The organism is Rhodococcus sp. BE178, from assembly GCF_050433545.1.
Classification (GTDB): Bacteria; Actinomycetota; Actinomycetes; order Mycobacteriales; family Mycobacteriaceae; genus Prescottella.
On record NZ_JBNPXA010000005.1, the window covers coordinates 1 to 113795 of the forward strand.

106 protein-coding genes and 5 pseudogenes (1 of these 111 running past the window's edge) are annotated in these 113795 nt (G+C 67.3%); 54 read left to right on the forward strand and 57 right to left on the reverse strand.

The annotated features are described in order from the left end of the window. Positions 1–119 precede the first annotated feature (119 nt). On the forward strand, positions 120–1439 hold the full coding sequence (locus J2X34_RS11065; protein ID WP_429517202.1) for a DUF222 domain-containing protein: 1320 nt from the start codon (positions 120–122) through the stop codon (positions 1437–1439). Positions 1440–1503: 64 nt separating this feature from the next. On the opposite strand, the gene J2X34_RS11070 is transcribed toward J2X34_RS11065, so the two are convergent. The 4 genes from J2X34_RS11070 to J2X34_RS11085 all read right to left on the reverse strand — a co-directional run bounded on the left by J2X34_RS11070 (position 1504) and on the right by J2X34_RS11085 (position 5079). Then, positions 1504–3219 carry an alkaline phosphatase D family protein gene (locus tag J2X34_RS11070; protein ID WP_114724541.1) on the reverse strand — a complete coding sequence of 572 codons (1716 nt, stop codon included), beginning with the start codon at positions 3217–3219 and terminating at the stop codon, positions 1504–1506. Between the two features lie 89 nt (positions 3220–3308). Then, positions 3309–4070, reverse strand: a complete 762-nt coding sequence (locus tag J2X34_RS11075; RefSeq protein WP_114724540.1) for an ABC transporter permease — start codon at positions 4068–4070, stop codon at positions 3309–3311. Between the two features lie 70 nt (positions 4071–4140). Further along, positions 4141–4602, reverse strand: coding sequence for a hypothetical protein (locus J2X34_RS11080; protein ID WP_429517207.1), 462 nt, complete (start codon positions 4600–4602; stop codon positions 4141–4143). A gap of 54 nt (positions 4603–4656) precedes the next feature. Then, positions 4657–5079 carry a VOC family protein gene (locus J2X34_RS11085; RefSeq protein WP_114724538.1) on the reverse strand — a complete coding sequence of 141 codons (423 nt, stop codon included), beginning with the start codon at positions 5077–5079 and terminating at the stop codon, positions 4657–4659. A 110-nt stretch (positions 5080–5189) separates the two neighbouring features. On the opposite strand from J2X34_RS11085, the gene J2X34_RS11090 reads away from it, so the two are divergent. The 3 genes from J2X34_RS11090 to J2X34_RS11100 all read left to right on the forward strand — a co-directional run bounded on the left by J2X34_RS11090 (position 5190) and on the right by J2X34_RS11100 (position 7218). Beyond that, complete coding sequence (locus J2X34_RS11090) at positions 5190–6143, forward strand: helix-turn-helix transcriptional regulator (protein ID WP_429517210.1); 954 nt, start codon at positions 5190–5192, stop codon at positions 6141–6143. Between the two features lie 146 nt (positions 6144–6289). Further along, on the forward strand, positions 6290–6712 hold the full coding sequence (locus J2X34_RS11095; protein WP_114724536.1) for a hypothetical protein: 423 nt from the start codon (positions 6290–6292) through the stop codon (positions 6710–6712). 98 nt (positions 6713–6810) lie between these two features. Then, positions 6811–7218, forward strand: a complete 408-nt coding sequence (locus J2X34_RS11100; protein ID WP_114724535.1) for a DNA-binding protein — start codon at positions 6811–6813, stop codon at positions 7216–7218. A gap of 706 nt (positions 7219–7924) precedes the next feature. Here J2X34_RS11100 and J2X34_RS11105 read toward each other — a convergent pair. The 6 genes and pseudogenes from J2X34_RS11105 to pepN form a co-directional block, all read right to left on the reverse strand. Then, a complete protein-coding gene (locus tag J2X34_RS11105) occupies positions 7925–9688 on the reverse strand; it encodes an FAD-dependent oxidoreductase (protein WP_429517212.1) in 1764 nt (587 codons plus the stop codon). Between the two features lie 38 nt (positions 9689–9726). Then, complete coding sequence (locus J2X34_RS11110) at positions 9727–10563, reverse strand: dioxygenase (protein ID WP_429517570.1); 837 nt, start codon at positions 10561–10563, stop codon at positions 9727–9729. Between the two features lie 39 nt (positions 10564–10602). Next, a pseudogene (locus J2X34_RS11115) lies at positions 10603–11655 on the reverse strand (maleylacetate reductase); the annotation flags it as partial. 143 nt (positions 11656–11798) lie between these two features. Next, positions 11799–12680, reverse strand: coding sequence for an AraC family transcriptional regulator (locus J2X34_RS11120; RefSeq protein ID WP_114724532.1), 882 nt, complete (start codon positions 12678–12680; stop codon positions 11799–11801). A gap of 79 nt (positions 12681–12759) precedes the next feature. Beyond that, positions 12760–13134 (reverse strand): hypothetical protein, encoded by a 375-nt coding sequence (locus J2X34_RS11125; protein WP_429517215.1) that lies wholly within the window; start codon positions 13132–13134, stop codon positions 12760–12762. 9 nt (positions 13135–13143) lie between these two features. Further along, entirely contained in the window at positions 13144–15639 is a 2496-nt protein-coding gene (gene pepN / locus J2X34_RS11130) for an aminopeptidase N (RefSeq protein WP_429517217.1), read from the reverse strand. Between the two features lie 70 nt (positions 15640–15709). On the opposite strand from pepN, the gene J2X34_RS11135 reads away from it, so the two are divergent. The 3 genes from J2X34_RS11135 (at position 15710) to mihF (ending at position 17448) form a co-directional block, all read left to right on the forward strand. Further along, the gene (locus J2X34_RS11135; protein WP_114724529.1) at positions 15710–16150 is read left to right on the forward strand and encodes an SRPBCC family protein; all 441 of its coding nucleotides are present in this window, start codon (positions 15710–15712) and stop codon (positions 16148–16150) included. A gap of 98 nt (positions 16151–16248) precedes the next feature. Next, complete coding sequence (locus J2X34_RS11140) at positions 16249–17028, forward strand: enoyl-CoA hydratase (protein ID WP_429517219.1); 780 nt, start codon at positions 16249–16251, stop codon at positions 17026–17028. 108 nt (positions 17029–17136) lie between these two features. Then, positions 17137–17448: an integration host factor, actinobacterial type gene (mihF, locus tag J2X34_RS11145; RefSeq protein WP_114724527.1), complete on the forward strand. Its 312-nt coding sequence runs from the start codon at positions 17137–17139 to the stop codon at positions 17446–17448. A 226-nt stretch (positions 17449–17674) separates the two neighbouring features. Here the strand turns inward: mihF and J2X34_RS11150 are convergent, their stop codons facing one another. Continuing rightward, complete coding sequence (locus J2X34_RS11150) at positions 17675–18022, reverse strand: UBP-type zinc finger domain-containing protein (protein WP_114724544.1); 348 nt, start codon at positions 18020–18022, stop codon at positions 17675–17677. 175 nt (positions 18023–18197) lie between these two features. On the opposite strand from J2X34_RS11150, the gene J2X34_RS11155 reads away from it, so the two are divergent. Then, positions 18198–19742 carry a flavin-containing monooxygenase gene (locus J2X34_RS11155; RefSeq protein ID WP_429517222.1) on the forward strand — a complete coding sequence of 515 codons (1545 nt, stop codon included), beginning with the start codon at positions 18198–18200 and terminating at the stop codon, positions 19740–19742. Positions 19743–19751: 9 nt separating this feature from the next. Here the strand turns inward: J2X34_RS11155 and J2X34_RS11160 are convergent, their stop codons facing one another. Further along, positions 19752–20450, reverse strand: coding sequence for a TIGR00266 family protein (locus J2X34_RS11160; protein ID WP_114724525.1), 699 nt, complete (start codon positions 20448–20450; stop codon positions 19752–19754). 148 nt (positions 20451–20598) lie between these two features. On the opposite strand from J2X34_RS11160, the gene J2X34_RS11165 reads away from it, so the two are divergent. The 7 genes and pseudogenes from J2X34_RS11165 to J2X34_RS11195 form a co-directional block, all read left to right on the forward strand. Beyond that, positions 20599–22950 carry a heavy metal translocating P-type ATPase gene (locus J2X34_RS11165; protein WP_429517224.1) on the forward strand — a complete coding sequence of 784 codons (2352 nt, stop codon included), beginning with the start codon at positions 20599–20601 and terminating at the stop codon, positions 22948–22950. Between the two features lie 676 nt (positions 22951–23626). Beyond that, positions 23627–24451 (forward strand): SDR family NAD(P)-dependent oxidoreductase, encoded by an 825-nt coding sequence (locus J2X34_RS11170; protein ID WP_429517226.1) that lies wholly within the window; start codon positions 23627–23629, stop codon positions 24449–24451. Continuing rightward, on the forward strand, positions 24448–25506 hold the full coding sequence (locus J2X34_RS11175) for a GAF domain-containing protein (RefSeq protein ID WP_429517228.1): 1059 nt from the start codon (positions 24448–24450) through the stop codon (positions 25504–25506). The genes J2X34_RS11170 and J2X34_RS11175 overlap by 4 nt, the downstream gene beginning before the upstream one ends. A 74-nt stretch (positions 25507–25580) precedes the next feature. Continuing rightward, positions 25581–27044 carry an aldehyde dehydrogenase family protein gene (locus J2X34_RS11180; RefSeq protein ID WP_114724543.1) on the forward strand — a complete coding sequence of 488 codons (1464 nt, stop codon included), beginning with the start codon at positions 25581–25583 and terminating at the stop codon, positions 27042–27044. Positions 27045–27069: 25 nt separating this feature from the next. Further along, positions 27070–28179: an NAD(P)-dependent alcohol dehydrogenase gene (locus tag J2X34_RS11185; RefSeq protein WP_429517230.1), complete on the forward strand. Its 1110-nt coding sequence runs from the start codon at positions 27070–27072 to the stop codon at positions 28177–28179. A 102-nt stretch (positions 28180–28281) separates the two neighbouring features. Continuing rightward, the gene (locus J2X34_RS11190; protein ID WP_429517232.1) at positions 28282–28938 is read left to right on the forward strand and encodes a SanA/YdcF family protein; all 657 of its coding nucleotides are present in this window, start codon (positions 28282–28284) and stop codon (positions 28936–28938) included. Positions 28939–28989: 51 nt separating this feature from the next. Beyond that, positions 28990–29466, forward strand: a pseudogene (locus J2X34_RS11195) (GntR family transcriptional regulator); the annotation flags it as partial. A gap of 17 nt (positions 29467–29483) precedes the next feature. Here J2X34_RS11195 and J2X34_RS11200 read toward each other — a convergent pair. Next, a complete protein-coding gene (locus J2X34_RS11200; RefSeq protein WP_114724518.1) occupies positions 29484–31172 on the reverse strand; it encodes a cutinase family protein in 1689 nt (562 codons plus the stop codon). A gap of 234 nt (positions 31173–31406) precedes the next feature. On the opposite strand from J2X34_RS11200, the gene J2X34_RS11205 reads away from it, so the two are divergent. Then, positions 31407–32708 carry a glycosyltransferase 87 family protein gene (locus J2X34_RS11205; protein ID WP_429517235.1) on the forward strand — a complete coding sequence of 434 codons (1302 nt, stop codon included), beginning with the start codon at positions 31407–31409 and terminating at the stop codon, positions 32706–32708. A gap of 15 nt (positions 32709–32723) precedes the next feature. Here J2X34_RS11205 and J2X34_RS11210 read toward each other — a convergent pair whose 3' ends face one another. From J2X34_RS11210 to J2X34_RS11230, 5 genes are all read right to left on the reverse strand, one after another. After that, on the reverse strand, positions 32724–33224 hold the full coding sequence (locus J2X34_RS11210; protein ID WP_429517236.1) for a hypothetical protein: 501 nt from the start codon (positions 33222–33224) through the stop codon (positions 32724–32726). An 80-nt stretch (positions 33225–33304) separates the two neighbouring features. After that, positions 33305–34606, reverse strand: coding sequence for an RNA polymerase sigma factor (locus J2X34_RS11215; RefSeq protein WP_429517572.1), 1302 nt, complete (start codon positions 34604–34606; stop codon positions 33305–33307). 4 nt (positions 34607–34610) lie between these two features. Next, positions 34611–35033, reverse strand: coding sequence for a YciI family protein (locus J2X34_RS11220; RefSeq protein ID WP_114724515.1), 423 nt, complete (start codon positions 35031–35033; stop codon positions 34611–34613). Positions 35034–35157: 124 nt separating this feature from the next. Then, positions 35158–35502 (reverse strand): hypothetical protein, encoded by a 345-nt coding sequence (locus J2X34_RS11225; protein WP_429517237.1) that lies wholly within the window; start codon positions 35500–35502, stop codon positions 35158–35160. Positions 35503–35559: 57 nt separating this feature from the next. Next, complete coding sequence (locus tag J2X34_RS11230; protein WP_429517574.1) at positions 35560–36195, reverse strand: formylglycine-generating enzyme family protein; 636 nt, start codon at positions 36193–36195, stop codon at positions 35560–35562. A 498-nt stretch (positions 36196–36693) separates the two neighbouring features. On the opposite strand from J2X34_RS11230, the gene J2X34_RS11235 reads away from it, so the two are divergent. Beyond that, positions 36694–38325 carry an ABC-F family ATP-binding cassette domain-containing protein gene (locus J2X34_RS11235; protein ID WP_429517239.1) on the forward strand — a complete coding sequence of 544 codons (1632 nt, stop codon included), beginning with the start codon at positions 36694–36696 and terminating at the stop codon, positions 38323–38325. Positions 38326–38374: 49 nt separating this feature from the next. Here J2X34_RS11235 and J2X34_RS11240 read toward each other — a convergent pair whose 3' ends face one another. The 6 genes from J2X34_RS11240 to J2X34_RS11265 form a co-directional block, all read right to left on the reverse strand. After that, positions 38375–38737, reverse strand: a complete 363-nt coding sequence (locus J2X34_RS11240; protein WP_174914003.1) for a hypothetical protein — start codon at positions 38735–38737, stop codon at positions 38375–38377. A gap of 80 nt (positions 38738–38817) precedes the next feature. Next, positions 38818–39354 (reverse strand): hypothetical protein, encoded by a 537-nt coding sequence (locus J2X34_RS11245; protein WP_429517240.1) that lies wholly within the window; start codon positions 39352–39354, stop codon positions 38818–38820. 64 nt (positions 39355–39418) lie between these two features. Continuing rightward, complete coding sequence (locus tag J2X34_RS11250; protein ID WP_429517242.1) at positions 39419–41809, reverse strand: ATP-binding cassette domain-containing protein; 2391 nt, start codon at positions 41807–41809, stop codon at positions 39419–39421. A gap of 64 nt (positions 41810–41873) precedes the next feature. Then, a complete protein-coding gene (locus tag J2X34_RS11255) occupies positions 41874–42503 on the reverse strand; it encodes a glyoxalase (RefSeq protein WP_429517243.1) in 630 nt (209 codons plus the stop codon). Between the two features lies 1 nt (position 42504). Next, complete coding sequence (locus tag J2X34_RS11260) at positions 42505–42915, reverse strand: VOC family protein (RefSeq protein WP_217487163.1); 411 nt, start codon at positions 42913–42915, stop codon at positions 42505–42507. A gap of 5 nt (positions 42916–42920) precedes the next feature. Then, a complete protein-coding gene (locus J2X34_RS11265; RefSeq protein ID WP_429517245.1) occupies positions 42921–43367 on the reverse strand; it encodes a helix-turn-helix transcriptional regulator in 447 nt (148 codons plus the stop codon). 148 nt (positions 43368–43515) lie between these two features. Here J2X34_RS11265 and J2X34_RS11270 point away from each other — a divergent pair, with 148 nt between their 5' ends. Both J2X34_RS11270 and J2X34_RS11275 read left to right on the forward strand, forming a co-directional pair. Continuing rightward, positions 43516–44088, forward strand: coding sequence for a carboxymuconolactone decarboxylase family protein (locus J2X34_RS11270; protein WP_114724375.1), 573 nt, complete (start codon positions 43516–43518; stop codon positions 44086–44088). Continuing rightward, positions 44085–44948, forward strand: a complete 864-nt coding sequence (locus J2X34_RS11275; RefSeq protein WP_429517246.1) for an RNA polymerase sigma-70 factor — start codon at positions 44085–44087, stop codon at positions 44946–44948. The genes J2X34_RS11270 and J2X34_RS11275 overlap by 4 nt, the downstream gene beginning before the upstream one ends. Here the strand turns inward: J2X34_RS11275 and J2X34_RS11280 are convergent, their stop codons facing one another. From J2X34_RS11280 to J2X34_RS11290, 3 genes are all read right to left on the reverse strand, one after another. Continuing rightward, positions 44949–45911, reverse strand: a complete 963-nt coding sequence (locus J2X34_RS11280; protein WP_429517248.1) for a DUF389 domain-containing protein — start codon at positions 45909–45911, stop codon at positions 44949–44951. Between the two features lie 85 nt (positions 45912–45996). Further along, entirely contained in the window at positions 45997–47886 is a 1890-nt protein-coding gene (locus tag J2X34_RS11285; RefSeq protein WP_429517576.1) for an alkyl/aryl-sulfatase, read from the reverse strand. A 278-nt stretch (positions 47887–48164) separates the two neighbouring features. Continuing rightward, positions 48165–48629, reverse strand: coding sequence for a carboxymuconolactone decarboxylase family protein (locus J2X34_RS11290; protein ID WP_429517250.1), 465 nt, complete (start codon positions 48627–48629; stop codon positions 48165–48167). A gap of 47 nt (positions 48630–48676) precedes the next feature. On the opposite strand from J2X34_RS11290, the gene J2X34_RS11295 reads away from it, so the two are divergent. Beyond that, on the forward strand, positions 48677–50095 hold the full coding sequence (locus tag J2X34_RS11295; RefSeq protein ID WP_429517252.1) for a PLP-dependent aminotransferase family protein: 1419 nt from the start codon (positions 48677–48679) through the stop codon (positions 50093–50095). Positions 50096–50177: 82 nt separating this feature from the next. Here J2X34_RS11295 and J2X34_RS11300 read toward each other — a convergent pair whose 3' ends face one another. After that, positions 50178–50882: a hypothetical protein gene (locus tag J2X34_RS11300; RefSeq protein WP_429517254.1), complete on the reverse strand. Its 705-nt coding sequence runs from the start codon at positions 50880–50882 to the stop codon at positions 50178–50180. Between the two features lie 120 nt (positions 50883–51002). On the opposite strand from J2X34_RS11300, the gene J2X34_RS11305 reads away from it, so the two are divergent. Then, positions 51003–51527, forward strand: coding sequence for a cytochrome C5 (locus tag J2X34_RS11305; RefSeq protein WP_429517256.1), 525 nt, complete (start codon positions 51003–51005; stop codon positions 51525–51527). A gap of 23 nt (positions 51528–51550) precedes the next feature. Here the strand turns inward: J2X34_RS11305 and J2X34_RS11310 are convergent, their stop codons facing one another. Next, the gene (locus tag J2X34_RS11310) at positions 51551–52492 is read right to left on the reverse strand and encodes a LysR family transcriptional regulator (protein WP_429517259.1); all 942 of its coding nucleotides are present in this window, start codon (positions 52490–52492) and stop codon (positions 51551–51553) included. 125 nt (positions 52493–52617) lie between these two features. On the opposite strand from J2X34_RS11310, the gene J2X34_RS11315 reads away from it, so the two are divergent. Together J2X34_RS11315 and J2X34_RS11320 are read left to right on the forward strand one after the other, a co-directional pair. Then, positions 52618–53877 carry an MFS transporter gene (locus J2X34_RS11315; RefSeq protein WP_114724381.1) on the forward strand — a complete coding sequence of 420 codons (1260 nt, stop codon included), beginning with the start codon at positions 52618–52620 and terminating at the stop codon, positions 53875–53877. A 61-nt stretch (positions 53878–53938) separates the two neighbouring features. Continuing rightward, positions 53939–54367: pseudogene (locus J2X34_RS11320) on the forward strand (sensor histidine kinase); the annotation flags it as partial. Positions 54368–54408: 41 nt separating this feature from the next. Here J2X34_RS11320 and J2X34_RS11325 read toward each other — a convergent pair. Beyond that, positions 54409–54738 carry a UBP-type zinc finger domain-containing protein gene (locus tag J2X34_RS11325; RefSeq protein WP_114724383.1) on the reverse strand — a complete coding sequence of 110 codons (330 nt, stop codon included), beginning with the start codon at positions 54736–54738 and terminating at the stop codon, positions 54409–54411. Positions 54739–54797: 59 nt separating this feature from the next. Between J2X34_RS11325 and J2X34_RS11330 the strand changes: the two genes are divergently transcribed. Next, positions 54798–56396 (forward strand): Na+/H+ antiporter, encoded by a 1599-nt coding sequence (locus J2X34_RS11330; protein WP_429517261.1) that lies wholly within the window; start codon positions 54798–54800, stop codon positions 56394–56396. Between the two features lie 19 nt (positions 56397–56415). Here J2X34_RS11330 and J2X34_RS11335 read toward each other — a convergent pair whose 3' ends face one another. Continuing rightward, on the reverse strand, positions 56416–57363 hold the full coding sequence (locus tag J2X34_RS11335) for a winged helix-turn-helix transcriptional regulator (protein WP_429517263.1): 948 nt from the start codon (positions 57361–57363) through the stop codon (positions 56416–56418). Positions 57364–57766: 403 nt separating this feature from the next. Between J2X34_RS11335 and J2X34_RS11340 the strand changes: the two genes are divergently transcribed. Next, complete coding sequence (locus J2X34_RS11340) at positions 57767–59005, forward strand: acetyl-CoA acetyltransferase (RefSeq protein WP_114724413.1); 1239 nt, start codon at positions 57767–57769, stop codon at positions 59003–59005. 139 nt (positions 59006–59144) lie between these two features. On the opposite strand, the gene J2X34_RS11345 is transcribed toward J2X34_RS11340, so the two are convergent. The 7 genes from J2X34_RS11345 to J2X34_RS11375 form a co-directional block, all read right to left on the reverse strand. Then, positions 59145–60626: a carotenoid oxygenase family protein gene (locus tag J2X34_RS11345; protein WP_114724386.1), complete on the reverse strand. Its 1482-nt coding sequence runs from the start codon at positions 60624–60626 to the stop codon at positions 59145–59147. Positions 60627–60628: 2 nt separating this feature from the next. Further along, positions 60629–61156 (reverse strand): PaaI family thioesterase, encoded by a 528-nt coding sequence (locus J2X34_RS11350; RefSeq protein WP_258558178.1) that lies wholly within the window; start codon positions 61154–61156, stop codon positions 60629–60631. Positions 61157–61158: 2 nt separating this feature from the next. Next, positions 61159–62898, reverse strand: a complete 1740-nt coding sequence (locus tag J2X34_RS11355; protein ID WP_429517268.1) for a class I adenylate-forming enzyme family protein — start codon at positions 62896–62898, stop codon at positions 61159–61161. Positions 62899–62934: 36 nt separating this feature from the next. Next, positions 62935–64131, reverse strand: a complete 1197-nt coding sequence (locus J2X34_RS11360) for a thiolase family protein (RefSeq protein ID WP_114724388.1) — start codon at positions 64129–64131, stop codon at positions 62935–62937. Between the two features lie 2 nt (positions 64132–64133). Then, positions 64134–65795 (reverse strand): aldehyde dehydrogenase family protein, encoded by a 1662-nt coding sequence (locus tag J2X34_RS11365; RefSeq protein ID WP_114724389.1) that lies wholly within the window; start codon positions 65793–65795, stop codon positions 64134–64136. A 181-nt stretch (positions 65796–65976) separates the two neighbouring features. Further along, positions 65977–66918, reverse strand: coding sequence for a winged helix-turn-helix transcriptional regulator (locus J2X34_RS11370; protein ID WP_114724415.1), 942 nt, complete (start codon positions 66916–66918; stop codon positions 65977–65979). A gap of 53 nt (positions 66919–66971) precedes the next feature. After that, on the reverse strand, positions 66972–68165 hold the full coding sequence (locus tag J2X34_RS11375) for a thiolase family protein (protein WP_114724416.1): 1194 nt from the start codon (positions 68163–68165) through the stop codon (positions 66972–66974). A gap of 92 nt (positions 68166–68257) precedes the next feature. Between J2X34_RS11375 and J2X34_RS11380 the strand changes: the two genes are divergently transcribed. The 3 genes from J2X34_RS11380 to J2X34_RS11390 all read left to right on the forward strand — a co-directional run bounded on the left by J2X34_RS11380 (position 68258) and on the right by J2X34_RS11390 (position 71404). Next, positions 68258–69820: a class I adenylate-forming enzyme family protein gene (locus J2X34_RS11380; RefSeq protein ID WP_429517272.1), complete on the forward strand. Its 1563-nt coding sequence runs from the start codon at positions 68258–68260 to the stop codon at positions 69818–69820. Positions 69821–69864: 44 nt separating this feature from the next. Continuing rightward, positions 69865–70830: an NAD(P)H-dependent flavin oxidoreductase gene (locus J2X34_RS11385; RefSeq protein ID WP_429517274.1), complete on the forward strand. Its 966-nt coding sequence runs from the start codon at positions 69865–69867 to the stop codon at positions 70828–70830. 322 nt (positions 70831–71152) lie between these two features. Further along, complete coding sequence (locus J2X34_RS11390; RefSeq protein WP_114724392.1) at positions 71153–71404, forward strand: hypothetical protein; 252 nt, start codon at positions 71153–71155, stop codon at positions 71402–71404. A gap of 138 nt (positions 71405–71542) precedes the next feature. Here J2X34_RS11390 and J2X34_RS11395 read toward each other — a convergent pair whose 3' ends face one another. After that, entirely contained in the window at positions 71543–72046 is a 504-nt protein-coding gene (locus J2X34_RS11395) for a DUF2004 domain-containing protein (RefSeq protein WP_429517276.1), read from the reverse strand. Between the two features lie 46 nt (positions 72047–72092). Between J2X34_RS11395 and J2X34_RS11400 the strand changes: the two genes are divergently transcribed. The 6 genes from J2X34_RS11400 to J2X34_RS11425 are packed head-to-tail and all read left to right on the forward strand — an operon-like array spanning position 72093 to position 77347. Then, a complete protein-coding gene (locus J2X34_RS11400) occupies positions 72093–72623 on the forward strand; it encodes a TetR-like C-terminal domain-containing protein (protein ID WP_181818962.1) in 531 nt (176 codons plus the stop codon). Beyond that, on the forward strand, positions 72610–73668 hold the full coding sequence (locus J2X34_RS11405; protein ID WP_114724395.1) for an ankyrin repeat domain-containing protein: 1059 nt from the start codon (positions 72610–72612) through the stop codon (positions 73666–73668). The genes J2X34_RS11400 and J2X34_RS11405 overlap by 14 nt, the downstream gene beginning before the upstream one ends. Then, entirely contained in the window at positions 73658–74233 is a 576-nt protein-coding gene (locus J2X34_RS11410; RefSeq protein ID WP_429517279.1) for a DUF4274 domain-containing protein, read from the forward strand. Before J2X34_RS11405 ends, J2X34_RS11410 begins: the two co-directional genes overlap by 11 nt. Further along, complete coding sequence (locus J2X34_RS11415; protein ID WP_114724397.1) at positions 74230–75240, forward strand: hypothetical protein; 1011 nt, start codon at positions 74230–74232, stop codon at positions 75238–75240. Before J2X34_RS11410 ends, J2X34_RS11415 begins: the two co-directional genes overlap by 4 nt. Before the next feature lie 45 nt (positions 75241–75285). Continuing rightward, the gene (locus tag J2X34_RS11420) at positions 75286–76482 is read left to right on the forward strand and encodes a hypothetical protein (protein WP_147283592.1); all 1197 of its coding nucleotides are present in this window, start codon (positions 75286–75288) and stop codon (positions 76480–76482) included. Further along, on the forward strand, positions 76475–77347 hold the full coding sequence (locus J2X34_RS11425) for a hypothetical protein (RefSeq protein WP_114724399.1): 873 nt from the start codon (positions 76475–76477) through the stop codon (positions 77345–77347). The genes J2X34_RS11420 and J2X34_RS11425 overlap by 8 nt, the downstream gene beginning before the upstream one ends. 46 nt (positions 77348–77393) lie before the next feature. On the opposite strand, the gene J2X34_RS11430 is transcribed toward J2X34_RS11425, so the two are convergent. From J2X34_RS11430 to J2X34_RS11445, 4 genes are all read right to left on the reverse strand, one after another. Further along, positions 77394–78497, reverse strand: coding sequence for an alpha/beta hydrolase (locus tag J2X34_RS11430; protein WP_114724400.1), 1104 nt, complete (start codon positions 78495–78497; stop codon positions 77394–77396). Between the two features lie 544 nt (positions 78498–79041). Next, positions 79042–79530, reverse strand: a complete 489-nt coding sequence (locus tag J2X34_RS11435; RefSeq protein ID WP_429517282.1) for a hypothetical protein — start codon at positions 79528–79530, stop codon at positions 79042–79044. Positions 79531–79594: 64 nt separating this feature from the next. Next, positions 79595–80095, reverse strand: coding sequence for a hypothetical protein (locus J2X34_RS11440; protein WP_114724402.1), 501 nt, complete (start codon positions 80093–80095; stop codon positions 79595–79597). 69 nt (positions 80096–80164) lie between these two features. After that, positions 80165–80515 (reverse strand): hypothetical protein, encoded by a 351-nt coding sequence (locus J2X34_RS11445; protein ID WP_114724403.1) that lies wholly within the window; start codon positions 80513–80515, stop codon positions 80165–80167. Between the two features lie 116 nt (positions 80516–80631). Here J2X34_RS11445 and J2X34_RS11450 point away from each other — a divergent pair. Both J2X34_RS11450 and J2X34_RS11455 read left to right on the forward strand, forming a co-directional pair. Next, positions 80632–81105, forward strand: a pseudogene (locus tag J2X34_RS11450) (transposase); the annotation flags it as partial. A 249-nt stretch (positions 81106–81354) separates the two neighbouring features. Then, complete coding sequence (locus tag J2X34_RS11455; RefSeq protein WP_114724405.1) at positions 81355–81567, forward strand: DUF2182 domain-containing protein; 213 nt, start codon at positions 81355–81357, stop codon at positions 81565–81567. Between the two features lie 65 nt (positions 81568–81632). Here the strand turns inward: J2X34_RS11455 and J2X34_RS11460 are convergent, their stop codons facing one another. Continuing rightward, positions 81633–82106: a hypothetical protein gene (locus J2X34_RS11460; RefSeq protein WP_429517285.1), complete on the reverse strand. Its 474-nt coding sequence runs from the start codon at positions 82104–82106 to the stop codon at positions 81633–81635. 262 nt (positions 82107–82368) lie between these two features. Here J2X34_RS11460 and J2X34_RS11465 point away from each other — a divergent pair, with 262 nt between their 5' ends. The 3 genes from J2X34_RS11465 to J2X34_RS11475 all read left to right on the forward strand — a co-directional run bounded on the left by J2X34_RS11465 (position 82369) and on the right by J2X34_RS11475 (position 85005). Further along, positions 82369–83163: a hypothetical protein gene (locus J2X34_RS11465; RefSeq protein ID WP_429517287.1), complete on the forward strand. Its 795-nt coding sequence runs from the start codon at positions 82369–82371 to the stop codon at positions 83161–83163. Between the two features lie 88 nt (positions 83164–83251). Next, complete coding sequence (locus J2X34_RS11470) at positions 83252–84112, forward strand: DUF1707 SHOCT-like domain-containing protein (protein WP_429517289.1); 861 nt, start codon at positions 83252–83254, stop codon at positions 84110–84112. Positions 84113–84114: 2 nt separating this feature from the next. Beyond that, positions 84115–85005: a DUF1707 SHOCT-like domain-containing protein gene (locus J2X34_RS11475; RefSeq protein ID WP_429517291.1), complete on the forward strand. Its 891-nt coding sequence runs from the start codon at positions 84115–84117 to the stop codon at positions 85003–85005. 703 nt (positions 85006–85708) lie between these two features. Here the strand turns inward: J2X34_RS11475 and J2X34_RS11480 are convergent. Next, entirely contained in the window at positions 85709–86389 is a 681-nt protein-coding gene (locus J2X34_RS11480; protein ID WP_429517293.1) for an SMI1/KNR4 family protein, read from the reverse strand. A gap of 268 nt (positions 86390–86657) precedes the next feature. Here J2X34_RS11480 and J2X34_RS11485 point away from each other — a divergent pair, with 268 nt between their 5' ends. After that, entirely contained in the window at positions 86658–86792 is a 135-nt protein-coding gene (locus tag J2X34_RS11485) for a hypothetical protein (RefSeq protein WP_258557743.1), read from the forward strand. A gap of 27 nt (positions 86793–86819) precedes the next feature. Then, positions 86820–86968 (forward strand): annotated as a pseudogene (locus J2X34_RS11490) (zinc finger domain-containing protein); the annotation flags it as partial. A 229-nt stretch (positions 86969–87197) separates the two neighbouring features. On the opposite strand, the gene J2X34_RS11495 reads toward J2X34_RS11490, so the two are convergent. The 3 genes from J2X34_RS11495 to J2X34_RS11505 all read right to left on the reverse strand — a co-directional run bounded on the left by J2X34_RS11495 (position 87198) and on the right by J2X34_RS11505 (position 92210). Further along, positions 87198–87707, reverse strand: a complete 510-nt coding sequence (locus J2X34_RS11495) for a hypothetical protein (RefSeq protein WP_174914085.1) — start codon at positions 87705–87707, stop codon at positions 87198–87200. Between the two features lie 632 nt (positions 87708–88339). Continuing rightward, complete coding sequence (locus J2X34_RS11500; protein WP_174914087.1) at positions 88340–88483, reverse strand: hypothetical protein; 144 nt, start codon at positions 88481–88483, stop codon at positions 88340–88342. A 1669-nt stretch (positions 88484–90152) separates the two neighbouring features. Next, positions 90153–92210 carry a DUF6924 domain-containing protein gene (locus tag J2X34_RS11505; protein WP_429517295.1) on the reverse strand — a complete coding sequence of 686 codons (2058 nt, stop codon included), beginning with the start codon at positions 92208–92210 and terminating at the stop codon, positions 90153–90155. Between the two features lie 743 nt (positions 92211–92953). On the opposite strand from J2X34_RS11505, the gene J2X34_RS11510 reads away from it, so the two are divergent. Further along, positions 92954–94042, forward strand: coding sequence for a hypothetical protein (locus tag J2X34_RS11510; protein ID WP_429517297.1), 1089 nt, complete (start codon positions 92954–92956; stop codon positions 94040–94042). Positions 94043–94051: 9 nt separating this feature from the next. Here the strand turns inward: J2X34_RS11510 and J2X34_RS11515 are convergent, their stop codons facing one another. After that, complete coding sequence (locus J2X34_RS11515; protein WP_429517299.1) at positions 94052–94747, reverse strand: TnsA-like heteromeric transposase endonuclease subunit; 696 nt, start codon at positions 94745–94747, stop codon at positions 94052–94054. A gap of 180 nt (positions 94748–94927) precedes the next feature. Here J2X34_RS11515 and vanH point away from each other — a divergent pair, with 180 nt between their 5' ends. Genes vanH through J2X34_RS11540 form a run of 5 tightly spaced genes read left to right on the forward strand, consistent with a single transcriptional unit; the run spans position 94928 to position 99414 of the window. Then, positions 94928–95980 (forward strand): D-lactate dehydrogenase VanH, encoded by a 1053-nt coding sequence (gene vanH, locus J2X34_RS11520; protein ID WP_429517301.1) that lies wholly within the window; start codon positions 94928–94930, stop codon positions 95978–95980. Then, entirely contained in the window at positions 95977–97017 is a 1041-nt protein-coding gene (gene vanO / locus J2X34_RS11525) for a D-alanine--(R)-lactate ligase VanO (protein ID WP_114720051.1), read from the forward strand. Before vanH ends, vanO begins: the two co-directional genes overlap by 4 nt. Further along, a complete protein-coding gene (locus J2X34_RS11530; RefSeq protein ID WP_063856778.1) occupies positions 97014–97622 on the forward strand; it encodes a D-Ala-D-Ala dipeptidase VanX-O in 609 nt (202 codons plus the stop codon). Before vanO ends, J2X34_RS11530 begins: the two co-directional genes overlap by 4 nt. A gap of 32 nt (positions 97623–97654) precedes the next feature. Further along, complete coding sequence (locus tag J2X34_RS11535) at positions 97655–98263, forward strand: hypothetical protein (RefSeq protein ID WP_429517303.1); 609 nt, start codon at positions 97655–97657, stop codon at positions 98261–98263. Then, positions 98263–99414, forward strand: coding sequence for a UDP-N-acetylglucosamine--N-acetylmuramyl-(pentapeptide) pyrophosphoryl-undecaprenol N-acetylglucosamine transferase (locus J2X34_RS11540; protein ID WP_114720055.1), 1152 nt, complete (start codon positions 98263–98265; stop codon positions 99412–99414). Before J2X34_RS11535 ends, J2X34_RS11540 begins: the two co-directional genes overlap by 1 nt. Here the strand turns inward: J2X34_RS11540 and vanS-O are convergent. Both vanS-O and vanR-O read right to left on the reverse strand, forming a co-directional pair. Further along, on the reverse strand, positions 99347–100384 hold the full coding sequence (gene vanS-O / locus J2X34_RS11545) for a vancomycin resistance histidine kinase VanS-O (protein ID WP_429517306.1): 1038 nt from the start codon (positions 100382–100384) through the stop codon (positions 99347–99349). The genes J2X34_RS11540 and vanS-O overlap by 68 nt on opposite strands. Positions 100385–100439: 55 nt before the next feature. Further along, entirely contained in the window at positions 100440–101132 is a 693-nt protein-coding gene (gene vanR-O / locus J2X34_RS11550; RefSeq protein WP_077043363.1) for a vancomycin resistance response regulator transcription factor VanR-O, read from the reverse strand. A 752-nt stretch (positions 101133–101884) separates the two neighbouring features. On the opposite strand from vanR-O, the gene J2X34_RS11555 reads away from it, so the two are divergent. Beyond that, the gene (locus J2X34_RS11555) at positions 101885–102337 is read left to right on the forward strand and encodes a hypothetical protein (RefSeq protein ID WP_429517308.1); all 453 of its coding nucleotides are present in this window, start codon (positions 101885–101887) and stop codon (positions 102335–102337) included. Between the two features lie 609 nt (positions 102338–102946). Here J2X34_RS11555 and J2X34_RS11560 read toward each other — a convergent pair. From J2X34_RS11560 to J2X34_RS11575, 4 genes are all read right to left on the reverse strand, one after another. Continuing rightward, on the reverse strand, positions 102947–103480 hold the full coding sequence (locus tag J2X34_RS11560) for a hypothetical protein (RefSeq protein ID WP_147283484.1): 534 nt from the start codon (positions 103478–103480) through the stop codon (positions 102947–102949). Positions 103481–103697: 217 nt separating this feature from the next. Beyond that, a complete protein-coding gene (locus J2X34_RS11565; RefSeq protein ID WP_429517310.1) occupies positions 103698–104576 on the reverse strand; it encodes a hypothetical protein in 879 nt (292 codons plus the stop codon). A gap of 279 nt (positions 104577–104855) precedes the next feature. Next, positions 104856–105413 (reverse strand): GtrA family protein, encoded by a 558-nt coding sequence (locus J2X34_RS11570; RefSeq protein ID WP_429517312.1) that lies wholly within the window; start codon positions 105411–105413, stop codon positions 104856–104858. Between the two features lie 141 nt (positions 105414–105554). Further along, a complete protein-coding gene (locus J2X34_RS11575) occupies positions 105555–105794 on the reverse strand; it encodes a hypothetical protein (protein WP_114720067.1) in 240 nt (79 codons plus the stop codon). Positions 105795–106081: 287 nt separating this feature from the next. On the opposite strand from J2X34_RS11575, the gene J2X34_RS11580 reads away from it, so the two are divergent. The 3 genes from J2X34_RS11580 to J2X34_RS11590 all read left to right on the forward strand — a co-directional run bounded on the left by J2X34_RS11580 (position 106082) and on the right by J2X34_RS11590 (position 108389). Continuing rightward, positions 106082–107413 (forward strand): glycosyltransferase 87 family protein, encoded by a 1332-nt coding sequence (locus J2X34_RS11580; RefSeq protein WP_429517315.1) that lies wholly within the window; start codon positions 106082–106084, stop codon positions 107411–107413. A 69-nt stretch (positions 107414–107482) separates the two neighbouring features. Next, complete coding sequence (locus tag J2X34_RS11585; RefSeq protein WP_147283485.1) at positions 107483–107671, forward strand: hypothetical protein; 189 nt, start codon at positions 107483–107485, stop codon at positions 107669–107671. Between the two features lie 97 nt (positions 107672–107768). Continuing rightward, positions 107769–108389 carry a hypothetical protein gene (locus J2X34_RS11590; RefSeq protein WP_429517317.1) on the forward strand — a complete coding sequence of 207 codons (621 nt, stop codon included), beginning with the start codon at positions 107769–107771 and terminating at the stop codon, positions 108387–108389. 140 nt (positions 108390–108529) lie between these two features. Here the strand turns inward: J2X34_RS11590 and J2X34_RS11595 are convergent, their stop codons facing one another. Next, positions 108530–109546: a methyltransferase gene (locus tag J2X34_RS11595; protein WP_220181891.1), complete on the reverse strand. Its 1017-nt coding sequence runs from the start codon at positions 109544–109546 to the stop codon at positions 108530–108532. 188 nt (positions 109547–109734) lie between these two features. Between J2X34_RS11595 and J2X34_RS11600 the strand changes: the two genes are divergently transcribed. Beyond that, positions 109735–110181: a hypothetical protein gene (locus J2X34_RS11600; RefSeq protein WP_429517319.1), complete on the forward strand. Its 447-nt coding sequence runs from the start codon at positions 109735–109737 to the stop codon at positions 110179–110181. Positions 110182–110410: 229 nt separating this feature from the next. After that, positions 110411–110572, forward strand: a complete 162-nt coding sequence (locus J2X34_RS11605) for a hypothetical protein (RefSeq protein ID WP_429517321.1) — start codon at positions 110411–110413, stop codon at positions 110570–110572. 69 nt (positions 110573–110641) lie between these two features. Here J2X34_RS11605 and J2X34_RS11610 read toward each other — a convergent pair whose 3' ends face one another. Beyond that, complete coding sequence (locus tag J2X34_RS11610; RefSeq protein ID WP_429517578.1) at positions 110642–112372, reverse strand: APC family permease; 1731 nt, start codon at positions 112370–112372, stop codon at positions 110642–110644. A 1271-nt stretch (positions 112373–113643) separates the two neighbouring features. On the opposite strand from J2X34_RS11610, the gene J2X34_RS11615 reads away from it, so the two are divergent. Continuing rightward, positions 113644–113795, forward strand: partial view of a fatty acid desaturase family protein gene (locus J2X34_RS11615; RefSeq protein WP_429517323.1) — the 5' end (the start) only. Its footprint extends 1090 nt past the window's final position; the window shows 152 of its 1242 coding nt (coding positions 1–152); the start codon lies at positions 113644–113646; the stop codon falls past the right edge of the window.

A 113795-nucleotide genomic window follows, 5' to 3' on the forward strand; every position in this document is an offset into this window, starting at 1 on the left:
CGGACACCACACCGCACGATCACTGACCTCGATGATCTATCTCATGCTCGGCGGAATCGACCCGAAACTACCCACACAAACCTGAGGAGACCCACATCAGTTCGAACTAAACTTGCAGCATGAATCCGGGGGGAATCATCGAACCAGGCGCAGCAGCCTTACCGCTGCACGCCGACGACGTGCGCGCGCTCCCCGAATCCGAGCTCCTCGCCGCCGCGGTCGACATTTCCCGCGAGATCGAACGCCTCGAAACACTCCGCGTCGCCGCTGTCGCCGAAATAGACGAGCGCGCAGTCTCGTTCGACGCGATCGGCTTCCGCAGCGTCAAGCTCTGGCTCGCATCGACGACCCTCCTCGAAGTACCCGCCGCCGCCCGGATCCTCGCCCTCGGTAAAGCCCTCCGCCGCCAACCCGAGATCGCCGACGCCTTCGAAGGAGGCCGCATCTCCGCCGACCACGCCGGGTTGATCGCCAGATTCTGCGAGCGCCCGCCCCGCGGCATGCCCGACGAAGCCCTCGATTCGTGCCGCAACGTGCTGCTGGACTGCGCCACCGGACCCACAGCCACCACCGACACCGTCCGTGGGGCCATCGCGAAACTCGAGCGAATCTTCGAATCCGACGAACTGCCCGCCAGCGAAGACACCGACCGCAACGAACTCCACGCCTCCAAAACCCTCAACGGGCGCGTCGCCGTCAAAGGCGACTTCGACTCGGGCACAGGCGAAATGCTCCTCACCGCACTGTCGGCCCTCACCAAACCGAGGAACCCGGTCGACGACCCCGCCGGCATGCGCACCCCCGGACAACGACGCGCCGAAGCATTCACCGAGATCCTGCGCCACTACCTCAACTCCGGCGACGCCCCTGTCGAAGGCGGCGAACGCCCGCACCTGTCACTACACGTGAACGCCCGCGACCTCGCCCGCACCGAGCCGAACACTGACGACCACGCCGACACAGGCAGCAGCACGCCCGCCGATCACGCGGACATGTTGGGAGACAAGGACGTCGCCTGGATGCCGTGGATGGGGCCGCTCACCATCGCAACCGCCCGCCGCATCGCCTGCGACTGCACCCTCACCCCCGTCGTCATGGACGACGGGGTACCACTCGACCTCGGCCGCACCACCCGCACCGTGTCGAAGAAACAACGCCGAGCCCTCGCCGCACGCGACAACGGCTGCGCCTTCCCCAGCTGCGGAGAACCACCCGCCCACTGCGAAGGCCACCATATAGAACACTGGGCCGACGGCGGACCCACCGACCTCGACAACCTCGTACTCCTGTGCCGCTACCACCACCGACTACTCCACCACTCGCACTGGGAAGTCGAGATCGGCACCGACCGCCACCCGTGGTTCACCCCACCGAGTTCGGTCGACCCCTACAAGAAGCCCATCCCCGCACACAACCGGGCCGGGCCGCTCGCCGCCTGATTCTCCGCATCACCCGTCGAGAGCAGGCGCGGGCAAGTACAACGCTGCGCCATTCCCGCGCAGGCTATGGACGGTATGCGGCGGGGTCGAGGGGCGTGCCGACGGGATGCGCCTGCTGCGAGCCGTCCGCGACGCGGTAGCTCACCCCGTGCCGCGCAGTGCCGCGCGGATCGGTGGGATCGTTGACGTAGAACCAGTCCATTTGCGCCCCAGCCTTGTTCACCTCGAACACGCCGTAGCCGTGGGAGTCGAGCTCGACGTACCGGACGTGCCGGTTGAAGGCCTTGAACGCCTCCTCGACCGGGACGGTCGCAGTGCGCGGCGGAACCTGCAGCGAATCGTCGATGTTCGGTGACGTCACCGACGGCACCACGAACTCGGTGCCGACCGTGCCGGCGGCCGGGTAGTTCGCGGCATCCACCGGCAGGTCGCATGCCCACGACGTGTGGATGTCGCCGGTCAGGAACACCGTGTTACGGACGTTGTTCGCGGTGATCGCGTCGAACAGACGACGCCGGTCGGCGGTGTAGCCGTCCCACTGGTCCGTGTTGAACGGGATGCCGGCGTCGGGCAGGCCGATCATCTCGGTGACGGCCGCAGTGGTGCGGGTGTCGAGCGGCGGAAACGCGCACGGCGCGATCATCACCGGATTGCCGACCAGCTTCCAGCGGGTGGGCGAGGTGACGATACCGCCGGTGAGCCAGTCCATCTGGGCGCGGCCGGTGATGGTGCGGTCGGGGGAGTCGGTCTGGCGCCACCCCGCACCGGAGGACGCCTGCTCGTCGCGGTAGGTCCGCAGATCGAGCATGGAGAGCTCGGCCAACGCGCCGAACCGGAATCGTCGGTACAGCGCCGCATCGGTTCCGTTGGTCCGCACCGGCATCCACTCGAAGTAGGCCTGCGTGGACGCGGCCTTCCGGGCACCCCAGTCTCCCTCGGTGGCGGGATCGTGGTTCTCGGCGCCGCCGTCGTACGCATTGTCGGCGGACTCGTGATCGTCCCACGTCGCGATGAACGGGACCTTGGCATGCAGGGCCATCAGATCCGGATCGGTCTTGTACTGCGCGTGCCTGATCCGGTAGTCGGCGAGCGAGACGATCTCGTGTGCCGGATCGTGCAGGCGGACCGAGCCGTTCCTGGCGCCGTACTCGCCGCGCCCGTACTCGTAGATGTAGTCGCCCAGGTGCAGGATCGCGTCGAGGTCGTCCCGCTCGGCGAGCAGGCGGTACGACGCGAAATATCCGGCTTCCCAGTTGGAGCACGACACCACACCGAACCGCAGGCGGTCGAGGTCGGCGTCGGTCGCCGGCGCGGTACGGGTCCGTCCCACCGGCGAGACCTGCCCGGCCGCGGTGAACCGATAGAAGTACGTGGTGCCCGGCCGCAACCCGGCGACGTCGACCTTCACGGTGTGGTCGCTCCGGGGGTCGGCCGTGACGGTCCCGCTACGTACGACGGCCCCGAAGCCGCTGTCGGTCGCGACCTCCCAGGTCACCGAAACCGTCTCGCCCACACCCGAACCGGGCTGCGCTGCCGCCGACGGCGTGACGCGGGTCCAGATGATGACGCCGTCGGGCAGCGGATCGCCCGACGCCACGCCGTGCACGAATCCCGCAGGTCCCGCCGGTCCCGACGCCGGGACCCCGGCGGCGGCGCGTCCCGCCGCCGCGACGGTCAGCCCGGCACCTGCCAGCACCGCCGAGCCGCGCAGCAGACCGCGTCGGCTCACACCGCTCCGAATGTCGCTCTTGTCGCCCTCGGGCGCCCGATTCTCGAACACGACAGGATCACAACGAAATTCGGACGGATGTTCAACTCAGATCGGCCGAATCTCCGAGTGTTCACCTACTGTTCGCCGCGGTCGCCCCGTCAGAACACCTGCCGGGCTCCGGGGCGGTGGACCACCCCGCGGGCAACCAGCTCGATCGCGACCGCCACCGCACACGTCTGTGCGAGGAGCAGGCCGACGAGGACGAGGATCTGCACGGCGCCGGCCTGGACCGCGGAACCGCTCGCCAACAGGACACCTACGAACGCCCCCGGCAGTGTCACCAGACCCACCGTGCGGGTCTGATCCAGCCCCGGCAGCAGGGCGTCGGACGCCGCCGGACCGACCACCTCCATGCGGGCGTCCCGCACACTGAACCCCAGGCTCAGCCCGGCTTCGACCTCGCCCCATCGCTGGTCGATCGCGTCCAGGCCGCGTTTGGCGGCGAGTGCCGTCGCGGTCATCGCGTTACCGAGCACGATGCCCCCGATCGGCACCAACGCGACGCCCTGGAGCGGCACGACCCCGCTGACGAGCATCAGCGGAACCACCAGGCCGACACCCGCGGCGAGAGCCACCGACAACCACACCGCCGACCACCCCGCCCGCGCACGCCGGGCCGCCGTCACCGCGGCGGCCACGAACATCACGGCGAGCACGAGCAACGACGACCACAGGTGTGCCAGCGCCGCGGCCAGGATCAGGGAGACGGCGACGAGCTGAAGCGCACCCCGGACCGCGGCCCGCGGAGCCGTCAGCGGATTGCCCAGACCGGCGAACCGGTACACCACGGCCGCCATCGTGACCATGACCCCGCACAGCACGACGAGCGCGAGGCCGGGGTTCGCCAGCGCGGTACTCACGGTTGTCACCTTCCCACCAAGACGGCGCTCAGCGGAATGCCGGCCGCGCGATCCTGGTCGGCCCGAGCGGTCACAGGACCTCGGCTGACCCGGACAGATCCTCGATTCCGACCGGTGCCGTCCCGGTGAAGCGCACGCCGATCCCGAACTCCTCGCCTATCGCGAGGCCGCATTCGGCGAAACGGATCATCCATGATCCGTCCGACCAGATGATTGCCTCGGGCAGGCCGAACGGCGCCTCCGGCCCGTCGAGCCGCGCACGGTCCTCCGTGTCGAGTTCCCACACCGGATCGGCGAGCTCGGCGACGAGATAGCGCGACGCAGCGGCAGCCAGCACGTCGAAACCGGCGATGGCCTGCGCCGCGGAGTCGACGGCCTGATCGGTAGGAGGCCCCGCCGGTTCGATGACGATGCTGACCGTTCGCGGTTCGTCACCGGGCAGATCGGCAGCCCAGCAGACGAACTCCGCCGCGAGGCCGATGCGGTCCAGCACCGTGCCCCGCACCTCGATCTTCTCGGGTACGTCGTTCATGCTCCAAGTCAACCAAACCCCGGTCCCCCGCCGTGGGACGCCGGTTTCGCCGCGTCAGGCGTTCCATTGGGCTTCGACGTCGAGAACCCAGGTGACGCCGTAGCTGTCGACGAGCATTCCGTAGAGGGGAGCCCACTGTGCGGGTGCCAGTGGAGCCAGGATCGTCGCCCCGTCGGCAAGCTTCTTCCAGTAGGCCGAGATCTCCTCGGCGTCGGTGCCACGGATCGAGACGAAGAACGGGATCGTGCCGGGCTCCCACCTGGTGTGAGAGGGCACGTCGTAGGCCATGATGCGGAAGCCGTTGTCGGAGAGAACCTGTCCCCACATCACCTGATCCGATTCGGCCGGGTCGGTAACGTTCTGCGCGTCGGCGTAGGTGATGACGGCCAGTTCTCCGCCGAACACCGATCGGTAGAACTCGAGCGCTTCGCGGGCGTCGCCACGGAAGTTCAGGTGGGGGGTGACGTTGACGGGCATGTTGTTTCTCCTCGAGAGCGGGTCGGCCACCGGTTCTCGACCGGTGGTGTCAGCAACGCTCCCAGTAGAAGCGGTCAGTTCCTGTCCGCTACTTCGGGTACTTTCGAGACATGTCGACGGCCACCTCGCGCTCGCTGCTGCTGTTGTCGATGTTGCAGACACGCAGAGACTGGCCGGGCCAGGTTCTCGCCGAACGGCTCGAGGTCAGTTCGCGGACAGTGCGGCGGGACGTCGATCGCCTGCGGGCGATGGGGTACCGGATCGTTGCACTCAAGGGTCCGGACGGTGGGTATCGGTTGGAGGCCGGATCGGAGCTGCCGCCGATGCTGTTCGACGACGAACAGGCAGTGGCCATCGCGATGGCCTTGCAGACGGTGGCGGCGAGCGGAGCCGGGGTCGCCGATGCTGCGGAGCGGGCGCTGTCCACGGTGCGTCAGGTTATGCCGTCGCGGCTACGGCATCGACTCGATTCGCTGCCGATCATCGCGTTGCGCGCGCCGGCGGACGTCGACCCCGCCGTACTCGTCTCCCTCAGCACAGCAGTCGCCGCGCAGGATGTTCTGCGATTCGAATATTCCACTCGCGCAGGTTATTTCGAGCGGCGTCGGCTCGAACCTCACCACCTTGTGGCGGCGGCAGGGCGTTGGTACCTCGTGGGTTGGGACCTCGACAAGGACGATTGGCGGATCTTCCGCGCGGACCGGGTCCATCCCCGTGTCCCGACCGGGCCCGGATTCACCCGCCGCGAGCTACCGGCCGGCGACGTGAGGGCCTACGTCGCCGCGAGATTCAAGGGGTCGCCCGGACCCGACCAGTGGCCCTGCACCGGCGAGGTGATCCTCGGGATACCCGCCACAGAGATCGTGCCGTATGTCGACACCGACACGGTCGAGGATCTCGGCGGCGGACGTTGCCGACTCGTCGCCGGTGCCTGGTCGTGGGAATCGCTGGCCGCGGCGATCGGCCGGTTCGATGCCGACATCGACGTCGTCGGTCCACCCGAACTGACCGCTGCGTTCGCCACCCTCGCAAGGCGTTACGCGCACGCTGCAGAGTCCGGCTAGTGATTGCACGGCGCCACGGACAGGCACCCCACCGTCGTCGTGACCGAACGTCTGGCCTGCCAACTCGAGGATCCCCCTGCAGCGACCGCGCTCCGGGTGCAGGATGGGGACCACGCCCGATCACCCGACTGTAGGAGGTCCCCGTGATGAATCTCGTTCGCCGACTGGCCGTCTGCTCGGCCGTCGCGGCCGGTTCGGTCCTGGCGCCGGTCGCCGTGGCCTCCGCGGCGGTGACCGTCCCGTTCCAGATCGATCCGGCGCCGTTCGGGAACCCGAACGGCAGTTTCGACGTGCCCCCGATCCGCTGTGCGACCGTGGTCGGCGAACAGCCCGGCACGTTGACGATCACCGGCGGCAAGGACGGGCGGTGGGGATGCCTGCTCTCGGCCGACGTGCACTGGCTGAACCTGTCGACCGGGGCGTTCGGCTCCGCCCGGCTGTCGGACGGCCTCCACGGATTCCCGCCCGCAGCGACCCTGCAGACCGGCACCGGGCAGGTCGCCGTGACCGTCGTATCCACGGTGGGCGGAACGACCACCCCGGGCCTCGCAACCTTCTACGTTCCGTAGGTGACGGCGCCGCCCGATCGCACCCACCGGACGCTTGTGAACACTTTATTGTCAATAATTCGTTGACAACAGGTGGGGACGGGGCGGACGCTCGAAGTATGACCTCAGATCCCTTCACCCCGCCCAACCCGAGCCGCGAGCGGGCCCACCGCGAGTACGCCGGCCTGTTCCGCATCGCCGAACGGCACGGCACCACGCCCGAGCAGCGGGCGCGGCAGTCCCACCCCGAGATGCTCGATCCGCTGGGCGCGATCCGCATCGTGGCCGCGATCGCCGGTGGCGTCCACACCCCGGACCCCGGAGAGCCGGAGATCGACGACGCCGACGTCACCGCGGCACTCGGGCTGATCCCGAAGGCCCGCGCCGAGATGGACCAATTGGAGGCACTGCTCCTGGACATCGCGCGGCAACGTGGAATGACCTGGCAAGAAATCGCTTTCGGCCTGGGACTGGGGAGCACACAGGCGGCACGGCAGCGATACGACAGGCTGGTCAAGCGCACCTGACCCCCGAACAAGGCTCGAGCCCGAAGTCGACGAACGACTTCGGGCCCGAGGTGCGCTGGTGCCGCGTTGTTCAGACGAACAATGCAGCGACACCGGCGACACCGGCGACCAGGCCGATGACCGTCGAGATCAGCGTCGCGCCGGCTGCGACCTTACCGAGATCCGCTGTGGAAGAACCCATTTGATACCCCTTATTCCATTGAAGCGCTGCTTCTCTTGTATCGCCGTTGTCGGCGCCACTGCATGTCTAACGGACCGGACGACCGTGTTCCAAGTGCTAATCCCCAGATTCCGCAATGCCTTACAGAAAAGAAACGCGATGTGAGCCAGGCGTAAAAGCGGCGACATACAGCGTTAACAAGAGGCCCCCCGAACCCGCAGATCGCGCGCCAGATGGTCGTGCTGCTCGAGCACCAGTCGACGCAGTGCCCCGGCGCATCGCCGTTCGCGGCGAGCCACGAATCCACCGAATCGACCGAATCGGACGCCGGGAAGTTACGCACGTCCCCGCGCGCGGCCGAGTCCATGCAGAACGCGCCTCGTCGACCTGGTCCTCGGGCACATCGACGCAGAGTCGGCCGGTTCACGGCCACACATTGTCTTCGCCTTTGCTCCCGTAAAGCTGGTGCTTCGTCTCAGTCGCCGTTCTCGGTGCCACTGCATGCGTAGCGGAGCAGCCGAGAGGTTTCCACTCCCGTCGGTCCGACTACCGGTCGAGTACCGCGGTGAGGGCCACGGTCAGCTCCGCGGTGGCCGTCGCTTCGTCGTTCGGCGAAGTGTTCCGACGCCACGCGACGTACCCGTCGGGACGCACCAGCAGCACACCGTCCTCGGCGATCTCCCGCAGCCGCGCCCACCGGCCGTACGCATCCCGCAGACCAGGGGTGTCGATCCGGACCGACCGGATGGGGATGTCGAGCTTCTCGGCCGCGGCGGCCGCGGCCCGCTCCCACACCCCACCGGACAGGCCGGTGACAACGGAGAACTGTCCGCGCCCGACGACGTCGAGGGTCGAACGGCGCAGCCCGTCCCCGTCGACCAGCCATGCGTGCGGCAACTTGGCTCCGGGCCGAGTGGTCGGCTTGGCGAACAGTTCTCGGTCCCGGACCCATTCCTCTTCGGCGCTGCTGTCGGGCACCGTCGCGGACGAGGCGTACCGCTGGTTGAGCTCGACACCGTGCGCATTGAACTCGTAGTTCTTCAGCTCGATCGCGTCGATCAGCGCGCGCCGCCGCGCCGCCCCCTCCGCTGTCTCGGCGCGACACATCGCGAGTCCCGTCTCGATGCCGTCCTCGTCGCTGCCCCCGGAGATGCCCAGTGCCTCGAAGATCGGGCCGAACTGGTCGCGGCTGAGGTTGGCCCGGTCGACGATCTGCTTACCGACCGGGGCACGTTCGGCGCTGTAACTTTCGAGCAGCGCGGGCCCGGCGTCGCCCCTGATCACCGCCGCCAACTTCCACGCCAGGTTGAACGAGTCCTGGATCGAGGTATTGGAGCCGAGCCCGTTCGACGGCGGATGACGGTGGACGGCATCGCCTGCGCAGAAGACGCGACCCCGGGAGTACTCGGTGGCATAGCTGTGGTTCACCGTCCACAGCGACGTAGAGTCGATCTGCACGTCGATGCTGTCGTCGCCGAGCAGGTCCAGGACGATACGGCGGGCCTCGTCCTCGTCAAGCGTCGGCGGCTCACCCTCGATGTCGTAGCCCCACGTGAGCAGCCACTCGTTCCACGGCCGCACCATGCGGATCAGACCCATACCGATACCGCCCATGTGCGCACCCGGGCGCATCGCCCAGTACAGGACACTGGGACGGTGCTCGCAGTAACGGGACAGATCCGCGGTGAAACAGATGTTCATCGACCCACCGACACCGCTACGACCCGCGATCGGCAGCCCGATCTGCTCGGCAACTACACTCCTGGCACCGTCGGCACCGATGAGATACTTTGCACGGACCGTATATTCGTCACCTCGCAAGCGGTCACGCAGCGTCGCGGTGACGCCGTCCGAGTCCTGTTCAAGGGACACGAATTCGGTGTCGAACCGACACTTGGCGCCCCGCTCGGCCGCATTGGTCACCAGGATCGGCTCCATGTAGGTCTGCGGCAGGTCGATCATCGGGCACGGGCTGGCCGACGAGTACTCCGACAGATGTGCCTCACCGGCGCCCCAAGTGCTGATCCGGCCGATCTCCTCGCCGGCGAGCGACGTGCACAGCACCGTGTCACCCATCATGTCCTGCGGAGTGCCCTGCGCGAGCGCCTCCGCTTCCACACCGAGATCGCGCAGGACCTCGAGGGTGCGCTGGTTGGTGATGTGTGCACGCGGCGTGTTCGCTACCCAGCCGTACTTGTTCACCAGCATCGTGTCGACACCGTAGGTGGCGAGCAACAGTGCCGCCGAACCACCTGCCGGCCCGCTACCGATCACGAGAACGTCGGTGTCGTAGGTCTTGTCGTTGGTCATGTCTGTCTCCGGAAGTAGTGATCCGACGGGGAGCGCAGTCACGCGTCGGGGGCTATGCGGAAGGTGAAATCGAGTCGGCGCCATGCCCCGTCGACCACGCGGCCATCCGGGGTGGGGCCCCGATGTTCGGGCATGTCGACGATCAGGTTGTGCTTCACCCCGAATACCGAATCGGAGGTGAGGTAGGCGCCGTCGGACGGGAAGAGCTGGGTGATCAGGCGGCGGTGCCCGGGAGCGCTGATCATGAAGTGCACGTGCGGGGCCCGGAACGGGTGCCGGCCGACTGCATCGAGCATCTGCCCCACCGGGCCGTCGTCGGGAATGGGGTACTCGCACGGGAGGATCGTCCAGAACCGCAGCCGCCCATCGGCATCGGTTCGGAACTGACCGCGCAGGACCGGACCGTCGAGATCGGGCAGCTGCACGTCGTAGAAGCCGTCCTCGTTGGACTGCCAGACATCGACGATCGCATCCGGGAGCGGGGTGCCGTCCGGGTCGGTGACGGCCACGTCCACCCACATCGGGACTCCTGGAAGCCCCTCCGCAAGATCCGCTCCGGATCGCACGGCTGGCGGACCCTCGACGTAGAACGGGCCGAGTACCGCCGACGGTGTCTGCTCCCGGACACGTGAATTGGTGAGGATGTCGACCATCGTCGAGATCCCCAACGTGTCCGACAACAGAATGAACTCCTGGCGCACATCGGAGCAGACCTGCCCGGTACGCGTGAGGAAGTCGATCGCGAATTCCCATTCGGCGGTCGTGAGGTCGTTGCTCGTGACGAAATCGTGCGCACGACGGACAAGGTCGGTCATGAGGGTGTGCAAGCGCGGATCCTCGGTGCCGGCGAAACTGGCGACCACCGCGCGGGACATGCGGTCGAGTTCGGCACGGGGGAAGGCGTTTCCGCCGCCGGGCCGGGATCCCGCCACCGCACCTGCCAGCAACGCGGAAATGCCGTCGACAGTGACCGAACGCGGATTCGGGTACGGCCGGGCCGTCGCCAGAGCCGCTGCCTTCGGAATGTCGTCGACGGTGAACCCGAGTTCCGCCAACGACGTCGGCCCGCCCAGGCTCGCGACGAGGTCGTGGACGCCGGCGGCGGCGTCCGGCACCCGCATCACCTGGGCGATCCGGCGCATCACGTCCTGCGCGGCGGGCGCGTTGTACGCCATCGCGTACGGAAGGATCACCGTGTGCATCTGCGAGTGCGGCAGATCGAAACCGCCGCCGAGTGCATGACAGAGCTTGTGATGCACCCCCATTCCGACCGCGGCCAGGCAGCTACCCGACAGCCAGGCCGCCTGCAACAGCTCACCACGGCCATCGAGGTCCGGCGGATCTGCCATCACCTTCGGCAGGCCCTGCGTGATCCCGCGAATCGCCTCGAGGGCGAGCTGATCGGTCACCGGATTGGCCTCCGGCGCGTACAGTGCCTCTACCGCGTGCGCCATCGCGTTGATCGCGCTGGTCAACGTGATCGCTGGGGGCAGACCGACGGTGAGATCCACGTCGTAGATCACCGTCTCCGGCAGGATGTCCGCCGACGACCGGGTCGTCTTCACGCCGTTCTCGGTCTCGCCGAGCACCGGTGTGACCTCGGACCCGGCATAGGTGGTGGGGATGATCACCTGGTCGTAGCCGGCCCGCACCGCGAGTGCCTTCGACAGACCCGTCGTGGATCCGCCGCCCACCGACACGACGCAGTCGACGTCGTGGGCGCGGGCCGAGGCCAGGGCCTCCTCGGTGACCTGTGTGGGGGTGTGCATCGCGGCCCCGTCGAAACGGGCGACGAGCAGATCGCCGAGTGCCCGAGCGACTTCGGTGGCCGGCTCGGCCACATCATGGCCGGTGAGCAGCAGCACTCGGCTGCGCCCCAGCCGCAGAACCTCGTCAGCGACGGTTCGGCTCGTACCGCTTCCGAACACCACTCGCGACGGCTGTGCGTTGTAGGTGAAGGTTTTCATATTCGCCGCTCTCACATTCCACGTCACACGTTGCGTAAGTCACACACCGATGTCGATGATGGACGCCCGGCGGCCGAGTCGTCCTGCACGATCCGCGCATCGGCAGGCACGAAACGTGCATGCCGAACCCGAGAAAGGCCGGCTCAGCCCGCGCGGCGAACCTGCGCGGGCGTGGTGCCCAACTGAGCCCGCATCGTGCGGGTCAGGTGTTCCTGGTGCGAGAACCCGCAGTCGACCGCGATCTGGGCGATCGGGTGGTCCCCCGTCCGCAGCTCCCGTGCTGCCTGCTCCACCCGCAGCCGCACCAGGTACCGGTGGGGTGTCATCCCCGTCGCAGCCTTGAACTGCCGGGTGAGCTGGCTGGTGCTCAGCGCAACGGCACCGGCTAGCTCGGACAACGGAATGGGCTCCGCCAGGCGATGTTTCATCAAATCGATGACAGCAGAGACACTGCTACGGGTCGATCTGCCGCCTGCCGCCGGCCCATCCGCCGCGGCCCGGCATCGTCCGGCGCCGTACCGGTGCACCAGGTGCACGGCGAGCATCGTCACCAGATGGTCGGCGTACGTCCGTGCGGACGGGTGCCAGTCACGCAGTGTGGCGTCCATCGACCGCACCAGTTGCTCGAGCATCGGATCGTGGACGCCGATATGCGGTTCCAACTCGACCGGTCGCCCGTCCGCGGCCTCCTCGAGCAACGCGGCATCCAGGTTCGCGTGAATGGTGTCGAGGTCCGCACCGAGTTCGACGGTCAACTCCTGGCCGGCCGGATGGACGAAGAAGCCCCCGGCCGGCACCGTCGTCCGCTGGGCGGCACCACCACGCCCGCGGACGACGTCGACGGGTCCACCGAGATGCAGGATCAGCAGGTGCGAACGCGCCCCGTCGAATGCACCCCGGTAGGGCCGTTCCGCCTGGGTGGAGACATACGCACCGGACCATCCACGACCCGCGCTGGTCCGGCGTGGATGCACCCATGGCTGCCGGAGGATTCCTACGGTGTCGTCGAGTCCCAGCTCGACCATGCCGGCTCCTTCCCGCCGCCACCGTCCGGGCACGCACACGACCGGGGCGATCTCACTGCGATCGCACCATGGTAGCGAGCTACCCGCGTGGCTTCCCGATCCCGAAATGCATCAGATCCTCGCCCACGACGAGGTTGCCGGTGAAGTCGGTCCGTGCCTTCTCGTCACCCAGACCGGTCGGTGGCTCGATGTCCGCAACATCGAAGATCTCCCGCAAATCCTGCTTGGCGTTGTCGCGCATCCGATCATTGATGTCGGTGGCATACGCCTCGAGCAGCTTGCGGGTCGAGGCGGCGGTACCGGGCGTCGGGGATTCGGGGCACCAACACTTCCGGCTGCACGTCCCGGTCCGGAGGTTCGGGTAGTCGACCGTATCGTCGGAGTGATGGTGGCTGAGGAACCAGCGATTCCTGGACCTGGTCGTGGCGAACCGCATCGAGTGAACGACGAGCATCGACACCCGTCAAGACCACGTCGCCCGGATCCGGAGATCCCGGGCGAGGTGGTCGCGCTGTTCGGTGACCAGTCGGCACAGTGCGCCCGGTGCATCGACGTTCGCGGCGAGCCACGAATCCACCGAATCGACCGAATCGGACGCCGGGAAGAGCCCGAGGACGATCCGGCGGGCGATCTCGATGCTGCGCTGCGCCCACACCCCGCGGATCGCCGCGAAGTAGGCGTCGTCGTAGCCGGCGATCAGGTCGCGGCGCTCGCCCGCCCGGAATCCGGCGATGACGGCGTCGAGGTGGTCGTTGCTCAGCGCCGTGTCCTCGAGCGCCGACGTCCAGGCCCGCGCCTTGACCTCCGGGTCCGGGCGGGCGGCGAGCGCACGCAGTTGGGCGGTCCGCCCGGACGCGGTGTCGTCGCGCACCAGTTCGACGTCCAGCGTCTCCGGGTCGGCGTGCCCGGTCGCGGACAGCGCCGTCCACAGCGCCCAGCGCAGGTCCGGATCCAACCGGAGCCCGTCCGGGCCCGGCCGGCCGCCGTCGAGGATCGCACGGATGTCGGCCGCGTGGCGGTCGTCGACAACTGCTGCGGCCGCAGCCGCACGGGCCCATGCCAGCTGTCCACCCGATCCTGATTCGGCTTCCTGCATTGCCGTCCAGCAGGTTTCGAGCCACTCGCGCCGCCAGCGGTCCCGCGCCTCGGTGGGCAGGTAGTGGCCGATCGCGAACGACGCGTTCGCCAGGACCGCGGTCAGCAGCGCCATGTTCGGCTCGGACGGCGCGAACGCGCGTGCCATCGTCAGGTACCGCTCGGGGGCGAGTTCGCCGTCGCGGGTGGCGTTCCACAGCGCCGACCAGATGAGGCCCCTGGCCAGCGGGTCGACGACCCGGTCCAGCGAGCGCTCGACCGTCGCGAGCGAGCCGGCATCGAGACGCACCTTCGCGTACGTGAGGTCGCCGTCGTTGAGCAGCCGGAGCGCCGCGGGGGACAGGTCGACCGGTGTCCGCTCGGCGACCACGTCCAGCTCCACGCGATCACGTCGAACCAGGTCACCGGCGTCGTCGAAGTCGTAGAGCCCGACGGCCAGGCGGTGCGGCCTCGGATCGCTCTGCACGATCTCGTACCCGCGCACGTCGTCGCCGCCCTCGAGGGTGAGGGTGGAGACGCCGGTGGTCTGCAGCCACGCCTGCGCCCACGCGCCCAGGTCACGGCCCGAGGACGCCGACAACTCCGCGAGGAGGTCGGCGAGCGTGGTGTTGCCGAAGGCGTGCTCGCGGAAGTAGCGCCGCGCGCCCTCGAAGAACGCGTCGCGCCCGACATAGGCGACCAACTGCTTGAGGACGCTGGCGCCCTTCGCGTAGGTGATGCCGTCGAAGTTGAGCTTGGCGGCCTCGAGGTCGACGATGTCGGCGACGATCGGGTGCGTCGTCGGCAGCTGGTCCTGCGAGTACGCCCACGCCTTCCTCCGGTTCGCGAACGCGACCCACGCGTCGGTCCACTCGGTGGCCTCCACGCTCGCGAGGGCGCCCATGAAGTCGGCGAACGACTCCTTGAGCCACAGGTCGTCCCACCACACCATCGTCACCAGATCGCCGAACCACATGTGGGCCATCTCGTGCAGGATCGTGTTGGCCCGGCCCTCGTACTGCGCGGCCGTTGCGGCGCCGCGGAAGACGTAGGCCTCCGTGAACGTGACGCAGCCAGGATTCTCCATCGCGCCCAGGTTGTATTCGGGCACGAACACCTGGTCGTACTTGCCCCACGGATACGGATAGTCGAAGTGTTCGGCGAAGAAGTCCAGCCCCTGCTTCGTCACCTCGACGATCGCGTCGGCGTCGAGGTACTGCGCCAGCGACGCCCGGCACAGCACCCCGATCGGGACGGTGAGATCGTCTCGGCTCCAGATGGATTCGACCCGATGATACGGACCCGCGACGATCGCGGTGATGTACGTGGAGATGGGCAGTGTGGGGGAGAACTCGACGACCTGACGGGTGTCGTCGACGTGGTGGAGTGCCGCCGGGCGGTTGGACACCACCTCCCAACCCGCGGGGGCGGTGACGACAAACGTGAACGGCGCCTTCATGTCCGGCTGCTCGAAGCACGCGAAGACGCGTCGCGCGTCCGACGGCTCGTACTGTGTGTACAGGTAGGTCCGGCCGTCGACGGGGTCGTGGAATCGGTGCAGCCCCTCCCCGGACCGGCTGTACGCGCCGACCGCGCCGATCACCACGGTGTTCGATGCACGCAATCCACGCAGAGCGATACGGGCGCCGTCGAACTCGATGTCCACGGCTTCGCCGTTGACGGTCACCGATCGAACCTCGGGACCGAGGAAGTCGATCCACGTCTCGGACGTGCCGGAGTCGAACTCGACGGTCGTCGACGTCGCGAAGCCCGGCTCGGAATTGTCAGGCGCACCGGATATGTCGAGTTCGACGCGGTAGGAACGGACGGTCACGGCTGCCGAACGCGCGGCGGTCTCGGCACGGGTCAGGTTCGCAGTACTCACGCCCCGATCCTGCCAGCCGCGAGTAGAGTTCGACTCATCTCCGGGTAACCACACCGAACGGGGTTACGACATGTCAGGACGTTTCGAAGGAACGACCGTGATCGACCGTCCCATCGACGAGGTGTTCCAGTTCCTCGCCGCCGGCGTCAACGATCCGAAGTTCAGCCCTCGGGTGCAGAAGATCGAGCAGACGACCGACGGCCCGCCGGGCGTCGGCACCGTCTTCGTCAGCACGGTCAAGGACGCCGGGATGACCAGTCAGCGCGAGTTCGAACTGACCGAGTTCGAGCCGCCGCGACGACTGCGCTGGGCGGAGCGGTCCAAGAACTCCGTCACCGCGGTGGAGGGTGGATACGACCTCGAACCCAACGGAGGCGGGACGAAGCTGACGGTCTTCAACGTGCTGGAGGGGCACGGGATCGGCAAGCTCATCGCGCCCCTCGCGCTGCGGGCGGCACGAAAGGACGCTCCCGACTTCGCCTTACGGATCAAGTCCGCGATCGAGGGCTGATTCATCGATTCGCGCCGGAGCCTCGCCGCGTGGCCGGGCTCGATGCGGCCTTTCCGGGTAGCATCGGGCATTGCGACCCGATATGACGGAGAGGCACGATGAACGACGTCGTCAGAATCGAGATAGACCCGGAAACCGGCATCGGCACCATTGTGCTGGATCAGCCGGACCAACGGAATCCACTGTCCACCAACATGATGCGACAGGTCACCGCAGCACTGCGGGAGATGGCCGACGACGATACCGTCCGGGCGGTCGTGTTGAGTGCGGTCGGCCCGGCGTTTTCCGCCGGACACGACCTGTCCGAGATGATCGACCGCACCCTCGAGGACGAGCGGGAGGTCTTCGAGGTGTGCACGGCGATGATGGACACCGTGCAGGCGATTCCGCAGCCGGTGATCGCCGCGGTGCAGGGACCGGCGATCGCTGCCGGCTTCCAACTGGCCGCGTCGTGCGATCTGGTGGTGGCGTCGTCGAACGCGGTGTTCGGAACCCCGGGTGTGCGGATCGGGCTGTTCTGTTCCACCCCCATGGTTGCGCTCAGCCGATCGGTGGGCCGCAAGCGCGCGATGCAGATGCTGCTCACCGGCGAGACGATCGACGCCGACACCGCCGCCGACTGGGGCCTGGTGAACGTCGTGGTCGCACCCGACGAACTGCAGTCTCGGGTGCGGGACCTGGCCTCGAAGATCGCCGAATCCAGCCCGCTGACCCTCGCCATCGGCAAGCAGGCGTTCTACCGGCAGATCGACCTGCCGCAGGACGAGGCGTACGAACTGATGGCCGAGACGATGGCCACCAACGCGGTCACCTGCGACGCACAGGAGGGTATGAGCGCGTTTCTCGAGAAGCGAAAGCCGTTGTGGAAGGGCAAATGAGACGAATAGCCACGGCTTTTCGACACGCGGGGCCCACTTGACGCGCGCTGCGGCGATTCCCGTTCTAGCCTGAACTTCATCCGGGTTCCGTGAGAGAGAGGCACATCAATGGCATTGCCCACCTTGACCCCCGAACAGCGCGCTGCAGCACTGGAGAAGGCTGCCGCGTCCCGCAAGGCGCGGTCCGAACTGAGAGAAGATCTCAAGTCGGGCAAGCTCACCCTGGTGGAAGTTCTCGACAAGGCGGATACCGACGAACTCGTCGGTAAGACGAAGGTGCTCTACCTGCTCGAATCCCTGCCCAAGGTGGGGAAGATCAAGGCCCGCGACATCGCCGAGTCCGTCGGCATCGCCGAGACTCGACGTGTCTCCGGCCTGGGCGCCCGTCAGCGCGCCGACCTGATCGCCAAGCTCAGCTGACACAGTTCTCCGCGTCGGCCCGCACCCCACGGTGCGGGCCGACGCGGCTGTGGCAGGACTGAGCACGGACGGACTCAGCGCGCCAACAGCATTCGCGCAATGGCGACCTGTTCGTCCGCCAAGCGCCGTTCGCCGTGCTTGTACTGCGCCGCGACCAGCGCGTCGGGGATCTCGATCACCCCGCCGATCCTACGAACGTCGCGAGCCGGCCGGATTTCGTCCGATCTCAGTGCAGGCGGTCCGCCCAGTCCTCCGGTACCCGCTCGCGTGGTCCCGGAACCGTCTGTTCGCTCGGATGGCTCTGCGGCGGAGCCAGTTCCGGACCCTCGGCGAAGCCCTGCGTCCGGTAGTCCCAGAACCAGTCCTCACCGGGCTCGAAGCTCCGGATGATCGGGTGTCCGGACGCCGCCGCGTGCGCGCTCGCGTGCTGCGCGGGGGAGGAGTCGCAGCAGCCGACGTGCCCGCAGGCGGCGCAGCGGCGCAGGTGGAACCACCACCCGCCGGCCGCGTCGCACTCGGCGCAGCCCGTTCCACTGGGCGTCGCGGCGGGATCGATCTCCGGTGTCTCGGTCATGCGTCGTGCCTCCTCGGCCGGGTGTCGGCGTGTGGCCGACGTAGGCACCATTGTTCGCCGCGCCCGGCACCGCGTCGAGTGGATCGGACCGCGGATTTTGCTGGCACACCGCGCGACTGTCGGGATACGGTGCATTACAGACGTGGTTTCACCAGTGCCAGCATCGGGAGGACCCATGGGCCCCGAACGCCCCACCGGTTCCGCGACGAGCCGCGGCACCGCACCCGAACACGTCGACGTCCTCATCGTCGGCGCCGGGCTGTCGGGAATCGGCGTCGCCAGTCGGCTCCACCGGACGCATCCGGGACGCTCCTTCGCGATCCTCGAGGCCCGCGCCGTCTCCGGGGGCACGTGGGACCTGTTCCGGTATCCGGGCATCCGCTCCGACTCCGACGTCCAGACCTACGGGTACGACTTCAAGCCGTGGAAGGGCCGCAAGGCGCTCGCACCGGCCGCGGACATCCTCCGCTACATCCGCGACACCGCCCGCGAGTACGACGTCGAACGCCATATCCGCTACAACCACAAGGTGATCCGCGCCGACTGGTCGTCAGCGGACGCCCGCTGGACGGTCACCGCGCGGCGCGGCGACACCGACGAGACCGTGACGGTCACGGCCGACTGGTTCTTCTGCGCCAGCGGCTACTACAACTACGACCGGGGCTACACACCGGTGTTTCCCGGTGCCGACCGGTTCACCGGCCGGATCGTGCATCCGCAGGCCTGGCCCGAAGACCTCGACTACGCCGGCAAGCGGGTGGTGGTGATCGGTTCCGGGGCCACCGCCGTCACCCTGATCCCGGCAATGGCCGACGCCACCGCGCACGTCACGATGCTGCAGCGCTCGCCGTCCTACGTCATCCCGCTCCCCGAAGAGGACACGGTGTCCAGCATGCTTCGCCGGGTGCTGGGAGACGAGCGGGGCTACCGGCTGGCCCGCAAGAAGAACACCATGCTGAACTTCCGGGTCTACAAGCTCGCCCGCCGCTTCCCCAAACAGGCGCGGGCGATCATCCGCCGGCTCAATGTCCGGCTCCTACCGTCCGGTTTCGACGTCGACACCCACTTCAACCCCACCTACGATCCGTGGTACCAGCGCCTGTGCGTCGTCCCCGGCGGCGACCTGTTCAAGACGATCTCCAGGGGCAAGGCTTCGGTGGTCACCGACACCATCGAGACGTTCACCGAGAACGGCATCGCGCTGGTGTCCGGGAAGCATCTCGACGCGGACATCATCATCACCGCAACCGGACTCGACCTGCTCATCCTCGGCGGCATCGAGATCCACCTGGACGGCGAACCGATCGACATCACGAAGCGGCTCACGTTCAAAGGCACGATGCTCTCGGACGTTCCCAATTTCTCGTTCGCCTTCGGCTACCTCAACGGGCCGTGGACACTCAAGCTCGATCTGGTCGCCGACTACCTGTGCCGACTGCTCGACGAGATGGATCGGCGGGGTGCCCAGATTGTCGTCGCGCACAATACGGAACCGGCCATCGAGACCCGGCCCCAGTTCGACTTCACGTCCGGGTATATCCAGCGGGGCCTGGACCTGTTTCCGCGGACCGGCACCAAGGAGCCGTGGGGCCTGCCGATGGACTACTACAAGGACGTCGTCGCGCTTCGGGACACCCCGATCGACGACGGCACCCTCACGTTCTCGCGGGTCGAGCCGACGCCGACGAGATCGGACGACGACCTCGTCAGCCCCGACTGACCCTCACCCTCAGTTGCTGTTACTGCTACTGGTGGTCGTGGTGCTCGACGGCATCCGGGCCCGGAGCCAGTCGACCAGGTCCGTCGCGCTACGGGTCTGCATCCAGACCCGACCCGGACCGGTGAACTCGGTGACGATGCCCTCGCCACCGAGAATCATCGACTTCCACCCACCGGCCTTGCGGATGCGGTACTGGACGGTCTCGTCGAACGCGACGACGTGACCGGAGTCGAGTGTCATCGTCTCCCCCGCCGCGAGCGTCACCGACCGGATGGCGCCGTAGCTGGACAGCAGGATCTCTCCGTTTCCGCTGCACCGCAACAGAACGAGCCCCGCGCCGCTGAAGAACCCCTTGCTGCCGCCCCATTTGGAGTCGACGTCGACGGTCGCGTCGGAGGCGAGCCAGCAGCCGGACTGGACGAGCAGCGCGGTCCCTTCGTCGACGGTGGTTTCGACCAGGTCGCCCGGGAGTGCGCCGGCGACGCCCACGACACCACCCCGTTCACTGCTGAAGTCGTTGACGAAGAAGCTCGAGCCGCCCAGGGAGCGGCGGAGTCCCTTCAGGAAGCCGCCCCGCGTCGATGTGGTGATCGCGATGTCACCCCGCATCATCGCCATCGCCCCGGCCTCGACGCGGACCGATCCACCGGCGGGGACACTGATCTCGGCGAACGCGAACGCGGGCCCACAACTTATCTCGGTCTTCATGGCTTCCTTCTCGAAAGGTAGAAAGTCGAATATCGGGCAGGGACGTCACGGTACCGGGGTTCGGCGGCCCGGAGCCGCCTTCGACACGGGAGATCCCGCACCCGGCGCGGTACGCTCGAGACGGCACCCGCGAGGACATGGGAGCGTCATGGTGGATACGGCGTCCGAGGCATCGTCCCGGCGACGCGAACGTGTGCACCGCCTCAAGGAATTCGCGCTACTGGCGGTCACCCTCACCGCGCTGATCGCCGGCGCGATCGCGTGGCTGCTCGGTGCCGACAACGTGGCCGACGGGTGTTGGATCGCCGGGACAGTAATCGCGATCGCGCCCGCTGCCTGGTGGGTGATCGACGCGCTCCGACGGGGGCGGATGGGCGTAGACCTACTCGCGGTGTTGTCCCTGATCGGCACGCTGCTGGTCGGCGAGTATCTCGCGGGCGCGCTGATCAGCGTCATGCTCGCGACGGGGCAGGCGCTCGATGCCGCCGCCGAACGCCGCGCCACGAAGGATCTGCGATCGCTGCTCGACCACGCGCCCCGCACCGCCCGCCGACGAACCGGCGACCACGTCGAGGCGATCCCACTCGACGACGTCCTCGCCGACGACAACCTGGTGGTCGGACCGGGGGAGGTGGTGCCCGTCGACGGGTGGATCACGTCCGGTTCCGCCGTGCTCGACGAATCCGTCCTCACCGGAGAACCGCTCGCCGTCGAGCGGCGTCGCGGCGAGGCGGTGCGGAGCGGAATCGTCAATGCAGGAACCGCTTTCGAGATGCAGGCGCACACGACCGCCGACCAGAGCACCTACGCCGGCATCGTCCGCCTGGCCCGCGACGCCGCCGCCGAGAGCGCCCCCGTCGTACGGGTGGCCGACCGCATCGCGGCCTGGTTCCTGCCGCTCGCGCTCGCAATCGCGGGTTCCGCCTGGCTGTTCAGCGGTTCGGCCACCCGCGCTGTCGCGGTGCTGGTGGTCGCGACGCCGTGTCCACTGCTACTGGCCGCGCCCGTCGCGATCGTCTCCGGACTGTCCCGAGCGTCCCGTCTGGGTGTGGTGATTCGCAGCGGCGGCGCCCTCGAGAACCTCGGACATGCCACGACACTGGTGATGGACAAGACCGGAACCCTTACCACCGGTCGCCCCACCGGCACGGACGTGCTCATCGCGCCCGGCGGCGATGCCACCGACGTGTTGCAACTGGCCGCGTCCGCCGACCAACTGTCACCGCACGTACTGGCCGACGCCATCGTGCAGGAAGCGAAGATGCGCGGGCTCGCACTGACATTGCCCACCGACGTGGCGGAGGAGGCCGGGACCGGCGTGAGCGCGACCGTCGACGGCCGACGGGTCACCGTCGGCACCCTCAGCTTGCCCGACGATGCACCGGCGTGGGCACGTGCCGCCCACAGTCGGGCCGTGCTCGACGGCGCAGCGGTTGCCTGGGTCACCGTCGACGGCGATCTCGCGGGCGCCGTCCTGCTGGTTGATCCCGTCCGCCGGGACGCGTCCCGCACCCTGCGGCGCCTGCGCTCGGCCGGACTGAACCGGCTCGTCATGCTCACCGGGGATCGGCGCGAACCCGCGGAGGAGATCGGCTCGGTCCTCGGTCTGGACGCCGTCCACGCCGAACAGACACCCGCCGACAAGGTGGCCGGGGTCCGGGCGGAGCGGGAATCGGCGGTGACCGTCATGGTCGGCGACGGCGTCAACGACGCCCCGGCCCTCGCGGCCGCCACCGTCGGCGTCGCGATGGGGGCGCGGGGCTCGACGGCAACGTCGGAGGCCGCGGACGTCGTGCTCACCACCGATCGACTCGACCGCCTGGCCGACGCGATGGCCATCGCCCGCCGCTCCCGGCGCATCGCCGTGCAGAGCGCGGCAGTGGGGATGGGGCTGTCGTTGGTGGCCATGGGATTTGCCGCGTTCGGATTCCTGCCGCCCGCGGCGGGTGCGCTGCTGCAGGAGGGTATCGACGTGGCCGTGATCCTCAACGCATTACGCGCGCTGCGGGGCGACCGGAACCAGGAGATTCTCCTTCCCGACGACACCGAGGCAATGCTGCACCGGTTCTCGGCCGAGCACGACGAACTGCGCGACCAGCTGGCCATCCTGCGCGACACGGCGCAACTGCTCGTCGGTGGCAACCTCGCGGCCGCATATCCCGCCCTGCGTCGGGTCGACACCTTCCTGTTCGGCACGCTGCTCCCGCACGAGCAGGCGGAGGACCGCGAACTGTACCCGGCGCTCGCCACCCCGCTGGGCACAGCAGAGGCGACCGCGACGATGAGCCGCATGCACGCCGAGATCGACCGGCTCGCGCGACGCCTGCGCACCCACCTCACCCGCGCCGATGCGGCCGGCCGGATCGACCCCGATCAGGTCGACGACCTCCTCGCCTGCCTGTACGGGCTGCACGCGCTGCTGCAGCTGCACTTCGTGCAGGAGGAGGAGAACTACTTCACTCTCGCGCCCGAATCGGATTCCGCGCCCCGGGACCGCTGAGGGGCGTCCCCGAGCGGGATCGCGCCAAACCCCCCTTCCGGGGCGGCCCCCGTCGGGGACCCACCCGGCACGGGGCAAATCCCCCTACGCCGTCGAACGAACCGGCACTAGCGTTCGAGTTGTCGCTCGGCCGGCCGGGCGGCGATACCGTGGCCCTCCGGACCCCCGACCTGGCGGACCACGGCCGGGCGGTGGCGTCGGATCCATCCCGATGCCACCGCCCGGGCCCAGAATCCGGGTCTCCGACACGCCAGCTCGAGGTTGCATCCCCGTCACCGGCTGGCTTACAGTGCACCTGCGCGCCCCTCACGGGGCTTCCTGCAACCCTGTCGATATCGGGTCTGCTTGTAGCGCTGTCACATTGATGCATGCGCGTGTGGCGATCGTTGCTCCCGTGCCGGGACCCGACGACGCCCGGCCCCTACGGTGCGCGCAGGCGTTATCCCACGAACCCGGCTCGGCCGATCCCGTCCGCTTCACGGCGGGTGTGCCGCGTCGCAGTGACCACCGGGTGGGCGGTCTGACCCCCGACTCAGGCAAGCCCGCCCGGTGGTCGCATCTACCGGTGGAACCCCACCGTTCCGGTGCCCCGGCCGGATCGCCTCGAGATGCCGGCTACGTGCCGTTCTGGTAAGGAACTGGGAGCGCTAGTTCAACAGAACAGAGGGGAAGTTCTTTGGGGTACTTCGATCGTCGCGTCGTGGCCGTGACGGGAGCCGGTTCGGGAATCGGTCGCGAATTGTCGACCAGGTTGGCCGACGGGGGTGCGGTGTTGGCCCTGTCCGGGGACGCCGAAGGTCCGTTGAAGGAGACTGCGGACCTGTGCGAACGGGCCGGGGCCCAGGTATCCGCGTCGGTTGTCGATGTCACCGATCGGGCCGCGGTCCACGCCTTCGCCGCCGAGACCGCGAGCCGCTTCGGTGGTGTCGACATCGTGATCAACAATGCCGGAATCCTCTACACCGGTGAGGTTCTGGCTTCGGACTACGCCGACATCGAGCGGGTGATGGACGTCGACTTCTGGGGCGTCGTCAACGGCACGAAGGAGTTCCTCCCGTACGTGGTCGAGTCGGACCGCGGTCATGTGGTGAATCTGTCCTCGGCATTCGGGTTGATGGCGGCGCCCGGGTACTCCGCCTACAACGCCGCGAAGTTCGCGGTCCGCGGGTTCACGGAGTCGCTGCGTCAGGAGATGGAACTCGGCGGCCATTCGGTGAAGGTGACGTGCGTGTACCCGGGTGGCGTCCGGACCGGCATCGCGCGGACCGCGAGCGCCGCCGCCGGGGTGGACGTTCGCGAGGTCGCCGACTCGTTCGATCGGCGAATCGCTCGCACCGACCCCGCCGAGGCCGCGCGCACGATTCTGCGGGGTGTCGAACAGGGGCGTGCGCGGGTGCTCGTCGGCCCGGACGCGAAGGTGGTGGACGCGGTGACCCGGATCCTGGGTCCGGCGTACCAGTGGTTGCTGCCGGCCGCGAAGCGTCGGGGGCTGCGGAAATGACCACGGATTGGCTGCTGATCAGCACCTTCGGCGGACAGGAGCCGTCACTGATCGGGGTGGGGTCGTCCCCGAAACCCTTCGTGCCGCTGGGCCGGCACTTCAAGGGCCGACGGAGCCAACCGAACAGGGCCCTCGACGACGTGCAGAACGCTCTGCTCGAGATCATGGCCGACCCCGAGCATCGGCGGATCGACCGGGAGTCGGAGGACGGCCGCAAACGCATCCTCGCGGAACCGCTGCTCAATTCCGAGTCCCGCCTCCACGGCGTCTACTTCTGGCGCGGAGACACCGACGAGGCACCACCGCCGCGGGACCCGGCGGGCGCGTGGCACTTCAATCTGACGGCCGGCAAGGCCAGCGGCAGCGACGACCTCTTCGACCTGTACGGCGTCGCACCCGAGGACCGTCGCAGCGAGGCCGCGCTGGCGGGCGCCTTCACCCGGCTGGTGACGAACCGCGACGAGGGCGAGGCGCTGGCCAAGATCGTGCAGTCGGAACCGGGCACTGAGCACCAGGCGGTGTGGAAGGTACGCCGCGACGACGACGAGGAACGCGCCGCACACTTCTCGTGCCGGATGCTCGAGGAGAAGCCTGATCCTGCCGGGGACCGGCGCGAGGTCATCCTTCGCGGGATCACCCACGACATCGGCCCGGCAGGCGAGGTCCCGGCCGCGCCGCCACCGGTCATCCTCGAGCATCGGGTGCTCGACGCCGTGCTGACGCCCGGCGAATACCTCGCCTACGTCGACCTGAAACGCCTCGCGCTCATCAAGTGGCGCAGCGAGCCGATGCCGGGGGTGGCCTGGGAAAATGCCGTCGGGGAGCCGGCGCCCGCCATGCATCCGTCCGATGTGCCGCTCGCGCGGAAGATGGCCAAGGATCTCGCCTACCGGAAGGTCGAAGGCATCCTGCGGTTCCGCGGACTCGACGGGGACTGGAAACCCCTGCACCTGTCGGTCGCACTGATGGCGTTCGACGAGTCCACCCACGGCGGACTCGTCACCGTCACGGAGGCGCCCACCCCGCAGAACCGAAATACGTCTTTCGGTCAGTGAAAGACCGGTCGTGGGCGACATCGGGGCCCGGCAACGTGGAAGGCATCCATGTGCTGCGACTGCGAGGAGCGACCGTGACGAGTCTGTTGAACAAGCCGGTGTGGGAATCCCGAATCTTCACCGGCGAATGGGTGGCCGGCGGCGGTGAGGACCGTGTCGTGGTCGAACCCGCGACCGGGAAGCAACTCACCACCGTCGGGACGGCCACCCCCGACGATGTCGCGGCGGCCGCCACCGGCGCCACGGCGGCACAGAAGGCCTGGGCCGCGCGTCCGTACACCGAGCGCGCGGCCGTCCTCCGTCGAGCCGGGCAGCTGTTCGAGCAGTACGCCGAGGAGATCGGCGAGTGGATCGTCCGCGAAGGCGGCAGCATCCGGGCGAAGGCCGAGACCGAGACGCACACCGCCGCTGAGGAGTGCTACAACGCGGCGGCGCTCGCGGCGCATCCCGTCGGCGAGGTGCTGCGCTCCGAGCAGCCGCGGCTGAGCTTCTCGCGCCGCGTCCCGGTGGGCACCGTCGGTGTCATCGCCCCGTTCAACTTCCCGCTGATCCTGTCGATCCGCGCCGTCGCGCCGGCACTCGCCCTGGGCAACTCGGTGATCCTCAAGCCGGACCCGCGCACCGCGATCTGCGGTGGCGTCGTCCTGGCCCGGATCTTCGAGGAGGCCGGGCTCCCGGCCGGTGTCCTCAGCATGCTGCCCGGTGGTGCGGACGCCGGCGAGGCGGTCGTGGTCCACCCCAGCGTGCGCGTCATCGCGTTCACCGGTTCGACGCGTGCCGGACGCGCGGTCGGTGAACTGGCGGGCCGCCACCTCAAGCGCGCCCACCTGGAACTCGGCGGCAACAATGCCCTCATCGTCATGGACGACGTCGACCTGGAGAAGGCCGTCTCGGTGGGCGCCTTCGGCTCGTACATGCATCAGGGACAGATCTGCATGGCCACCGGCCGACAGCTGGTGCACGAGAGCATCGTCGGTGACTACACCGCGCTGCTCGCCGAACACGCCGAGCGGCTGCCCGTCGGAGATCCGTTCACCGGCGAGGTGGCGATGGGGCCGATCATCGATGCGCGGCAACGTGATCAGATCCACGCCCTCGTGTCGGACAGCATCGCGGCCGGAGCACGGCTGGCGGCCGGCGGAACCTACGAGGACCTCTTCTACCGTCCGACGGTCCTCGCCGACACCCCGCGGACGGCGCCCGCCTTCGTCAACGAGGTCTTCGGCCCCGTCGCCCCCGTCACCTCCTTCGCGACCGTCGAAGAAGCCGTGTCCGTCGCCAACGACTCGGAATACGCACTGTCCCTGGGAATCCTGACCGGCGATGCGATGAAGGGCCTCGAGATCGCCCAGCAGATCCCAACCGGCCTGGTCCACATCAACGATCAGACGGTCGGCGACGAGGCCGTCGTCCCGTTCGGCGGACTCGCATCGTCCGGCAACGGCGGCCGCGTCGGCGGTATCGGCGCCAACCTCGACGCCTTCACCGAGACGCAGTGGGTGACGGCGCAGAGCGCGCTGCCGATCTACCCGTTCTGATCCGCCGAATCCGCAGGAGCACAACATGGTCAACACAGCTCGCGCCGCCATTGTCGACGGCATCGGTGAACCCTTCACGATCGGCGAGGTCACCCTCGCCGCGCCCCGGGCCGACGAGGTCCTGGTCCGGATCGTCGCCGCCGGGGTCTGCGGCACCGACCTGGGTGTCCAGGCCGGGCACATCCCCTTCCCGCTCCCCGGGGTGCTGGGACACGAGGGCGCCGGGATCGTCGAAGAGGTGGGCAGCGCGGTCACCAGCGTCAAGCCGGGCGACAAGGTGCTGCTGTCGTTCACCAGCTGCGGCGAATGCCGCAACTGCCGCACGGCACACCCCGCGTACTGCCAGGAGTTCCTGCCGCGCAACCTCGTCGGCGGACGGCGCGCCGACGGCAGCACCACGGTCCGGCGCGGCGACGAGGAGATCAACGGGCACTTCTTCGCCCAATCCTCTTTCTCCACATACGCGTTGGCCGACGAACGCGGCGTCACCAAGGTCTCCGATTCGGCGGACCTGGGTCTGCTGGCGCCGCTGGGTTGCGGAATCCAGACCGGCGCCGGGGCCGTACTCAACATCCTCACACCCGAACCCGGCTCCACTCTGGCCGTTTTCGGAGTGGGTGCGGTGGGAATGGCTGCCGTCATGGCGGCAGCCCTCACCGGCGCCGAGCGAATCGTCGCCGTCGACATCGTGCCGTCACGACTCGAGCTGGCCCGGGAACTGGGCGCGACGGACGTGATCAACTCGAAGGAGGCGGATCCGGCCGCCGAACTCGACCGGATCAGCGGGGGACTGGGCATCGACTACGCGATCGACGCCACCGGCAACGTGCGGGTGCTCGAGACCGCGATCAACTGCCTCGCGCCGCTGGGCACGGTGGCGGCCATCGGCGCCCCGGCGGCCGGCGCGACGGTCCCCGTCGACGTCAACTACCTGCTGAACGGTCGACGTTTCATCGGTGTCACCGAGGGTGATTCGGTGCCGCAGGTGTTTCTCCCCGCCCTGGTGAAGCTGATCGAGCAGGGACGCTTCCCGCTGGACAAGCTCGTCGAGTACTACCGGTTCGAGGACATCAACGACGCCGCGCAGGGCATCAGGGACGGAAGCGTGTTGAAGCCCGTGCTGCTGTTCGACTGAGCGTCCGGCGGGCGTGTCTGCCCGGAAAGATGATCCCTCCTCGAGAGGATCGTCCGGGGGCGGTCGGCAGCGGGTCGAGGCCGGGAACTCGGAGGGTGGAACATGCGGCGGATCGTCGGGCGCCTCGTCGGCTGGTCGGCGGTACTGGTCGCGATGGCCGGTGTGCTCGTGCTGGGGTCCGCGGGGTGGGTGGCGGTCGCCGCGTCCGGGCACATGTACGACGTCCGCGACGCGCCGGACGCGCCCGTCGTGATCGTCCTCGGCTCGCAGGTCCGGGACGGGAAACCGATGAAGTTCCTGGCCGGACGGCTCGACGCCGCCGTCCGACTGATGGAGGACGGCAGGGCCCGCGCCGTCCTTGTGTCCGGTGACGCGAACGGCCGCTCCGGCAACGAGATCGCGGCCATGACCGAGTACCTCGTGGACGCCGGCGTCGATCCCGCGCGGATCGTGGGCGACGGCTACGGCCTCGACACGTACGACACCTGCACGCGGGCGGTGCGGACGTACGGGGTGACGAAGGCACTCATCGTCAGCCAGGGCCTACACGTGTCCCGCGCGGTGGCGCTGTGCCGCGACGCCGGCATCGACACCGACGGTGTGGAGGCCGAGTGCGAATGCAACCGGCTCGCCGTCGTGCGGAACTACGCGCGGGAGTGGCTGGCGCGACCCAAGGCGGTGCTCGATCTGCTGTCGAGGCGGGACCCGGCGGTGGTGTCGCCGCCGGACGGTTCGCTCGCCACCGCAGTGGATCGGTGACCGCCCGGCACCGTCCGCGGTGTCCGGTGCGGCGGGACCCGATCTCACAAGGTCGCGACGCACATCCTCGGGTCGTCGCGGGAGACTCCACCGTCCGATGTCGCGCGGGCCCTGCAGCTCGGGCCGACCGAGCAGGTGCTCGTCGTCACGCGTCACCGCGTGATCGACACGCACCCTTCCGTGCTCCAGCATTCCTACATCCCCTGGAGCACGGGCATCTCCCCGGACGAACTGGTCGACGCGTCGCTCTATCAGGTTCTCGCACAACACGGTTACCCGGTCGCGTCGGCCAACGAGTCGATCACCGTCACCACGCTCGGTACCGCCGAAGCCGAACTGCTCGCCCGCCCGGAACACAGCCCGGCCATGCTCAGTCACCGAACGAACGTCACCGAGGACGGCACCCCCGTCCTGCACGACACCGCGTTGATCCCGTCCGACATCGCCGAACTCCACATCGACCGCGGTCCCCAACAGATCCGAGTGACGTACCGGATCAACGATCGGGGCGGCCGCACCGCTCGGTGAGCGGTGCGGCTCGCGCCCTACCCGGCGGGCCGGGGTGCCGGGGTGGTGGTGGTCGTCGTCGTCGGCTTGGTCGTGGTGGCGACCGTCGAGGACGTGGATGCGGCAGCGTCCGGGGAAGCGGCCGGCGACGGCGTCGGCGTCGTGGCGACCTCGGTCGACGAAGCCACGGCCGGCGACGTGGCGGGGACCGTCGTCTCCGTGGCGCTCTGCGCCGCGGACTCGGCGGGAACCGCGGACTCCGACGGGGAAGCGGTCGAAGTCTGCGGCACCGCTGAACCCGTCGGCTCGGCCGACGATTCTGTGGTGGTGGCCGCCAGCTCGGTGAGGGCGTCGGCCAGTTCGGTCGCGGTCGGCTTCGCCGCCGGGTCGACCGGCTTTCCGTTCTGCGCCTGCTTGGCCAGGTACGTCAGCCACGCGGCGGCGTACTCGGCGGACGTCAACGGCTTGCCGTTCGCGCCGTCGGCGTCGCGCCAGTAGTCGAAGTGGTGGCCGATGTCCGGGGCCAGGGTCATCTGGTACGGATCACTCAGGATCACCGGGATGGTGTTCTGGTTCGTCACGATCAGCCCGACGATCTCCTTGAACACCTTCTGCGGCAGGTACGCCAGCGGCGACATCTCGTCGGTGGAGATCGAGCTGACGTCCTTCGGGGTCTGCGTCGTCGACTCGCCCGGCACGTAGTCGGGGTCCGACACCTTCAGCAGGACGTCCAGGAAGGTCTCGTCGCTCTGCATCCAGTTCGGCTGCGACTGGATGTTCAGGAAGGCGTCGTATCCGATGCGGCCCAGAACGACTGCGATGTCCTGACCGGTGGCCGGCGTGAGGCCCTCGCCTTCGAGCCGATCGACGTTGATCTGCCTGCCCACGTTGACCACGAGCTGCAACAGCGAGATGTTCTGGGGTGCAGCGCAAGTGAAGTCGCCGTCGGAGCAGAAGGACGCGACCTTGCCGCCCAGCGCACCGAAGTCGTCGTCTCCGGTGTTCGGTAGGACACCCTGACCCGGCACCGGGGTCTTGCCGTTCTGGTACTTCGTGTCGAAGCCGTCCGGGTTGCCGAACGGGTTCTTCGCACCGGGGAACGGGCCCTGCCCCGCCCCGCGGCCCGCATCGGCGAAGATGACGACGCCGACGACGTTGGACGGGTCGACGATCCCGTAGCCCTGGTCGGCGTCGGGTTCCTGGTGACCGATGTTCATCGCGACCCGGCGAGCGACGTCGGCGCCCTCGCTGTATCCGACGATCGAGAACTTGGTGTCGGGGCACGACACACGGATGGCCCGCATCACCGATTCGGTGTTCGCCACACCGGCGGCGACGGCGTCGTCGTAGCTGGCCATGTTCGCGGGATAGGCGATGTACAGCGCGGCGTACGCGTCGCGATCCACGACGCCGTTCGGCGCGTTGATGACCTGGTCGATCCGTCCACTGCTGTAGTCGTCCGACAGGGCCGCGGGGAGCTCGTTTCCGTCGGGATCGACCAGCATCTTCGTGGTGCCCGCCACCGGGGTGTCGCTGCGGCCGGCGATCGAGACGGTCACCATGTCGCGGCACTCCGTCGTCGACGCTGTGAGCTGGGTGTCCACCGTGCTCGGTGGCGGGGACGACAACGCCCACGTGAGCGCGACGACGACCGCCACACCCAGCGCCGCCGGCGTCGTCACCCGCGCAGCCATTCGATGTCGCGCAAAGAATCCGCGAATTGTCATGTCAACTCCCCTATCCCGACCTCACCAAGACACATGCAGGTCGACCCCCCCGAACCGCACGTCACGTCATGACAGACGTCGGTCTCCGGGGCGGAGACGTTACAGCGCGGACCGGCCGCCACCCGACCGTCCGGTCACCAGGATCGGATTTACCGCGGTTCGGTCGGTTGGCTACCTTTGTCTCGATCGCCTCGGCAGCGAGGCCGCGGCGGCGTCCGGGGGAGGGACACAGCCATGCACGGCGCAACCAGGAATCCGAATGCTCGTCGACCGTTCCCGGGAGGGGGCCCGACGACGGCTGCCCTCGCCTTCCTCGCGCTGGCGGCCGCGGTGCTCTTGTTCACCCTGGTCGACCCGAGGGAGCCCATGATCGGCATCCTGGCCGGCGGCGCCGACCTGGATGTCTACCGTGACGGCGCGCGGCATGTCATGGAGGGTCTGCCGCTCTACACCGAACCGGTGATCCACGGCCTGCTCTACACCTACACGCCGTTCTCGACGCTGATGTTCATCCCGTTCGGGTTCCTTCCGGGCGGCATCGACAAGTACATCTGGATGGGCGCCAACCTGCTCCTGCTGGTGGCGATCGTCGCGTTGTGCTGGCGGATGCTGGGATACCTCGTCACCCGCCGCGTCATCGCCGTCTCGGCACTGCTGGCGGTGGCCTGCGCGTTCCTCGAACCGGTCCGCACGACGCTGTTCTACGGCCAGATCAACCTGGTCCTGATGGCACTGGTGCTGTGGGACGTCTCGCGCGGCGAGACCAGCAAGCTCAAGGGCGTCGGTGTCGGTATCGCCGCCGGGATCAAGCTGACGCCGGCGTACTTCGTCCTCTACTACCTGGTGCTGCGCCGGTGGCGGGCCGCAGCGGTCGCGGCGGCCACCTTCGTCGCGACCGTCGTCGGAAGCTGGGTCGTGCTCCCGAAGGACTCGTGGCAGTACTGGGCCGAGACGTTCTTCGATTCCACGCGCATCGCGGACGACTCGCATCCCGCCAACCAGTCGTTGCGCGGCGCGATCACGCGCCTGGCCGGGGGACCGGTGCCCACGTGGGTGTGGCTGCTGTGCGCCGCGGCCGTCGTCGCCGTCAGCATGTGGGTGGTGGTCCGACTCCATCGCGGCGGCGAGCGCCTCCTCGCGGTCACCGTCGCCGGACTGACCGCGGCGGTGGTCTCCCCGTTCACCTGGAGCCACCACTGGGTGTGGTTCGTGCCGCTGATGGTCTACCTCGTGCACCGGGCCCTGACGAACGCGTGGTGGTGGGCGAGCGTGATCGCGCTGTTCGGTATCGCCGGATCGTGGGCCTACCGCTTCCCCGACGACACCGTGGTCGTCGGGCTGTACCTGTTCCCGCCCAAGTGGATCGCCTGGGACATCGTCGTGAACATGTACGTGCTGATCTACGCGGCCGTCCTGATCGGCGCGGCGGTCGTCGCGTTCCGCGGCAGTGCCCCGACCCCGCCGGATCGCACGCTTGCCGAGACGCCGACGCCGGACAACACGACGAACTCGCCTGATCCTGAGCCGGTTTCGTAGCGGCGAGCCCAGCGCTCAGCCGTCGAGGGTGATCACCTTCCCGAGCTTCGTGAGATCGGCGGGCTCACCGCTCGTGCCGCTGTCCATACCTTCGCCGGTCTGCGCATCGACGATCAGCATCAACACCCCAGTCACCGTCGGGGGCAGATCGACACCGCTCGGACGGTGCTGCCAGGCTGTCGAGAACGTGCCGTGGGCCTGGATCATGTAAGCGGCTGTATCGTCGAAGCCTTCGGCACCGACGAGTCCGTTGGCCGCGGATCTGGTCGTCAGGACGGCCTCGATTCGCGTCGGATCGTTCTCGCCGAGTCGTGAGGCGGCACCGGTGGCAATCGCGCGCAGTTGATCGTCACTGATCGTCGTCCGCGCCTGTGCGGTCGACGGCGGAGCCAGGGACGTGGACAAAGTTGCGACAGCCGACGAGTCGGCGCTGCAGCCTGCCAGCACCAGGGCCGACACGGCAGCCGTTGCGATCGACAGTGTGCATCTGAGGCGGTGCCTTCGATCGGTACGCATGGGGACGAGCGTATCGGCGCTGCAAGGGAGTCTGGACAAATTGAGAAGAAGGCATTCTCGATAACTGACCGCTGATCCGCTCACTCATGTCGGCCGGGAAGCGCCGCCGCCTTGTCCAGCAGGATCTTTCGCTCGCGCTCGTTGCCGGTCAGTTCGGCGGCCGCCTCGAACTCGATGCGCGCCTCCCGGTTCCGGCCGAGCCTGGCGAGGAGTTCGCCGCGCGTCGCGGGCAGCAGCCGATAGCCGGCGAGCCGCCCGCCGTCGACCAGATCGTCGATGATCCGCAGCGCCGCAGCGGGGCCCGACGCCATCGAGACCGCCGCCGCGCGATTGAGGTCGACCACGGGCGACGGTGCCAGACGGCCGAGCGCCTCGTAGAGGAGAACGATCCGGTCCCAGTCGGTGTCGTCGACGGACGGTGCGACGGCGTGACACTCGGCGATCGCCGCCTGCAACGCGTAGGCGCCGCGGCCGCGTCCGATCGCGTCGGCCCGGGCGAGCGCGGCGCGGCCCCGGATGATGGCGCCGTGGTCCCACCGGCGACGATCCTGGTCGGCGAGCAGCACCGGGTCGCCGTCGGCATCGAGCCGCGCCGGGAAGCGCGCCGCCGTCAGCTCCATGAGCGCCACCAGCCCGTGCACGTCCGGCTCGTGCGGGAGGAGCTCGGCCAGAACGCGTCCGAGGCGGACGGCCTCGCGGCTGAGCTCCGGACGCATCCACTCGTCACCCGCGCTCGACGCGTGCCCCTCGTTGAACACGAGATACAGCACACCGAGGACGGCGCCGAGCCGGTCACCGAACTCGGACCGCGGCGGCACCTCGAACGGCACCTTGGCGGCGGCGAGCGTCTTCTTCGCGCGGACGATCCGCTGCTGCACGGCGGCGGTCGACGCGAGGAACGCGCGCGCGATCTCCTCGCTCGACAGGCCGCCGACGACCTTGAGGGTCAGCGCAACCTGCGCCTCCCGCGACAGCACCGGATGGCACGACACGAACAGCAGCCGGAGCACGTCGTCGTCGATCCGGTCCGGATCCCACGGCAGCTCGTCCGATGTCGCGGCGGTTTCCTCGGTCTCGAGGTTGCGTGCGATGGTGGCGAGGCGGTCGTCGTAGCGCTCCTGGCGCCGCCAACCGTCGATCGCCTTGCGTTTCGCGACGGTGGTGAGCCACGCCCCGGGATTGGCCGGAACACCGGTCTGTGGCCACTGCGCGAGCGCGTCGACGAGGGCCTCCTGCGCGAGATCCTCGGCCAGGCCGAAATCGCCGACGGTACGAATGAGCGTGGCGACGATGCGCGCCGACTCGATGCGCCACACGGCCGCGACGGAGCGCCGCGCGGACTCGATCGGGTCCGGGCGGTGCTCCGTCGGCGTGGCGGGCATCCGGCTACGCGTTGCGGTTCTCGAGTTCCTCACGCCAGCCGTCTTCCTTCTGGATCCACTCGTTGTCCTGCGGGAAGTCCTCGGGCCCGGTCACCCGGCGCACCTCGATCTTCGCCCCCGGACCCAGCGGAACCCGCTTGGCCCACTCGGCCGCCTCCTCCTTGGACGCGACCTCGAGGATCCAGAACCCGTTGAACAGTTCCTTGGTCTCCCCGTAGGGACCGTCGGTGACGAGCGGGGTGTCACCGGAGAAGTCGACGACGAACCCCTCCTCGGCGTCGGACAGGCCCTCCCCGGCCAGCAGCACGCCCGCCTTCATCAGGGCCTCGTTGAACTTGCCCATCTGCTCGATGACCTGCTCGAACGGAACTTCCTTGTATGCCTCGACAGCCTCGTCGGTGGCGCGCATGATCAGCATGTACTTCATCGGTTCGCTCCTTTGTCGGGGTCGCGTTTCGACCCTCTCATCCAGGACGTCGAACGGGAAGACGCCAGATCGACAAGGTCCGCGAATCAATTTTCGGAAGGCTGTTCGGCGAGCGTGACATACATCAGCTCGGCGCGAAGGGCCGCGCGAGCCGCCACACCCACAGCGCCGCGACGCATGCGAACACCAGGAGCGGCGGCACGAGCCACGTCACCCAGTACATCGCGGTCGGCCCGGGTTCACCCGGACGTCGTTGGTTCGTCGGCACCGGCGACAGTTCGGGGACGTCGAGCGCATGCTGCAGCGCGACCACCGCCGGTCCGAGGCAGAAGAACGCCACACACGCCCCCACCAGCAGGCCCAACGGGACACCGATCCCGAACGCGAGATCCCAGGCAGTATCCGGTTCGGATCGCTCGTCGTCATCGGGGTCGGGGCCGGTGCGGGGTTGCTCTCGCCCGTCGGACATGTAGGCAGTGTTCCACCGTCGATCGGGGTTCGTTACCGATCCGAAGGACCGGATCGGCTATCCGCGCGCGATCCGGAACCCGACGTCGTCGATGCGGTACGTGGGGTGGCTGCGCCGCCGCACCGACGCCCGGCAACTCCAGTGCGCGTCCGCCCACCCGCCGCCGCGCAGCACCCGATAGCTGCCGTACACCTCCGGATCGTAGAGATCCCAGCACCACTCCCAGACGTTGCCGAGCATGTCGTGCAGACCCCATCCGTTCGGCAGCTTTCCGCACACGTCGTGCGGGCGCCCGTCGGAGTTGTCGCCGTACCAGGCGATCTCGTCCAGCGGCCCGTACCGCGGTCCGCTCGTTCCGGCCCGGCAGGCGCGCTCCCATTCGGCCTCGGTCGGCAGCCGATAGCCGTCGGACGCGGCGTCCCACCCGACGTGGTCGCCGGCGACCCGGTAGGCGGCGGTGAGGCCGGCGCGCGCGGAAAGCTTGTTGCAGAACAGGATCGCGTCGAACCACGACACGCCCTCCACCGGGCGACGGGGATTCCGCGACGCGCCCGGCCACTCGCCGGTGACGTCGGCGTACTCGGCCTGTGTCACCGCGCCGACCCCGATCTCGAAGCCCCCCACCTCTACACACCAACTGCTACTCGTCCGCCGATCCGACAGTGTCACCTGGCCTGCCGGTACCGCGGCCAGCTCGGGAAAAGCTAACGGCTCCATGGTTGATCGACACTACCGATTTCCTTCGACCTCAGGTCGGACTACCGTGCGCACGATCGACCGAGCGGGACCGCCACCACGATCGTCGAGCCGACCCCGGCGGGCGACAGATTGGCAATGGCACGGAACTGCGCTAAAGTGCTCTGCCATGTATGTCCAGCCAGCCAAGAAGGCCCGTGAGCGGCTGCATGCGGGCTTGGTCTGGATCGAGAGAAGCTAGGCTCCTCCTCCGCCGCCTACAGGTTCGGCTTCCGTCCACGGGTTCAGCTTCGTGGACGTGATATTCCGCGAATCTATCGTTCACATCAGGATCAATCCTGATGTGCCATCTCTTTCATCGACTACACGCGCAGTTTTCGAGTCGGGCCCGAGGCCATTTCCATTCGGGTCGGCCGGATTCGCAGTTTCGGACTCGAAACGATGCCTGTGGAGTCGATCCGCTCTGTCTAATTTTTGATTATTGGGAGAACACTTGTGATTACCGCTTCCGACCTCGAAGTTCGTGCCGGTGTGCGGACGCTGTTGTCTGCCCCGGGTTCGGCGTTGCGTGTGCAGGCCGGGGACCGGATCGGTCTGGTGGGGCGTAACGGTGCCGGGAAGACGACCACGCTGCGCATCCTGGCGGGGGAGGGCGAGCCCTATGCGGGCGCGGTGATCCGCAGCGGCGAGTTGGGGTATCTGCCGCAGGACCCGAAGGAGGGCAACCTCGACGTCCTCGCGAAGGACCGGGTGCTGTCGGCGCGGGGTCTCGACGAGATCATGCGCAAGATGGAGAAGCAGCAGGCGATCATGGCCGAGGCCGTCGACGACGTTGCCCGCGACAAGGCCGTGCGCAAGTACGGCTCGCTCGAGGACCGGTTCTCCGCCCTCGGCGGGTATGTCGCCGAGTCCGAGGCGGCCCGGATCTGCAACAGCCTGGGCCTGGCCGATCGGGTCCTCGAGCAGCCGCTGAAGACCCTCTCCGGTGGTCAGCGTCGCCGGGTGGAGCTGGCGCGGATCCTGTTCGCCGCCTCGGACGGTTCGGGCGGCAAGTCGAACACCACGCTGCTGCTCGACGAGCCCACCAACCACCTCGACGCCGACTCGATCACGTGGTTGCGCGGGTTCCTGCAGAACCACGACGGCGGCCTGATCGTGATCAGTCACGACGTGGACCTGCTCAACGACGTCGTGAACCGGGTGTGGTTCCTCGACGCCGTGCGCGGCGAGGCCGACATCTACAACATGGGCTGGAAGAAGTACCTCGACGCCCGCGCCACCGACGAGCAGCGCCGCCGACGCGAACGCGCCAACGCCGAGAAGAAGGCCGGTGCGCTGCGTGCCCAGGCCGCCAAGCTCGGCGCGAAGGCGACCAAGGCGACCGCCGCACAGAACATGGCCAAGCGCGCCGACAAGCTGATCAACGATCTCGACGACGTCCGGGTCGCCGACAGGGTCGCCCACATCCGGTTCCCCGAGCCCGCCCCCTGCGGCAAGACCCCGCTCATGGCGAAGGACCTGACCAAGGTCTACGGGTCGCTGGAGATCTTCACCGGTGTCGACCTCGCGATCGACCGCGGCTCCCGCGTGGTGATCCTCGGACTCAACGGTACGGGCAAGACGACGCTGCTGCGGCTGCTCGGTGGTGTCGAGACCCCCGACCTCGGCGAGCTGGTGCCCGGGCACGGCCTGAAGATCGGTTACTTCGCGCAGGAACACGACACCCTCGACGACGACGCCAGCGTGTGGGAGAACATCCGGCACGCCGCCCCCGACGCCGGGGAGCAGGACCTACGCGGTCTGCTGGGGGCGTTCATGTTCACCGGCCCGCAGCTCGAGCAGCCGGCGGGCACCCTGTCCGGTGGTGAGAAGACGCGTCTGGCGCTGGCCGGGCTGGTGTCGTCGGCGGCGAACGTGCTGCTGCTCGACGAGCCGACCAACAACCTCGACCCGATCTCGCGCGAGCAGGTCCTCGACGCGCTCCGCAGCTACAAGGGTGCCGTCGTCCTGGTCACCCACGATCCGGGCGCCGCCGAGGCGCTCAACCCGGAGCGGGTCATCCTGCTGCCCGACGGCACCGAGGACCACTGGTCCCCGGAGTACCTCGACCTGATCCAGCTCGCCTGATCCGCAACGAAGGATCGATCTGGAAGGGCTGTACGCCAGGCAATTTGGATCATGTCGGTGGCAGGCCCACGACAAAGTCGTGGGCCTCGCGCGCGGCATGACGCCACGTGGTCAGAGTGCCGTCGAGGTCGTCGTCGTCGACCGGGAAGGCCACCCATTCCTTCATGGTTCGTTTGCCCATCGTGACTTCCTGAGCGGCCCCCGCGCGGAGGATCTCCTCAGCGCGGGGGCGCGGGAGCTTGACGATCAGGCGACGGTCGCGGCCGAGGAACGCGAAGATCTTGCCGTCGACTCGCAGGCCCGGGCTTCGGAACATCGTGCCGAACTCGACGGCGGGTTCGCGGAGGAAGTCGGCAGCAAGCTCGTCGAGGAGTGCGCGTGCCGGGTCCGCGGGATCAGTTTCGTCACGCATGCCGCTCTCCTGCAGGGTGGTTCGGAAACAGGACCCGGTGTCGCGCGACGGCGAACTGGTGCGGCCGATGTGGATCCGCCTCAGCTGCTGCTGCCGAAGACACCGGAGGGTGGATCGACCGGGTAGGCCGCGACGTTCATGATCACCGAACCTTCACACGGGCCACTCTCGATGTCGGTACGCCACGAACCGGTCAGCGTGCCGTCTCGTTGCGGGGTGTAGATCGCCACCGAGGACGCCGGCGCCCACACCTTGGGCACGCCCTCGCCCTGCCAGCAGTCCCATTGCCAGTCGTAGTGATGAACCCAACTTGTCCCGTCCCAGGTGTACTGCGGGGGTTGGGGCAGTGTCGGATTGGCGGGCGTGGGCCCGTCGGTCACGGTGGCCACGCAGGTTCCGCCCGAACAACTCGTCTCGAACGCGTAGGTATCGGCGAAGTCGGGCTCCCATTGCCGCGCCGCCAGACTCGTCCCGGTCTTCGTCGCGGCGAAGCGCTTCACCGAGTACTCACCGGACCAGGACGGCTGCGCCGCGCCCGCAGACGAGGCGCCTGCGGGCGCGGCCCCGGCAACCAGCCAGATAGCGATCAACGCAACTGCCAGCAGTGCTTTTCGCATAGGCGAATCGAAACACGCCGGCCGGCCGCGTGGTCACCGAACGCCGAATTGTCCGGCGCCGTGGTCAGGCGCCGACGTACTCCGCCAGGTGCTTGCCGGTGAGGGTGGACCGGTCGGCGACGAGGTCGGCGGGCGTGCCCTCGAAGACGATCCGGCCGCCGTCGTGCCCCGCGCCGGGACCGAGATCGATGATCCAGTCGGCGTGTGCCATCACCGCCTGGTGGTGCTCGATGACGATGACCGACTTGCCCGAGTCGACGAGGCGGTCCAGCAGGCCGAGCAGGTTTTCGACGTCGGCGAGGTGCAGGCCGGTGGTGGGCTCGTCGAGGACGTAGACGTCGCCCTTCTCACCCATGTGGGTGGCGAGCTTGAGTCGCTGCCGTTCACCGCCGGACAGTGTGGTGAGCGGCTGACCGATCTTGACGTAGCCGAGCCCGACATCCGCCAACCGCGCCAGGATCTTGTGGGCCGCAGGGAGTTTCGCGTCACCGGAGCCGAAGAACTCCTCGGCCTGGGCGACGGACATCGTGAGCACCTCGCTGATGTCCTTGCCGCCGAACTTGTAGTCCAGCACCTCGGCCTGGAACCGCTTGCCCTCGCACACCTCGCACGGGGTGGAGACGCCGGCCATCATCGCCAGGTCGGAGTACACGACGCCGGCGCCGTTGCAGTTGGGGCAGGCACCCTCGGAGTTGGCGCTGAACAGGCCGGGCTTGACGCCGTTGACCTTCGCGAACGCCTTGCGGATCGGGTCGAGCAGGCCGGTGTAGGTGGCGGGGTTGCTGCGGCGGGAACCCTTGATCGCCCCCTGGTCGATCGACACCACACCGTCGCGCTTGGCCACCGAGCCGCCGATCAGCGAACTCTTGCCCGAACCGGCGACGCCCGTCACCACGACGAGCACGCCCAACGGGATGTCGACGTCGACGTCGCGCAGGTTGTGGGTGCCGGCACCGCGCACCTCCAGCGCGCCCGACGACTTCCGCACCGACGGCTTCACCGACGCGCGGTCGTCGAGGTGCTTGCCGGTGAGCGTGCCGCTCGAGCGCAGTTCGTCCACGGTGCCCTCGAACACCACCTCGCCGCCCTCGGTGCCGGCGCGGGGGCCGAGATCGACGACGTGGTCGGCGATCGCGATCGCCTCCGGCTTGTGCTCGACGACCAGGACGGTGTTGCCCTTGTCGCGCAGCTGCAGCAGCAGGTCGTTCATCCGCGCGATGTCGTGCGGGTGCAGGCCGATGGTGGGCTCGTCGAAGACGTACGTGACGTCGGTGAGCGACGACCCGAGGTGGCGGATCAGCTTGGTGCGCTGCGCCTCTCCGCCGGACAGCGTGCCCGCCGGGCGGTCGAGGCTGAGATAGCCGAGTCCGATCTCGACGAACGAGTCGAGCGTCTCGCCCAACGACTTCAACAGCGGCGCCGCCGACGGCGCGTCCAGCCCGCGCACCCATTCGGCGAGATCGCTGATCTGCATGGCGCAGGCGTCGGCGATGCTGACCCCGTCGATCTTCGACGAGCGCGCCTCCTCACTCAGCCGCGTGCCCTCGCAGTCGGGGCACGTCTGGAAGGTGATCGCGCGATCCACGAACGCGCGGATGTGCGGCTGCATCGCCTCGCGGTCCTTGGACAGGAACGACTTCTGGATCTTCGGGATCAGACCCTCGTACGTGACGTTGACGCCCTCGACCTTGACCTTGGTCGGCTCCTTGTAGAGGAGGTCGTTCAACTGCTTCTTGGTGAACTTGGCGATCGGCTTGTCGGGGTCGAAGAATCCGCAGCCGCGGAAGATGCGGCCGTACCAGCCGTCCATGCTGTAGCCGGGGATCGTCAGCGCACCCTCGTTGAGCGACTTCCCGTCGTCGTACAGAGCCGTCAGGTCGAAGTCCGAGACCTTGCCCATGCCCTCGCAGCGCGGGCACATGCCACCGGTGACGCTGAAGGCGCGACGCTCCTTGACGGTCCGGCCGGCCTTCTCCACGGTGATCGCCCCGGCACCGCTGACGGAGGCGACGTTGAACGAGAATGCTTGCGGCGAGCCGATGTACGGCTTTCCGACCCGGCTGAACAGGATGCGCAGCATCGCATTGGCGTCGGTCGCGGTGCCGACGGTGGAGCGCGGGTTGGCGCCCATCCGCTCCTGATCGACGATGATCGCCGTCGTCAGCCCGTCGAGCACGTCGACGTCCGGCCGCGCCAGAGTCGGCATGAAACCCTGCACGAAGGCGCTGTACGTCTCGTTGATCATCCGCTGCGACTCGGCGGCGATGGTGGAGAACACCAGCGAACTCTTGCCGGAGCCCGAGACACCGGTGAACACCGTCAGCCGCCGCTTCGGCAGTTCGACGCTGATGTCCTTGAGGTTGTTCTCGCGCGCGCCGTGCACGCGGATCAGATCGTGGCGGTCGGCGGCGTGAAGCTCAGGCGACTGCTGGTCCGTCGTCGTGGCCGTGCTCATCGTCTCTCCCTCTGTGTCGGGCCGCCGTCGCGGCCACCGTGCCTGCGTCCGACCGACCGCGGCGTCATGCGGATGTGGTCTCCCACTCGAACCCGTCCGGGTCGGTGAAGGGTGCGGCTTCGCTACCGACGACGATACGGTGCGATCCGGTCCCGTCCGGGGAGACGCCGGCGTCCTTCGCGAGCGCGCGGCGCCCGTAGATCGCCAGCTTGACCTGCGAATCCGGTGCCGCGAACTCGACGTACTTGCGTCCGAAGCTCTTCGCCACCTCCAGCCCGCGGTCGACGTAGAACCCTCTGCTCGCCTTGACGTCCTCGACACCGAGCAGCAGCACGACGTCGTCGATCTGCCGGGTGGCGGGGCCGGTGTTCTTCTTCGACGACGTCGCCACCTTCCAGATCGCGCCGTCCGGGGCCTGCACGACGCCGCCGTAGCCCCAGAAGCCCTTCTTGGCGGGCTTCAGCGTGGTGGCGCCGCCGTCGAGGGCGGCCCCCACGAACGCGTCGACGATGTTCGGCTGCGACACCACGAGCGAGAGGGTGTAGCCGCGGAACCCGGCCGTCGGCGCCTCCGCCGCGCGGACGCCCACGCGATCGCCGACGCCGAAGGCGGCGTAGAACGCCTCGGCGGCCGTGGGGTCGGGTACTTCCAGGATGAGGGACGCGATGGTGGTCGGTGACTTGGAAGTGGTCATGTCAACGCACCTCGTTGATTCGGAGCAGGTTGCCCGCGGGGTCCCGGACGGCGCAGTCCCGGATGCCGTACGGCTGGTCGATCGGCTCCTGGACGATGTCGGCGCCGCCGGCCTCGAGCTTCGCGAAGGTTGCGTCGAGGTCGGGGGTGGCCAGGGTCAGGATTGCGTACGTCCCCTTCGCCATCATCTCGGTGATGGTGCGGCGCTCGTCGTCGGTGATGCCGGGATCGGCGGCCGGGGGATGCAGGACGAGGGACGTGCCGGGCTGATCCGGGTGGCCGACGGTGATCCAGTACATCCCGTTGTAGCCGACCTCCTTTCGGACCTCGAATCCGAGCAGGTCGCGGTAGAAGGCCAATGAGGCCTCGTGGTCGGTGTGCGGCAGGAAGGCTGAGTGAATGGTGATGTCCATGGCAGTCACGCTAAATGCGGTGCGCGGGTCGGCGCTTCTCGATTCCTGATCGGTCTGGTCACCTGCTTCGTGACGCACGACGGCATCTCCTCGGCCGAGCGCGCCTGATCCCGGTAGACGCTGGGCGGGACACCGACCAGCCCGGTGAATCGGGTGCTGAAGGTGCCCAGCGACGAGCAGCCGACCGCGAAACAGACCTCGGTGACGCTGAGGTCGCCACGGCGCAGCAGTGCCATCGCGCGCTCGATGCGTCGCGTCATCAGATAGGCGTACGGCGACTCGCCGTACGCGAGGCGGAACTGCCGGCTCAGATGACCGGCCGAGACGTTCACGCCGCGGGCGAGCGCCTCGACGTCCAGCGGTTGCGCGTACTCCCGATCCATCCGGTCGCGAACACGGCGCAGCAACGCGAGGTCACGCAGGCGCTGCGCTTCGTCAGGTCTGCTGGTCACCTGCGCGATCGTCCCGCGTCGTACCGGAGTTGTCCAGCGCTGCGGGCCGCCGACCCGCTCCTCGAGCCCACGAATTTGCGGTCGGGTGTCACATCCGGCCCCCGGCCGGTGTCTCCATGCCGAGAGCAAACAACCGCAAGGAGGAATCATGGCTACCAGAATCCCGAAAGCAGAGTTGACCGGCATCTACGGCGCGGTGGTCAAGCGGATGTCCCGCAAGATGCTCGGCGACGTCGCCGAACCGGTCGAGGTGACGTGGCACAACCGGAAAGTGCTGAACTTCAGTTTCACCGTCGGCCGCAAAGCGCAGAAATGGGACCAGTGTGACGAGAACCTGAAGTCGTTCGCCCACATGGCGGTGGCCAGCCTCGTCGGCTGCAGCTTCTGCCTGGACTTCGGCTACTTCCACGCCCACAACGAGGGACTCGATCTGACCAAGGCACGCGAGGTGCCGCGCTGGCGCGAGTCGGACGTGTTCACACCGCTCGAACGCGACGTCATGGAATACGCCGAGGCGATGACCCAGACCCCGCCGACGGTGACCGACAAGATGTCCGCGCGGCTGCTCGAGCAACTCGGTGCACCCGCACTCGTGGAGCTGACCGCGTTCATCGCGGTGGCGAACCTGATGACCCGCACCAACACCGCGTTCGGCATCGAGTCGCAGGGCTTGTCGGCCACCTGTGGTCTCGAGCCGCTCGCCGTACGCTCGACGACATGACCGACGACCCGTTCGTCACCCACCGCAGCCTGCTCTTCACCGTCGCCTACGAGATGCTCGGCTCCGCGGCCGACGCCGAGGACGTGGTCCAGGAGACCTGGCTGCGGTGGGCCGAGGTCGATCGGGCCGAGGTGCACGATCCCCGCGCCTATCTGGTCCGGATCGTCACCCGCCAGGCGTTGAACCGGCTCCGGTCGGTGTCGCGCCGCCGGGAGGAGTACGTCGGGGAATGGCTGCCCGAACCTCTGCTCACAACGCCTGATGTGGCCGACGACGTCGAGCTGGCCGAGAACGTCTCGATCGCGATGCTCACCGTGCTCGAGACCCTCGGTCCGGTCGAGCGGGCGGTGTTCGTGCTGCACGAGGTGTTCGAGACGCCGTACCAGGAGATCGCCGAGGTGGTGGGCAAGACCCCGGCCGCGGTCCGGCAGATCGCGCACCGTGCCCGCGAGCACGTCGGTGCGCGGCGGCCGCGGATGCAGGTCGACCGGGACCAACAGCAGGCGGCGGTCGAGAGGTTCCTCGCCGCCGTCTCGAACGGCGACGTGCAGGCACTGATGGAGGTGCTCGCCCCGGACGTGGTGGTGATCGCCGACGGCGGTGGCATCGCGACGGCGGCACGGAAGCCGATCGTCGGGGCCCGACGGGTGTCGGCGTTCCTGGCCCGCGCCGCGACGTTCCCGGACTTCGTGACCGCGCCGACGTACTACAACGGCATGCCGGGAATCCGGATCGACGTCGGCGGCGAGGCCACCGCGGTGAGCGTGGTGGTCGAGGACGGCCGGATCAGCCGGGTGTACGCAATCCGCAACCCGCACAAGCTGGGCTGGCTGGACCGGCCGGCGGAACTGCGGCGGTGACTACTCGGCGACGATGCGGGCACCGACGGTGTGATCGACCCGCAACGACGGTTCCCAGGGGACGATCGAGTCGACCGCCTCCTGCAGTTCGCTGATCGGGGGAAGATCCTGGGGACCGAGCACCGCCACCGTCGCGGTATCACCGTGCCAGACGACGTCGGTCACGTGCGCGCCGGGCACATCCGCCAGCCATCGCTCGCCGGCCTCGGCGATCTGCTGTGCCCACAGCGACGACAGGGTGTTCGCGACCATCGGCACCGCCACGACGACCATGCCCAGCGCGAGGGCAAGGTAGGCGCCACCGCGCTTACCGGCGCCCCATCCCGCTTCGGTGGAATACCCGGCGACGACGAGAACGCCTGTGGCGGTGATGACCAACGCCAGGACGTTCGACAGGAACAGGACCAGGGCGCCCATCGCCAGGGACGGCGCACCGGACCCGAGGCAGACCCCCACGACGGCCAGCGGCGGGACGAGGGAGATCGCGATGGCCACCCCCGGCAACACGTCGCCGACATCGCGGCGCGCGACCGCGATCGCCCCGACCAGACCGGTCGCCAACGCGGCCGTCAGATCGGACAGTTTCGGTGACGTCCGTCCGAGGACCTGCGAGTTCGCCAGCACATCAGTGGAATTGGGGAGCAACTGAGCGAACAGTGCACCCACGACGACGACCAGCACCGCTCCGAGCACCACGATCATCAGGCTGTGCCCGATCAGCCGGGCACGACCGGTGGCGATACCCAACCCGACGCCGAGGATCGGCGTCGACAGTGGGGCGACGATCATCGCGCCGATCACCGTCGCGGTGGAGTCGCCCACCACACCGGCGACCGCGATCAGCCCGGCGAGGGTCAACATCGTCCAGAACGCCGACGCCTTGGCGCTCCGGTCGCCGACCGTCAGATCGAGGCGTTCGTCCAATTCGGGCAGAGGACGGCGTTGAGTATCGGGGATCAGCATCCGGATCCGTCTCTCTCCCACGGGCTACTGCTGCGCCGGTGGCCCGAGGAGGACCCCTCATCGCCGGCGCAGCAGTGCCGATGACTCATTCCGGCGTGACGATCGCGAAGTCCTTGTCACCCGGATCCAGCACCGCCACCAGTCGAGTGAGAACCGATGCGTCACCGCTGATCTCGATCCCGGCGTCCGCGAGGCCGTCGGCCGACAGCCCGCCCAGCGCGAGCGCCGGCAGCGCCCGTCGGGTCGTGGTCAGGATCGCGTCCGCCGAGCCCGGCTGGGGCCGGTTGCTGTAGGTGAGGACGCCGTTGGCGAGCCGCAGCCGGTATCGCTCGTCGACGTCGGTGAGCGCGATGTCGATCGACAGCTTCACGTCCCACGCCCGCGGTCCGTCGATCTGGATGGCCATGGCGTCGAACAGCATGTCCGGGGTCAGCTGGGCGATGACGTCCGGTGCGGCGGTTTCGGTCGGCGTCCCGAACTTTCCCTCGCGAAGCTCGGTGACCGCGGAGAGGTACCAGCTGCGCCAGGTGCCGTTCTCGGCGCCGTAGCCGAGCTGCTCGTAGGTGTCGGCAAGCAGGTCCCGGGCCTTCGCGTGGTCCGGTTGCGCGAAGATCACGTGGTTGACCACCTGCGCCACCCAGCGGTAGTCGCCGGCGGCGAACGACTCACGCGCCTTCGCGACGACCGCGTCCGCGCCGCCCATGAAGTCGACGTAACGCTTCGACTGCTCGACCGGGGTGTGCTCCCACAGGCTCGCCGGGTTGCCGTCGAACCACCCGATGTAGCGCTGGTAGATCGCCTTGACGTTGTGGCTGACCGACCCGTAATAGCCGCGCGCGCTCCACGCGTTCTCGAGGGACGGGGGCAGTTGGAGCTGCTCGGCGATCTCGGGCCCGGTCAAGCCCTTGTTGATCATGCGCAACGTCTGGTCGTGCACATAGGCATAGAGGTCGCGCTGGGTGGACAGGAAGTCCACGACCCGGTCCTTGCCCCACGTGGGCCAGTGGTGGGAGGCGAACACGACCTCGACGTCGTCGCCGAACAGGTCGATGGTCTCGGTCAGGTAGCCGGCCCAGCCGTGCGGGTCTCGGACGACCGCACCGCGCAGCGTCAGCAGGTTGTGGAAGTTGTGCGTGGCGTCCTCGGCCGCGCACAACGCCTTGAAACCGGGGAAGTAGATGAGCATCTCCGACGGCGCCTCCGTATCGGGCGCCATCTGGAAGACCATCCGGACACCGTCGACGGTCTCCTCCTGGCCGGTGGTGGTGACGATGTCCGTCGGCGGGATGAGGGTGACGGTCCCGGTGGAGGTGGTCTGACCCAATCCGGCACCGACCTGGCCCTGCGGCCCGCGAGCGAGCGCGGCGCCGTACATGTAGCCGGCACGGCGACCCATCGCGATGCCCGCGTACACGTTCTCGGAGATGGCGTGTTCGGTGAACCCTTCCGGGGCAAAGATCTTCACCTTGCCGGCGTCCACCTCCTCCTGCGACACGAAACCCCGGACGCCGCCGAAGTGGTCGACGTGGGAATGGGTGTACACGATCGCCTTCACCGGACGGTTGCCACGGTGCTCGCGGTAGAGCTCGAGAGCCGCGCGGCCGGTCTCCTCGGAGAGGAGGGTGTCGACGACGACCACACCTTCGTCACCCTCGACGAACGTGGTGTTCGACAGGTCCATGCCGCGTACCTGGTAGATACCCGGGACCACTTCGAACAGACCGTCGATCGCGTTGAGCTTGGACTGCCGCCACAGGCTCGGGTTCACGGTGTCCGGAGCGTCGCCCTCGAGAAAGGCGTAGGTGTCGTTGTCCCACAGGACCGTTCCGTCCTCCGCCGTGACCGCGTTCGGTTCGCGGCGGGCGACGAGCCCGCGAGTGGCGTCGTCGAAATCCTGCGTATCGGAGAAGGGAAGGCTCTCGAGCAGCTCCTTCTGCTGGCGAATGATGGACTCGGATGCCGAATTCGATGTCATAGCCATGTCGGCAGTGTGGGACGCCCCGCGCCCGTCCGCCTCACCTGGGATGGGTGAAGAGTAGCTCCCCGATGGGGACAGGTGCGGCGACCGGATTCCCCGCCGGTTCTGCCGACAGACGGGAGCTGTGGGTGCTTGCATCCTTCGCCTACGACGGCGACTACGGCACCGTGCTGAACCGTTTCCTGGCGCAAGCCGCCATCGGATGTCCGCTGACCGTTCACGGCTCCAATCCGCGGGCAGCTCGGGCCGCTGACCGGATCGGCATCCGGACGGAACTACCGGCGACGCTCGTCGGTGCCGGCGACCTTGCCGGTGCTGATCGCGAGACGGTTCCAGGTGTTGATCGTGAAGATCAGGGCGAGGACGTGGGCGAGCTCCGCGTCGTCGAACTGCGCCGCGGCCTGCGCGTACACCTCGTCCGGCACGCCGCCGGCGATTCGGGTGACGGCCTCGGTCAGCGCGAGCGCGGCCTGTTCCCGTGCGGAGAAGTAGTGCCTCGCCTCACGCCAGACCGCAACCATGTGCAGGCGCATCTCGTCTTCGCCGGCCTTACGCGCGTCGCTCACATGCATGTGGAGGCAGTAGGCGCAGCCGTTGAGCTGTGACGAACGGATCTGGATCAGCTCGACCAGCGTGGGGTCGAGGCCCTCGCGGGCAGCGGCATCGAAGCCGATCAGCGCCTTGAACGCCTTCGGGGCGGCGGCGGCGAAGGTGACTCGGGGTGCGGTGGTGTTGGTCATGATCACTAATCTAGGGAATCAATAGACCACCCGAGAGGTGCATTCCGATGTCGAAATCATGGGTCAATGTTGCCGAACGTCTCGGTTCCGATCTGCATCTGGAACTGGGCGGAACCGGTTCGCGCCGAGCCGCTCTCGGCCGGGCACTGCGCGGGGCGATCCAGGATGGGCGGCTGGCCCCGGGAACCCTGCTGCCTCCCTATCGGTCGCTCGCGGCCGACCTCGGCATAGCACGGAACACGGTCGCCGCCACCTACTCCGAACTGGTCGCCGAGGGTTGGCTGACCGCCCGGCAGGGTTCGGGCACCCGGGTCGCCGAGCGCACCGCACCCGTTGCACGACCGCGTGTACCGACGAAGCCGTCCCCCGGCCCCGCCGCGCCGGTGCACAACCTCCTGCAGGGGCAGCCGGACACCTCGTCGTTCCCGAGGAGGGCGTGGATGGGGTCGACCCGCCGGGCGCTCACCGCCGCACCCGACAGCGCCTTCGGCCCGGGCGACCCCCAGGGTCGGATCGAGTTGCGAACCGCGCTCGCCGACTATCTCGCCCGCGTCAGGGGAGTGCGCACCGGCCCGGAGTGCATCGTGATCTGCGCGGGCTTCTCCGACGCGTTGCGCCTGCTGTTCGGTGGTGGTGTGCTGCGGGGCCCCCTCGCGGTCGAGGCGTACGGCCTGGCCTTCCACCGCGCACTGCTGGCGGCCGACGGTGTCCGGACCGTACCACTCGGGCTCGACGAACATGGCTCCCGAACAACGGAACTGGCGGATCATCGCGCCGTTCGCTCGGTGCTGCTCACCCCGGCTCACCAGTTCCCGCTCGGTGGTCCCCTCGATCCGGCGCGGCGCCACGCGGCAGTCGAATGGGCGCGGGGGCGGGGTGGGGTGGTGATCGAGGACGACTACGACGGCGAGTTCCGGTACGACCGCGAACCGATCGGTGCGGTCCAGGCCCTCGACCCGGACCACGTCCTCTACGTCGGGTCGGCCAGTAAAAGCCTCTCGACCGCGGTGCGACTGGGCTGGATGGTGCTGCCGGAACGGCTGATCGACCCCGTCCTGGCAGTGAAGGGCCGGCGGGAGCGCTGGACCGGCGTGGTCGACCAACTCACGTTCGCCGACCTGATCAGCTCCGGGGCATACGACCGGCACGTCAGGCAGATGCGCCAGCGCTACCGCGACCGCCGCAACCGCCTGGCCGCCGCGCTGGCCGAGCACGCACCGCACGTCGAACCCGCCGGCATCGCCGCGGGACTGCATGCGGTGCTGCGACTTCCGCCCGACACCGAAGCCTCGACGGTGAAGGCCGCCGCGTGGCAGGGCATCGCACTCGACGGTCTCGCGGCCTACCGCCATCCCGACGCCGCGCCCGTCTTCGACGGCCTCGTCGTCGGCTACGCGGCGCCGACGGACCACGCCTTCGCCGCCGCACTGGCCGCACTGTGCCAGATCCTGCCGCCGGCACCGTGAATCCCCGGCCGGATCGTGCGACGTTCAGGCCGCCGTCGGATACCGCCGAGACACACAGTCCCGCTGCGTGTTCCGTTGTGGTTCAGACCCGGTCGTGCAGGGGCGATGGAGTCTTGGTGGCGCGGTATGCGTCTCCGCTCCGGGTGGGTCGCCAGAGGCGCCAATGTTTCGCGGACAGCCGGAACGGGAGATGGCCTTGCAGATGACGAGCGCCGGGGGCCAGTCGTTCGTCGGCGGGCAGGTTGAGCCACAAGGAGAGCGAGGATGCTGCGGTACCGAGGGTGGCGCGTAGGCCGGAGGCGCCCAGACGCCGGCCGTACCCGTCCACGGCGAAGTGGCCGAAGGCGTCGGGCGTGATGTCGGGGTAGCAGGCGCCGGTGTCCGGGTCGACGAGGCGCACGGGCGTGCTGCAGGTCAGCGCGGCCAGGGACCGTCCGTGGGTCGTGACCTCGGGACCGACGTCGATGAGCGCCTCGAGCGCGTGGCTGACGAATTCGGGTGGGACGTTCCATTCCGTGTGGGTTTGCGCGCGGTAGCGGGGACCGCCGAAGCGCTCGGTGGCGAGCGCTACCACCCGCGCGGTCGGCGCGGGCGGTCCGCCCGCAGAGATCTCGAACGCCCACGCTGCCGGCGACACCGGTTCGGTGCAGGCGCCGACGAAGCTCTGGAGGCGCTGGAATGCCTCGTCGGGGCGCTTGGCGCGAAGCGAGTGCGCACCGCCCGCCGCCGCGGGCAGTCCGTCGTAGGTCACCACGGGTGGGGACGTGATGTCCGGTGTCCGCGCCATGCGCCCATCGTAGGTGTCCGGTTTCCGGAGCCCTGACCGTGCTCGTTGCGGCTGAGGGAGTCTTGAACCAAGGTGGAACAGCGATCGCTCGAGGAACGCACACGGAGAGGCATGGACCTGATGGATCCGATTGAGCTGCTCAGGGACGAGATCGCCGAGAGCGGTCTGTTGACAGCACCATTCGCCGACGACGGAATCGTCATCGGCGCTGCGAGAGTGCCCGCCGCCGGAACGGACGTCACTGTGAACGTCGATCCCGAACTCGAGGACAGGTCGGGCCTGGACACCGGCGTGCTCCTTGCTGCCGTCGAACGAGTGCTGACGATCGCGCCCGCGCGATGGGATCAGGTCGTCGACTCCGTCGCCAACGAGATCGAGGACGCGGTCGGCGATCAGAGCGTGATCGAAGCAACCGACTTGCGCGACGACCTGACCCTCAGATCCGTCGCGGTCCTCCACGACGCGGTCCTGCTCTCCTTCATCGCGCCGAAGCAGTTCCCCGACAGCTGGATCCGAACTCAGCTCGACGAGGATCTCGACGTCGACGACGTTGTCGTCGAGGAGAAGGACGAGAACTACGAGGTCGTCGAGTTCGAGTCGCTCGACGACCTCATGGACCACCTGAGCTCGGCCGAAGACCGCTAGCCGGCTCCGCACACGCTCGCCGGCTACGGCCCGTCCGGCGGCGTCGCCCAGGACGGGCGCCAGGTCGTCTCCGGAAGCGGCGCCAGGCTTCCGAAGTGGTCGATGATCTTCCGTAGCCCGGGATGCGGATTCGACCTCGGGAGGATGAGCGAAAGTGGGTACGCGAGTGTCGGATTCACGATCGGTATGCGGCGTAGGTCATGGTTCGTCGGCCAGATGTACCGGTCGCGTGACCCGACAAGAGTGGCCACGTCGGCGGAGTCCGCGAGGGTGTCCAGGAGTACCTCGTCGCCGAAGTGCGGGCCGGCGGCGTCGATGCTGAGGTCGAACTCGGTGACGAGCTGGTCGTAGAACTCCGCCCATTCGGTGCGCGGCGCGATACCCGGTACCCAGATCCGATGCCGGTGCAGCTGCGGTGGCGTCAGTCTTCGTGCGGCAGCGAGAGGATGCCTCGGGCCGACGAGGAGTTCCAGCGGGGAGTCGAACGCGTGGATCATCTGCACATCGCGCGGCAACGTTGCGGGATCGGTGACCGAGCGGAACGAGGCGTCGATCTCGCCGGCTTCGACGGCGGCCACCGCCACGCGGGGGTCGTTGACCTTGAGGGTCACCACGTCGAGATCGACGTCAGGATGCGACCGCCAATAGTCGTGCAGGATGACTGCCTGCGCGGATCGCAGGCCGAGGACGTCGATCCGAAGGGCCCGCGAGCCCGGCCTGACCGCGGCGACGGCGCGCTCGACACCCGTGACGATGCTTCGTGCGTGCGGGAGGAACGCCTGTCCGTCGAGTGTCAGCTCGACCCCGCGGGCGGTACGCGTGAACAGCCGGACCTCCAGCTCCCGCTCCAGGGCCGCAATCCGTTTCGAGACGGCCTGTTGCGTCACGCCCAGCTCGTTGGCCGCGTGTTGCAGCTGTCCGAGCTCGGCCGCCCGGACGAACGATCGCACTGCCTCGGTATCCATCGGCCCAGCGTATGCACTGTCCAACCGATGGTTGTGGCGCGCCGGAGAACCAGTTGTTTGATCCAGCACCGACAGGGCTGATGTGATCCGGCAGACCAAAGCATCAGTTGTTGCGAAGGAGTCGCATGCGCGTGCAATCGGGGCGCAGCTTCGGCTGGCTGTGGGCGTCCTACGCCGTCAGCACATACGGCACGTGGATCGCGTTCGGAGCGTTCCCGCTCATCGCGGTGCAAGTGCTGCACTCGCCGGCATTCGCCGTCTCGCTCCTCGAGGCGGCCGGGCTCACCGTCGCGGCGATCGTGGCCGTCCCGCTCGGGCCGTGGGTCGAACACCGGGCCAAACGGCCGGTGATGATCGCGACGGACCTGGCCCGGTTCCTCGCGATGGCGAGCGTTCCGGTCGCGTACTTCCTCGGCCTACTGACCTACGGCCAACTGCTGGTCGTCTCGGTCGTCTCCGGCACCTCGAGCATCGTCTTCACCGCCGCCTCCGGCGCGTACCTCAAACACCTCGTCCACAGAGATCAACTTCTTGTGGCGAACGGAAGATTCGAAGGCACGAGCTGGGTAGCGACCGCGGCAGGGCCACCCCTCGGCGGAGCGCTCGTCGGGCTTCTCGGCCCGGTCGTCACCGTCGCCGCCGACGCCCTCAGCTTTCTGCTGTCGGCCCTCGGGATCCTCCGTATCCGCGGCGACGACGTCGCGGCCCCCCGCACCGCGGCCACCGGATTGCGCGCCACCGACCTCCTGGACGGCTGGCGGTTCATCCTCCACGACCGCGCGCTGCGGCGCCTGTTCCTCAACTCGATCCTGGTCAGCGGCCTGATCATGGCCACCGTCCCACTCCTGGCCGTCCTCCTGCTGGGCGAATACCACTTCCCGGCCTGGCAATACGGTCTCGCCTTCGGCGTCCCGGCACTCGGCGGGTTCGTGGGTGCCCGCCTTTCCGCGCGCCTCGTCGCCCGCTACGGCCGGCACCGGGTCATGATCGTCTCCGGCTGGTTGCGCTCGATCTTCCCGCTCGGCCTCGCCGCCGTCCAACCCGGCATCGCCGGACTCCTCACGGTGATCGTCGTCGAGGGCCTGCTGATCACCTGCATGGGCATCTTCAACCCCGTCAGCGCGACAGAACGCCTGCAGCGCACCCCCGCCGGTCACGCCGCTCGGGTCCTCACCGCCTGGAGTGTCAGCAGCAAACTCCTCCAGGCCTCCCTGATGGCGATCTGGGGCGTCCTCGCGACACTCACCAACCCGCTCGCGGCGATCACCATGTCCGGCGTTCTCCTGCTCGCGACCCCGCTCCTGCTGCCCACAAGGGCACACATGACCGAACCCGAACCCGAACCCGAGGCCGCCGCGCCGGCCGAAGACGTCCGGGCCGCATGACTCACCCTTCCGACGTCGGTGTGTCCGTCCCACTCGTGCCGTGGTTGCGCGCTTCGATGGCCTCGACGGACTCCTTCAACTGCTTCCCCAGGACGCGGGAACCGAAGGCGCCGAGCACGACCGCGACCTGCCGCCCGTTCCTGCGTACGCTCCCGAACTCAACCAGGTCTGGACCAATCTCATCGACAACGCCGTCAGCGCCATGGACGGCCGTGGCACCCTCACCATCCGCACCTACCGGGACGGCGACTGCCTGGCCGTGGCAATCGGAGACACCGGCCCGGGCATCCCCGAGGATATCCGCGGCCGCATCTTCGAGCCGTTCTTCACGACGAAACCGGTCGGTGAGGGCACCGGGCTCGGACTCGACATCTCGTGGCGGATCGTCGACAAACATCGGGGCGACATCCGCGTGGAATCACAGCCGGGGCATACCGAATTCGTGGTCCGCCTTCCGCTGGCCGGTCCGGAGGGAGATCACGATGGATGATCTCGTCGGACTCGAGGCTCCGCCGCGGTAGGCGTCCGGCGTCAACCCATCTCGGCGTGCCGGTAGCACCAACGCCACGCCTCGCCCGGCTCGTGCGATCGCATGACGGGGTGTCCCGTCTGCTCGAAATGCGCCGTCGCGTGCCGGTGGGGGCTCGAGTCGCAGCATCCGACGTGTCCGCAGGTGAGGCAGAGCCGCAGGTGCGCCCAGTTCTGTTCGCCGAGCGCCTCGCATTCCTCGCAGAGGCCGGGCGTGCGCGGCTCCGGGTCCGGTCCGGCGGCCGCCGCGAGTTCGTCGCAGGGTCCGGCCGCAGCCGGACCCGGGGATCCGACACCAATGTGGTCAGCCGCGCGTCGGAGAACTCTCTTCATCACCTCCCATCCTGCATGCTGCAGGGTGGGATATCTACACCCGACCGCAGGAGGACGCCATGGACGTGGCCCTGCTCGCCGTCGCGGTGGCGGCGCTGCTCACCGCCGCCGTCGCGCGCCGCTTGAACTGGTCGGCGCCGCTGTTGCTGGTCCCGGTCGGACTGGCCGGGTCGCAGATCCCCGGACTCCCCGACACCGCGTTCGACCCAGATCTCGTGTTGTTCGCGGTACTGCCGCCGCTGCTCTACTCGGCCGCACTCGACAGTTCCTCGCTTGCGCTGCGCCGCAATGCGCGCGCGATCGGGCTGCTCGCAATCGGGCTGCCGCTCGCCACCACCGCGGTTGTCGGGGTGGTCGCGTACCTCACCATTCCCCAGTTCCCCCTCGCCGCGGCGCTGGTGCTCGGGGCGGTCGTCGCTCCGCCGGATGCGGTGTCCGCCAGCGCGATCGGACGACGCCTCGGCCTACCCCGACGGATCATGACCCTGCTCGGCGGCGAGAGCCTGCTCAACGACGCGACCGCGCTCACCGCCTACCGTGTCGCGCTCGCCGCAGCGGTCGGCACCGGCGTGACCCTGCTGGAGGGGGCGCGCACCTTCCTCGGTGCCGCGATCGGCGGCACGCTGATCGGCCTCGGGGTAGGGATCGTCGTCGCCGCGATCCGGTCCCGGCTCGCGGATCCGGTGATGGAGAGCGCGATCGGGCTACTCGTCCCCTTCGTCGCATACCTGGCGGCCGAGCAGGTGCACAGCTCCGGGGTGATCGCGGTCGTCGTCGCCGGCCTGTATCTGGGCCAGCGATCGACCCGCGCCGGCTACGCGACCCGCTTGCAGGACACCGCGGTGTGGAAGGCCGTCGACGTCGTCCTCGAATCGTTCGTCTTCCTACTGATCGGGCTGCAGTTGCCGAGCGTGGTGCAGGGGCTCCACGGCCGCAGTGTGGCCGAAGTCGTCGGCGCCTCCCTTGCCGTGCTCGTCGCGGTGATCGCCGTCCGGTTGCTGTGGGTCTACCCCGCGACCTACCTCCCCCGGCTGCTGTCCGCGCGGATCCGCGAGCGGGAGCCGGCGCCGCCTCCCCGAGGGGTGTTCGTGGTCGCATGGTCCGGCATGCGCGGTGTGGTCTCGCTGGCCGCGGCGTTCGCGATCCCGCTGACCGTCAATTCGGGCGGCCCCTTCCCTGGACGCGACATGATCCTGTTCATCACCTTCGCTGTCGTGGTCGGCACCCTGCTCCTGCACGGATTGACCCTGCCGTGGCTGATCACCCGGTGGGGAGTCGACAACGAAGAAGAACGCCGCAAGGACGCGCTGGCACTGGCCGCCGCGCAGGACAAGGCAGCACGCGCCGCAACGGAGGTGCTCGACAGCCTGGTCGCGAACGCCGACGGGGACCCCGCCGCCGTCCGCGAGCGGGCCGCGGAGATCCTGCGCACCTGGAGCGAACACCGCGCCCACGCCGCGTGGGAACGGCTCGGGCGCAGCGAGGCCGAGTTGGGGGAGAGCCCGTCCGCCGCGTTCCGCGCACTGCGCCTGCGGATGCTCGAGACCGAGCGGAACGTCTTCCTCGCAGAGCGCGACAGCGGACGAATAGACGACGAGGTACTGCGACAGGTGCTGCGCGAACTCGACCTCGAGGAGGCAACCCTCAACCGGGAGTGAGCCGTTGTGGGGCGACTCGTCAGCGCCCTGCGGTGGACGTCACGAAATCGGTGTCCGCACGGCGCAACACGGCATTGCATGCGTTGCAGGTGTACTGGGGTTCGAGGAGGTGCTCGCCCGCGCTGTGCACGATGGTCAGGCCGGACCGTCCATTCTCGGACAGATGCCGCGCCGCCCACGCGTTGAGTGCGGCGAACACGGGAAAGAAGTCGAGGCTCTTGGGCGTGGTGCGGTACTCCTGCCGTCGCGCGCCGTCCACGATCGGCGCGCGGACCAGCATCCCGTTGTCGATGAAATACGCGAGGCGGTCGGTCAGGGTGACCGGCGAGATCGATCCGAGCCGGTCCTGCAAGTCGCCGAATCGGCGGTTGCCCTCGAGTAGCGCGGCGAGCAGGAAGGTCGACCAGCGATCGGCGAGCACACTGGTGGAGTCCATCCCCGACGCGTCACCCTTCGCCGTGCGCCGGGACCGGCGGTCGGCGACGTCGACGAGGAGCGGCGCATCGACCTCGGTCCGCACGTCGCGGGCCGTCACCCCGATCGCCTGGCACCCGCCGCACCCGAACACCGGGGTGATGACGTGCCCGCACGTCAGGTGGCGAAGTTGTGTGGTCGGTCGGGCGGGTGCCCACGGCGCCCAGTGGCGGTCCCAACTCCACAACGCGACGAAGACTTGCCACAGATCGCCGCCCAGATCGGTGAGACGGTATTCGTTACGCGGCGGCGCGGTCGAGTACGGATGCGCGTCGAGGATCCCGTCGTCCATCAGCCGACCCAGGCGATGCGAGAGGACTGCGTCCGAGATCCCGAGCTCGTCGCGCAGTTGTGCAAAGCGCTCGACACCGGCGAAGACGGCCCGCATGATCTGCAGATTCCATCTGTCACCCACGATGAGCAGAGCGCGCCCCAGCGCTGACGACGCCGGGGCGGCCGGTGGCTCCGCGGGGCGCGGCGGGACTGTGGACATGCCGTCCATCATCGCAAACAGCGTCGGTCCGGCCGCAGTGGCGTTGCACCCCACCTCTCCACACATTCAACTTCTCATCGAGAAGTGATTCGTTCGACAGGAGACACCCCCGATGGGGATCTCATTGCCATTGGTCGTTACCTGCATTGCACTGCTGCATGATTCACCAGAGCCACTGCCGGTTCGAGTAACTCTTCATCTTGTAGTGATGGCGGCGCGAGGCTAGCCTGAGATGCGACGCCGGCGCGCGTCGACACCCGAGCGTGCCGAGATCGGCTACCGGTCCACCTGCGGCGATATCCACCGGCCTCGCCGTGGACCTGGCCGGGCGCCCATCCCATCCACGCGTCGTGCGGCGTCACCCGCCGTCTTCCCCGAACCCGACGACAACAAGGACGAACAGATGACGAACCCCGTGTACGTGCTCGGAGGAGCCCAGACCGACTTCGCCAGGAACTGGTCGAAAGAAGGGCTCGGCCTGGTCGACATGTTTGCCGAGACCGTGCCCGCCGCCCTGGCGGACGCACGGGTCGACGACCACGAGGTCGGTGTCGTGCACGTGAGCAACCTCGCCGGAGAACTCTTCGCAGGCCAGGCCCAGCTCGGCGGCATGGTGGTTGCGGCCGTGCCGGGACTCGACGGCCTACCGAGTACACGGCACGAGGCAGCGTGCGCCTCCGGCAGCACGGCGGTACTCGCCGCGTGTGCGGACATCGAGTCCGGTCGATACGACGTGGCGCTGGTGGTCGGGGTCGAGCTGATGCGCAATGTGCCCGCACAGACGGCCGCCGAATATCTGGGTACCGCGGCGTGGGCGGGGCGGGAGGCGCTGGGTGTGAAGTATCCGTGGCCCGCGCTCTTCGCCGACATCGCGCAGGAGTACGAACGGCGCTACGGCCTCGATCATGCGCATCTCGGACGGTTCGCCGAGATCGCGTTCGACAACGGATCCCGCAATGGTCTTGCACAGACTCGGGATTGGGACTTCCCGGCGGGATCCTTCGACGAGAACGAGGAGGTGAACCCCATCGTGGAGGGGATGCTCCGCAAGACCGACTGCGGGCGCATCACCGACGGCGGTGCCGCCGTGGTGCTGGCCGGGCCGAGGTTTGCGCAGGCGTGGGCACAGCGGACCGGAGCCGACCTGGACCAGGAGGCCACGATCGCCGGATTCGGTCACCGCACCGCGACCCTGCTGCTCGCGGACAAGCTCGCCCAGAGCGCCGACCAGGATTACCTCTTCCCGCACCTGCGCGGAGCCGTCGAGGACGCCTACCGGCGCGCGGGGATCGCGGGGGTAGCCGACCTGGACGTCGCCGAGATCCACGACTGCTTCACCATCAACGGGCTGGTCACACTCGAGCACATCGGCCTGGCGGACCCGGGCAAGGGCGGCGAGGTGGTGATGGACGGCTCGATCGAACGCGACGGACGGCTGCCGGTGAACCCCAGCGGCGGACTGATGTCGCACGGGCACCCGGTCGGTGCCACGGGCGTCCGGATGGTGCTCGACTCGGCGCGGCAGGTCACCGGTCGGGCCGGAAACCACCAGGTAGACGACGCCCGACGCGCCCTCACCGTCAACATCGGTGGATCGTTCACGACGGCGGTGTCCACGGTCGTCATCCGAGGCACCCGGTGACCGTCATCCGCACCGCCCGGGTGCCCGTGTAGCCCACAGACGACGAAAGCCTCCTGGGCGAAGCGGTTTTCGGACCGCCTCGCCCAGGAGACCTTCGAACCGTCCCTCGGCCCGCACCGCGGACCGAGGGACGGTTTCTCTACGTACGGGCCTCGGCCAGCTGATCGGCGCGTACCCAGGTGGCATGGAAGCCGGACGGCACCCGGCGCGGCAACAGCACCCGAGCGATCGGTCCCGCCGCGACATCCTCGGCGTCGAAGATGTTGATCTCGCCTCGGTCCTCGGCCTCGTCGTTGACGAAGCAGACCAGGTAGCCGTCGGTCTCTCCCGTCGATCCGTCACGCGGCGCGAAGGGGGCCTCCGAACCCCAACGCCCGGAACCGAACTTGTGCTCTTCCTTGGTGCCCGTCTGCGAGTCGAAGCGCACGAGCCCGTCGAAGAGCAGGGTCGGTTCGTTCCCGAGACTCATGTTGTACGAGTACCGGTGCGAGCGGCCCATGACCCGCGAATCCACGCTGGGGAACTCGATGTTGGCGTTGTCGAGTTCGGTCTCGATGGTGGCGCCGGTGCGCAGGTTGAAGCGGTACCGGTAGAGCTGTGCATCGAGCCGCATGTACGCGAGCATGTTCGACAGCGGCGAGGCGAAGGTCGTCTGGTGCTGAGGGTTCTTCACCCGGCACACGTCCATGATGATCTCGTCGCCCTCTTCCCACGAGTTGACGACGTGGTAGATGTAGCAGGGCTTCACCTCGAACCAGCGGACGTCGCTGCCGTTTCCGTGACGAGGAATGACCGCGAATCGAGCGGGCAGCTCCTGATCGTAGAAGATCCGGTACTTGCCGGCCCGGCGCGCATCGTGGTCCTGCACCAGCGGCAGGTCCATGAGGATCGAGTAGTTGGCGGTGATCCCGATGTCGTGCGGAAGTCGCGGACCCGGCAGATCGATCTGCGCGAGGTGCGTCTGACGACCATCGGCGCCGATGATGCCGTAGCGCAGGAAGTCCTGGTCGGGCCCGTAGTCGAACCAGATCAGCTCGCCGGTGGCCTCGTCGACCTTGGGGTGCGCCATCATGTCGCCCGCGAAGGTACCCAGGAAGTCCTGCGCACCGAGTGTTTCCAGGGACAGCGGATCCACGCTGTAGGGCGTTCCACAGAGGTACCACGTCGCCAGGACCTGACCGCGGTGGTAGATGACGTCGGTGTTGGCGGAATCCTTGATCCCGAGGCCGTGTCCGTTGCCCCACGGATTGTCCTTCGGGTTCTCCATGAGTCCGGTCCACAGGGCGCGGCCCGCATCGGACTCCTCGTGGAACGCCTTGGTCCGAACGTACCGGTTGCGGTACCGCACCTTCCCGTTCTCGAAGTGCGCGGCGTGGATCATGCCGTCGCCGTCGAACATGTGATAGCGACCCGGCGCCGCGAACTGCCGGTTCGGGCCGTTGCGCAGGTACACACCGTTGAGGTCCTTGGGGATCTCACCGATGACGGTGAGATCGTCCAGGGTGAGTTCGTCGTCGACGGGCGCGAACACTCCGAGGGTGTACGGATTGTCGTCGGTGGCGTCGACCGGGCGAGCGACGGCAATGGGGTCGCCGTTCGCGCGGGGCTGGGTGGAAGTCATGCCTACTCCGCTTCGGTGGTGTCGAGGATTGATCGAGTGGATGAATGCTGTTGCGGCGCCGAGGGGTAGAGCACCAGCTGAGTGCAGCGGAAGAGCGCGATCGGATTCCCGGCGCCGTCGCGGACGGTGGCGTCCCACACCTGGGTGCGCCGTCCGCCGTGTACGAGCGACGCCGTCACGGTGACCGTCCCGGACCGCGCGGTGCCGAGATAGTTGGTCTTGAGTTCGAGTGTGGTGAATCCGGACGCCTCGGCGGGCAACGCCAGCCGTGCGCCGACACCGCACACCGTGTCGGCCAAGGCCACGACGGTGGCCGCGTGCAGGTATCCGTTCGGCGCCAGCAACTCCTCGCGAACGGACAGTTCGCCGGTGACCGCAGCGGCCGACGCCGCGAGGATGCGCATTCCGACCAGGCCGGGGAATCGCCCCTCGAGCATCGCGGTCATCTCGTCGGCGATGTGGCCGCCGGACCCGGTCGGCGTCTCGCGCGGCCGCCCGACCGGCGCGCCGTCGCCATCTGGTGATCCCATGTTCAGCCGACCTTCGCGACCTCGCCGCGAATGTCGCGACGCTGCAGCTTTCCGACCGGGTTCCGGGCGAGCTGCTCGACCGTGACGAGCCGCTCCGGCAGCTTGAACGACGCGACGTCCTTGGCGCGCAGGAATTCGACCAGATCCTCGAGCACGACGTCGTCCCCGTCCTTGGGAACGACCACCGCGCAGCACTTCTCACCGAGGACGTCATCGTGGTATCCGACGATCGCCACGTCAGCGACGGCGGGGTGGTCGATGAGAATCCCCTCGATCTCGGCCGGAGCGATGTTCATCCCGCCGCGGATGATGATCTCCTTGCTCCGGTCGACGAACTTGAGGTACTCGCCGTTGTCACCGCACAGCTCGAATATGTCCCCGCTGCAGAGGTATCCGTCCTCGTCGAACGGGCTCGACGCCGCGGTTCCCTCGAGATAGCCGGCGAAGATCGTGGGTCCCTTCAGCCGGAGCTCGCCGCGCCCACCGACCGCCGTGACCTGTTCGCCCGTCGCCAGATCCACCAGGCGCACCGAGGTGCGCTCGGCCACGCCGGTGGCCCAGGACCTCTCCGATGAGCCGTAGTTCGGCAGGTACTCGGCACGGATCAGCGGGTCCGGCGTGTCCGACGGGGCCCCGAGCATGCACACGCCCTCGTTCGAGCCGAAGAAGTTGAGCACCTCGACACCGAGCGAGTACTGCCAGTCGCGCACCACGCCGGGGGGAAGCGGGGCGCCGCCCGACCCCACCCGCCGGAGCGCGGACAGGTCGTATGCGGTCCGAAGGTCCTCTCGCTGCAACAGCATGGTGAGAATCGCCGGCGGCATGCTGGTGTGGGTGACGCGATAGCGCTGGAGCTGATCGAGGTAGACGGCGAGGTCCAGCGGGTGGTGGTGGACCACGTGACCGCCGCCGAGCAGCCACGGCAGCAGCGAGGTCGCGAACCCGGCCATGTTGACCATCGGGAACGGGTTGAGCATGACGGACGCCTCGTCCGTCTCCAGACCGTCCTGAACCGCCTGCCCGACCGCGATCCAGTCACCGTGGCACCGGGGTACGCCCTTGGGCGCGGCCTCGGTGCCGCTGGTCCAGCAGATCGTGATGCAGTCGTTCACCGATCGGGGCAGGGCCGCGTAGGCACGCCGCACGGCATCGACCGATTCGTCGGTGGCGGGGGCAGCGTCCAGCGGCCGCCCGCGATTCGACGCCGGCGGGCCGAAGGTGAACACGGTGTGCAGGGAGGGCACCTCGCCGATCAGGCTGAGCGCCTCGTCGGACGGCGTCCGGTCGCCCAGGCTGTTGACGGTGACAACCGCTACCGCCGAGGCGGATTCGACGATCCGGGTCAATTCGTACCGTCGGTACGAGGCAGGCATCGGGGCCGCGATCGCTCCGAGGCGCCACAGCGCGAAGTAGGTCGCGGTCAGGGCGACGGAGTTGGGCATCAGCACCGCCACGACATCTCCGGGACCGATTCCCGACTCGTGCAGCTTGGCAGCCAGGTCGTCGACGCGGGCGTCGAGTTCCTGCCAGGTGAGTGCGTCCGGCTCGATCCCGCACAGCACGGGCAGGTTCGTCGGATCGGTCACCGCCGGGGCGTCGCCGCGACTCCGGATCTGGTTGTCGAGGAGATCCAGCACGGTGAGCGGCGACCACCAGCCGTGTTCGAGGTAGTCGTCGACACGGCTATCGGGATGGCACGGGCGTAAACGGTTGGCGGCGTGGCCTTCCGAGATGACGTTCATGGCGTCCTTTCGGGCAGTGGTCTGGGGGGCAGAGGGTCAGCGGAGTCGGCGGACGACGACGGCGGCACCGAGCCCGAGCGCCGCCGGGATGGTCACCAGGGCGTACTCGCCGTCGACGCGGGAGAGCTGGTCCAGGGCGTTGACGAGGAGAGCGCCACCGCCTGCGCCCAGCGGATGGCCGGTGGCGAGCGATCCACCGAGCGGGTTGACCTTGTTCGGATCGAGCCCCAGTTCCCGGGTCATCACCAGGGCGGACGCGGCGAAGGACTCGTTCGCCTCGATCACGTCGAGCTGTCCGGCGGTGATGCCCGCGTTCGCGAGGGCACGCCTGGAGGCGGCGACCGATGCCGTGAGCAGCGGCGAGCGCACGGCGGCCTGGGCGACGCCCACCACCTCCGCGATCGGCTCGCGGCCGATCCGATCGCGGGCGGCGGATGACCCGAAGACCGCCATCGCCGCACCGTCCGCCATCTGCGGGGCGGTGGCGGCGGTGTGCAGCCCGCCATCGGGACGCCGAACAGCGGGCAGGCGCATCGCCACCCTGCTCCACGACGGATCCTCCCCGAAGAGGGTGGCGAGTTCGCCGAGGGACTCGAGACTGATGTCGGGTCGGGGTCCCTCGTCCGACTCGAGGATCGTCGTGGCGCCCGAGCGGACCGGAATCACCGACCGGGACGGCGGGGCCGCGGCGGCACGCCGGTGCGAGGTCACCGCGTAGGCATCGAGATCCATCCGGGTCAAACCGTATTCGGCTGCCGTGAGATCGGCGGAGACCCCGATGGTCACGTAGCCCGTGCGGTCGCCGAGCTCCTCGTCGGAGACGAACGCCGGCCGGTCCGAGAGCATCGGTACCCGCGACATCGACTCGACGCCGCCGGCGACGACGATGTCGGCGATGCCGGACGCCACCTTGGCCGAGGCGGACTCGATCGCGTCCAGTCCCGAGCAGCACAGCCGGGAGACCACCCCGGCGCCGACCTGGTCCGGCCAACCCGCCCAGAGCACGGCGGTACGGGCGACGTTGCCGCCCTGTTCACCGACGGCCGTACTGGTGCCGACGATGACGTCGTCGACGGTGTCGGTGGGAAGCCCACGTTCCTGCAGTGCGGTGAGCAACTGGGCGAGAAGTTCGTGCGCGGGTACGTCGGCGAACGTGCCGCCCTGACGCCGGACGCGGGCCTTCGGCGTGCGGACCGCGTCGTAGATGTAGACGCCGGATGAGAACTGGGACATGGTCACTCGCCCCCGACCTGGCGACGATCCTGGACGATGCGGAATCGCCCGGCGACGAAGGACTCGTCGGTGAGGGTCGCGTTGCCCGCCGGGTTGAGGCCGGTGACGTGGTAGTCGCTGTAGGCGGCCGCGAACTGCATGGGCATCGAGGACACCAGATTCGCCGACAGGGAGGCGCCGGCATCGGCGTACGCATCGGCCACCTCGTCGACGACGGCGTCATCGGTGCAGTAGAGGTACGAGCTGATCGCGCCGTGACTGCGGACGCTCGCGGTCGCGTGCTCCACCGCGGACGCGGTGTCGGCGCAATCGACGAGGAATGCGACCGGGCCGAACTGTTCGCCGTCGGGAAGCGTTGCGCCCCGACGCGGGTCGACCCGGATGACCAGCGGAGTCACCGCCCGGGCCTGGGGGTAGTCCGGATGCGCGTACGGCACCGGCCTGCGGAGCAGAGTCCCGTTCGCCTCGGCCGCGTCGGCGAGCGCGGTGATCGAGTGCAGCGTCGCGTCGGACTGCAGCGCCCCGCAGACCGCTCCGGCGCGGCGGGGTGCGCCGGCGAGGTCGTCGATCGCGGACAGGAGTGCCTCGATCACGTCATCTCGTGCGATCACGCCGTCGTCGGTGAGCACCCCCGCGTCGGGGATGTAGATGTTCTGGGGTGTGGTGCACATCTGGCCGCTGAAGAGCGAGAGACCGCCGGCGAGCGTGCGCATGGCCGCCGACAGGTCGGAAACGGAATCGAGGACAACGGTGTTGACGCCCGCGGTCTCGGTGAACACCAGGGTGTTCGGGAGGTTCTGTTCCAGCCACGACCCGAACGTGGGACTGCCGGTGAAGTCGACGATCCGCACGTCGGGGCTGGTGGCCAGCTTCACCGCGACGGGGGCGTCCGCAGTGTCGACGACGAGCTGGACGGCGTCGGCCGGCAGCTGCGCCTCGACCAGCACCTCGCGCATCACGCCCACCGCGAGCGCGGTCGCGAGCACCGAGCGGGGATGCGGTTTGACGAGGACCGGATTTCCCGTCGCGAGGTTGGCGAGGATCGCCGGGTAGGCGTTCCAGGCCGGGAACGAGGCGCAGGCGACGACGAGGGCGGTGCCGAGCGGGCGGGCGCGGAATCGCTTCTGCAGGGTCACGTCCGACTTGCCGAATCTCTGCTGCCACGTCACCTGTTCGGGGACCCGAGTCATGGCCGACCAGGCCATCGCCACTGCCTCCAGGCCGCGGTCGAGCGCGTTGGTTCCGCTCCCGCTGCAGGCCATGTTGAGGCTCTGTCCGGTGGTGTGCGAGGTGACGGCCGCAAACTCCTGGCCGCGGCGGTGAATCCGGTGCAGAGCCTCGAGGCACACGCCGACCCGCAGCTCGACACCTGCGTCGCGGAGGGCGGCGGCGGTGGCGGCCGCACCCTCGAGCGCTTCGTCCACGGACGGCGCGCTGTAGGTGACGTTGAGCGCCTTCCCGGTGTACGGCGATACCTCGTCGGCGGTGATCACCGAGTCGGTGGGAGACGAAAGCTTCAGGGTGGCACCGTCATAGGCGCCGACGAGGACGTCGGACTGCGCGGCGTCGGGCGGGGCGATGGGCGCATATCCGGTCCACGCGGCGCGGGTGCGGTTGGCCTCCGCCGCGGCCTGCAGCAGTTCGAGGTGGGATTCGAAGAACATGGGCGCTCGTTCCTGTGTCAACAGAGTTGTGGCGATCAGTCAGTCATCGGGGTGGGACCCTCCGCCGAGGGCAGCCGCCTCGTTTGACCGAAGTAACTACTGTTATTGAAGTGAACCAGCACACAGCATGGGTTGTCAACGGTCGACCACGTCGAACCGCTCGATGGAGAGGGTGCTGCGTCTAGCGCGGGAGCTGGGTGCCGAACGGAAAGGGTTCGAAGCGCACGGACGTGCGCTCGAGCCTGGCCTCACACCCGCGGCAGCGCAGTGCCGGGAGCAGCCAGGAGCCACAGTCGCGGTGGCGGAGCTTCGGGCCGAGTGGGAGCTCGTCGGGATGCGCGACCTGTGTCCACGACAGCAGGAACGCAAAGATCGGGAACAGCCCTCGGCCACGCGGGGTCAACACGTAGTCGCGACCGGTGCCGTGTTCGCTCCGGGTGAGAATCTGCACCTCGGACAACCGCACCAGTCGCTCGGTGAGCGTCGTCGGCGAGATCTTCAGGATCGACTGGAACTCGCCGAATCGGCGAACCCCCGACAGCGCCAAGCCCGTGACAAGGGCGCTCCAGCGGTCACCGATCGCCTCCATGACCTCGGTGAACTGCAGGTCGGCCCGGCTCACCGACGGGGCGTTACGAGTCGATCGCCGGCGCCCGCTCCGGGCCACGAGAACCAGCGATTCGGGGTCCAGTTCGAGTTGCGCATCCCGCGTGCCCACGGCGCCGTCGCAGTGCCGGCACATCAACGCCGGTGGCCCCCGGTGGCCGCAGTCGATGTGCACCAACTCGGGTTGCAGCAGCCCCTCCGGGGACCACTCGCGCTGCCAGGCCCAGACGCTGGCCAGGATCTCCCACGTCGCCATGCCGAGTTCGGTCAGGAGGTAGTCGTGGCGGTCGCCGCCGTCCTGTTGCGGCCGGCGCTCCATCAGCCCGGCCTCTACCAGCGCGTTCAGTCGGGCCGTCAGCATGGCCGGTGGAGCGCCGGTACGGTCGATCCACTGGCTGAAGCGCCGCACATGATCGACGAAGGCCTCGCGCAGGATGGCGAGAGTCAGCCGGTCACCGAGCAGGTCGATCGTCTGGGCAACCGGGCTCTGAGGCGCGGCGGCCCCGGATTCGGCCACGTCACCCACCTCCAGGCACTGCCCGCGACGATCGCATCCTGTCGGATCGTCTGTCAGGCCTCCAACACAATAGCGATGCCCTGGCCCACTCCGATGCACGCAGCCGCGACCCCGATTCCCCCGCCGAGCCGGCGCAGATGACGCAGGCAATCGACCACCATTCGGGCCGCCGATGCACCGAGCGGATGACCCAGAGCGATGGCGCCGCCGAACGGGTTGACCCGATCTACCGGGATGCCGGGCAGTTCACGAAGGCAGGACAGGACCATCGCGGCGAACGCCTCGTTGAGCTCGAGCACTCGAACGTCGGCAAGCCCGAGACCCGCACGGTCCAGGGCCTTCCCGATGGCGGCCACGGGCGCCAGCGCGAACTTGTCGGGCTCGGTGCCGACGACCGCCGAGGCCAGCACCCGGCCGAGCGGTTCGACACCGAGGTCGTCGGCAGCGGCTCCGGTGCCGACCAGGGCCGCGACCGCTCCGTCACTGATCGGCGACGAATTCCCGGCGGTGACGCTGCCGCCGCTGGAGAAGGCCGGCCGCAGGGCGGACAGGGTCGCGAGGTCGGTCTCGCGGATCGATTCGTCGCGGTCGAGGTTCGGGTGCGGCGCGACGAAGCCGTCGTGCACACCGTCCGCCCACGCCCGGCCCGCCAGCTCATGGGACCGAAGCGCCCATTCGTCCTGCTCGAGCCGGCCGACGCCCACCTGCTGCGCCACCAGTTCCGCCGATCTGCCGAGCGTCTCGACCCAGGCCGCGGGGAATCGGGGGTTCGGCATGCGCCACCCGACGGTGGTGGGTATCAGCTCCATCGACCGAGGAAACGCGGTGTCCACCGGCGGAAGTACGTACGGAGCGCGGCTCATGCTCTCCGAGCCGCCGGCGATCGCGATCTCGGCGTCGCCCACTTCGACACGCCTGACCGCAGACAACACCGCCTCGGCGCCGGAACCACACAGCCGGTTGACCGAAACCCCGGGAATCGTGTGGGGAAGCCCCGCGAGCAGCAACGCCATCCGGGCCACGTTCCGATTGTCCTCGCCCGCGCCGTTGGCATTTCCCCAGACGACGTCGTCGATGCGGCCGGGATCGAGCGTGGGGTGCCTGCGGACCAGGTCCGCGATCGGAAGCGCGGCCAGGTCGTCGGCCCGGACGTGCGAGAGCGCCCCTCTGACCGCGCCGAACGGGGTCCGGACTGCATCGATCACCCACGGTGCGCGTCGGTCGGATGGGGACAGGCGTCGGGTCATGCGGGACTCCTCCTCTGCGGGCTGGGCGGCCCTTGCGAAAACCCGCCCGGTCGTTGTCTACTTCAATAACTGTAGCGAATGGAGGGAGTCCCATGTCCATAGCCGAGGTGGTTCGAACCGCGGCCGATCGGTACGGGCCCGCGATCGCGATCCAGGACAACTGCGAGTCTCGAACGTTCACCGAACTGTCGGACCGGGCACACGCGCTGGCCGGGGGCCTGCACGGTCTCGGCATCGCGGCGGGGAGCCGGGTCGTGGTCCTACTCGGCAACTCCGCCGCCGCGGTCGAGGTCGATCTCGCGCTGGCGATCGGCGGGTTCGTCCGGGTCTCGCTCAATCCACGTGTGGGCCGGACGGATTGGGAACGCGTCGTCCACGACTGCGAACCGGACGCGCTGATCGTCGACCCGCGGATAGACGGCGCGGCCGAGTTCGCCGCCCGGACGACCACGCCGACCGTGATCTCCGTCGGCGGGACGTCGTCGACCGGGCCTTCGGTCGACGAGTTGGCGACCGGTGTCGCGGGCCGCGCCCCGTTACCCACACCCGAACCGAGTTCGCTGTGCGCGCTGCACTATTCGTCCGGGACCACCGGGATCCCCAAGGGCGCCCAGCGGACCCACGCGAACCGGCTGGCCTCGCTGGACGCGATTCGCGCCCACGTGCTCGCCGGCACCCTCGACGGAGCCGAGCCGGCGGTGTTCCTGCACGCGGGCCCCGTCATTCACACCAGCGGCTTGTTCGTGCTGCCGTTCCTCGAGGCCGGCGGGCGGCAGGTGCTGCTCGATCACGTCGGCCCCGCGGGTCTGATCGACGCCGTCGAGGCCCACTCCGCGACGCACACCGCGCTGGTGCCCACAGTCATCGCCCGACTGCTGGACTTCGACGACGATCGGCTGTCGGTGATGCGACGACGCATGCGCATGCTCGCGTATGCGGGCGCACCGATGCCGGTCGAGCACGTCCGGCAGGCGTATCACCGCATCACGCCCAATCTCGTGCAGTACTACGGAATGGTCGAGGCGATCCCACCCCTGACGGTGCTGACCGCAGCGGACCACCGCCGTGGCGTGCTCGAGAACGCCGACCTGCTCGGCTCGGTGGGGCGGACATGCCCGGGGGTGGACATCGCGTTCCGCGCCCTCGACGACACCGTCCTCGACGGCGAGGTCGGCGAGCTCGTCGTCACCGGCCCCGCCGTCAGCCCCGGCTATCACAATGCCGGCACGCGAACGGATTTGGGCAAGAGCCACGTCGACGGCCACCTGCACTCGGGCGACCTCGGCTACCGCGACCCGGACGGCTACATCCACCTGACCGGCCGCAGCAAGGACATGATCATCACCGGCGGATACAACGTCTATCCCCGCGAGGTGGAGGAGGCGATCTCCGCGATCCCCGGCGTCGACGACGTCGTCGTCGTCGGGCTGCCGGACGAGGTGTGGGGGCAACGCATCGTCGCCGCGTACACCTCGGGGGCCGCGGAGAGAATCGACGGCGGCGTCGTGCTGGCGGAGAGTCGCAGCCGTCTGCCCGACTACAAACGCCCCAAGGCCGCGCACCGCGTCGAGCGTCTCCCGTTGACCGCGCTGGGCAAGGTGGATCGGGCGGCGGCCACCGAGTTGCTCGACGTCCTCGTCCGAGCCACATCGTGAACGCACGCACACACTTTCACCGACATATCCCCACAGAGGACACCATGACCGACTCGTTCCTGACCACCCTGCGTCTGCCCGTCGTCGCGGCACCGATGTTCCTGGTGTCCGGCCCGGAACTCGTCACCGCCGCCTGCACCGCCGGCATCGTCGGCTCCTTCCCGACCCAGAACTGCCGTACCGCGGCGGATCTCGACACCTGGATGGGATCGATCACCGATCAGCTCCGCGCGGCGGAGGCCACCACAGCCCCGGTCGCCCCGTGGGCGGCAAACGTGATCACGCACAGCAGCAATGCCCGCCTCGCGGACGATCTGCGCCTCATCGCCGAGTACAAGCCGCAGATCGTCATCACCGCACTCGGGTCCCCGAAGCCCGTGATGGACATCGTCAAGGGCTACGGCGGCACGGTGATCGCCGACGTCGTGAACCTGCGCCTCGCGCACAAGGCCGCCGACGCGGGCGTGGACGGCATGGCCTGCGTGTCGGCCGGCGCAGGCGGACACACGGGCCACCTGTCGCCCTTCGCGTTCACGTCGGCCGTGCGCGAGTTCTTCGACGGGATGATCATCATCGGCGGCGGCATCAGCGACGGGCACGGTGTCGCGGGTGCGATCACCGCCGGCGCCGACCTGGTCTACATGGGCACCCGGTTCCTGGCGGCCGCGGAGAGCATGGCCGTGGACGGGTACAAGCAGATGGTCGTCGACGCCGGGCCCGACGACCTCGTGGTCAGTTCCGCGATCACCGGCACCCCGGCGTCCTGGCTCAAGCCCAGCCTCGTCGCCTGCGGACTCGACCCCGACAACCTGACACGCCCGTCCGGAGAAAAGAACTACACCGCGGGTGCGGAATCGATGAAGCGCTGGAAGGACGTCTGGGCCGCCGGCCAAGGGCTCCAGCCCATCCGCGCGATCGAACCGGTGAGCGCGATCGTCGAGACGATCGAAAGGGAGTACGTCGCGGCGCTGCAGCGGGCGAGTCAGGTGATCACGACCTCCGTGCGTTGAGTTCCGCGGGGATAGTCGAATCTTCTCCGCCATGGCTTCTCTGCCGAACCTCCTGCCCGCCTTCAATTCTGGGAGTGCGATAGAGACCTGCGGGGTGGCGGCTTCGCTCCGGCGCACCGCTCGAGCGAATGAACAGCGGGCACGTCTCACTCACGAATTTGCCGGGGCCCGGAACCCCATCAACTCGGAAGAGCCGCCGAAGGCGGCGGAAAGAACCAATCTGTGCATTCTTCTGTGGGCTGCACGGTGCTGCGATAGCGTCCGCGAATCGGGAGTCGATGCCAACCGTCGGTATCGAACGCGACTACACGGGAGCATGCCAATGAATCGCCGTTTTGCTGCGAGTCTGATGTTCGTCACCGCGGGAATCTTGATGGTGCCCGCGGCCGGCGCTGCCTCGGCGGCTACGCAGGGGGTCGGGTCCGTCTACTGCGCCTCCGGTGAAGTCAAGTCCGAAGATGGTTTGTCCTGCGCCACGACGGACATCAATGGGGAAATGGGCACCGGCTCCAGCGTATTCGGCATTGACCTCACCGACCTCGTGTCGCTGATCGGGTCGATCGCGAGCAGCTGAGCGCGGCAGGCGGTGCGATTCGCATCGCGCCATGTCCCGGCCCGGGTGCGGATCCGCAAGGATCCGTGCCCGCGCCGGGACATGCCGGATCGAGGCAGACATCGCGAAGCCAGGTGGGACGGGTCTCGGTCCCCGGAATCAACTTTCGTGGTGAACGGTAACGGTGCCGTTCCGATCCCACACGGCGACAAGCAGTTGGTCGGTGGGCTTGTCAGCACCGATCGCGAAGTCGAGTGCGAGGACCCGTTCCGTCGCCGCCGGGCTGATCGCGATACCGACGAGGACCAGATGGTCGAGGAAGACGCCGTCGGTGACAACCTCACCGGTGTCCACGTCGAACAAGTCGCACACCATCTCTTCGGGAATCTCCTCGAGATGAAAGTCGCGAAACAATGAACTTGTCGACTGGGGATCGGTCAGCTCAGCGGCGAAAGCAACGGAGGCCGCAGCGACCAAAGTCTGCACATCGCTGAGAGCCACTTCTGCCTTGTCGAGTTCGCTCTGGTTCAGAGTCTCATCACCCTGAATCCAATACCAGGCACCCACTCCGAATCCGTCTATGCCGGCGGGGAGCATGGCGCCGGCCAACGCGTCGTCGCCGAAATCGAGGGGGCCCGCGAACCGGCTCGTCATTTGATTCATGATCCGATCGTGCCATCCATCCGGGACGGGAAGCCGCGCCGCCCAGTTGATCTGGCGCCCGGACGGATCGAAGGCCCGACGATCAGGACCCAACGACTTCCCTTACACTGGTCCGGCAATGAAGCTCAATGGGGGGACGACCGGTCGTCCGAGGGCCGCCACGACCGATCCGACCGAAGACACCGGCTCACTCGCGGAGGATCTGCTCGTCATCGCGCGGGCACAGCGCGAGATGTACAACGACCCGCTCGCCGAGGGGCTGCTGCCGCTGATCCTCGATTCCTGCTTTCGGGATCCGATCACCGCAGATGCCTTCTCGGAGCAGTTCATCCATCGCCAACGCGCGGCGACCGTCAAGGTGCTGGAGAAAGCGATCGTGCGCGGCGAGATCCAACTTTGCGCGCCCATGCTGTTCCGTGCGGCACTTCCGGGCATGGCGCCGATCGACGAGGACTTCGAACGTGCGATCGTCGCATCGGTCCTCAGAGACCTGGGAGTCGCGAACGCGGAAGACGCGGTCGCTCAGGCCGTCCGGCAGATGGACCCGCTGCAAGGAGGACATCGTGGCGAAGCGTAAGACCCTGCCGAAGGAGTTCGACGAGATGCTGGAGACCGCATCGCTCGACGATCTGAAGGCGGTGTTCGACAGGACGATGGTCGATGCCCGCGGCGGATCCGGCAAGCAGACCGCCCTCGGATTCGTCGAGTGCCCGGACGAGCTGATCGTCTGGCTGGTCGAGCAGGGACTCGATGTCGATGCCGCGGACCTTTATGAGGACACCCCACTCTGGACGAGAGCATCGAGAGGTCGCGCGGAGCAGATCCCGCTCCTGCTGTCGCTCGGGGCGGACATTCAACGACCGAACCGGTACGGCGAGTCGCCGCTGCACGCGGCCACGGGAGGCCAACGCCCCGACGCGACGAGGGTGCTGCTCGAACACGGCGCCGATGCCCGAATCCTGAACGGCAGGGGCGAGACACCGATGCTCGCCGGCCTCCGACGCACGCAGAACTTCTTCATCCCGGGCATGGCCCGCGTCGCGAAGCTACTCCTCGACGCCGGGGATCCCGTGACCGAGGAGATGCGGGCCGCGGTGACCCGGATCGGCACGGAGTTCGAGTTCCACCGGGACAACTTCAACCCCGACTTCCTCGACGAGACCGAGGCCGGCCTCGCGGAGCTCTACCGGTTGTTCGGCGTCACGCCTGTTGCCGGGCGTCGGCGACACGACGGCGTCTCGCCGATCGCGGTTCCCGCGGGCGCGTGGCAGGACCAGCATCAGGCGCTCTGGGAGTTGCTGGTGCCGTCGAACGGCCCTGCGGCGACCGTGCAGGGCGAGGTGGTCCGCCTCACCGGACGGATCGCGCGGGAGATCCTCGACGACGGAAGCCCGAACTGGGGCCGCGACTTCAGGAACATGCTCGCTGCGCTGCCCGAGCACTACGCGAGCGGCACCCCGCTCCCGGCCGGCGAACTGCAGGAGGCCCAAAGCCTCTCGCGGGCCTTGAAATCCGGCGACGGGGATGACGCGCAGGTGTATCGCCTGAGCGAACTCGCGGTCGCGTGGGTCGCATTGAATCCGATATCGGTACCGCTGGGGAAGGTGAACTATGGGCGTTGATTTCGACGAACTGGAGCTGCGTCTGATGCGCGAGTTCCTGGAGAGAGCGTCCGCGACCGAGTGGTTGGTGACCGCACTCGCGACGAACTACGACGGCAAGTCCGAGCTGATCGCATGGATGGCCGCGCATCCGAAGCTCGATCGTGCCACCGCGGCGGCCTTGTACTGGTACTCCCAGCCCGGTTACTACCAGAGGTTCCGCAGCGAGGCCGATGTGCCGTCGGTCAATCGCGCGGGATGGGCGAATGTGCATGTGCTGCAGGACCGTGTCGTCTCCGGCACGGTGGCGGGCGCCGGTGCGTCGTTCGACCCGGCGAACGATCTCTCGACTCCGACCGGGAATCCGAAGCACCCCGGCCAGGACTGGACGGCGGAAGCGCTGGGCGCACAAGACGATCCGGGATGGCTGATCCCTCCGGTGATGTTCGAGTCCGTCACCGGAGACGACGTCGACATCCGCGGATACGTGGAGTCCCACGGATGGAACGAGGGGATGCCGCCTTCCGTGCTCGATGCGCTCGAAGCTGCATGGCGGGACGACGACGAGGACGAGGACGAGGAATGATGACTTGCTATGCGGAAGTCGAGAGCTCCGTTCGTGAGTGTGCAACCCACGCTACGGCCGAGGCGCAGGCCGCATTCGGGCTCGCGGTCACGCGGGAGCTCCTCACAGCGGATGGCGTGGCGGCGGCAGCGGCAGCAGAGCTGACGGAGGCCGGGGCACGCGCCGTCAGCGCGGCGGCCGACGGAGCAGGTACGGCGTCTGCCGAGCAGATTCGGGTATGGATCGAGGAGATCGACGAGGGCGATCTGTCGGACGGCGACATGGATCCGGATCTCCTGCGCGCGATCACCGCGCTGGAGACGTGGGCCGCCTATCTGGAGGATCGATCGCCGGAGCGGATCGCCGCACTGGGTATCGCGCTGCTCGAGCAGGCGGACTTCCAGGCAAGTGGGGCGCCGTTGGATGACTTCCTCGCGCCGCCGGAGACTCGGCAGGCGTTCGAGTGGATTCGTGCGTCGCTCACCGAGCCGGCGATGCATGGAAACGAGCCACCGGCTGTGTTCGAGAACAGCATCACGATCGACGGGGCGGACAAGGCGGCTGTCCGGCAGGCATTCGTCGATGGGGCGGTGTCGCGTCGCCTGCGGATCACGGGCATGATCGCGCTCCCGATCGCGCTGCTCGTCGGCATTGTGTCGGCGGTGTCGGGTCACCCCATCGGGGTGTTCGCGTTCGGGGTGATCGCCGCCCTCATCCTGCTGCTTGTCGTCTTCGTGGTCATCCTTCGTCGCATTGCCGCGAAGGCGGTCGACGACGCCATGAGTGTCGGATCGCGACTCACCGTGCGGATCGATGCGGACGGGCTGGGGTTGGGCGGCGGGTTCGGCTCATCGCGTGCGCCGTGGAATTCGCTCTCCGACGCGGTGCGCATCAAGGACGGCATCGTGTTTCGGAACATGGCGGGGAAGGCGGCGTTCTTCGTGCCGGGTCGCGCGCTCGACGACACCGCACTTGCACTGGCCGAGACGTACATCGATCGGGATCGGACACGGACCGGAGATGAGTGACGAGGGTCGCGATCAGACATGGCGTGATGACAAGGAGTGCGTCGCGTGAGCGAGACGTGCGACTGGGCTCGGCTCTTCCATGCCTATGGCGTGGCGATGGACACGCCCGCTCATCTGGAGGCGTTGGCGGGTGCCGACGAGACAGCGTTCTCGACGGCGATGGAGCATCTGTACAGTGCGGTGCTGCATCAGGGCACCATCTACCCGGCGACGGCACCCGCGGTTGCCGCTGTTGCACAAGCCGTGTCGTTCTGGAGCGGCGATGCGGACCGCAAGACCGCCTCAGCGCGCCTGCCTGCGCTGGCGGATTTCCTCGATGCGGCGGGCGACAGTCTGACCCAGGCCGGGGAGCTGGTCGAGGACGAAAGCGAGGTCGTGCCGCCTTCGGACGAGGAGGCACGCGAGTTCTTCGAGACGCTGGCGTCCGACGATGAAGAAGAATCGGAGGAGGCGTGGGAGTCGCCTGTGGCAGGCGTGCTCATGACCCTCGCCATCCCGGCGCTCCGGCAGCAGACGAACCCGGTCCTGGAGGGTCTGCTTCAGCTCATGGGATCGGATGCCGTTGCCCACAAGGCTGGGGCGGTGAGCGCGCTGGCGCGGTGGAACGGCAACTCCACCGCGCTGTATCAGCACCGAGTCGCCGCAGCGCTGTGTTCCTTCGCCGACAGCGCCACGGAGCGTGACGACCGGGCCGCGGCTGTTCTCGCTCTCGGCACCGTCGGAGCCGACGTCAGCGGCTGGCTCGCCGACGCCGACCCGGCGATCCGCGCTTGTGCCGCAATGCATCTGCCGTCTTCCGGGCAGGCGGCGGAAGAACTCGTTCGTGCGTTGACTCAGCCGGAAGAGGTCGACCAGTGGTTCGAACAGAAACCGAGCAGCTTTCCCATGCACGTCCGGTTCACGCTGCTGAACTCGCTCCTGCAACGGGAAACGTCCTTCGCCGCGATCCTGCCGGCGGCCGTTGCGATGGCGCAGCTTTCGACCCCGTACACGGCCGACAACGACTGGGGGCCGTTGCTTCGTGCCGCGTTCCCCGAGGTCGAGTTCGTTCCGGGCGAGTACCCACCGGTACCCGAGAACATCGGCGCGCCTCAGCGACAGTTCCTCGCGGCTTTGGTGGCGAACGAGAAGTTGTGGGGAACGAACATCGGCAACGCGGGTCTGGCGCTCATGCGCGTCGGCCTGCCGTATGACCGAGATGCGATCATGTTGCTGCTCAACGACGGGACCGGAGATGAGTGACGAGGGTCGCGACCAGGCGTGGCGGGACGAGCTGATCCGCCGGGGCGGCAGCATCCATCAGGACGAGGCGGAGCCGCTCAGCGATGAGGAGGACGCCGTCCAGCAGGCAGGCATCGATCGGTACCTCGCGATGCTCGATGCTCTCGACGGGCAGGCCGTCGAGGCGGAAACCGTCGAGGCGATCCTGTGGTCGTTGCACCCGCTCGACGACTACGGCATCTACGAGGCCGCCTACGGTGTTCTCTCGCAAGCCGATCCGGCAACGGGCGGAGCCGCCACCGCCCGGGTGCTGCCGAACTGGCTGGAGTCGCGCGGGGATCACGACAGCATCCGCACCGGCTCGATGTTCGTCACGGGTAGCGAGGACGCGACCCGCGCGTTTCTCACGGCGACCGACACCTGGGGCGATGCGCAACGCGCGCTCGTGCGCCGAACGCTCGGCCGCTGGGTCCGTGACGACGAGCAGTGGGAACCGATCCACGAGGCACTCGGCGGCACGAACAGGAAGCCGGTGCTCGACCCGATCCCGGACGACTGGCCCGAGGACTGGAGATCCGCCGCCGAGGCGTTCCGCGAGAGCGGTCGGGTCGATCGCGCCTGGACGAACGAGAAGGACTTCCCGAGCAACTTCGACCGCGTGTTCGCGATCATGGAGCTCGGCCACGGCGTGCGCTGGCGGGAGGTGCCCGACTTCCTCAACGCGCTACTCATGCGTCGGAGGAACGAACTCCCGAAGTTCATCGGTGCGCTCGCCGCGCTGCCCGACGATCGCCGCGAACGCATCGTCCTGGCCGTCGACGCCGCGCGCCCGGACACCGCCGAGTACCTGCGCGGGCTCTTGGAAGACCGCGAACGCCGCAGCTGATCGACGAATACCAGGCCTGTCGAAGGGCTCATCCCGGTCGCCGGGATCAACTTTCGTGGTGAACGGAGCTGTCCGACCCCAGCCGGCGGGATGCCGGGGAACTGATCGCAGGGCTGAACAGTGCCTGCCGCAGCGCGGACGCGGCCCGGCCCATTGCTTCAGGGCCTGATCGTCCAACGCCGACCATGTTCGCGAAGGAGTGGATGAGTCTGCGTTCGATGACATGCTCTACCGCGACACCTGCGTCGCGCAGTTTTTCGGCGTACTCATTGCCCTCGTCGCGCAAAGGATCGAACCCGGCGGTCACCACGTAGGCGGGCGGCAGTCCGGTGAGGTCACCGTAGATCGGGGACAGTAGCGGGTCTGTCCGGCTAGTCCCGGCGGTGACATAGCTGTCCTCGCTGGTGGCCACGAAACGTTTGGACAGGAAGAACCCGCTCGCATAGGTCGATCGGCTGGGGCGTCTGACGGCGAAATCCACCACCGGGTAGATCAGCAGCTGGAATACGGGCGGTACCGCAACTTCCCCCTGAACGGCGCGCTGAGCGAGCACCGTGGCGAGATTTCCACCCGAGCTGTCGCCACCGACGGCAATTCGGGTTGGGTCGATGCCGAGGCCGGTCGCGTTGGCGGTCACGAACGAGTACGCGGTCTCGACGTCGGCGCCAGCGGCGGGGAAGGGAAACTCGGGGGCGAGCCGGTAGTCGACCGCCACGACGCGGATGCCCGCCCGCTCCGCGAGGAAGCGGCACATCGCGTCATGGCTGTCGAGGTCGCCGTACACGAAGCCGCCGCCGTGGACGAAAAACAGGGCAGGGGATGCCGTGGCCAGACCGCGCGGGGTGTAGAACCGCAACCGGAGCGGACCAACTGGCCCGTCGATGTCGAGATCGGTGGCCGCGCCGATCGGCAGGTCCCCACCGACGGTTCTGGCGCTGCGGACGAGTGCGCGACGCCCCTCCGGGATCGGCTGTTCGTCGAATGGCTTGCCCTCGACCCTTTGCAGCCTGAGAATCAGCTGCATCTCGGCGTCGAGGATGTTGCCCTCGACCTCCACGGGCTGCCCCGCCAGGCGCCGGATGGCGCCGGAAGGCAGCGCCAGCAGGGCCTGTGCCGTGCGCCGTTTTGCGGAGTCGATCGCCCCAGCCATACGGGAGAGTCTATCGGCTGAACAGCGGATAGGTGAGGTGTTGGTCGCGCGTGACTGCGAGCGCTGCCGGAGCGCAATTGCTCGGGTCGGGAAGTTTCGACTTGCACAGGAGTCGGCAGCAAATCTAGCCAGAACTCAGACCAACAGGTGGCCGATTTCAGTCATCCGCGCAGGTTAGGGCCAGTCGATCAACACGTCGAGCTTGTCAATCAAGGTGGGTCATCTTGCTAGTTTCGCTTCATCTCAACAACAGCTGCAGGTTCGGATCTACTTGTCCGAGCCACCTGGTGGAGACCGAGAGTAAGCGTGGCCGCGCGGCACAGTGCCTCCAGCGCTCGTACTCGGCGCGCCGGCGGGCATGATCCGCCGCTGTTCCTGGCCACATCTGCGATCGCCACTTCTTTGGGGCGACGCGCTGACGGCGCTGATGCTCCCCGCCTTCGAGCTGAACGGAGAGTTCCAGAGCGCCATGGCCGTCGAGCATGCCTGAGCCGACGAAGTCGGGCAGCCGCCGGCCGCGTCTCAGCGCGATCCGAACTGAGCCTCAGCGACCGAAGAGACGGCCGAAGAACCCGCCCCGGCCCGACGCGAGCGGCGCCCACTCGAGATTCCACAGCTCCTCGACCGTGATCCCGGCGAGGCGGCAGACAAACGCCAGGTGCGCGTCCTCCGGGTCGTCCTCGGTCTCGAACACCGCCTCGGCGTCGATCGGGGCGCCGAGGTCTTCGGCGACCTCACGCTCGGCGAGCACTCGGAGGCGGGGGTGGTCGCCGAACGACTGGACCACGTAGACGTCGCTCGTGCCACCGAGGGTGACGAGCACCGTTCCCGCGGGCGGCCCGGAGAGCTGCGGAAGCTGCTGGAGATCGAGACCGGGATCCACGAGCAGCACGTGCGCGCCGACCTGCGCGGCCGACGGGCCGGCCGCGGTGCTGCGGCTCGCGCCGTCGAAGTCGGTGGTCGATTCGGCGTCAGCTCCGAAGGCCGAGAGGTCGGTGTTCGGTACGAAGCCCAGCATGAAGTTCATCGACATTGCGACAGCCTAACGACCGGTGACGACAGTTCCCCGGATCGAGAAGCAGCCGGGTTGGCGCGCGCTACTCGCGGTCTGCCCGCCCGTCCGCGTACTGCGCGACCACGCGGTCACGCCATGCGCGGAAGTCGTCGAAGTTGCCGGCGAGCGCCTGCCGTAGCTCGGCGGCGCTGTTCACCCAGTCGATGTCCTCCTGATCGGGCACATCTTCCGGGGCATGGTTGGCGCCGGGGACGAGGTAGGTCGGATTGCCCTGCAGATTGGCGATGAGGAACCCCGCCGCGACGCACAGCTCATAGATGAACGTCGTCTCCTCGTCCGACAGCGAGGCGTGATCGATCCCACCGCTCAACGGCTCCTCCTGATCGAGCGGGTCGAGGTGCAGGTCGGTCCAATGCCCGTCGAACGAGAGCGCCTGCCCGTCCGCATCGACGAGAAGCGAACCTCGGCCGGCGCTTCCCGCCGCGCGCAGGCCGCGCGTCTCGAGGAAGGCGGCGACGGCATCGCGATCCGCGTCGCGCTGCTCGTCTCCGTGGACGCGTACGAAGATCAGTGAGAATCCCATGCCCGGAATACTGTGCCATCGCGCGCACCTCGGCAAGGAAGACAATGACGGTCGCGGACGATGCCCTGCTCACACAGTGCGAGCTACCGAGACGGCACCTCGCTGCGGATCCCAGAGCATCAGGCCATGGCTCAGTGCCACCTCCATCAGGACGCCTGTGTAGCGCGCAACCGCCGAATGCGGGGCATGGATGATGATCCATGCGGTCTCGCCATCTCGACCCGAACTCGCGATCAGTGCGTTGTCAGGATCCGTCGCCTCACCCGGAAAGAGGGCAGCGATCTCCGCAAGGACCGCCTCTGCGTCGAAGTCCCCCATCGCCGGATGTCCATGCTCCTGGGTAATTGCATGCCAGGCGTCGAGGACCATAGCGGTCTTCGTCGTCGCAGCGCGTTTCCAGATACCGAAGTCGTAGCTCATTCACACTCCAATGACGCGTCAGTGTCCTGCTGGCGATCCAACCATCGAACACCAGGCGAGGCAGGCGCAACACTCTTGGTTCATGCTGCCGCCAAGCGGATGCGGGCCGACTCGACCACCCCGGCGCAGAGTTGCGGGTCACCGGCCACGACGGGCTGCGGCTGACCGCGTTCGTCACCACCATCTGCTGCCATTTGCCGGATCTGGAACTGCGGCGCCAGCATCGGGCCCACTGCGAGGACCGCATCCGGACCGCGAAAGAATTTGAACCACAGAACCTTCCGCTACACGGATCCGATCAGAACCGGATCTGGCGGGCGATCGTGGAGCCGGTCTGCGAGTTGACAGCGTGGACGCAACTGTTCGCATTCGAGGGCCACCCTGACCGACGGTGGGAACCCGAACAGCCACGGCTGCAGACTTTTTCGATTGCCGGGCGCATCACCCTGCACGCCCTCCGCATCCATCTACGATTGTCCACGCACGCACCGCAGGTCGACCTACTGACCGCCGGACTCAGGCGCCTCGCGGCACTGCCGACACCGATCCGAAACCGCTCAGGCCAGCACGCGGGGCTCGAGAAAGATTGAGGCTAGGTCTCCGATCGAACGAGAAACCCGCCGGGGGTAGGTTCCGGACGAACTTCTCCGATCGTCCCGCGACATCAACGTCTTTCACGACAGATGACCGCGAAATCCGGCCGTAGACGGCCGTTCCCACGGGCCGTGCGTCACAGGGTCGATCATCCGGCGGATCAGGGATGTTCTGTACTCAGGTGGTCGCTGACGGTGTCCGCGATGTCGCCGAGGACCTCGAGTTGCTGAGGGGTGAGCAGGTCGATGAAGCAGTGCCGTACGCTCGGCGCCTACTGCGTGGGCTGCTGCTGGATCCTGATGGGATTGCTGTTCGTCGGCGGCGTGATGAACCTTCTGTGGATCGCGGCGATCGCCATCTTCGTCCTGCTGGAGAAGATGATCCCGTTCGGTGACGTGAGTGGACGGTTCGCGGGCGCAGCGATGATCCTGGTCGGCGCGTTGAGTTTGGGCCTGTGAGGCGCGCGGCACTCATCCGGGTGACTCGACCGCGTCGGCGTCCACAACGTCCCCGGGAACTACAGCTAGTCGTGCTGGAAAAGGTGGTCATAGCCGATGGCGAAGGTGAGGTCGGACGGTTCCACCATCACCGTGCGCCGGTCACCGACCTGCGGTCGCACGCTACCTGTGGGCACCTCACAGCCCGCGTCGAACGTGTCAAAACCCGGGCCACTGATACGGACCGTCAGTTCGGCGATGTCCTGGCCCTCGTCGCTGCCCCGGATCCGGTTGACGGCGAGGATCTCCGCCGTCGCCGCGATCCCAGCGGCCCGGAATCGCTTTTCGTCCCAACGCCACCCGTAAGTACTGACTGCAAGCCCGATTCCGATCGGGAGGGTGAAGACTCCCCACCACAAGCCGGTCGCCAGCGAACCGTCGGCCCACCCGGCAATCGGCCCGGCCAGGATGAGACCACCCGCGATCGAATACGTCATCACCCCGCCGGCGGGACCGATGAGCTCGACCTGTCGCGGCCCCTTCGCGTTCTTGTTGGACACCTCGACACCCTATGTGTGGCACCACGCTTACAACGCGCCGTTCGCTTCCCGGGCTCGGATCCGGCCAGCGGGAAATTCCTGTACGCGGGCTCCCCGCCCCGCCACGTGTCCTGTTTATCGATCGCCGAACGCACACCGGATCGAGAGCTGCGGAATGGAAGCCCAGGGGAGAATGTTCACCGCCAGCCTCCTCATGCCGGCGAGCCGTCTTGTGCCCCGGCTGAGCTGTGCGTGGGGACGGAGACCAGAAGCGAAGGACGACATGACCGGCAAGCACTTCGAGCTGACCGACGAAACGCGAAACCACTTCGGCCACAACCTGCATCGCATCCGTGCCACACGCGACATGCCACGGTACGGCGTCCGCAAGGGCGACGTCGGAGGGTGGGTTGAATGCGAACGCAATGTCTCCGGGTACGCGTGGGTGTCAGGCGACGCGAGGGTGTTTGGCGACGCATGGGTATCCGACAACGCGGAGATCTCAGGCAACGCGGAGGCCTCAGGCAACGCGAGGGTGTCCGGCAACGCGGAGGTGTCCGGAGACGCGCGGGTACACGGCGACGCGCGGGTATACGGCGATGCGCGGGTATACGGCGATGCCACCGTGTTCGGCAACGCGGACGTGTCCGGAGACGCGACGGTGCACGGCGAGGCGAGGATATTCGGCGACGCGGAGGTCGAAGGCAACGCCAGCGTGTACGGCAACGCGGACGTGTCCGGCGATGCGAGGGTATCCGGCCACGCCGAGGTGTACGGCCGAGCAACTGTCACCGAGCGCCAGGACATCCTCGTCGTCTACCCCATCGGCTCCCAGTCCGTCGCCGCGACTCTCACTCGCACCGCCGCCGGCCACAACTTATCGGTCGGGTGTTGGCATGGCGGCACCATCGACACACTGCCTGCCGAGGTAGATCGGCGCTCACAGACGTGGCCAGGAACAGAGCAAGATCATGCCCGCTGGCGCGCCGAGCACGAGGCGCTGGAGGCGCTGTGCCGGGCGCGTATCGCTGGGTGGAAGCGTACGGACGAAGGCCCTGCTACCGACTGTCCTGTTTGACGATCACGACCAACGGTAGTCCGTGGTCCGGGCACCCCTGATCGCCTCGGTGTCGTCGGTGTCACAGCACGTTTCCTAGGATCGGGGCGTGCCCGATTCAAGATCACCCAAGACCCGGGCGCGGGACATCGACCGCGCGCAGACCTGCAGCCTGCTCGACGCTGCGTACGGGGACGGTCAGCTCGGTGTCGACGACTACGAGGCGCGCACCGCGGCCGCGATGCACGCGGAGACGCTCGGCGATCTGTGGGCACTCACCGAGGATCTGCAGGTCCGAGACCATCTTCGCGAGTCGCCGGAGTCGCCCGCCGACGAGGCCGGACAGTCGCACCGCCGTGGCCTCGTCCTGGCCGCGATGCTCGTTTCGGCGGTGGTGGTCTGCGGCGTCATCGGCTACCTGCTGTCCGGCAGTGTTGCCGGTGGTGACCAGTCGACCGGTGGTTCAGGATCGACTGCTGCCCAGCCTGCGGCGGCCGGTGAACCGGACCCGATCGCGGTCGAGCCGATCAACCTGCACACCGCCGACGGCATCCGCGAGTTCGTGCGATTGTTCGAACTGCAGTTCCGCGACACGATCGCCGACGATATCGATCTGTACCGGGACGACGCCATCGTCGTGCGGATGGTTCCCCAGCAGCCGCACCGGTACCTGCGGTGGCGGTTCAGCGGCGGGTTCGAGCAGTGGACCAACCTGCCCGGTCTCCGGGATCGGGATCGGGAGACGGTCGACCTCGCTCAGCTCGATGCCGACCGCATCGGTGGCCTGATCACCAGCGCGCTCCAACAGGTACATCTGCCCAGCGGACGCATCGATCGTGTCGCGATCCGCGCCAACAACGGCCAGTCGCTCGTCACCGTGTACGTCGTGGACAACGACGAGTCCAGAGGGAACGTGACAGCGACACTCGGCGGCGAGATCGTGGAAGTCCAGACCGCACGGCAGGGGTGACCATGGCGACCAACCGCCGCCGACGGGCGACGACCGTGCCGGTACGTGCTCGGGACATCGACCGGGCCGACGCCCTCGCCCTCCTCGACGCCTCCTACGAGACCGGGCAGCTGAGCCCCGACGAACACCGGTCGCGCGTCGAATCCGCCGCCACCGCAGCGACCCTCGACGAACTCGACCGGCTCGTCGGTGACCTGCAGCTCACCGACGAGGTCGTCGGGAGAACACGGTTCACGCCGCCACCCCCGGACCCGCAGCCCGCGCCGTCGACTTCCACTGCGTCGGCTTCCACTGCGTCGACCTTTCCGGGATCCACGCCACGGCGCCGCGCCGTGGTCCTGGCCGGGGCAGCGCTCGCAGGGGGGCTGCTGTTCGTGACGCTGGTGGGCAAGGCGCCCGACTCGGGAACGAACTGGGCGGCGCCGGAGACCTCGGACAGCTCGGCGCTGTTCACGTTGGCAGGGTTCGGGCAGATGCTCGACGACATCCAGCGTGAGTTCGGCGACCTCGTCGTCGACCGCATCACCATCTACCCTGACCGCGCCGAAATAGAGCGACCCATCGAGGGTAAGCCCGGCCAGGACCAGAGCTACCGCTACCAACTCATCTCCGGTACAGGAGAACTCACCGACCAGGGCACGTCCTCGCGTAGCAGTGACGCGGTCCCCAACGATCTCACTCCGCTCCGGCAAAACCTGCCACGCGTGATCGGGCTGTTCTCCGGAGCAGACCGCACCCTCCGGGTCGAGAACCCGACCTCGGCGCACGTGATCATCGGAGCGAGCGGGCCGATCGTCGAGATGAACCTGACGAACGACGAGCAGGGCACGACGGGCTACCTCAGCGTCGGGTTCGACGGGGTCATCCGACGCATCCACCGATCGGACCAGTGAGCGCGGACCAGCTTCACGCGATGTCGCGGGTACGGGTGACCCACCAGCCCAGGCCGCTTTCTCGAATGAGCTCGACAAAGTTCAACGGCACGGCCCACAAGATCATCTGTATGTCATTTGTGGTTCAGCCCGCTGACAGTTGCTGATGGCCCGAAGGTGCCCAACATGGGTGTCCTGTTTGACGATCGGTGAGCGGGACTGGGACAGGTCGTAAGAAGGCGGGCAAAACCACGACCTCAAGTGCAAATTGGCGATTCAGACGAAGCGCCGTTGAGCTTCGACATCCAAGCGACGCTCATCATGCTCACCTACGCAGGATGCCGGCGCACCTCCCGACTGCGAGCGTGGCCGGTGCCCGGTCGCTGTAGATTGCGGCCGCGGCATCGGCCGACAGAGGCTTCGAGGCGTCGATCCATTCCCGTTTCCCCGGCGCGCGGAACCGCTCCAGGTAGGCCGCCCGATCCACCGCCGTGAAGGCTTCTGCAATCGCGGCACTGAGCCCAGGGATGGACGTCAGGACGTTCCGACGAAAGACGCCCGGGAACCCCCCACCGCCTTACCCGTCACGTCAGCTCCCCTCCACAGTCATGATGCACCAAGTCCGACCGCCCTCGGCCAGATCCACGACGAGCGCCCATGGACCAGCACGAAGGACACCCGGCGATCGTCGTCGCAACCGCGATGCAAGGGGGAACGTGACACCTCAGGCGTGGTTCGTGCCGTGATCGGCGAACTCGGCAAAGCTCTCCACCTGGTCAAGGTCCGGGTCGAGGGCGCGGGCGAGCCAGAGTTCGTACCAGTCGAGGAACGTCAGCGGCTCGCGGGTGTCCGGGTGGAGCACCGGCAGCGCGGCGGCGTGCTCGTAGCTGTGCCACCACACCTGCCCCGCGGCCGGGCCGCGCAGGATCAGGAGGTCGTACATGCCGCATCCCTCGTTCGCGAGGAATGTCGCGCCTCGGTGGATCCGGCCGATGTTCTCCGTCCACTGGAACTCGGAGTCCTCGGCGGCGGGCGGGCAGGGTCGCTCGGCGGTGAAGGGGAAGTCCGCGGCGTAGTCGATCGCGGCGTCCTCGGCCTCCTGCGCCAGCGGGAGAAGTCCGAGCATCGGTCCGGCTCCGCCGTCGCCCACCCGGGTGATCCACTCGCGGTAGTCGGCCGGAAGGCCGACGCCGAGCCGGTTCTCGAATGCCGCGAGGACGTCCGGGTCCGCGGTAGCGGCGTGCTCGTAGCGATGCACGGCCGCCCCGTGGATGTGGCAGCTGTAGCCGATGACCTCCCGGTCGCCGAGCGGGACGACGGTGGTCTTCAGATCGGCTGCTCGTAGTCGGTCGAGGCCGGTCAGGATCTCGGCGATCCGGTCCGGGTGCGTTTGCGCGTGTTTCATGCTCACATCCTGACGGATGCGACGACTTGCCTCTGAGTTCGGTGACACACCTACATTGACAGGCGCGTCCGACCACGGTCAAAGTGCACAGGCTACTTTGACGGATCTCGGGAGAGTCGGCGAAGCCCGTCGATATAGGTGTACCGCCGGATCGAAAGGTGGTCTGCTACGCCATGACCCCACAACCGGCTCGTTCACGGACCGCACAGCAACGGATCCCACTCCTGGCCGATTGCATCGCGTCGACACGGCGAGAGACGATGCGCCCGTGAGTATCTCCGACAAGAAGGCTACCGACCTCAATGCACTCGCGGACGATGGCGAACAGAACGTAGAAAGTGCATCTCGTCCAATCCCGTACGTGCCCAAGTCGCTTTCGGACATCGATCTTCGCCATGTGTGACCACCGCTGAGAAGGCTGCGGTCATACGTCAACGGGGCATCCGGGTACTCGAGCACTCCCTGAACGCCTACGGGCGCGCCGGCAAGCCGTGCCCGCGTTGCGGCCCGCCGATGGTGCGGGAGACCTTCATGAACCGCGGTTCGCACTTCTGCCCGAGGTGCCAGCGACGGCGCTGACGCTCGTGTTCGATGCCGGGAAGGATGTCGAGACTTGGCGCGTGAGCGCAGTCGCTTCTGGCTCTGTGGCTCAGGTCTACGTCAACGCGGAGTGAGCGAGCGATCGGCGTGTAGCGCGACGTGAACGTGTCCGTGGCTTGCAGGCGCTGATGCTTGACGCCGGAGCGCCTCGGGTCGCGGTGGCGTCCCGGCGGATCTCAGCCTCGAGCGGATCCGGATGAGCTGTGGGTCAGAGACGGGCAGGTCTCAGCGGCTCAATGACCTGGGCCTCGGAGCGCTCGCGCAGCTTGAGAAGCGCCTCGTCAAGGCTCGAGCCGAGCAGGTGGAGGGTGTTCATGCCGCGCGATTCCCACACCGGAAACTCCTCGTCGGCATTGCGGCTTGCGACGTCCCAGAGGAGAAGGTCGCCGTTCTCGCTCCAGCCGAAGACCTCGAGTCGTTCGGCGAGGTCCCAGCTACCGTCGGGCTCGATCATCCAGCCGAATTCCTCCTCTTCGCCGTCGCGGAAGACCGCGTGGAAGTGCTCGGTGAGGTTCGCTGCACGGGCCCGCCCGTCTGCGAAACCGGGTTGCACGGGCGGGTAGATGAGCCACAGGCCGAACGTGCGGGCCCAGCCGCAGGAGCGAACAAACTCGCGGTAGCTCTGGGGGTACCCGCCGCCGTCCGGGAAACGGAACGAATCGACTGCCTCGAAGTCGACATGCTCGAACGAGGGGGATTCAGGCGCGGGGACACTCATGACTCGATTATGGTCGGATTGCTGAAGCCACGCCCCTGGAACCAGATGGAGTGAAGGCGGCGACCGTCAGTCCCACACCACGAACACGACGCGTTCGTGTCCGGACACTGCAGGGATCCGGCAGTACTCCTCGCCCGACATCGGACGCCAGTTGACCGTAGACATCGCAGGTAGAGCCCAGGATCGCGTCGAACCGCGCTAGTTGAACCAGCGGCGCGTTTCGCTAATCTTCGCTGCAAGTCGACAGGAGTGTAGGTTCCGGATCTACTTGTCCGAGCCGCCTGGGATTTCCGAGATCTTCCGCGACACTTGTCCACGAAATTCCGTGCGAAGATGTCCCTTTCCACAGCCCTGGTCCGAGTCGAAGCCAGGTCATCGCGGCCAGGCTGACTCTCGGTCTCCACCGTCACCTTTTCGCAGCCCAAGTAGCGCGTAATTCGGGGGACACTGCCCCTAGAAAAGGAGGTGACTGACGATGGGTGACACCTTCTGGTTCCTCCCGTTACCGTATGAGACCCTGCGATGGCCGGCCGCGACCTATCCGTGCCTGGTCGACTTCCAGCGCAGTTGCTTCCCTGGGTAACGCACAGGCGGGCCAGCGAGGTTTGGATTGCTGGCCCGCTGTCATGCTCTCAGTTGTTGGTGACGACGAGGTTGTCGCCGACCTGGCTCGGGTTGGAAAGGATGCTGGCGAGGACCGGCGCGAACTTGACGTAGCGGAATCCGTTTGTGTCGACGCCATTCACCATGCCGACGATCTTCGTGGTGCCGTACATGTAAGCAGGACCGCCCGAGTCACCACCGTTGGACGAACCACACGATCAGATCCGGGTCGCATTCTGCGAGCAGCCCGAGAATCCGCTCGGCTTCGGAAACCGCCGGGTCGACGCATGGCACGGCGTCGGCTGCGGTGGACGTCGGGGTGACGGTGATGGCGAGACAGTATTCGCTGTCGGAAGCTCGAGCCGGAGCCGCGTAGACAGCTATTTCCACTGGTAGGTGGAGCGGATGTCCATCCAAATCTTCTGTTCGACCACCTCCGAGGTCTAGCCTGACCTGACAGGGTCGGGACGGTCAGGCACCCCCGGGGGTTTGCACATGATCCCCAATGGCTGGAAGTGGGGACTCCCCTTGCAGCGGGAGTGGCGTCGCACGATCTGGGCCGTGATCCCATGTGACCTCGGCGGACACTGCACCTGATTGGAAGTGAACTCGGATGGACCCATACGGGATTTGGTTCGGCCCCATCGGCAACCTGTTGGACATCGTGAACTACTGGCTGACCTTCGGGCACCTGCCCGGCTGAACGCCTGGAACAACGACAGCGGGCCAGCATGATTCGATTGCTGGCCCGCTGTCATGCGCTCAGTTGTTGGTGACGAAGAAATTTCAAACCCATTGAGAGTGCACTCGATTCAAGAATCCGGAGTCGGCTCGCTGGCTTCGCGGGGTGACGGCCTGGTTCTCATGCTTGGTCTGGGTCGTAATTTCAGCTAGATTCTTGGGCCGCCTGGGGTTGCGCTGCCGGGTGTAGGTGCGTTCCATCTGCTCGAACGGTGCAACACGGCGGCGAGTAATAGAGTGACGAGACCTGGCCCCGATTGTTCTTGGAGGTCGCCGTGATCGATTTCGTTCGCCGATCGGTCGCCTGCGCGGCCATCGTGGCCGGTTCGGTTCTGGCCGGCGGCCGTCGCCTCCGCCGCGGCCACCGTTCCGTTCCAGATCGACCCGGCGCCGTTCGGGAACCCGAACGGCAGCTTCGACGTACCCGCGTTTCGCTGCGTGGCCGTGGTCGGCGAACAGCCCGGGACGGTGACGATCACCGGCCCGAAGGAGGGCCGGTGGGGATGTCTACTTCCGTCAAACGTGCACTGGCTGAATCTGTCTAGTGGAGCCTCCGGCTCCGCCCAGATGTCGGGCGGCTTGGACGGACGCCCGGCAGCGGTCCTGCCGACCGGGACCGGGCAGGTTGTCGTCGCCGTGGTAATCGATGGCAGCACGATCATCACACCGGGCGTCGCAGCCGTCTACGTTCCGTAGACGACTGCCCCGCGGGCCCGGGAGGACGCGCTGGTCTCCACTCACCAGGTTCGGAGACGCCCGAACCGACTGACTTCGTAGCGGCTTTCGCGATGTGTCTCAGGAACCCGCCTCATACTCCTCACGTCCTCTCGACCGCGGAGCAGTCCCTCGGACCAGAGGAAGCCCGAAAGCGATCGATTCCGGCCGCCGGAGGCGGCTGGCCCGAACCGATCTGCCGGAACCGGCCCAAAACTCCTGGCCGAAACTGGTTCACCCGAATCCTCGAACCCGATTTACCTGCCACCGGGCGCTGTCCTGTTTGACGATGGCCTGTCAGGACGGTGTGCGACGGTTCAGGACCGGCTGCGGCCCGGGCCGCAAAGCGCGAGGCGCATCGGCTGGTGTCTGGGCCGTGGTCATCGTTCAGACTTCGCCTGGGCCGACTACCCGCAGCCCCTCGGGTGGCACCTCCCGGACGAGGAACTTGTCGTCGATGTCGATGACGATGGCCACATAGAACACCGGCCGGCCGTCGATTTGAACGTGGCATCCGATGTTGAAGCCCAGGAGTCGGGGGATCCGCTGGAGGACTGGTTCGCCGCCCACGATGCCGGCGTCGGGATGCAGCCGCGCAGCTTCGGCCAGAATGGCTCGCTGTACGACGCCTCGGTCGATCAGGTCGTCGTCATCGGTCAGCAGCGAGAAAGATACCGGTTCAGTACATACGAACGGCACCTCGAGCTTCATCGGTTGCGGCACTCCGTCCTGTGGTGCTGGGGGGACGTAGGGTGCGAACGTGATGCGGTATGCCGCGATCGGTCGATGGGAGCCACGGTCGATGACGAACGTCCAGTAGCCGTTGTGTGTCGGCACGGTACCGCGCAGCGCTGGTCCCCCGCTCGAGGTCGCGCCCAGGAACTCGTCGTAGCCGAGAAGTTCAGCGTGCGTTCCATGTTCGGCGTCGCGGGTGTGAGCATGAACCTCGGCCAGTTCGACCTCGAACAGTGACACCGGGTAGCGATACTTCCGCCCGGCGATCTGGGCGTGGAACTCCCTGAGGGCGTCGGTATCCAGATCGTCTGCGATCCAGTGCGCGATCTCGCGTGTGGTCACTTCCTCGATGGGACGGACGGGTTCCGGGAATCCACGAAACACTCCGTCCTCGTCGACGCTGTCCGCGAAGGATTCGAAGTCCATGTTCGCGATCGACAGGTTGTTCTCCACGCCACACATCTCCGAGGGAATGACGCGGAAGGTTCTTCCACGAGGCCGTTCCGGTTCGTCGGGCCCGGTGTAGACGGCGACGATGGGCATCTCGGGGTTCTTCACCGTCTCGGCGTCGACGAGAAACACGTAGTAGGGCGGCGGTTCGCCGATTGCCTCGAGAAGTCCGTCGACGGTCAACCCGTCGTACTCCGGATTGTCGATGCAGGTGAGGTAGGCGGCGAATTCGGTGTCGCCTTCCTGCGGTACCGGAGCCATTGCTGCTACGGCAATGTCCCGCCAGGCGGCGTCGTCGCTGAAATCTGTACGGATGAGCAGTGACTCGTCCTCGAGATGGTCGGCAAGGACTCGTCCCGTTCCGAGAGTGGCGAGCACCTCCGCTTCGCGGCGATCGTGCTCCTCGATGGCTAGTTCGGCCGTGATATCAGCGGGATCGCGATCAGGTGGGTCGACTGGAACGATCGAGTCCACGATCCGAACACAGTCGTCCCGGTTGATCTCCTGGTAGCTGCGGATTTCGTATGTCCAGTCACCGATGGACTGGCGGTAGCGTTCCGGTGTCGAATCGTTCGGCCACTCGGCTTTCGGTTCGCCGATCGCTGTCACCCATCGGCGCAGTGTGAACTGTGGCGTATACCCGCTGATCGACAGACTCAGTTCGCCGGCGCGAGCATCGCCGGATTGAGGCTGCACGTTTGTCGTCATCGGCAGCCACGTCGGAAGCGCCTGAGGAATCCCGGCCAGGACGCGCTGACGTTCCTCGTGCTCGCGATGGAATCTCGCGATGTCATCCTCGGCCGGGCGTGACGGGCCTGTCCATGTGAACAACGTAGGCTCGAATGCGTCGTCCAGACTCGGGTTTTCGAGCTCCATCCAGTCCTCGCCTCGCTGCCACCGCACAGCGATACCGAGTTCCGCGTCGAACACATAGGTGACCGTTTCGTTCGCATGCTGGTCGAGGGCGCTCACCTCCCAGCCGTCGCGGCCACGAACGCGGACTGCTCTGGGTGCACTCGGTCCGACGAATCGTTGGTCGTCGAACCCGCGAGTTGTCTTGGCAGGAAACACGTCGTAGGCGCGTAGAAGAAGGGACGGCGAGCCAGTCCCCATGGTTGCGTACATGGTGTCGGGGGACTTGACGGCGTGGACCATCGTGCCGTCCTCGTCGCGCGACCATCTGTCGGTGGTGTTCTCGATGAAAGTGGGCTCACCGGAATCATTCTCGTAGCGCCAAGCTTCCTCAGGCGCGTGCCACACGCGTTCCCGAGATCCGTCTGGCCGGTGGACCGTTCCGCGAGCGGTCCGTCCCATCGTGCCGTAGTTCGAGCCTCGGACCCGTTCCCACGTCGGCGTCATGATCGGAACGTACCCGACGGTATTCTTCGTCGTTTACTGGCGTCCGTCCTGCACGCTACAGGGCGACCTTCGAGCTACAGGAGCGATGATCTGCCGCACCTTCGGTCCGAGGAGCACGCTGCCCGCATCCGCTCGCTGGGACTCCCGGAGGTAGTCGTGCGCATCGCCCTCGAGGGGGGCGAGACCGTGCACCCGGTTCCGCAGAACCTGGCCGACTCTGCTTGGGCGCCAGCCTGGTCGAGGCCCTGGATCTTCTGCTCAACGACAGGACGAGTGGCACCTGCCCTGCGCGAAGCACCGCCGCGATCGCGGCCGACGCCGTCGAATCCGGGGGAGGCAGAACGAGCGGCTCCCGCTTCCCACCGACAGCAGGTGGTGAGACGGCTCGGGCCAGGAGCGAACGGCCGTTGCGAACGCCGGTCAGCAACATCGCTCGCCGGATCGCTGCCCGAACGGGCATCCGCTCAGCCCGGGCCACTGCCTCGTCGGGTGGGAAGCGGGCGCCGTCACCTACGCGCCGCCGTGCACCGGACCGGCGCCGCAGCGAGAGCGGTGGGCGAGCGGTTTCTCAAATCGGCCGCCACAAAGCGGACCGGCCGGTACGGTCATGCGGCATTGCTCCTCCACAGACAGGACATCTTCGTATGAAGCGCACCACCCGACTACTCGCGGGAGCGTTCGCCGCCCTGGCCATGACCGTGGGGCTCACCGCCACGACGACCAACACCGCCGCGGCGGTCGGCACAGACGCAAGTCCACGGGATTACCAGCCGTACGATCCGGCCACAGTCAGCTCGGTCCCCATCGCGTATCCCGGCATGTTCATCGATTTCACCGGCGACATGAGTCCCAGATCTCCCACAGATACCGCGTTGAAATACTACGGTAAGTACTGCACGCTCGGCGTCGTCGGAACCGATTCGGCAGGCCGAAAGATCGGAATCACCGCAGGTCACTGCAACGAAGCGCAACTGGTACCGGACCCCGCGAATCCTGGACAGCTCAAAAAGCCCGGACAAGACGCGAACCTGGAACCGTGCACCAGCCAGGCGGCCTGCGTCAATCCGGACTACCCCAAATACCCCGGTGTCAAACCCGGCACATCCGTTACGAACAACGATCACCCCGTCTACGACTTCAATGCCGTCAAGTATGCGCAGAAGAACAATAAGCCACAGGTGAACCCCATCGGATGGGTCCGTTGGGTAGATGCGAATGGTCTCCTGAAGAACGGCGAGCAGAACCTGGAGACAACCACCGACTACATGGTCATCGAGTTCGCCCCCGAGGTCCAGCTGTCGAGTCAGGTGAGGGACAAGGACGGCAATGCCGCTCGCCAGTCAGGCGGGGGTCTCTTCAAGGTCAATTCGATCTACAGCGGTGCCGGCGGGGCTCCTGCCCTGCCTCCGATTGCCATCGGGCTCAATACTTCCACCTGGATCGAAAACTACGGCGCACGCTCTGACCGCACCCCCGACATCTTCTCGGTCGGGGTTAATCGAGGGGCGGTAGGCGCGGTCAACAACGGCATCATCCGTTCCTACGCCGCCAATAAGAACGGCGATTCCGGCGGGCCTGTTGTTATGAACGGCACCGGCAAGTGGGTCGGAATCACATTCGGTGCGGTTCCCGGACTTGTGTCGCCGTACAGCTCCACGTCCGCCAAGAACATCCTCGACAACCTGAACTCGCGCAATGACGTCGGCAGCGGCTTCGTCATCACCAACAACTGACATCTAGTGTCACCATGAGCCCCGCAGGACCGCGTCCGGGCCTGCGGGGCTCGTCGCTGTAGCGGCGCCGAGCTGACGACTGTGATGTTCGCGGTCGTCGTCGAGCCGGGCGAGCCTGGATGGGTCTCGCCGGTTCGGGCACCTCAACGAGGCCTGCCACTTCGGCCTTCTTCGATATCCGTGCAGCCAAAACAGATTGAGTCGTTCGACCTCCCCAAGACCCGTGAAGATCTCGTATCGCCATCCGACAGCCGCACACGCCGAGCGGGTTTTGTCCGCCTGCAAGGTGAACTTTTCATCCAGCCGCCGCGGATTCCGCACATCCCACAGGGTTACGGCGCCATCAGCATCGGTAGACAACAGGTCCGGCACGTGACGGAACTTGCGCGGCTCCGTCCAGCGCAGCTCAACCGGTTGCGCAACCAGCCAGGTGATCGAAGACAGCCGATCGAGTCTGCGCAGCAAATCGTGCTCAAGCCCGGACTCGAGCGCGAGGTGCCCACCCGTGGTGGTCGAGAAAGCGGTCGAAGGCAGCGATTCGGTAGATCGGCTCGCTAAAGTAGCGTCGCGTTTCGCTAATCTTCGCTGCAGGTCGACAACAGACAGAAGAGGCTCCGTCGGGGAGTACGCCGCAGCCCGCGCAGACGTAGTGCTCGTCAAGGCCTCCCGCGGGGCCCGCCTTGACGAGGTCGCCGCCGCGCTCACATAACTCGTGAGCGTAACTCGTGAGCGCGAGCTTCTTCAGGCTACGGCGCCGGCGCGGACATCTTGCCGCTGTTTCGTTCCGCGCATGCCGCTTCCGAACGCAACCCCACGGGCGGCATATCGTCCGCATATCGAAAATTGCATACGCGCTGGCAACACCGCGTTGTCTTGACTTTCGGCATGTCCTACAGAGACCTGGGTTTGATCGACAGCGAAGTGATCGCGGAGCGACGCGTCCGAGCGCTCGACGATTCGTCACCCTCGGCCGTCCCGACCACTGGGGTCAGAGTTTTCGGATGCGGTCACGACGAAGCCGTTTTGTTCCGCGAGATGGGACCCCGCCTCGGGATAACGCCAAGCATCACCGAGGAAGCGGTCAGTGAAACCAACGCTGAACTGGCGCGTGGCAACCGATGCATCAGCGTGAGCCACAAGACGCAGATCGACAATTCCACGCTGCTGGCGCTGAGCCGAGTCGGAGTGGAGTACATCTCCACCAGAAGCGTCGGGTACAACCACATCGACGTGGAATTCGCGGCGAGCATCGGCATCTCGGTCGGCAACGTCGACTACTCGCCCGACAGCGTGGGCGACTACACACTGATGTTGATGCTGATGACCGTACGCCACGCGAAATCAATTGTCCGCCGCGCCGATACGCATGATTACCGGCTGAATGACACGCGCGGCAGGGAGCTGCGCGACTTGACCGTCGGGGTGATCGGAACAGGGCGCATCGGCACAGCAGTCATCGACCGGCTGCGGGGATTTGGCTGCCAAGTGCTGGCACATGACAGCGGGCCTCACGCCTCCGCCGACTACGTTCCGCTCGATGAACTGTTGCGGCAGAGCGACATTGTCACGCTCCACACTCCACTCACCGCGGACACACACCATCTCCTCGATCGCCAACGCATCGACCAGATGAAGCACGGCGCGTACATCATCAACACGGGTCGCGGACCGCTGCTCGATACCGAGGCCCTCCTCTCCGCATTGGAGAGCGGCCGGTTGGGCGGCGCGGCGCTCGATGTCGTCGAAGGAGAGGAAGGGATCTTCTACGCCGACTGCAGGAAAAAGCTCATCGAGAACAAGGCCCTGGTGCGGCTACAGCGCCTGCCGAATGTGCTGATCAGTCCGCACTCCGCCTACTACACAGACCACGCCCTGAACGACACCGTCGAAAACAGCCTCGTCAACTGCCTCAACTTTGAAAGTGGGAGAACAGCATGAGCAGATTGAAGGTCGGGGTCATCTTCGGAGGGGCTTCCGAAGAACATCCCGTCTCCATCAAGTCGGCGCGAGAGGTGGCAAGAAATCTCGACACGGAGAAGTACGAACCGTTCTGGATCGGCATCACGACCGGCGGCGAGTGGAAGCTCTGTGACGGCCCCGACGCGGATTGGGAGAATCGCAGCGCCCGTCCCGCCGTGCTGTCACCCGATCGAAGTGTGCACGGCCTGCTGGTCATGGAGCAGGGGGGCTACGAAACCGTGCGCCTCGACCTCGTCTTCCCCGTACTTCACGGCAAGCTCGGCGAAGACGGCGCGATCCAAGGTCTGTTGGAGCTCGCCGGCATCCCCTACGTCGGCTGCGACATCCAGGGCTCGGCTGTGTGCATGGACAAGGCCCTGGCCTACATCGTGGCCAAGAGCGCGGGAATCGCCACGCCGAGCTTTTGGGTTGTCGCGGAGAACGAGAAGGTCGACGCCGATCACCTTCGCTATCCGGTCTTCGTGAAGCCGGCCCGTTCGGGTTCATCTTTCGGCGTCAGCAAGGTCACCCGAGAAGACGAGCTGCCGAACGCGCTGAGCGCGGCGCGACAGTACGACTCGAAGGTCCTGATCGAAGAAGCCGTGGCCGGCAGCGAGATCGGCTGCGCGGTCATGGGTGAACTATTCGGCCTGATCACTGGGGAGGTGGACCGCGTCGACCTCTCGCACGGATTCTTCAGGATCCACCAGGAGGACTCACCCGAAACCGGATCGGAGAACTCGACGTTCATCGTTCCCGCCGACATCTCCGACGAATCGCGCCGGCTCGTCCAAGAGACCGCCAAGGCCATCTACCGCACCCTGGGCTGCAAGGGACTTGCCCGCGTTGACATGTTCCTCACCGACGACGGACGGGTGGTCCTCAACGAGGTCAACACCATGCCCGGCATGACGTCGTACAGCCGGTACCCGCGGATGATGGCCGCCGCGGGACTGCCGATCTCCGACATGATCGACCGGCTCATCTCGATGACAATGCACGGGAAGAAGCGATGAACGACGACTTCGTCTACGTCGACGACTGGGTGCCCGGAGTCCGCTGGGATGCCAAGTACGCCACGTGGGACAACTTCACCGGCAAACCGGTAGACGGCTACCTCGCGAATCGAATCGTCGGCACCCGGGCTTTGTGCGCGGCCCTCGAGCAAGCACGCGAGAAGGCAGCTTCCCTCGGCTTCGGATTGCTTCTCTGGGACGGCTACCGTCCTCGACGCGCCGTCGACAGCTTCCTACGCTGGTCAGAACAGCCGGAGGATGGCCAGACGAAGCAGCGGCACTATCCCAATATCGACAGACCCGAGATGCTCGAAAAAGGATACGTGGCAACCCAGTCGGGCCACAGTAGGGGCGGCGCCGTTGACCTGACGCTCTATCACCTTGCGACCGGTGAACTTGCTCCTATGGGTGGCGACCACGACCTCATGGACCCGATCTCACATCATCGAGCACGAGGAATCAAGCCAATCGAGTCCAAGAATCGTGAGCTTCTTCGTTCCATCATGGAGGACTGCGGATTTGATCGGTACGACTGCGAGTGGTGGCACTACACGCTGAAACGCGAACCATATCCAGATGTCTACTTCGACTTTCCGATCACGTGATGGGTCTCCATTGTGTCTCGCAGTGGGGGCGTTTGGCGAACAACGACGAGGTCGTGATGCGGCGCACCGGCCCATCGGGGCTGGAGGTCTTCTTGCGACACACCGATCCATCGAAACTGTACGACTGGGCCTCCGACGGATACCCCTCGAGCGAGGAGTACCTGTTCTGGTCCCGCAAGGTCTGCGGCTTGGCGTGTCTCCAGTCGCTGCTCCACGGCTGGACTGACGTTCGACTGTCGATGGGCGAACTCCTTGCGCTGGCCGTCGAGTGCGGTTGCTATGTGGTGGAGCCTTCGGGCAAGGTCCACGGCCTGCTCTACAGGCCATTCATGGCGTGGGTCAGCACACAATTCGGATTCGACTGCCAACTGGTCGAGCACACCCCGATTCAGGTATCGGCCCGAGAGCTGCGGCCCGGGCAGGTCATGATCGCTTCGGTATCACCCGAGATTCGCGATCCCAACACCTACGAGCCGCGACGAGGAGGCCATCTTGTGCTGATCTATGCAGTCGATGATGGAGTGGTGCGGTTTCATAACCCGTCGGGCTACTCCCACAATTCAGACTCTGCATCGCTGCCCATGCATGTGTTCGAGCGGTTTCATGCCAACCGAGGAATCTTGGTCAGAGGGGCATCGTGATGCTGGCTGGCGAACCCGCACCGCGCGTCGTTGTCGCGGGCGGCCATTCGGCCGGGCACATAGAGCCCGCAATGAACTTCGCCGACGCGCTGAGCCTGCTGGAGCCCACGGCCGAGATCACCGCGCTCGGCACTGTCCGTGGCCTGGACACCACGCTCATCCCTGCCCGCGGCTATTCGCTCGAACTTATCCCGCCCGTGCCACTGCCGCGCAAGCTGAGCCGCGACCTGCTGCACACGCCGGGCAGACTGCGCGACTCCGTCCGGGCGACCGGAGCCGTACTCGACCGCGTGCGGGCCGAGGTCGTGGTGGGCTTCGGGGGCTACGTGGCCATGCCCGCTTATCTTGCCGCACGCCAGCGGGGAATGCCGATCGTCGTCCATGAGGCGAATGCCCGGCCTGGAGTGGCGAACCGACTGGCGGCCCGGATGACGACCCACGTATTTACCGCCGCGCCCCGTGTCCACCTGGCTCACGCCAGCGCGATCGGCATCCCGCTGCGGCCGGCGATCACCAGGCTCGACCGGGCCGCGCTGCGCGAGGCGGCTCGGCAACGGTTCGGCCTGCGCCTGGACGAGCCGGTACTGATGGTCACTGGCGGTTCGCAGGGAGCTCAAGCGATCAACGCCGCCGTGGCCGGCGCTGTAACAGCGTTGCGGGCGGCCGGCGTGCAGGTGCTGCACATCACCGGGCCACAGCGCATGGTCGAGCCGCCCGACGGCGACCCCGGCGACCCGCCCTACGTCGTCGTCCCGTACGTCGATGAGATGCAGTACGCCTACGCCGCAGCCGACTTCGCGATCTGCCGCTCGGGGGCGATGACGTGCGCCGAACTCGCCGCTGTCGGCTTACCGGCCGCCTATGTGCCGCTGCCGCTGCGCGGCGGTGAGCAGCGCTTGAACGCCGAGGCGGTCGTTGCTGCCGGCGGGGCAGTGATCGTCGACGATGCCGATCTCAACGCAGGATGGATCGAAACCACTCTGATCCCGCTGCTCGCCGATACCGAGCGGAGAGCGGTGATGTCGGCTCATGCGTTGGCAGCCGGCGCACCCGACGTGGGTTCGCTGCTGGCCCGGCACGTGCTTACGGTCGTCGCTGAGCGGCGGGCAGTCGCACTGCGACGGAGAGCCCGCCGGCAGCTCGGGGGCTGAGCGTGAGGGATCCGTCGTGTGCCTGAGTGATGCTCTTGACGATCGCCAGGCCAAGGCCCACCCTCGCATCGTCCCCGCGGGTGCGAGCAGTGCCGCGCTGAAACGGCTCGGTGAGTGTCGAGACCAACTGTGGACTGAGCTTGTCGCCGGTGTTCTCGACCGTGAGCATGACGGACTCGGAGCCGATGGCGGTGCTGATCTGCACGCTGCCGTGCTCGGGGACATTGTGGACGATCGCATTGTGCAGAAGGTTCGTAGTCAACTGCAGCAAGAGTGCGTGTGAGCCGATGACCGGCGCGATGTCCCCGGAGGTCTCGATGCTGACGCCGTGCTTCTCCGCGAACGGGAGGAGTGTCTCGGCGGCTTCTTCCGCGATGAGCGACAGATCGACGTCTTCTCGGCTGAAGGACCGTTGGTCGGTACGGCTGAGCAGGAGCAATGCCTCGGTGAGCTCGATCGCTCGTGCGTTGACAGCGCGGAGGCGTTCGTCGAGCTCGCCGCCGTCGCGGTTCGGATCGTTGCGGGCGACATCGAGAAGGGTTTGTGTGATCGCCAGCGGGGTGCGCAACTCGTGGGAGGCGTTGGCGGCGAATCGCTGCTGCGCGGCGTCTCGTGCTTCGAGCCGTGCGAGCATGGCGTCGAAGGCATCGGCAAGTTCACGGAACTCGTCGTTGCGTCCCTCCAGTTCGATCCGGTACGACAGCGAGCCACTCCCCGCCTCCCGCGCGGCGCGCGTAATGCGCGCCAACGGGGCAAGCATTCGGCCCGCGAGAATCCAACCACCCACAAGGCCGAACACCAGCAAGAACCCGAGCGCCAAGATCGCTGCCGGGACAAACACCACGGGACCGAAGTTGCTCGGGTCGAAGACCCGGGCAAAGTCGGCCCGAGCAGGGAATTGGAAATTCGTGGACCGCCCTCTCAGCAGGAAGACCCAAACCGCCGCAAGGAGCAAGACACCAGCGAGCATGAGGAACCCGGCATAACTGAGAGTGAGTTTGAGGCGAACGCCCAACCCAGGCGCTCTATCCACCGTCGCCCCCGCCTCTGGCGTCCGGTTCGGTATCGATGCGGTACCCGACCCCCGGCACCGTGGCGATCAGCCACGGTTCGCCGAGCCGCTTGCGCAACGTCGAGACCGTGATGCGCACGGCATTCGTGAACGGATCGGCGTTCTCGTCCCACGCCCGCTCCAGCAACTCCTCGGCGCTGATCACACCGCCCTCGGCAGCGACGAGAACTTCGAGCACCGCGAACTGCTTCCGGGTCAGCGCGACGTACCGGCCGTCCCGGTAGACCTCGCGACGGAACGGGTCCAGCTGAAGACCAGCGATCTCCCGCACGGGCGGCCTGCTGTGCGCGCGCCTGCGGTCGAGGGCCCGGAGACGGAGCACGAGCTCCTGCAGCTCGAACGGCTTGGTGAGGTAGTCGTCGGCACCGAGCTCGAACCCGGAGGCCTTGTCGTCCATCCGGTCCGCGGCAGTGAGCATCAGGATTGGTATGCCGCCACCGGAAGCGACGATGCGCTGGGCGATCTCGTCACCGGAGGGGCCGGGGATATCACGGTCGAGGACGGCGATGTCGTAGGCGTTGACGCCCAACAGATCCAGGGCAGTGTCCCCATCACCGGCGATGTCGGCCGCGATCGCTTCCAGGCGCAGCCCATCGCGGATGGCTTCCGCCATGAACCGCTCGTCCTCGACGACCAACACACGCATGCTCGCCATGTTAGGCGGCCGCGTATATCGCCGGCGTATCAAAAATCGCCTTCGGGCTGGCAACAGCGCATTGTCTTGATCGAGCAGTATGGGCCAGACCGCAGCACGACCGAAGACCAGCAGGACTCCCAGACCGACCCTTGTCGGCCTGGTCCTCGTCATCTTCGCTATGACCGTCGGGATCGTCGTAGACCGGTCGGCATCGCCATCGGGGACGACTGGACCTGGTGCAGTGCGGGTCTGAGGTAGCACCAGAGATACGCGGACCGATGCCGATGGCGACATGACTGAATCTGACGGAGCCCTCCCCGACGGCGCGACAGTTGATCGCCTCCCCACCACGGGCGAGGTCTTCTGCGAGGTCCCCGAAGGTGGCTATCTGATAGAGGTCAATGGCCGTGGGTTCGTCAACTACGGCTGGCCCGAACCACTAATCCAGGCGATGTGTGGCGGATCCGGCTGCGGCCCAACGATGGAACCGCACCGCAGCCGGCTCAGATGTGGGACATGCCCGGATACGGGATCCCCGAGGACAGCCCGCTCCCGAGCCCACAGTGGAGCCGGTGGAATCGGATGAGCCGAAGTGGATCACGGTGTCCGGGCCAGGAAGCGTCAGCCGCACGGTCAAACCGTCCGAACTTTGAGCCGAGTCCGCCGAGAGGGAACGTCGGGCATGGGGCGGCGGTGACCCAATCCCCGAACTGCTTGAGTACGACGGCGGACAGCACCTCGCCAAGTACGACCGCGCCCTCGTGCTCGCACTCATCGACATGGACGACACCCGGCTACGCGAGGTCGCGCGATGGTGCGTCACCAAGGCGTACAAGTTCGCTGGCCTCGCCGACCGACCCTGGATCGCACCCGCGTTGGCGACGCTGCACGCCGGTGACCCACTGCCATCGCCGTTCGACGACCCGGCCACAGCATCCGCACACTTCGACGTCGAGTGCCGACCAGAAGCGCCGGACCGTGTGAGTAACAGACAGGGCGTGATCTACTCCATCGGGGAGTTCGACCCGTTCGACATGGGTCCGATCAGCCGTCCCGCGTTTGCGCTCCCCACGATCTTCGCGGCCGCAAAGCCGGACCCGAGGCAGGCCGCGTTCGAGGCGCTCTACGGCGCCTCGGTTACATACCAGGAAGATGCACGCGAACTGCATGGCCAGCTCCGGGCGGCATTCGGGATCGCACCCGGCCAGCCGTAACCGGTATCAGCGAGCCAACGCAACTGGACCGGAGACAACCTCACCTGCTGGTCATTCGGGATGCGTCCGTCTCATCGGATCACAAAACCCCAGGTTCTTGTCTCAACATCTCAACATGTCCGAATTCTGTCTCAAGATTCGGTGTCTGCGGCAATGTAGGTTCCGGATCTACTTGTCCGAGCCACCTGGGATTTCCAAGATCTTCCACGACACTTATCCACGAAATTCCGCGCAAAAATGTCCTTTCCCACAGCCCTGGTCCGAGTCGATGCCAGATCATCGCGGCCACACATACTCCCGGTCTCCACCGTCACCCTTCCGCAATCCCAAGAAACCACCATCGCGGCCGCCACAGGCACTCGGTGCCGGTTCCTGCCACCCCTCCGGGTCTCCGGCAGCCCTGCGATCGGCGCAAACATCGGCTTCCGGCTATGGCGTGGCGGCGCGCGCTCGAACCGACGCGCTCAACTCCGCCATCCACATCGTCACCTCGCGCAAACACGAACACTCCGCACCGGCCGTGCGACATCACAGGTCAGTCCTCAGCTGACCAGCACCAGAGCGCCCCGGTCGATGGGCTCGACCGGGTTGGTTCAGCACGGAGGGCCGCTAGCGGACGAGTGCGATGCCGACGCTGGGGCCGCCGTTCGCAAGCCGGACGAGCGGGCTGTTCCACCACGTTTGCGGCGTCGCGTCGTAGGTGAGTCTTTGGTAGGGCTGTGGGGTTGCAGGTGGGCGCACGTTGACCACGATTGGTTCCGCATCCTGGTGGACGACGGCGAAGCGGTCTGGCGCTGTGGCGCCGACCCCGACGAACTTCGTTGTCGGCGAGTTCAGAGCGTCGATTTCATAGACGCGCCGGTACTCGGTCGCGTATGTCGTGCCCATCTTCGATGCGTAGACGGCCACCTCTTGAATGGCCTCGTAGATCGGGAATCCCGCGTTGCGGGCAGCGACCAGTGTCTGAGTGGTCATTCCTTGTGGGGCGGCGCTGTCGCCGGAGGCGAGGCTGGCTGCTGCAGAGGTGATCGGCGCCAGCAGATCTGCGTTCGGTGTGGCTGCTGCAGGCACGGCCCCACCCACGACCGCCGCTGCGGAAATGGCTGCCGCGGCGAGCAACTGCCTCAATCCACGTGCCTTCATAATGATCTCCCCCCATGTGTTGTGGCGTTGAGTGGCCGCGGGAGACGCTAGCGCCCTCCCCGCTCCTCCCTCTGATGTCTCGTCACGTCGCCTGACTTCATTACTGACCCTCTACCGAAGGAGGGCCGTACCGGATTCTGCGGATGAGTCCTGTTGACGACTGGCGTACACGACAAAAGACCCTCTTCACGGCCTGGACGAGGAAGGTCCCCCGTTGTCAGCTTCCGAACGGGAGGGTGATGCTGCCGGTCCCGGGCTGGGGCGCGGTGGCGTTCACGGGCAGGGACAGAATCTGCCTGTGTCCCGAGTCGGCGATGTAGACGCGGTCGCCGTCGAGGTCGATGCCGCTCAGTCCACGGAAGCCGCTGAACGGCAGGGTTACTGGGGTCGAGGTGCCAGCGGGAACTTTGCGGACCGTTCCGCCCGGTCCGGGCTTGCCGAGAGAGCCGAAACCGCCTTCGTACGTATTCGACTCGTCGACGTAGTACACGTCACCGTCGCGGACGGTCAGACCGGTGAACGTGCTCTCAGCGCCGTACGGGAGGACGGTCGATTCCAGGGCTCCGGCCGGAAGCGTGAACAGTCTCTTCGAGTACATGTCGCTGGCGTAGACGTCGCCGCCATCGACCGCGATCTGGACCGGCCCGCCGTCGAGGCCGCGAAACGGTAGCTCGGTCGGGGTCGACGCCCCCGCGGGCAGTTCGAGGACTCGCTGGTTGAACGTGTCTGCGACGTAGACGTTGCCGTCCTCGACCGCGATGCCCAGCGGCTGGTGCAACCCGGCGAACGGTAGAACCGTCGGCGTCGACTGTCCGGCGGCAAGGAGGAGGACCCGGCCCTGGTCGAGGACGTACACGTTCCCGTTCTCGACTGCGACGGCCCGAACGTCGGTGAGCTCGCCGAGCGGCAGAACGGATGGTGTGGAGGCACCGGCGGGAAGAACGAGAACTTCCTTGGCGGTGTCACTGTTGTTCGCCACGTAGACGGCACCGTTCTCGGCGGCGACACCGACGAGGTAGTTGGCCGTCGGAAACGCGAATGCCGTCTGCCCCGGTACCGGTACCCCGATGTCGAGCAGGAAGGACTGAACGGCCACGCCGGCATCGGCGAGTGGATCCGCCGCTGCCGTCGCCCCCCGCTGATCCGATCCCCGCGATGACCACCGCGGCTGCGACGCCGACGGCACACTTCTTCACAACAGCCATGCTTCCCCCTCGGTCAAGTGGACCACCCCTGGTGTGCGTGACGCTAACCGCATGAGCGAGTCACACACCGCCAATGTCGTTGTGCGGTCGTCGATTGTTACCGACCCTTGACCGGTCGGGGCGGGCTCAGCGGCTGTGGTTGACCGCTGAACACCGTGGCCAGCCCACTGTCATTCCGTTTCGCCGGCCCCGCCGATGCGTTCCACTGGTTGTGCGATTTCGTCTCCCGGTGCTTGTTCGGTGGGGCTCTGGTGGGGAAAGACGAAGCGGCGCATTGCCCACCACCGGAAGGCTGTCGCCATGAGTGTTCCGATGATGGAGCCGCTGACGAAGTCGGAGATGTTATCGACGACGAGCGATACGTGAGGCACTCTCAGGTCGAAGACGTATCTCGCAATCCCGAGCGGGATCTGGTTGATTGCGACGCCGATGCCGGCCACGGTGAAGTACAGGGCGGCCTCGTGATGTCGCGGGCGGCGTCCGCGCTCGGCGAAGGACCATTCTCGGTTCAGGACGTACGACAGGATCGTGGCGACGAGGACCGCGAGCACGTTGGCGGTGACGGGCTTGTCGGTGAGCACCGTCCACTTCAGGCCGAAGAACAACACCACTGTCGTCACGAACGTGATGGCGCCGACGGCGAGGAATTTGATCATCTCGGCGCGCTCGAGCAGCCGAGCGAGCCAACGATCCGGGATGTGGCCGACAATTCGTTCCGAGAATTGCATCGGGAGGGCACCTTTCGCGGTAGTCGTACGACGAGTGAAGAACCAGCGCCCGTGGAACACCCTGCCAACATGGGGGATCGGATGTCGGCCAACGATGGCCCGCGGTCAGGCGCTGTTCTGGGGCCTCGCGCTCGGACTGGATCAGCTGCCGAACGGGATGTCGATACGTCCTGTGCTGGGGCCGGGCGTGGGCGTCTCGATGGGAAGCGCGAGGGCATGCTTGTTCTGGTGGTCGGTGACATGGACGTTGCCACCGTCGACCGCTATGCCCGCAAGCGCCTGGAAGCTCTGGAACGCAACCACTGCGGAGGGCTGCGTGCCGCCACGGAAGCTCTCGACCGAGCTCACGCCGTAGATCGCGACCCCGGCATCGAACCGCAACTTGTGTCCGCGGATACAGGTTCGGAGATAGCTTCGGCCGACGCCGGCACCCCTACCGCGATCACAACACCCGCGGCCACCCCACCAGCAATCTTCCTACTCAAAGGCACTTCATCCCCCCATGGTCGACGACCATTCAAACTGCTGTGACGGTACCGCACAGAGCCTTAACCGCATCGGCCCAGCGCTGGACCCGGTCCACCTTTCATACCGCCCGGAAGGTTACTTTGGTTTGGCGTCGTCTTCGCAGAAGGGCTGAGGCGGAGTCCGGGGAGGGACTGTTCATCATGCATGGCGACACCAGAGATCGACTGGCATCGGATTCCGATGTCACCGAGACACAAAGCGATCGACGATTCCCCGCAAGATGGCCGACACTCGGGGTCATCGCACTGATCACGACCACGACGACAGTGCTGCTGTTCACCACGGTCAACCCGTGGATGCCGTACACGGGACTGTTCATGGGTGGCATTGACCTGGACGTGTACCGCGATGGTGCCCGCCATGTCATGGCCGGTCTGCCGCTCTACACCGAACCGGTCATTCACGGCCTGCTCTACACCTACACGCCGTTCTCGGCGCTGATATTTACTCCGTTCGAACTGCTGCCGGACGACGTCGACAAGTACATCTGGATGGGTCTCAACGCTTTCCTGTTGGCCCTCATCGTCGCGCTTTGTTGGCGGATCCTCGGCTACCGCATCAACTCTCACTTGGTCGCGGTCTCAGCATTGCTCGCGGTCGCGTGCGTGTTCTTCGAACCGGTGCGAACGACGTTTTACTTCGGGCAGATCAATCTGGTGTTGATGGCGCTGGTGCTCTGGGACACCTCCCGCGGCGAGCAGAGCAGGCTCAAGGGCGTTGGCGTGGGCATCGCGGCGGGAATCAAGCTGACGCCGGCGTACTTCGTGCTCTACTACCTGGCGCTTCGTCAATGGCGCGCTGCCACAGTCGCAACCGTCACCATCGCCGTGACGATAGGGGTCAGCTGGGCTGTGCTGCCGAGAGATTCGTGGCAGTACTGGACGGAGACCTTCTTCGATTCCACCCGCATCGCGGACGAGGGGCACGCGGCGAACCAGTCGCTGCGCGGGGCGCTCGTCCGGATCATCGGCGAGCCCGCACCCACTTGGCTGTGGCTGCTGCTCGCAGCACTCGTCATCGCCGTGAGCATGTGGGTGGTGATCCGACTTCACCGCGGCGGCGAACCCCTGCTCGCGGTCACCGTCACTGGCCTCACAGCCGCTGTGGTGTCGCCGTTCTCGTGGAGCCACCACTGGGTGTGGTTCGTGCCGCTGCTCGTTTACCTCGCGCATCGGACGCTGACGAACGCGTGGTGGTGGCTCGGAGTGCTCGCGCTGTTCGGGATGGCTGGGTCGTGGTCGTACTGGTTCCCTGACGACAGGGTCGTCGTCGGCCTGTACCTGTTTCCGTCCACATGGATTCCGTGGAGTGTGCTCGTGAACCTCTACGTCCTGGCCTACGCAGCAATTCTGGCCGGCGCGGCTGTCATCGCACTCCAACTACCACGGGATCGTGCGCCGCGAAGGCATACTCTGCCGGGAGGCACATCGCTGCCGACCACGGTGTCCGCCAACGCTGAAACAATGTCGTAACGCACACCCGATAGACAGTGCGACACCCACTCGGTGTCCGCGAATTCGAATAGAAGGGACGGAGATTCGATGGGTTCTCTCGGTATGATCTTCGACGGCGTCGCCGTGAACGACCTCCTCGTCACTGCCAGCGCGGTGGTCGCATTGGCCCCCTTCGACCTGGCATTCCACGGAATCGGAGAGTTGCTCGGATTTCCTCATGACGTCGTCAACGGTGCCTGGAGATCAATCCTTCAGGGACTCATCGACCTATCCTGAGTGGGACACTGACGGCGCGACAAGGCGCCACAGCCGGGCAACTGTCAGTGCTGCCGTACCCTCACACGGCCCCCTCCTCGTCGATATCGTCGACACGATGAAGATGAGGGACGTCGGCATCGTCGTTCTGGCAGCTAGCCTCACGACCGCCGGGTTGGTCTACCTGCACGAACGGCCGCCGGACCGACCCGCCGCGGCGCAGGTGGTCGGGGAGGTGACCTGCCTGGACCCCGGCATGTTCCCCGGGCACTTCCCACCCCCCTTGCCGCAGAGCTTCACACCGCCTCGATCAGGCACGGCCCCCGACGGTTTCCATCCGGTGGCCGTCGTGACGTGCGACTTCGCCTCGGGCCGAACCTACTTCGGCGCAGACGGACAGAATCCCGCCGGGGAGGCATTGGTCGTGAACGAAGTACGGCGCGAGGGCGACCTCGGCGAGCTGCTCGGTGCAATGGCCGCACGCTCAGATCCGCAGGCGTGGGGGATCGAGGCGTGGTGGGGTGGCAAACCGGGCCGAGGACCCACCGACTACCGTTGCACCCCCGGCACGACATGCGCGCTGCTGTGGCTGGTCGACCGAGATGGTCGAGCCATCCGCCCGTCGATTCCAGTCGACCGTTCCGGAGCGGACAAGGTCGATGGCCGCTACGCTATCGCCCGCCTGCCTGTCGTCAGCCGCATCGAGCACCGCCTCGATGTCCCCACCACGACCGGTTGATCCTGGCGCGCCGGCACCTTCACGCGTACTCGCTTCGGATTCAGACGCCGCACCGGATCCCCGATCTCCATGCCACCGTCAACCATCAGAACCGCGCCATCTAACGCTGAAAGTCGCAGATCCAGCGAACCCACAGCGGTTCATCCGTCGGTTTGCGGCGCGACGCTGAACTCCACCGCGATACGTCCGTCCGCCACTGGGACCGAGGTGTGGAACTCGAGTCCACAGTGGGCGGCAAGCTCGATCAGCTCGTCGACCGTCCTCTCCTTGCCTCCGAAACACATCAGCATGAACAGGTCCATGCCTGTGCCGACGCCGTGCCCTCGTACCGGCTCGACAACCACCACTGAGCCGCTCGGGGTTGCCGCCCGCCTGCACTCGGTCAGGATCTTCCGGGCGTGCTCGTCGTCCCAGTCGTGGAGGATGTCGGAGAGCAGGTAGGCGCCCGCTCCCGCGGGCAACGGGTCGAAGAAGCTGCCGGAAATGGCGCTCGCCCGATCCCCGAGTCCGCCGGCAGCGAACCGTTCGGCGGCCGCGGTCGCCGTGGGCGCCAGGTCCAGGACCCGGCCCTTGACGCCGGGATGGGCGTGCAGAATTTCGCTGAGCAGCTGCCCGTCTCCGCCGCCGACGTCGACGATGTCGGGAAAGCGGCTCCAGTTCAAGCTCTTCGCGATCTCCGGCGCCTGTTCGCGGAACCGCCAGTTCATCTGGGCGTCGAAGGTGCGCCGCAGTCTCGGCTCGGCGTCGAGATCCGCCCAGAAGTCGTGGCCGTACCGGTGCGGATAGGAGGGTGCGCCTGTGGTGACCGTTTCGAGAAGATCGACGAAGGCGAGTTCGGCGCGACCGCCTGCGCAGGTGATGTCGAGCAGGGGTTTGACCCCTTCCGGGGCGTCCTCGCTCATCTGGGCACCGAGGCGCGTGGGCCGGTAACGGGCGGGCTCGGCATCGAGACCGAAGACGCCGATCGTGACCAGGTGGTCGAGCAGGCGTCGCAGTGCCTGTGTCTCCGTTCCGGTTGCAGTGGCGAGTTGCTCTGCCGTTGACCCCTCGGTGCCTGCGTGTTCGACCAGGCTCAGGGTCGCCGCTACTCGGATCGCCATGGGTGTGGCCAGATCAGCCAGCGCCATGATCGACGGTGTTGCCGCTGGTTTGTCCACGGCACAAACCTACTCATGCCGGCGCACCTCCCAGTGAGAAGTGTCCTGTTTGACGATCGACGAACGGGACACTTGTTCGAGAGCTGCGGAATGGAGTGTGACCTTCAGGGATAGATGGCGGTGATTCTTCAGACGCAAGTGGCGGGCGCCGAGCGCCTAGGCGTCGATGCTGCATCTAATCTGTCGTCATGAGGGCGGGGAAGACGCAGGTAGCGATGCGGTGTGTCCCCTTCGCCATTCTTCTCGCCACCGTCGCCGCGCTTGTCTACTTCAGCCAAGAGCGTCCGTCCACGCCGACGCCGGCCGAAATCATCTGGCGCTCCGCACTGCCGGGTTGCGTCGCCGCGGCGCCGCGCCCGGGGACCGAGTCGCAGGAGCCATTCACCCCGGCGGTGATCGATTGCCTGTCGGGAGGCAGAGAACGCAGTGGCGGCGAGTTCGCGCTCACTTCGTATACGACCGAGGGCGACCCCATCGTGTACTACCTGCGTACCGCGCCCGGCACGAATGACGTCGAGGTGCTGGTCGACTCGTCTCAGGACAAGTTCGGAGGCGGGCCTGGCTGGCGCAGAATCACCTGCACAATCGCCGAACTCTCACCTGACCTGCTGCGCGACTGCATGTCCAGGTACTGAGCACCACGGTGCGGAAGATGTGGGCCCCCGTGATGTCGCACGGTGAAGTTCTGGTCCGCAACCACCGTCGAGGATGGGCAGTTCGAGATCGGGCACGGTCACTGATGGTTCCGCATGGGTGGGCGCCGATAAGTGTAGTTATCGCACCCAAACCGGAAAGCGCCTGGCCGTGCGGTATTCGTGTCCCGGTCGGTCATTACTGTTGTCTCTACCGGAGTTGTCCGGCAGCGTGGAGACCGTGCCGACCCGGATAGCAGTGCAGGTTGCCTGCGTTGCAGCGCTGGTGTCGGTGGGAACGATGCTCCTGCTGGTTGGCGCGTACGGATCCGGGTCGCTGTGCCTGTTCGGCGCGGTCTTCTGGTTCTGGCGCCTGTACCGCGACGCTGTGTGAGTGGAGCGGTCCTCTCTCGCGCCACCGCGACATCTACAGTGCCCGGATCGAACGATGTGAAGGCCGGAGTCATGCGCGCAGCGCCGGGTTGTGGATTGGCGCGACGTGGAAAGTGATCCGACAGACGACGGCGTCGGTGTCCTTCCGCAACCGATGTGCGATCTCGTCGGCTCGGTGCGAGGGAAGAAACTGGTGCCACGTCGTGGCGGGATCGATGGTGGCGATCACCACGAAGGTAGGCCGGCGACCCGACAGGTGTCTGTGGATGTAGTGGGCGAGTGATCCTCCTACGGAGTGGCCAATCTCCTCGATCAGAATCAATCGCACATCTGGATAACGCTTCTGCCATGCTCGTTGCAGTTCCTGTACCGCCTGCGGTCGGGAGCACACGTGGATAGCCACGGACTCGGCAGTCATGGCGGAAGCCACCGACAGCGCCCGTCGTGTCAACTCGTTGACACCCGAGACCGGCACCAGCACGGTGGCACGGTCGGCGGGGGCCGACTGTGGCATGGTCTGCACCGAAGCGGTGGTGAGTTGTTCGCTGATGTGACTGTAGGCGGCACGTACGCGTTCCATGCCGGCCACCAGCAGGGGCAGCGCGAGAACGATCAGCCACGCCCCCTCGGTGAACTTCATCCCCGCAGTGACAAGCGCCGCGGTCCCGGTCAAGACGGCGCCGACCGCGTTGAGCGTGGCTCGCCACGCCCACCCTGTGCTGCGAACCTCTCGCCAGTGCCGAACCATGCCGGCTTGAGCGATTGTGAAGCCGACGAACACCCCGATCGCGAACAGCGGGACGAGGGCGTTCATGTTGCCGCCGGACCCGATCAGGAGCAGTCCAGCTGCGATCCCGAGTGCGACGACGCCATACCCGTACACGTCGCGTTGGTTTCGACGGGAGAACCGGTGCGGTAAAGCGTTGTCGTCAGCCAAAATTCGCATCAGCGTCGGCAGGCCACCGTAGGACGTGTTCGCGGCCAGCGCCAGCAGTATCACGGTCGCGAACTGGACGACGTAGAAGCCGACACCGTTCCCGAGCGCGGCAGCAGTCACTTGCGAGAGGACAGTCGCGTTCGTCACCGGGACGATGGAGAACTTCTCGATGAGCACCGCTAGGCCCAGCAGCATCACCCCAAGGAGCACCCCCAGAGTGACCTCGGCCCGCTGCGCGTTGGCGACCCGAGGTCTACGGAAGCTGGGGACCGCGTTGGCGATCGCCTCGACCCCTGTCAGCGCAGCACACCCACTTGAGAACGCCTTCAGCAGCAGAAGCACACCAATGGTCTGAGACTGCAGCACCAACTGCTCCTGACTCAGAACGCTCGCCGGTTCGGACCGCCACAACCCCACGATGATCACGGTGAAGATACCGGCGACGAACACGATGGTCGGGGCCATGAACGTGCGCGCGGAGTCCGCGATGCCCCGCAGGTTCAATGCGGTGATACCGGCGAGAATCGCCAGGACGATCCACAGCGTGTAGGGCGCAAGACCCGGGAACGCCGACGTGAGCGCGGCGACTCCCGCGGCGATCGACACCGCGACATTGAGTACGTAGTCGACGATCAACGACGCGGCGGCCGTCAGCGCAGCTCTGTCACCGAGGCGGCGGCGCGCGACGGCATACGCGCCACCCCCGGCGGGAAACGCGGCGATGACTTGCCGATAGGACGCCACCAACACGGCAAGAAGCACTGCAATCGCCGCGGTCACAGGAAGTGTGAAACCGAGCCCGACACCGCCCGCAGCAGCCAGAACCAGGACAATCGCCTCGGGGCCGTACGACACCGATGCCATCGCGTCGAGAGACAGGCCGGCCAGACCCGTAGCGACGGACAGCTTGCGCTTGCCCTCGCCACCATCCGCGGTACCCGTACGAAGTCCGCCTGCCCTGGTGCGACCCGCGTGAACTCGGCGATCCTGCACAAACACGGGCCTCACCGGACACCCCCGGACCGGCGTCGGGACAACGGCGCCCGGTCACTGGCGTGTTCCTTGGCCGCCACATCACCGCGCTGCGAACCGAAACGGTCTACCGGGGTCGCGTCAGCGCTCCCGATTGCTACGGGCGCCGTGCGAGTGACCACTGCCCGGTCGCAGCCATCCCAGCGCGCATTGGCGCGGCGGAATATCAGGGCAATCAACAAGAACGACACGACCACCAGGATCGAAGCGAGTGACTCACTCACGGCATGGCTCCCGCACGAGACAAGCGAAATGGACAAGACCAAGCTTCGGCGGACAGCGGCGGTCGACGAAGAGCCCGGACGCATTCTTGGCGGTATCCATACGCCACCGCGCCCAATGCGTTCGCTGTCGCGTGCATGAGCGGCTCCGTCCAAACCTGGGCCTGGGGATCGAGGCGAGCCTCGGCTCGAAGCAACTCGATGCGCAGATCGGCCGTGTATTCGAGCATTCTGCGAGGGCAGAAGGATGGCCCCCGCGCAGAGGCGGCTTGGAGAACGAGATCGTGCGGATCCTGGCCGAACGGTGGGGTCAGGCGACTGGCCCTACCGAGATGGTGGGGCCACAGCAGCTTGCCGCGATCTCGAACGCTCACGACGCCGCCGCCGTGGTCGTCGGATCCCGCGGACGCTCCGCAAACTCAGGTCACCGTCGCCAGTGCCGATGAGCGCTTTCACCTATCCGTGCAGCAGTCCAGGTGCTCGAGCCGCTCGGTTGGATCGACCCCGGCATCCAAGAATGGGTTCGCACCCGCAGCAACGTTCCGGCTCTACTCCGCGCCCGACCTCGCTGACCGCGGGTGTTCGGATGCGGTTCGGCAGCCGCGGGGGATCTGTCAGCGGCAGGTGATTCGCTCGCTTTCCGGCCATGCCGGGCGATCCGGGGGCGGCGGAACAGAGCCCGTCGAGGAGCGAGCGCATCCGGGCCGTGTCTTTCTGCTGCCGGTGCTGCGTTCTGGGGTGTGACTCGGGTGCGTGCCGCTTGGTGTGACGTCGGTTCGGTCGCACCGCAGTCGAGGCCCGATTTCTCATATCCTTGTACTCAGTGACCTGCGTCGACAGTCGACGCCGGTGAATCGATCTACCCCAATGGAGGACCCCTGGGTGGCCATCACCAACATCAACGAGTTCGCTCATCTCACCGACGCCGACGTCGACGCCCTCGGACGCGAGTTGGATGCGATCCGTCGCGACGTCGAAGAGTCCCGGGGCCTACGCGATGCCCGCTACATCCGGCGGGTCATCCGCCTGCAACG

Coding starts and splice junctions, on each gene's coding strand:
- J2X34_RS11065 (WP_429517202.1), top strand. CDS start 120: ATGAATCCGGGGGGAATCATCGAACCAGGCGCAGCAGCCTTACCGCTG.
- J2X34_RS11080 (WP_429517207.1), bottom strand. CDS start 4,602: ATGAACGACGTACCCGAGAAGATCGAGGTGCGGGGCACGGTGCTGGAC.
- J2X34_RS11085 (WP_114724538.1), bottom strand. CDS start 5,079: ATGCCCGTCAACGTCACCCCCCACCTGAACTTCCGTGGCGACGCCCGC.
- J2X34_RS11090 (WP_429517210.1), top strand. CDS start 5,190: ATGTCGACGGCCACCTCGCGCTCGCTGCTGCTGTTGTCGATGTTGCAG.
- J2X34_RS11095 (WP_114724536.1), top strand. CDS start 6,290: ATGAATCTCGTTCGCCGACTGGCCGTCTGCTCGGCCGTCGCGGCCGGT.
- J2X34_RS11100 (WP_114724535.1), top strand. CDS start 6,811: ATGACCTCAGATCCCTTCACCCCGCCCAACCCGAGCCGCGAGCGGGCC.
- J2X34_RS11105 (WP_429517212.1), bottom strand. CDS start 9,688: ATGACCAACGACAAGACCTACGACACCGACGTTCTCGTGATCGGTAGC.
- J2X34_RS11110 (WP_429517570.1), bottom strand. CDS start 10,563: ATGTCCCGCGCGGTGGTCGCCAGTTTCGCCGGCACCGAGGATCCGCGC.
- J2X34_RS11120 (WP_114724532.1), bottom strand. CDS start 12,680: ATGGTCGAGCTGGGACTCGACGACACCGTAGGAATCCTCCGGCAGCCA.
- J2X34_RS11125 (WP_429517215.1), bottom strand. CDS start 13,134: ATGCTCGTCGTTCACTCGATGCGGTTCGCCACGACCAGGTCCAGGAAT.
- J2X34_RS11135 (WP_114724529.1), top strand. CDS start 15,710: ATGTCAGGACGTTTCGAAGGAACGACCGTGATCGACCGTCCCATCGAC.
- J2X34_RS11140 (WP_429517219.1), top strand. CDS start 16,249: ATGAACGACGTCGTCAGAATCGAGATAGACCCGGAAACCGGCATCGGC.
- mihF (WP_114724527.1), top strand. CDS start 17,137: ATGGCATTGCCCACCTTGACCCCCGAACAGCGCGCTGCAGCACTGGAG.
- J2X34_RS11150 (WP_114724544.1), bottom strand. CDS start 18,022: ATGACCGAGACACCGGAGATCGATCCCGCCGCGACGCCCAGTGGAACG.
- J2X34_RS11155 (WP_429517222.1), top strand. CDS start 18,198: ATGGGCCCCGAACGCCCCACCGGTTCCGCGACGAGCCGCGGCACCGCA.
- J2X34_RS11160 (WP_114724525.1), bottom strand. CDS start 20,450: ATGAAGACCGAGATAAGTTGTGGGCCCGCGTTCGCGTTCGCCGAGATC.
- J2X34_RS11165 (WP_429517224.1), top strand. CDS start 20,599: ATGGTGGATACGGCGTCCGAGGCATCGTCCCGGCGACGCGAACGTGTG.
- J2X34_RS11175 (WP_429517228.1), top strand. CDS start 24,448: ATGACCACGGATTGGCTGCTGATCAGCACCTTCGGCGGACAGGAGCCG.
- J2X34_RS11185 (WP_429517230.1), top strand. CDS start 27,070: ATGGTCAACACAGCTCGCGCCGCCATTGTCGACGGCATCGGTGAACCC.
- J2X34_RS11190 (WP_429517232.1), top strand. CDS start 28,282: ATGCGGCGGATCGTCGGGCGCCTCGTCGGCTGGTCGGCGGTACTGGTC.
- J2X34_RS11200 (WP_114724518.1), bottom strand. CDS start 31,172: ATGACAATTCGCGGATTCTTTGCGCGACATCGAATGGCTGCGCGGGTG.
- J2X34_RS11205 (WP_429517235.1), top strand. CDS start 31,407: ATGCACGGCGCAACCAGGAATCCGAATGCTCGTCGACCGTTCCCGGGA.
- J2X34_RS11210 (WP_429517236.1), bottom strand. CDS start 33,224: ATGCGTACCGATCGAAGGCACCGCCTCAGATGCACACTGTCGATCGCA.
- J2X34_RS11215 (WP_429517572.1), bottom strand. CDS start 34,606: ATGCCCGCCACGCCGACGGAGCACCGCCCGGACCCGATCGAGTCCGCG.
- J2X34_RS11220 (WP_114724515.1), bottom strand. CDS start 35,033: ATGAAGTACATGCTGATCATGCGCGCCACCGACGAGGCTGTCGAGGCA.
- J2X34_RS11225 (WP_429517237.1), bottom strand. CDS start 35,502: ATGTCCGACGGGCGAGAGCAACCCCGCACCGGCCCCGACCCCGATGAC.
- J2X34_RS11240 (WP_174914003.1), bottom strand. CDS start 38,737: ATGCGTGACGAAACTGATCCCGCGGACCCGGCACGCGCACTCCTCGAC.
- J2X34_RS11245 (WP_429517240.1), bottom strand. CDS start 39,354: ATGCGAAAAGCACTGCTGGCAGTTGCGTTGATCGCTATCTGGCTGGTT.
- J2X34_RS11250 (WP_429517242.1), bottom strand. CDS start 41,809: ATGAGCACGGCCACGACGACGGACCAGCAGTCGCCTGAGCTTCACGCC.
- J2X34_RS11255 (WP_429517243.1), bottom strand. CDS start 42,503: ATGACCACTTCCAAGTCACCGACCACCATCGCGTCCCTCATCCTGGAA.
- J2X34_RS11260 (WP_217487163.1), bottom strand. CDS start 42,915: ATGGACATCACCATTCACTCAGCCTTCCTGCCGCACACCGACCACGAG.
- J2X34_RS11270 (WP_114724375.1), top strand. CDS start 43,516: ATGGCTACCAGAATCCCGAAAGCAGAGTTGACCGGCATCTACGGCGCG.
- J2X34_RS11275 (WP_429517246.1), top strand. CDS start 44,085: ATGACCGACGACCCGTTCGTCACCCACCGCAGCCTGCTCTTCACCGTC.
- J2X34_RS11280 (WP_429517248.1), bottom strand. CDS start 45,911: ATGCTGATCCCCGATACTCAACGCCGTCCTCTGCCCGAATTGGACGAA.
- J2X34_RS11285 (WP_429517576.1), bottom strand. CDS start 47,886: ATGACATCGAATTCGGCATCCGAGTCCATCATTCGCCAGCAGAAGGAG.
- J2X34_RS11290 (WP_429517250.1), bottom strand. CDS start 48,629: ATGACCAACACCACCGCACCCCGAGTCACCTTCGCCGCCGCCGCCCCG.
- J2X34_RS11295 (WP_429517252.1), top strand. CDS start 48,677: ATGTCGAAATCATGGGTCAATGTTGCCGAACGTCTCGGTTCCGATCTG.
- J2X34_RS11300 (WP_429517254.1), bottom strand. CDS start 50,882: ATGGCGCGGACACCGGACATCACGTCCCCACCCGTGGTGACCTACGAC.
- J2X34_RS11305 (WP_429517256.1), top strand. CDS start 51,003: ATGGATCCGATTGAGCTGCTCAGGGACGAGATCGCCGAGAGCGGTCTG.
- J2X34_RS11310 (WP_429517259.1), bottom strand. CDS start 52,492: ATGGATACCGAGGCAGTGCGATCGTTCGTCCGGGCGGCCGAGCTCGGA.
- J2X34_RS11315 (WP_114724381.1), top strand. CDS start 52,618: ATGCGCGTGCAATCGGGGCGCAGCTTCGGCTGGCTGTGGGCGTCCTAC.
- J2X34_RS11325 (WP_114724383.1), bottom strand. CDS start 54,738: ATGAAGAGAGTTCTCCGACGCGCGGCTGACCACATTGGTGTCGGATCC.
- J2X34_RS11330 (WP_429517261.1), top strand. CDS start 54,798: ATGGACGTGGCCCTGCTCGCCGTCGCGGTGGCGGCGCTGCTCACCGCC.
- J2X34_RS11335 (WP_429517263.1), bottom strand. CDS start 57,363: ATGTCCACAGTCCCGCCGCGCCCCGCGGAGCCACCGGCCGCCCCGGCG.
- J2X34_RS11340 (WP_114724413.1), top strand. CDS start 57,767: ATGACGAACCCCGTGTACGTGCTCGGAGGAGCCCAGACCGACTTCGCC.
- J2X34_RS11345 (WP_114724386.1), bottom strand. CDS start 60,626: ATGACTTCCACCCAGCCCCGCGCGAACGGCGACCCCATTGCCGTCGCT.
- J2X34_RS11350 (WP_258558178.1), bottom strand. CDS start 61,156: ATGGGATCACCAGATGGCGACGGCGCGCCGGTCGGGCGGCCGCGCGAG.
- J2X34_RS11355 (WP_429517268.1), bottom strand. CDS start 62,898: ATGAACGTCATCTCGGAAGGCCACGCCGCCAACCGTTTACGCCCGTGC.
- J2X34_RS11360 (WP_114724388.1), bottom strand. CDS start 64,131: ATGTCCCAGTTCTCATCCGGCGTCTACATCTACGACGCGGTCCGCACG.
- J2X34_RS11365 (WP_114724389.1), bottom strand. CDS start 65,795: ATGTTCTTCGAATCCCACCTCGAACTGCTGCAGGCCGCGGCGGAGGCC.
- J2X34_RS11375 (WP_114724416.1), bottom strand. CDS start 68,165: ATGACCCGACGCCTGTCCCCATCCGACCGACGCGCACCGTGGGTGATC.
- J2X34_RS11380 (WP_429517272.1), top strand. CDS start 68,258: ATGTCCATAGCCGAGGTGGTTCGAACCGCGGCCGATCGGTACGGGCCC.
- J2X34_RS11385 (WP_429517274.1), top strand. CDS start 69,865: ATGACCGACTCGTTCCTGACCACCCTGCGTCTGCCCGTCGTCGCGGCA.
- J2X34_RS11390 (WP_114724392.1), top strand. CDS start 71,153: ATGAATCGCCGTTTTGCTGCGAGTCTGATGTTCGTCACCGCGGGAATC.
- J2X34_RS11395 (WP_429517276.1), bottom strand. CDS start 72,046: ATGAATCAAATGACGAGCCGGTTCGCGGGCCCCCTCGATTTCGGCGAC.
- J2X34_RS11410 (WP_429517279.1), top strand. CDS start 73,658: ATGGGCGTTGATTTCGACGAACTGGAGCTGCGTCTGATGCGCGAGTTC.
- J2X34_RS11415 (WP_114724397.1), top strand. CDS start 74,230: ATGATGACTTGCTATGCGGAAGTCGAGAGCTCCGTTCGTGAGTGTGCA.
- J2X34_RS11425 (WP_114724399.1), top strand. CDS start 76,475: ATGAGTGACGAGGGTCGCGACCAGGCGTGGCGGGACGAGCTGATCCGC.
- J2X34_RS11430 (WP_114724400.1), bottom strand. CDS start 78,497: ATGGCTGGGGCGATCGACTCCGCAAAACGGCGCACGGCACAGGCCCTG.
- J2X34_RS11435 (WP_429517282.1), bottom strand. CDS start 79,530: ATGTCGATGAACTTCATGCTGGGCTTCGTACCGAACACCGACCTCTCG.
- J2X34_RS11440 (WP_114724402.1), bottom strand. CDS start 80,095: ATGGGATTCTCACTGATCTTCGTACGCGTCCACGGAGACGAGCAGCGC.
- J2X34_RS11445 (WP_114724403.1), bottom strand. CDS start 80,515: ATGAGCTACGACTTCGGTATCTGGAAACGCGCTGCGACGACGAAGACC.
- J2X34_RS11455 (WP_114724405.1), top strand. CDS start 81,355: ATGAAGCAGTGCCGTACGCTCGGCGCCTACTGCGTGGGCTGCTGCTGG.
- J2X34_RS11465 (WP_429517287.1), top strand. CDS start 82,369: ATGACCGGCAAGCACTTCGAGCTGACCGACGAAACGCGAAACCACTTC.
- J2X34_RS11475 (WP_429517291.1), top strand. CDS start 84,115: ATGGCGACCAACCGCCGCCGACGGGCGACGACCGTGCCGGTACGTGCT.
- J2X34_RS11480 (WP_429517293.1), bottom strand. CDS start 86,389: ATGAAACACGCGCAAACGCACCCGGACCGGATCGCCGAGATCCTGACC.
- J2X34_RS11495 (WP_174914085.1), bottom strand. CDS start 87,707: ATGAGTGTCCCCGCGCCTGAATCCCCCTCGTTCGAGCATGTCGACTTC.
- J2X34_RS11500 (WP_174914087.1), bottom strand. CDS start 88,483: ATGTACGGCACCACGAAGATCGTCGGCATGGTGAATGGCGTCGACACA.
- J2X34_RS11510 (WP_429517297.1), top strand. CDS start 92,954: ATGAAGCGCACCACCCGACTACTCGCGGGAGCGTTCGCCGCCCTGGCC.
- vanH (WP_429517301.1), top strand. CDS start 94,928: ATGTCCTACAGAGACCTGGGTTTGATCGACAGCGAAGTGATCGCGGAG.
- vanO (WP_114720051.1), top strand. CDS start 95,977: ATGAGCAGATTGAAGGTCGGGGTCATCTTCGGAGGGGCTTCCGAAGAA.
- J2X34_RS11530 (WP_063856778.1), top strand. CDS start 97,014: ATGAACGACGACTTCGTCTACGTCGACGACTGGGTGCCCGGAGTCCGC.
- J2X34_RS11540 (WP_114720055.1), top strand. CDS start 98,263: ATGCTGGCTGGCGAACCCGCACCGCGCGTCGTTGTCGCGGGCGGCCAT.
- vanS-O (WP_429517306.1), bottom strand. CDS start 100,384: ATGCTCGCTGGTGTCTTGCTCCTTGCGGCGGTTTGGGTCTTCCTGCTG.
- vanR-O (WP_077043363.1), bottom strand. CDS start 101,132: ATGCGTGTGTTGGTCGTCGAGGACGAGCGGTTCATGGCGGAAGCCATC.
- J2X34_RS11560 (WP_147283484.1), bottom strand. CDS start 103,480: ATGAAGGCACGTGGATTGAGGCAGTTGCTCGCCGCGGCAGCCATTTCC.
- J2X34_RS11570 (WP_429517312.1), bottom strand. CDS start 105,413: ATGCAATTCTCGGAACGAATTGTCGGCCACATCCCGGATCGTTGGCTC.
- J2X34_RS11580 (WP_429517315.1), top strand. CDS start 106,082: ATGCATGGCGACACCAGAGATCGACTGGCATCGGATTCCGATGTCACC.
- J2X34_RS11585 (WP_147283485.1), top strand. CDS start 107,483: ATGGGTTCTCTCGGTATGATCTTCGACGGCGTCGCCGTGAACGACCTC.
- J2X34_RS11590 (WP_429517317.1), top strand. CDS start 107,769: ATGAAGATGAGGGACGTCGGCATCGTCGTTCTGGCAGCTAGCCTCACG.
- J2X34_RS11600 (WP_429517319.1), top strand. CDS start 109,735: ATGAGGGCGGGGAAGACGCAGGTAGCGATGCGGTGTGTCCCCTTCGCC.
- J2X34_RS11610 (WP_429517578.1), bottom strand. CDS start 112,372: ATGGCATCGGTGTCGTACGGCCCCGAGGCGATTGTCCTGGTTCTGGCT.